This is a genomic window from Bradyrhizobium sp. ORS 285, from assembly GCF_900176205.1.
In the GTDB taxonomy this organism is placed as follows: Bacteria; Pseudomonadota; Alphaproteobacteria; order Rhizobiales; family Xanthobacteraceae; genus Bradyrhizobium.
Map to the genome: position 1 here is coordinate 1,546,375 of NZ_LT859959.1, position 111,628 is coordinate 1,658,002.

Annotated in this window: 108 protein-coding genes, 1 tRNA gene and 1 other RNA gene (2 of these 110 running past the window's edge); 69 read left to right on the forward strand and 41 right to left on the reverse strand. The window is 65.1% G+C overall.

Going from position 1 to position 111,628, the window contains the following annotated elements; genetic code table 11:
* The 9 genes from BRAD285_RS06845 to BRAD285_RS06885 all read left to right on the forward strand — a co-directional run.
* Positions 1 to 3,647, forward strand: partial view of an AsmA-like C-terminal region-containing protein gene (locus BRAD285_RS06845; protein ID WP_087877629.1) — the 3' portion only. 133 nt of this gene lie to the left of the window's left edge; 3,647 of the gene's 3,780 nt are visible here — the last part of the coding sequence; the start codon falls outside the window, past its left edge; it ends in the stop codon at positions 3,645 to 3,647.
* Positions 3,648 to 3,672: 25 nt separating this feature from the next.
* Positions 3,673 to 4,617 carry a LysR family transcriptional regulator gene (locus tag BRAD285_RS06850; protein ID WP_006615010.1) on the forward strand — a complete coding sequence of 315 codons (945 nt, stop codon included), beginning with the start codon at positions 3,673 to 3,675 and terminating at the stop codon, positions 4,615 to 4,617.
* Positions 4,618 to 4,739: 122 nt separating this feature from the next.
* Complete coding sequence (locus BRAD285_RS06855; RefSeq protein WP_006615011.1) at positions 4,740 to 5,621, forward strand: shikimate dehydrogenase; 882 nt, start codon at positions 4,740 to 4,742, stop codon at positions 5,619 to 5,621.
* A 79-nt stretch (positions 5,622 to 5,700) separates the two neighbouring features.
* Positions 5,701 to 6,840 (forward strand): ABC transporter substrate-binding protein, encoded by a 1,140-nt coding sequence (locus tag BRAD285_RS06860; protein ID WP_006615012.1) that lies wholly within the window; start codon positions 5,701 to 5,703, stop codon positions 6,838 to 6,840.
* A 75-nt stretch (positions 6,841 to 6,915) separates the two neighbouring features.
* Entirely contained in the window at positions 6,916 to 7,791 is an 876-nt protein-coding gene (locus tag BRAD285_RS06865) for a branched-chain amino acid ABC transporter permease (RefSeq protein ID WP_006615013.1), read from the forward strand.
* The gene (locus BRAD285_RS06870; RefSeq protein ID WP_006615014.1) at positions 7,788 to 8,786 is read left to right on the forward strand and encodes a branched-chain amino acid ABC transporter permease; all 999 of its coding nucleotides are present in this window, start codon (positions 7,788 to 7,790) and stop codon (positions 8,784 to 8,786) included. The genes BRAD285_RS06865 and BRAD285_RS06870 overlap by 4 nt, the downstream gene beginning before the upstream one ends.
* The gene (locus tag BRAD285_RS06875; protein WP_006615015.1) at positions 8,783 to 9,526 is read left to right on the forward strand and encodes an ABC transporter ATP-binding protein; all 744 of its coding nucleotides are present in this window, start codon (positions 8,783 to 8,785) and stop codon (positions 9,524 to 9,526) included. The genes BRAD285_RS06870 and BRAD285_RS06875 overlap by 4 nt, the downstream gene beginning before the upstream one ends.
* 11 nt (positions 9,527 to 9,537) lie before the next feature.
* Positions 9,538 to 10,275, forward strand: coding sequence for an ABC transporter ATP-binding protein (locus BRAD285_RS06880; protein ID WP_006615016.1), 738 nt, complete (start codon positions 9,538 to 9,540; stop codon positions 10,273 to 10,275).
* Positions 10,272 to 12,143: a bifunctional sugar phosphate isomerase/epimerase/4-hydroxyphenylpyruvate dioxygenase family protein gene (locus tag BRAD285_RS06885; protein ID WP_006615017.1), complete on the forward strand. Its 1,872-nt coding sequence runs from the start codon at positions 10,272 to 10,274 to the stop codon at positions 12,141 to 12,143. Before BRAD285_RS06880 ends, BRAD285_RS06885 begins: the two co-directional genes overlap by 4 nt.
* 1 nt (position 12,144) lies before the next feature.
* Here the strand turns inward: BRAD285_RS06885 and BRAD285_RS06890 are convergent, their stop codons facing one another.
* Complete coding sequence (locus BRAD285_RS06890) at positions 12,145 to 13,068, reverse strand: LysR family transcriptional regulator (protein ID WP_006615018.1); 924 nt, start codon at positions 13,066 to 13,068, stop codon at positions 12,145 to 12,147.
* 88 nt (positions 13,069 to 13,156) lie between these two features.
* On the opposite strand from BRAD285_RS06890, the gene BRAD285_RS06895 reads away from it, so the two are divergent.
* Positions 13,157 to 13,945, forward strand: coding sequence for an NAD(P)H-dependent oxidoreductase (locus BRAD285_RS06895; RefSeq protein WP_006615019.1), 789 nt, complete (start codon positions 13,157 to 13,159; stop codon positions 13,943 to 13,945).
* Between the two features lie 21 nt (positions 13,946 to 13,966).
* Here the strand turns inward: BRAD285_RS06895 and feoB are convergent, their stop codons facing one another.
* The 7 genes from feoB to ssrA all read right to left on the reverse strand — a co-directional run bounded on the left by feoB (position 13,967) and on the right by ssrA (position 19,667).
* Positions 13,967 to 15,844, reverse strand: coding sequence for a ferrous iron transport protein B (feoB, locus tag BRAD285_RS06900; protein ID WP_006615020.1), 1,878 nt, complete (start codon positions 15,842 to 15,844; stop codon positions 13,967 to 13,969).
* 18 nt (positions 15,845 to 15,862) lie between these two features.
* The gene (locus BRAD285_RS06905) at positions 15,863 to 16,138 is read right to left on the reverse strand and encodes a FeoA domain-containing protein (protein ID WP_006615021.1); all 276 of its coding nucleotides are present in this window, start codon (positions 16,136 to 16,138) and stop codon (positions 15,863 to 15,865) included.
* A gap of 107 nt (positions 16,139 to 16,245) precedes the next feature.
* Positions 16,246 to 16,542 carry a ribbon-helix-helix domain-containing protein gene (locus BRAD285_RS06910; RefSeq protein ID WP_006615022.1) on the reverse strand — a complete coding sequence of 99 codons (297 nt, stop codon included), beginning with the start codon at positions 16,540 to 16,542 and terminating at the stop codon, positions 16,246 to 16,248.
* Positions 16,542 to 16,727 (reverse strand): DUF4169 family protein, encoded by a 186-nt coding sequence (locus BRAD285_RS06915; RefSeq protein WP_035648592.1) that lies wholly within the window; start codon positions 16,725 to 16,727, stop codon positions 16,542 to 16,544. Before BRAD285_RS06915 ends, BRAD285_RS06910 begins: the two co-directional genes overlap by 1 nt.
* 238 nt (positions 16,728 to 16,965) lie before the next feature.
* The gene (gene fumC / locus BRAD285_RS06920; protein ID WP_006615023.1) at positions 16,966 to 18,390 is read right to left on the reverse strand and encodes a class II fumarate hydratase; all 1,425 of its coding nucleotides are present in this window, start codon (positions 18,388 to 18,390) and stop codon (positions 16,966 to 16,968) included.
* Between the two features lie 96 nt (positions 18,391 to 18,486).
* Positions 18,487 to 19,020 carry an SspB family protein gene (locus BRAD285_RS06925; RefSeq protein WP_006615024.1) on the reverse strand — a complete coding sequence of 178 codons (534 nt, stop codon included), beginning with the start codon at positions 19,018 to 19,020 and terminating at the stop codon, positions 18,487 to 18,489.
* 277 nt (positions 19,021 to 19,297) lie between these two features.
* Positions 19,298 to 19,667: a transfer-messenger RNA gene (ssrA, locus tag BRAD285_RS06930) on the reverse strand.
* Positions 19,668 to 19,761: 94 nt separating this feature from the next.
* Here ssrA and BRAD285_RS06935 point away from each other — a divergent pair.
* The 12 genes from BRAD285_RS06935 (at position 19,762) to BRAD285_RS06990 (ending at position 30,746) form a co-directional block, all read left to right on the forward strand.
* A complete protein-coding gene (locus BRAD285_RS06935; RefSeq protein ID WP_035648595.1) occupies positions 19,762 to 20,355 on the forward strand; it encodes a chromate transporter in 594 nt (197 codons plus the stop codon).
* Positions 20,352 to 20,885: a chromate transporter gene (locus tag BRAD285_RS06940; RefSeq protein ID WP_006615026.1), complete on the forward strand. Its 534-nt coding sequence runs from the start codon at positions 20,352 to 20,354 to the stop codon at positions 20,883 to 20,885. The genes BRAD285_RS06935 and BRAD285_RS06940 overlap by 4 nt, the downstream gene beginning before the upstream one ends.
* Positions 20,886 to 20,982: 97 nt before the next feature.
* Entirely contained in the window at positions 20,983 to 21,762 is a 780-nt protein-coding gene (locus tag BRAD285_RS06945) for a tripartite tricarboxylate transporter TctB family protein (protein ID WP_006615027.1), read from the forward strand.
* A gap of 7 nt (positions 21,763 to 21,769) precedes the next feature.
* Positions 21,770 to 23,284, forward strand: a complete 1,515-nt coding sequence (locus tag BRAD285_RS06950) for a tripartite tricarboxylate transporter permease (RefSeq protein WP_035648587.1) — start codon at positions 21,770 to 21,772, stop codon at positions 23,282 to 23,284.
* Positions 23,285 to 23,399: 115 nt separating this feature from the next.
* Positions 23,400 to 24,392, forward strand: a complete 993-nt coding sequence (locus BRAD285_RS06955; RefSeq protein WP_035648598.1) for a tripartite tricarboxylate transporter substrate binding protein BugD — start codon at positions 23,400 to 23,402, stop codon at positions 24,390 to 24,392.
* A 179-nt stretch (positions 24,393 to 24,571) separates the two neighbouring features.
* Complete coding sequence (locus tag BRAD285_RS06960) at positions 24,572 to 25,366, forward strand: thymidylate synthase (protein WP_006615030.1); 795 nt, start codon at positions 24,572 to 24,574, stop codon at positions 25,364 to 25,366.
* Positions 25,367 to 25,369: 3 nt separating this feature from the next.
* A complete protein-coding gene (locus BRAD285_RS06965; RefSeq protein WP_006615031.1) occupies positions 25,370 to 25,855 on the forward strand; it encodes a GNAT family N-acetyltransferase in 486 nt (161 codons plus the stop codon).
* A complete protein-coding gene (locus BRAD285_RS06970) occupies positions 25,852 to 26,364 on the forward strand; it encodes a dihydrofolate reductase (protein ID WP_006615032.1) in 513 nt (170 codons plus the stop codon). Before BRAD285_RS06965 ends, BRAD285_RS06970 begins: the two co-directional genes overlap by 4 nt.
* A gap of 250 nt (positions 26,365 to 26,614) precedes the next feature.
* Positions 26,615 to 27,742: an FtsH protease activity modulator HflK gene (hflK, locus tag BRAD285_RS06975; RefSeq protein WP_006615033.1), complete on the forward strand. Its 1,128-nt coding sequence runs from the start codon at positions 26,615 to 26,617 to the stop codon at positions 27,740 to 27,742.
* Positions 27,739 to 28,692, forward strand: a complete 954-nt coding sequence (hflC, locus tag BRAD285_RS06980) for a protease modulator HflC (protein WP_006615034.1) — start codon at positions 27,739 to 27,741, stop codon at positions 28,690 to 28,692. Before hflK ends, hflC begins: the two co-directional genes overlap by 4 nt.
* A 108-nt stretch (positions 28,693 to 28,800) precedes the next feature.
* Positions 28,801 to 29,007, forward strand: coding sequence for a DUF2065 domain-containing protein (locus BRAD285_RS06985; RefSeq protein WP_006615035.1), 207 nt, complete (start codon positions 28,801 to 28,803; stop codon positions 29,005 to 29,007).
* Positions 29,008 to 29,240: 233 nt separating this feature from the next.
* Positions 29,241 to 30,746, forward strand: coding sequence for a Do family serine endopeptidase (locus BRAD285_RS06990; RefSeq protein WP_006615036.1), 1,506 nt, complete (start codon positions 29,241 to 29,243; stop codon positions 30,744 to 30,746).
* Positions 30,747 to 31,243: 497 nt separating this feature from the next.
* Here the strand turns inward: BRAD285_RS06990 and BRAD285_RS06995 are convergent, their stop codons facing one another.
* From BRAD285_RS06995 to serB, 4 genes are all read right to left on the reverse strand, one after another.
* A complete protein-coding gene (locus BRAD285_RS06995; protein ID WP_035648589.1) occupies positions 31,244 to 31,507 on the reverse strand; it encodes a hypothetical protein in 264 nt (87 codons plus the stop codon).
* A 161-nt stretch (positions 31,508 to 31,668) separates the two neighbouring features.
* Positions 31,669 to 32,202, reverse strand: a complete 534-nt coding sequence (locus tag BRAD285_RS07000) for an N-acetyltransferase (RefSeq protein ID WP_006615038.1) — start codon at positions 32,200 to 32,202, stop codon at positions 31,669 to 31,671.
* Positions 32,203 to 32,287: 85 nt separating this feature from the next.
* A complete protein-coding gene (locus BRAD285_RS07005) occupies positions 32,288 to 32,560 on the reverse strand; it encodes a hypothetical protein (protein WP_006615039.1) in 273 nt (90 codons plus the stop codon).
* Positions 32,561 to 33,322: 762 nt separating this feature from the next.
* A complete protein-coding gene (gene serB / locus BRAD285_RS07010) occupies positions 33,323 to 34,213 on the reverse strand; it encodes a phosphoserine phosphatase SerB (protein WP_006615040.1) in 891 nt (296 codons plus the stop codon).
* A 3-nt stretch (positions 34,214 to 34,216) separates the two neighbouring features.
* Here serB and miaA point away from each other — a divergent pair, with 3 nt between their 5' ends.
* From miaA to ilvC, 8 genes are all read left to right on the forward strand, one after another.
* Positions 34,217 to 35,131: a tRNA (adenosine(37)-N6)-dimethylallyltransferase MiaA gene (gene miaA, locus BRAD285_RS07015; RefSeq protein ID WP_006615041.1), complete on the forward strand. Its 915-nt coding sequence runs from the start codon at positions 34,217 to 34,219 to the stop codon at positions 35,129 to 35,131.
* A gap of 122 nt (positions 35,132 to 35,253) precedes the next feature.
* Positions 35,254 to 35,409 carry a hypothetical protein gene (locus tag BRAD285_RS36250; protein WP_244422386.1) on the forward strand — a complete coding sequence of 52 codons (156 nt, stop codon included), beginning with the start codon at positions 35,254 to 35,256 and terminating at the stop codon, positions 35,407 to 35,409.
* Positions 35,410 to 36,012: 603 nt separating this feature from the next.
* Entirely contained in the window at positions 36,013 to 37,782 is a 1,770-nt protein-coding gene (locus BRAD285_RS07025; protein ID WP_006615044.1) for an acetolactate synthase 3 large subunit, read from the forward strand.
* Positions 37,783 to 38,040: 258 nt separating this feature from the next.
* A complete protein-coding gene (locus BRAD285_RS07030) occupies positions 38,041 to 39,024 on the forward strand; it encodes a threonine dehydratase (RefSeq protein WP_006613767.1) in 984 nt (327 codons plus the stop codon).
* Between the two features lie 211 nt (positions 39,025 to 39,235).
* Entirely contained in the window at positions 39,236 to 39,778 is a 543-nt protein-coding gene (gene ilvN, locus BRAD285_RS07035) for an acetolactate synthase small subunit (protein WP_006613766.1), read from the forward strand.
* Positions 39,779 to 39,781: 3 nt separating this feature from the next.
* Positions 39,782 to 40,471, forward strand: coding sequence for a class I SAM-dependent methyltransferase (locus tag BRAD285_RS07040; protein WP_006613765.1), 690 nt, complete (start codon positions 39,782 to 39,784; stop codon positions 40,469 to 40,471).
* 235 nt (positions 40,472 to 40,706) lie between these two features.
* Complete coding sequence (locus tag BRAD285_RS07045; RefSeq protein WP_006613764.1) at positions 40,707 to 41,309, forward strand: LysE family translocator; 603 nt, start codon at positions 40,707 to 40,709, stop codon at positions 41,307 to 41,309.
* Between the two features lie 150 nt (positions 41,310 to 41,459).
* A complete protein-coding gene (gene ilvC / locus BRAD285_RS07050) occupies positions 41,460 to 42,479 on the forward strand; it encodes a ketol-acid reductoisomerase (protein ID WP_006613763.1) in 1,020 nt (339 codons plus the stop codon).
* Positions 42,480 to 42,871: 392 nt separating this feature from the next.
* Here the strand turns inward: ilvC and BRAD285_RS07055 are convergent, their stop codons facing one another.
* On the reverse strand, positions 42,872 to 43,984 hold the full coding sequence (locus tag BRAD285_RS07055) for a DUF2336 domain-containing protein (RefSeq protein ID WP_006613762.1): 1,113 nt from the start codon (positions 43,982 to 43,984) through the stop codon (positions 42,872 to 42,874).
* Between the two features lie 529 nt (positions 43,985 to 44,513).
* On the opposite strand from BRAD285_RS07055, the gene BRAD285_RS07060 reads away from it, so the two are divergent.
* The 4 genes from BRAD285_RS07060 (at position 44,514) to BRAD285_RS07075 (ending at position 48,392) form a co-directional block, all read left to right on the forward strand.
* Positions 44,514 to 45,371, forward strand: a complete 858-nt coding sequence (locus BRAD285_RS07060) for an SDR family oxidoreductase (protein ID WP_006613761.1) — start codon at positions 44,514 to 44,516, stop codon at positions 45,369 to 45,371.
* Positions 45,371 to 45,679 carry a hypothetical protein gene (locus BRAD285_RS07065; protein ID WP_006613760.1) on the forward strand — a complete coding sequence of 103 codons (309 nt, stop codon included), beginning with the start codon at positions 45,371 to 45,373 and terminating at the stop codon, positions 45,677 to 45,679. The genes BRAD285_RS07060 and BRAD285_RS07065 overlap by 1 nt, the downstream gene beginning before the upstream one ends.
* A 249-nt stretch (positions 45,680 to 45,928) precedes the next feature.
* A complete protein-coding gene (locus tag BRAD285_RS07070; protein ID WP_006613759.1) occupies positions 45,929 to 46,510 on the forward strand; it encodes a DUF3592 domain-containing protein in 582 nt (193 codons plus the stop codon).
* Between the two features lie 172 nt (positions 46,511 to 46,682).
* Entirely contained in the window at positions 46,683 to 48,392 is a 1,710-nt protein-coding gene (locus BRAD285_RS07075) for a sulfatase-like hydrolase/transferase (RefSeq protein WP_006613758.1), read from the forward strand.
* Between the two features lie 28 nt (positions 48,393 to 48,420).
* Here the strand turns inward: BRAD285_RS07075 and BRAD285_RS07080 are convergent, their stop codons facing one another.
* Genes BRAD285_RS07080 through BRAD285_RS07090 form a run of 3 tightly spaced genes read right to left on the reverse strand, consistent with a single transcriptional unit; the run spans position 48,421 to position 50,544 of the window.
* Positions 48,421 to 48,867: a hypothetical protein gene (locus BRAD285_RS07080; protein ID WP_006613757.1), complete on the reverse strand. Its 447-nt coding sequence runs from the start codon at positions 48,865 to 48,867 to the stop codon at positions 48,421 to 48,423.
* Entirely contained in the window at positions 48,851 to 49,744 is an 894-nt protein-coding gene (locus BRAD285_RS07085) for a ParA family protein (RefSeq protein ID WP_006613756.1), read from the reverse strand. The genes BRAD285_RS07080 and BRAD285_RS07085 overlap by 17 nt, the downstream gene beginning before the upstream one ends.
* A 2-nt stretch (positions 49,745 to 49,746) precedes the next feature.
* Positions 49,747 to 50,544, reverse strand: coding sequence for a hypothetical protein (locus tag BRAD285_RS07090; RefSeq protein WP_006613755.1), 798 nt, complete (start codon positions 50,542 to 50,544; stop codon positions 49,747 to 49,749).
* A gap of 407 nt (positions 50,545 to 50,951) precedes the next feature.
* Between BRAD285_RS07090 and BRAD285_RS07095 the strand changes: the two genes are divergently transcribed.
* Positions 50,952 to 51,347, forward strand: coding sequence for a rhodanese-like domain-containing protein (locus BRAD285_RS07095; protein WP_006613753.1), 396 nt, complete (start codon positions 50,952 to 50,954; stop codon positions 51,345 to 51,347).
* 407 nt (positions 51,348 to 51,754) lie between these two features.
* Here BRAD285_RS07095 and BRAD285_RS07100 read toward each other — a convergent pair whose 3' ends face one another.
* Positions 51,755 to 53,311 carry an ABC transporter permease/substrate-binding protein gene (locus BRAD285_RS07100; protein ID WP_006613752.1) on the reverse strand — a complete coding sequence of 519 codons (1,557 nt, stop codon included), beginning with the start codon at positions 53,309 to 53,311 and terminating at the stop codon, positions 51,755 to 51,757.
* Entirely contained in the window at positions 53,308 to 54,093 is a 786-nt protein-coding gene (locus tag BRAD285_RS07105; RefSeq protein WP_006613751.1) for an ATP-binding cassette domain-containing protein, read from the reverse strand. The genes BRAD285_RS07100 and BRAD285_RS07105 overlap by 4 nt, the downstream gene beginning before the upstream one ends.
* A gap of 117 nt (positions 54,094 to 54,210) precedes the next feature.
* Between BRAD285_RS07105 and BRAD285_RS07110 the strand changes: the two genes are divergently transcribed.
* The 5 genes from BRAD285_RS07110 to BRAD285_RS07130 all read left to right on the forward strand — a co-directional run bounded on the left by BRAD285_RS07110 (position 54,211) and on the right by BRAD285_RS07130 (position 58,886).
* Entirely contained in the window at positions 54,211 to 55,023 is an 813-nt protein-coding gene (locus BRAD285_RS07110) for an ABC transporter ATP-binding protein (RefSeq protein WP_006613750.1), read from the forward strand.
* A gap of 202 nt (positions 55,024 to 55,225) precedes the next feature.
* Positions 55,226 to 56,011: an ABC transporter permease gene (locus BRAD285_RS07115; protein WP_006613749.1), complete on the forward strand. Its 786-nt coding sequence runs from the start codon at positions 55,226 to 55,228 to the stop codon at positions 56,009 to 56,011.
* Positions 56,012 to 56,234: 223 nt separating this feature from the next.
* Positions 56,235 to 57,248, forward strand: coding sequence for an ABC transporter substrate-binding protein (locus BRAD285_RS07120; protein WP_006613748.1), 1,014 nt, complete (start codon positions 56,235 to 56,237; stop codon positions 57,246 to 57,248).
* A gap of 4 nt (positions 57,249 to 57,252) precedes the next feature.
* Complete coding sequence (locus tag BRAD285_RS07125; RefSeq protein WP_006613747.1) at positions 57,253 to 57,969, forward strand: NUDIX hydrolase; 717 nt, start codon at positions 57,253 to 57,255, stop codon at positions 57,967 to 57,969.
* Positions 57,966 to 58,886 carry a polyphosphate kinase 2 family protein gene (locus tag BRAD285_RS07130; RefSeq protein ID WP_006613746.1) on the forward strand — a complete coding sequence of 307 codons (921 nt, stop codon included), beginning with the start codon at positions 57,966 to 57,968 and terminating at the stop codon, positions 58,884 to 58,886. The genes BRAD285_RS07125 and BRAD285_RS07130 overlap by 4 nt, the downstream gene beginning before the upstream one ends.
* Positions 58,887 to 59,116: 230 nt before the next feature.
* On the opposite strand, the gene BRAD285_RS07135 is transcribed toward BRAD285_RS07130, so the two are convergent.
* The gene (locus tag BRAD285_RS07135) at positions 59,117 to 61,882 is read right to left on the reverse strand and encodes an EAL domain-containing protein (protein ID WP_006613745.1); all 2,766 of its coding nucleotides are present in this window, start codon (positions 61,880 to 61,882) and stop codon (positions 59,117 to 59,119) included.
* A 150-nt stretch (positions 61,883 to 62,032) separates the two neighbouring features.
* On the reverse strand, positions 62,033 to 63,277 hold the full coding sequence (locus BRAD285_RS07140; RefSeq protein ID WP_006613744.1) for a FecR domain-containing protein: 1,245 nt from the start codon (positions 63,275 to 63,277) through the stop codon (positions 62,033 to 62,035).
* A 127-nt stretch (positions 63,278 to 63,404) separates the two neighbouring features.
* Between BRAD285_RS07140 and BRAD285_RS07145 the strand changes: the two genes are divergently transcribed.
* Positions 63,405 to 65,198: a ShlB/FhaC/HecB family hemolysin secretion/activation protein gene (locus tag BRAD285_RS07145; protein WP_006613743.1), complete on the forward strand. Its 1,794-nt coding sequence runs from the start codon at positions 63,405 to 63,407 to the stop codon at positions 65,196 to 65,198.
* A 106-nt stretch (positions 65,199 to 65,304) separates the two neighbouring features.
* Here BRAD285_RS07145 and BRAD285_RS07150 read toward each other — a convergent pair whose 3' ends face one another.
* The 3 genes from BRAD285_RS07150 to BRAD285_RS36675 all read right to left on the reverse strand — a co-directional run bounded on the left by BRAD285_RS07150 (position 65,305) and on the right by BRAD285_RS36675 (position 67,251).
* Entirely contained in the window at positions 65,305 to 65,484 is a 180-nt protein-coding gene (locus BRAD285_RS07150; protein ID WP_035647788.1) for a hypothetical protein, read from the reverse strand.
* 778 nt (positions 65,485 to 66,262) lie between these two features.
* On the reverse strand, positions 66,263 to 66,787 hold the full coding sequence (locus BRAD285_RS07160; RefSeq protein WP_006613742.1) for an RNA polymerase sigma factor: 525 nt from the start codon (positions 66,785 to 66,787) through the stop codon (positions 66,263 to 66,265).
* Positions 66,784 to 67,251 (reverse strand): DUF2892 domain-containing protein, encoded by a 468-nt coding sequence (locus tag BRAD285_RS36675; protein ID WP_371507551.1) that lies wholly within the window; start codon positions 67,249 to 67,251, stop codon positions 66,784 to 66,786. The genes BRAD285_RS07160 and BRAD285_RS36675 overlap by 4 nt, the downstream gene beginning before the upstream one ends.
* A 73-nt stretch (positions 67,252 to 67,324) precedes the next feature.
* Between BRAD285_RS36675 and BRAD285_RS35285 the strand changes: the two genes are divergently transcribed.
* On the forward strand, positions 67,325 to 67,966 hold the full coding sequence (locus BRAD285_RS35285) for a hypothetical protein (protein ID WP_157681674.1): 642 nt from the start codon (positions 67,325 to 67,327) through the stop codon (positions 67,964 to 67,966).
* Between the two features lie 246 nt (positions 67,967 to 68,212).
* On the opposite strand, the gene BRAD285_RS07180 is transcribed toward BRAD285_RS35285, so the two are convergent.
* Positions 68,213 to 69,460 (reverse strand): multidrug effflux MFS transporter, encoded by a 1,248-nt coding sequence (locus tag BRAD285_RS07180; RefSeq protein WP_006613740.1) that lies wholly within the window; start codon positions 69,458 to 69,460, stop codon positions 68,213 to 68,215.
* A 214-nt stretch (positions 69,461 to 69,674) separates the two neighbouring features.
* Between BRAD285_RS07180 and BRAD285_RS07185 the strand changes: the two genes are divergently transcribed.
* From BRAD285_RS07185 to mcrC, 4 genes are all read left to right on the forward strand, one after another.
* Entirely contained in the window at positions 69,675 to 69,995 is a 321-nt protein-coding gene (locus tag BRAD285_RS07185) for a YqfO family protein (RefSeq protein WP_006613739.1), read from the forward strand.
* A gap of 1 nt (position 69,996) precedes the next feature.
* Positions 69,997 to 70,611, forward strand: a complete 615-nt coding sequence (locus BRAD285_RS07190) for a CAP domain-containing protein (RefSeq protein ID WP_006613738.1) — start codon at positions 69,997 to 69,999, stop codon at positions 70,609 to 70,611.
* A 906-nt stretch (positions 70,612 to 71,517) separates the two neighbouring features.
* Positions 71,518 to 73,725, forward strand: a complete 2,208-nt coding sequence (locus BRAD285_RS07195) for an AAA family ATPase (protein ID WP_006613737.1) — start codon at positions 71,518 to 71,520, stop codon at positions 73,723 to 73,725.
* A gap of 11 nt (positions 73,726 to 73,736) precedes the next feature.
* Positions 73,737 to 74,849 carry a 5-methylcytosine-specific restriction endonuclease system specificity protein McrC gene (gene mcrC / locus BRAD285_RS07200; protein WP_006613736.1) on the forward strand — a complete coding sequence of 371 codons (1,113 nt, stop codon included), beginning with the start codon at positions 73,737 to 73,739 and terminating at the stop codon, positions 74,847 to 74,849.
* An 84-nt stretch (positions 74,850 to 74,933) separates the two neighbouring features.
* On the opposite strand, the gene BRAD285_RS07205 is transcribed toward mcrC, so the two are convergent.
* Positions 74,934 to 75,674 carry a Crp/Fnr family transcriptional regulator gene (locus tag BRAD285_RS07205; RefSeq protein ID WP_006613735.1) on the reverse strand — a complete coding sequence of 247 codons (741 nt, stop codon included), beginning with the start codon at positions 75,672 to 75,674 and terminating at the stop codon, positions 74,934 to 74,936.
* A gap of 126 nt (positions 75,675 to 75,800) precedes the next feature.
* Here BRAD285_RS07205 and BRAD285_RS07210 point away from each other — a divergent pair, with 126 nt between their 5' ends.
* A complete protein-coding gene (locus BRAD285_RS07210) occupies positions 75,801 to 76,028 on the forward strand; it encodes a hypothetical protein (RefSeq protein ID WP_006613734.1) in 228 nt (75 codons plus the stop codon).
* Positions 76,029 to 76,093: 65 nt separating this feature from the next.
* Positions 76,094 to 76,654, forward strand: coding sequence for an HXXEE domain-containing protein (locus BRAD285_RS07215; protein ID WP_006613733.1), 561 nt, complete (start codon positions 76,094 to 76,096; stop codon positions 76,652 to 76,654).
* Positions 76,655 to 76,663: 9 nt separating this feature from the next.
* Here the strand turns inward: BRAD285_RS07215 and BRAD285_RS07220 are convergent, their stop codons facing one another.
* The 8 genes from BRAD285_RS07220 to BRAD285_RS07255 all read right to left on the reverse strand — a co-directional run bounded on the left by BRAD285_RS07220 (position 76,664) and on the right by BRAD285_RS07255 (position 85,337).
* Entirely contained in the window at positions 76,664 to 77,839 is a 1,176-nt protein-coding gene (locus tag BRAD285_RS07220) for a PepSY domain-containing protein (RefSeq protein ID WP_006613732.1), read from the reverse strand.
* 17 nt (positions 77,840 to 77,856) lie between these two features.
* The gene (locus tag BRAD285_RS07225) at positions 77,857 to 80,166 is read right to left on the reverse strand and encodes a TonB-dependent siderophore receptor (RefSeq protein WP_006613731.1); all 2,310 of its coding nucleotides are present in this window, start codon (positions 80,164 to 80,166) and stop codon (positions 77,857 to 77,859) included.
* Positions 80,167 to 80,470: 304 nt separating this feature from the next.
* Positions 80,471 to 80,782: a hypothetical protein gene (locus tag BRAD285_RS07230; protein WP_006613730.1), complete on the reverse strand. Its 312-nt coding sequence runs from the start codon at positions 80,780 to 80,782 to the stop codon at positions 80,471 to 80,473.
* Positions 80,783 to 80,886: 104 nt separating this feature from the next.
* A complete protein-coding gene (locus BRAD285_RS07235; RefSeq protein WP_006613729.1) occupies positions 80,887 to 81,486 on the reverse strand; it encodes a hypothetical protein in 600 nt (199 codons plus the stop codon).
* A complete protein-coding gene (locus BRAD285_RS07240; RefSeq protein ID WP_006613728.1) occupies positions 81,483 to 81,710 on the reverse strand; it encodes a hypothetical protein in 228 nt (75 codons plus the stop codon). Before BRAD285_RS07240 ends, BRAD285_RS07235 begins: the two co-directional genes overlap by 4 nt.
* A 12-nt stretch (positions 81,711 to 81,722) precedes the next feature.
* Positions 81,723 to 81,908: a hypothetical protein gene (locus BRAD285_RS07245; RefSeq protein ID WP_006613727.1), complete on the reverse strand. Its 186-nt coding sequence runs from the start codon at positions 81,906 to 81,908 to the stop codon at positions 81,723 to 81,725.
* A 179-nt stretch (positions 81,909 to 82,087) separates the two neighbouring features.
* Positions 82,088 to 83,539 (reverse strand): sensor histidine kinase, encoded by a 1,452-nt coding sequence (locus BRAD285_RS07250; protein ID WP_006613726.1) that lies wholly within the window; start codon positions 83,537 to 83,539, stop codon positions 82,088 to 82,090.
* A 238-nt stretch (positions 83,540 to 83,777) separates the two neighbouring features.
* Entirely contained in the window at positions 83,778 to 85,337 is a 1,560-nt protein-coding gene (locus tag BRAD285_RS07255) for a serine hydrolase (RefSeq protein ID WP_006613725.1), read from the reverse strand.
* 152 nt (positions 85,338 to 85,489) lie between these two features.
* Here BRAD285_RS07255 and BRAD285_RS07260 point away from each other — a divergent pair, with 152 nt between their 5' ends.
* Positions 85,490 to 85,960, forward strand: coding sequence for a hypothetical protein (locus BRAD285_RS07260; protein WP_139020674.1), 471 nt, complete (start codon positions 85,490 to 85,492; stop codon positions 85,958 to 85,960).
* Positions 85,961 to 86,166: 206 nt separating this feature from the next.
* Here the strand turns inward: BRAD285_RS07260 and BRAD285_RS07265 are convergent, their stop codons facing one another.
* The 3 genes from BRAD285_RS07265 to BRAD285_RS07275 all read right to left on the reverse strand — a co-directional run bounded on the left by BRAD285_RS07265 (position 86,167) and on the right by BRAD285_RS07275 (position 87,524).
* Entirely contained in the window at positions 86,167 to 86,460 is a 294-nt protein-coding gene (locus BRAD285_RS07265) for a type II toxin-antitoxin system RelE/ParE family toxin (RefSeq protein WP_006613723.1), read from the reverse strand.
* Complete coding sequence (locus tag BRAD285_RS07270; protein WP_006613722.1) at positions 86,457 to 86,702, reverse strand: CopG family ribbon-helix-helix protein; 246 nt, start codon at positions 86,700 to 86,702, stop codon at positions 86,457 to 86,459. The genes BRAD285_RS07265 and BRAD285_RS07270 overlap by 4 nt, the downstream gene beginning before the upstream one ends.
* Before the next feature lie 87 nt (positions 86,703 to 86,789).
* Positions 86,790 to 87,524 carry an alpha/beta fold hydrolase gene (locus tag BRAD285_RS07275; protein WP_006613721.1) on the reverse strand — a complete coding sequence of 245 codons (735 nt, stop codon included), beginning with the start codon at positions 87,522 to 87,524 and terminating at the stop codon, positions 86,790 to 86,792.
* A 985-nt stretch (positions 87,525 to 88,509) separates the two neighbouring features.
* Between BRAD285_RS07275 and BRAD285_RS36490 the strand changes: the two genes are divergently transcribed.
* From BRAD285_RS36490 to BRAD285_RS07310, 7 genes are all read left to right on the forward strand, one after another.
* A complete protein-coding gene (locus tag BRAD285_RS36490) occupies positions 88,510 to 88,635 on the forward strand; it encodes a hypothetical protein (RefSeq protein WP_256387671.1) in 126 nt (41 codons plus the stop codon).
* 126 nt (positions 88,636 to 88,761) lie between these two features.
* Positions 88,762 to 90,336, forward strand: a complete 1,575-nt coding sequence (locus BRAD285_RS07285) for a 2-isopropylmalate synthase (protein WP_006613719.1) — start codon at positions 88,762 to 88,764, stop codon at positions 90,334 to 90,336.
* A gap of 196 nt (positions 90,337 to 90,532) precedes the next feature.
* The gene (locus tag BRAD285_RS07290; RefSeq protein WP_006613718.1) at positions 90,533 to 91,549 is read left to right on the forward strand and encodes a TRAP transporter substrate-binding protein; all 1,017 of its coding nucleotides are present in this window, start codon (positions 90,533 to 90,535) and stop codon (positions 91,547 to 91,549) included.
* 109 nt (positions 91,550 to 91,658) lie between these two features.
* Complete coding sequence (locus BRAD285_RS07295) at positions 91,659 to 92,225, forward strand: TRAP transporter small permease (protein ID WP_006613717.1); 567 nt, start codon at positions 91,659 to 91,661, stop codon at positions 92,223 to 92,225.
* On the forward strand, positions 92,222 to 93,565 hold the full coding sequence (locus BRAD285_RS07300; protein ID WP_006613716.1) for a TRAP transporter large permease: 1,344 nt from the start codon (positions 92,222 to 92,224) through the stop codon (positions 93,563 to 93,565). The genes BRAD285_RS07295 and BRAD285_RS07300 overlap by 4 nt, the downstream gene beginning before the upstream one ends.
* 131 nt (positions 93,566 to 93,696) lie before the next feature.
* Entirely contained in the window at positions 93,697 to 94,308 is a 612-nt protein-coding gene (locus BRAD285_RS07305; protein WP_006613715.1) for a Spy/CpxP family protein refolding chaperone, read from the forward strand.
* Between the two features lie 175 nt (positions 94,309 to 94,483).
* Positions 94,484 to 94,559 (forward strand) — tRNA-Lys (locus BRAD285_RS07310).
* Between the two features lie 28 nt (positions 94,560 to 94,587).
* Here the strand turns inward: BRAD285_RS07310 and BRAD285_RS07315 are convergent.
* Positions 94,588 to 95,487, reverse strand: a complete 900-nt coding sequence (locus BRAD285_RS07315) for a LysR substrate-binding domain-containing protein (RefSeq protein WP_006613714.1) — start codon at positions 95,485 to 95,487, stop codon at positions 94,588 to 94,590.
* A gap of 215 nt (positions 95,488 to 95,702) precedes the next feature.
* Here BRAD285_RS07315 and BRAD285_RS07320 point away from each other — a divergent pair, with 215 nt between their 5' ends.
* The 11 genes from BRAD285_RS07320 (at position 95,703) to BRAD285_RS07370 (ending at position 106,053) form a co-directional block, all read left to right on the forward strand.
* Positions 95,703 to 96,734 carry an ABC transporter substrate-binding protein gene (locus BRAD285_RS07320; RefSeq protein WP_006613713.1) on the forward strand — a complete coding sequence of 344 codons (1,032 nt, stop codon included), beginning with the start codon at positions 95,703 to 95,705 and terminating at the stop codon, positions 96,732 to 96,734.
* A 277-nt stretch (positions 96,735 to 97,011) separates the two neighbouring features.
* Positions 97,012 to 98,055: an ABC transporter ATP-binding protein gene (locus BRAD285_RS07325; protein WP_006613712.1), complete on the forward strand. Its 1,044-nt coding sequence runs from the start codon at positions 97,012 to 97,014 to the stop codon at positions 98,053 to 98,055.
* Positions 98,052 to 98,933: an ABC transporter permease gene (locus BRAD285_RS07330; protein WP_006613711.1), complete on the forward strand. Its 882-nt coding sequence runs from the start codon at positions 98,052 to 98,054 to the stop codon at positions 98,931 to 98,933. The genes BRAD285_RS07325 and BRAD285_RS07330 overlap by 4 nt, the downstream gene beginning before the upstream one ends.
* Positions 98,930 to 99,736 carry an ABC transporter permease gene (locus BRAD285_RS07335; protein WP_006613710.1) on the forward strand — a complete coding sequence of 269 codons (807 nt, stop codon included), beginning with the start codon at positions 98,930 to 98,932 and terminating at the stop codon, positions 99,734 to 99,736. The genes BRAD285_RS07330 and BRAD285_RS07335 overlap by 4 nt, the downstream gene beginning before the upstream one ends.
* An 8-nt stretch (positions 99,737 to 99,744) precedes the next feature.
* Positions 99,745 to 100,884 carry an FAD-binding oxidoreductase gene (locus BRAD285_RS07340; protein WP_035647776.1) on the forward strand — a complete coding sequence of 380 codons (1,140 nt, stop codon included), beginning with the start codon at positions 99,745 to 99,747 and terminating at the stop codon, positions 100,882 to 100,884.
* 31 nt (positions 100,885 to 100,915) lie between these two features.
* Positions 100,916 to 101,212 (forward strand): (2Fe-2S)-binding protein, encoded by a 297-nt coding sequence (locus BRAD285_RS07345; protein ID WP_006613708.1) that lies wholly within the window; start codon positions 100,916 to 100,918, stop codon positions 101,210 to 101,212.
* Positions 101,209 to 102,612 (forward strand): NAD(P)/FAD-dependent oxidoreductase, encoded by a 1,404-nt coding sequence (locus tag BRAD285_RS07350; RefSeq protein ID WP_006613707.1) that lies wholly within the window; start codon positions 101,209 to 101,211, stop codon positions 102,610 to 102,612. The genes BRAD285_RS07345 and BRAD285_RS07350 overlap by 4 nt, the downstream gene beginning before the upstream one ends.
* Entirely contained in the window at positions 102,609 to 103,742 is a 1,134-nt protein-coding gene (locus tag BRAD285_RS07355; protein ID WP_006613706.1) for an FAD-binding oxidoreductase, read from the forward strand. Before BRAD285_RS07350 ends, BRAD285_RS07355 begins: the two co-directional genes overlap by 4 nt.
* Positions 103,743 to 103,749: 7 nt before the next feature.
* Positions 103,750 to 104,097 carry a RidA family protein gene (locus BRAD285_RS07360; RefSeq protein WP_006613705.1) on the forward strand — a complete coding sequence of 116 codons (348 nt, stop codon included), beginning with the start codon at positions 103,750 to 103,752 and terminating at the stop codon, positions 104,095 to 104,097.
* Between the two features lie 130 nt (positions 104,098 to 104,227).
* Complete coding sequence (locus BRAD285_RS07365; RefSeq protein ID WP_006613704.1) at positions 104,228 to 105,619, forward strand: M20/M25/M40 family metallo-hydrolase; 1,392 nt, start codon at positions 104,228 to 104,230, stop codon at positions 105,617 to 105,619.
* A gap of 203 nt (positions 105,620 to 105,822) precedes the next feature.
* The gene (locus BRAD285_RS07370) at positions 105,823 to 106,053 is read left to right on the forward strand and encodes a hypothetical protein (RefSeq protein WP_139020673.1); all 231 of its coding nucleotides are present in this window, start codon (positions 105,823 to 105,825) and stop codon (positions 106,051 to 106,053) included.
* A gap of 24 nt (positions 106,054 to 106,077) precedes the next feature.
* Here the strand turns inward: BRAD285_RS07370 and BRAD285_RS35680 are convergent, their stop codons facing one another.
* Positions 106,078 to 106,236, reverse strand: a complete 159-nt coding sequence (locus BRAD285_RS35680) for a hypothetical protein (RefSeq protein WP_006613703.1) — start codon at positions 106,234 to 106,236, stop codon at positions 106,078 to 106,080.
* A 197-nt stretch (positions 106,237 to 106,433) separates the two neighbouring features.
* On the opposite strand from BRAD285_RS35680, the gene BRAD285_RS07375 reads away from it, so the two are divergent.
* Entirely contained in the window at positions 106,434 to 106,934 is a 501-nt protein-coding gene (locus BRAD285_RS07375; protein ID WP_006613702.1) for a ferritin-like domain-containing protein, read from the forward strand.
* A 201-nt stretch (positions 106,935 to 107,135) separates the two neighbouring features.
* On the opposite strand, the gene leuD is transcribed toward BRAD285_RS07375, so the two are convergent.
* The 3 genes from leuD to BRAD285_RS07390 are packed head-to-tail and all read right to left on the reverse strand — an operon-like array spanning position 107,136 to position 111,238.
* Positions 107,136 to 107,753 carry a 3-isopropylmalate dehydratase small subunit gene (leuD, locus tag BRAD285_RS07380; protein ID WP_006613701.1) on the reverse strand — a complete coding sequence of 206 codons (618 nt, stop codon included), beginning with the start codon at positions 107,751 to 107,753 and terminating at the stop codon, positions 107,136 to 107,138.
* On the reverse strand, positions 107,750 to 109,171 hold the full coding sequence (gene leuC, locus BRAD285_RS07385) for a 3-isopropylmalate dehydratase large subunit (protein WP_006613700.1): 1,422 nt from the start codon (positions 109,169 to 109,171) through the stop codon (positions 107,750 to 107,752). The genes leuD and leuC overlap by 4 nt, the downstream gene beginning before the upstream one ends.
* Positions 109,172 to 109,198: 27 nt before the next feature.
* Positions 109,199 to 111,238, reverse strand: coding sequence for an FAD-dependent oxidoreductase (locus tag BRAD285_RS07390; RefSeq protein WP_063828204.1), 2,040 nt, complete (start codon positions 111,236 to 111,238; stop codon positions 109,199 to 109,201).
* Between the two features lie 116 nt (positions 111,239 to 111,354).
* Here BRAD285_RS07390 and BRAD285_RS07395 point away from each other — a divergent pair, with 116 nt between their 5' ends.
* Positions 111,355 to 111,628, forward strand: partial view of a GntR family transcriptional regulator gene (locus tag BRAD285_RS07395; protein WP_006613698.1) — the 5' end (the start) only. The gene runs 551 nt beyond the window's last position; only the first 274 of its 825 coding nucleotides appear in the window; it begins with the start codon at positions 111,355 to 111,357; its stop codon lies beyond the right edge, outside the window.

Below are 111,628 nucleotides of genomic sequence, written 5' to 3' on the forward strand. Positions count from 1 at the left end.
TGCCCGTGCGGGTCGCCGGTGCGCTGGACGCACGGCTGTTGCCGACGCCGACCTTGCGGCTGCGCCAGGTCACCTTCGGCGGCGCCAACCACCTCGGCAAGCTGCGCGCCGACAAGCTCGACGTCGAGTTCAGCCTCGGCGACCTCATGCGCGGGGAGTGGCGGGCGAACGAGCTGACCATCGGCGGCATGGCCGCGGATCTCGGCCTCGACGCCAAGGGGCAGGTCGACCTGCCGTCCGCCTCCGGCAAGTTCAATCTCGCTGCGCTCGCGATCGACCGCTTCAACCTGACCGGCCGCGTCGCCCTGCACGACGCCGCCAGCCGCTCGACCCTGGAGCTGACCGACATCGTGTTCTCCGGCGACGTCCGTTCACTGGCCGGCTCGCTGCGCGGCGACGGCGCCGTCTCGATCCGCGGCGGCCGCTATCCGTTCCGGCTGTCGTCGAGCCAGGACAAGGATTCCAACGGCCTCCGCGTCCACCTCAACATCGATCCCGGCGAGCGCCCGGTCATGGCCGATGTCGAGGGCCTGATCAGCTTTCCGAACCGCGCGCCCAAGTTCGAAGGCGCGCTGACACTGTCGTCACCGCCAAAGGAGCCGGCTGCCGACAAGGAGAAGCCGGCGAAGGACCAGGCCGCGAAGGAGCCGTCCGCCAAGGCGGCCACGTCCGCGACCCTCGCCCCCGGCGCGACGCCGTGGCGCATCGCCACCAAGATCGTCGGGGACCCGGCCTCGGCCAAGCTCGACCAGATCGAGGTCAGCTTCGGCCAGGAGGATCGCTCGCTGAAATTCGCCGGCAGTGGCGACATCCGTTTCGGTGCCACCCCGACGCTGAAGGCATCGCTCTCCGCACGCCAGCTCGATGCCGACAAGCTCCTCACGGGCGGCGACGACGTGAAGGACCGGCGGGCCATCGCGCCTGCGCTGGTGCTGCCGGCGCTGCGCAACTGGATCGCCCAGCTGCCGACATTGCCGATGCCGGCCAACGTGCAGTTCTCCACCGAGCAGATCATGCTCTCCGGCCGGCCGGTGCAGAACTTCACTGCCGATCTGCACAACGAGCCGACCGCCTGGAGCCTCGAGAAGGTCGACCTGCGCGCGCCGGGCTCGACGCGCCTGACCTTCCGGACGATCGGCATCTCCACCTCGGTCACCGCGGGCTTTACCGGTGCGCTCGATCTCGACTCCTCCGAGCCGGACGCGCTGGTCGCCTGGCTGCAGGGCCGCACCGATAACAGCTACCGAACCCAGCGTCCGCTGCGCATCCGCGGCGATCTCAACGTCGCGCCGGAGCGGATCGCGATCGATGGGCTGAAGGCCGATATCGACGGCGGTTCGGTCGACGGCCGCGTCGCCCTGATCAACCGTGCGGCCGGCGCCGGCTCGCGGTTCGAGGCGGTGCTGAAGGGCGACCGGCTCGATCTCGACGCGGCGATGGCGGTGACGCGCTCGCTGGTCGGCGTCACCGGCGAGTGGCCGGCGGAGGCCAGCGTCGCGCTGGATGTCGGCCGCGCCAAGTTGAGCGGCCAGGAGCTGCGTCCGCTCACCGCGCGGATGTCCTACGATCCGAAGACGATCGCCGTCGACCAGATCAAGTTCGGCCAGAGCGGTGGCGTGACCACCGAGGGCTCCGGCCGGTTCGATCGCGCCGATGCCACCGGACGGCTGACGGTGACGTCGATGGCCGGCTCGCTCAAGGAGATCACCGCGCTGGTGCAGCCATTCGCGCCGCAGATCTCGGCGCGCTTCGATTCGCTCGCCACGCCGCCCGGCGCAGCACGGCTGAAGCTCACGCTCGATCTCGCCAAGGATCCCGCCAATGCCGACCGCAGCCAGGCCAAGGCGGTGCTCGATCTCGACGCGCCGCAACTGAAGGGCTCGGCGACGCTGACCGCAAAGCCATCGGCTGCGGCGCTGCGCAGCTTCGAGGTCGATGCGATCGACCGCACCGAGCTCGGCGTCGAGAGCCGCATCTCTGCCGAGCAGGGCAATGTGGTGCTGGCGCTGCTCGGGCTCGACCGGATCGCGGCCGTCGGCAACGGCCCGGCCGAATTCCAGTCGAGCGTGACCGGCGGGTGGCGGACGCCGTTGCGGGTCACCGCAAAACTCTCCGGCATCGGCCTCGACGGCGACGCGCAGGGCACGGTCGAGCCGTGGGGCGATGCCACCAAGGCGAACGTCAATCTGCGGCTGCGCAATGCCAATCTGGCGCCGCTGTTGGGCGTAAAGCCGCAGGACACGGCGGCGCAGAACATCCGCCTGTTCGGCAAGCTCGGACTGTCCGGCGGCCGCCTCACGCTGGAGGATATCGACAGCACGGTCGGCGGCTCCCGGCTGCGCGGCCGGCTGGCGGTGAATCTCGACGACGACAAACAGGTCGAGGGCGAGGTCGGGCTCGACGCGCTCGACGTGCCGCAAGTGTTCGCGGTGCTGGTCGGCGCAGCCGGCCGCGAGCAGGCCGAGCCTCTGGGCGCCGGCCTCGTAAAGGGCTGGCGTGGTCGCGTCGCGTTCCAGGCGCTGAGCGGCGCCGTGTTGAACGGCACCGACCTGCGGCCGCTCGCCGGCGCGATCAAGAGCGACGGCCAGTCGGTCACCATTGAGAATCTCAAGGGCAAGCTCGGCGGCGGCGACGTCATCGCCACCGTCGAGGCGCGGCCCAATCCGAACGGCCTCGTCCTGAACGGACGCGTCGAGCTCGCCGGCATCGACGGCAATGCGCTGCGCTATCGCAATCTGAAGATGCCCGCGGGCAAGATCTCCGCGCAGATGACGCTGGCTGCCGAAGGTCGCAGCGTGCAGGGCCTGGTCAATGCGCTCTCCGGCAACGGCACCGTGACGCTCGACAATGCCTCGATCGTCAATCTCGATCCGCGCGCGTTTGATGCCGCATTGCGCGCCGCCGATGCGGGGCAGGTGACTGACGACGCCAAGCTGCGGCAGGTCGTCGAGCCGGCGCTGGCGTCGGGCACGTTGTCGGTCGCGTCGGCGCAGATCCCCTTCATCATCCGCGACGGCCGCGTCCGCGTCGGCGCCACTACCTTGGAGGCGCAAGGCGCGCGCGCGATCGTCTCCGGCGGCTTCGACATTCCGGCCGATCAGGCCGACATCCGCGCCAGCCTGAGTTCGAACACTGTGGGCAATGCGAACAGCCGGCCGGAGGTGCAGCTGTTCGTGATGGGCACGCCCGATGCGCTGAATCGCGTGGTCGACGTGACATCGCTGTCGTCCTGGCTCGCGGTGCGCGCGATCGACCGCGAAACGCGGCGTCTGGATGCGATCGCGCGCGGCGAGGTGCCGCCGGCCTATCCGTCGTCGACGGCGTCGCTCCCGGGCGCGGAGGCGGCGCCGACTACCCCCAATGCCATCGACGTGCCGGTGCCGGGACGTGATCCGCGGCGCGATCCGCGCGCCAAGATCGGCGGCCCGCGCCCGGCCGTGCCGCCGCTCGCGACGCCGCAATCTGCTCCCGCCGCGCCGCCGGCAGCAGCTCCGCAGGCGTCGACCGTGCCGCCCGTCGCGAGCCAGTCTCAGCTAGCGCCGCTGCCGCCGCCGGTCGAGATCAAGCCTGCGCCCGGCGTGCTGCCGCCGCGACCGCGGCCGGTGCCGCGTCCGCCAGTCGTGCTGACGCCGCCAGGCAGCCCGTGACCTCCGGTCTGCCGGAGCTGCGCCGATGATGACGCTGCGCCAGGTCGAGGTCATCCGCGCAGTGATGGTCACCGGAACCATCAACGGCGCGGCGCGGCTGCTGAAAGTGTCGGCGCCCGGCGTCAGCCGGCTCGTGAAATACACCGAGCGCTCGCTCGGCATCCGCTTTTTCCAGCGCCAGAACGGCCGCTACTTCCCGACCCCGGAAGCGCAGAACATCTTCGAGCAGATCAACAGCGTCTACGAGAAGGTCGACGATCTCAGCTACATCATCTCCAACATCGGCCGCGGCGCGCTATCCGAACTCCGCGTCGGCTCGGTGCCGAGCATTTCCCAGGTGATGGTGCCGCGTGCGATCGAGCGCGTCCGCCGCCGCTATCCCGATCTCGGCATCGACATCAACATCCTCAAGATCGAGGAGGCGATCGACTATCTGATGCTCGGCAAGGGCGAGTGCGTGGCGATGAGCTACCGGCTCGACCATTCCGGCCTGGAATTCATGCCGCTGGCCTCGGGCGAGTTGTTCTGCATTGTGCCTGAGGGCCATGAGCTCGCCGGCCGCAAGCAGGTGTCGGCGGCGGAGATGACGCGCTATCCGCTGATCGGCATCGATCCCAACGATCCTTACGGCCGCATCATGGCCGAGATCTTCGCGCGCAACAAACTCAGCTACAACATCTCGATCAAGGCGCGCTTCGGCACCACCGTGTGCGCGTTGGTGAAGGCGGGCCTCGGCATCGCCGTGATCGATCAGTTCACCGTCGCCCATGGCGGCTATCCCGGCGTCGAGCTGATCAAGATCGCCGAGCCAACGCGCTTCGACACCTACATCGCCGTCAAGGGCGGCACGCCGCTGTCGCTTTATGCCGAGCACTTCATCGATTGCCTGCGCTCGGAGATGCGCGCGCTCGAGCCGGGCCGCCGTCAGGCTGCGAAGGCTGCAAAAAAAGCAGCCCCCGGAAAAAGATAACATAATGTTAGGTTTGGCGGATATTTGGGTAATTGTGTTAGCCGGCGGACGCGCTATCGTCTGCGGCGACCTTCATCGCTCCCGCGGCGATCGCGCGAGCTGTAGACGAGACTGAAGCGAACGTGCCTGATCTTTCCGCGCTCAAAGCCCGCAAATTCCTGACCGGCTTGATCGGTGCGCCGATCGCGCATTCGGCCTCTCCCGCCATGCACGAGCATGCTGCGGCCGCGCTCGGCGTGCGCTGCCACTATCAGCTGATCGAGGTGGCCGGCGCCGACCGCGCGGGTCTGAAGATGCTGCTGGAGGGCGTTCGCCAGCTCGGATTTGCCGGCGTCAACGTGACCTATCCCTACAAGGAAGCCGTGGTCGAGCTGCTCGACGAGCTCGCGCCGAAGGCGGCTGCGATGGGGGCGGTCAATACCGTCGTCGTGCGTGATGGACGGCTGATCGGCCACAACACCGATACCACTGGCTTCGAACGCGCCGTGGCGCCGCTGGTCGCTCAGTCCGGCCGCGGCGTGGTGGCGCTGATCGGCGCGGGCGGCGTCGGCAAGGCGATCGCCTTCGCGCTTGCGAACCTCGGTGTTGCCGGCCTGCGCATCTACGACACCGAGCGCACGCGCGTCGAAAAGCTCACGAGCTCATTGCCGGCAGGCATGGAAGCGGTGATCGCCGAGAGCGTCGAAGAGGCCCTGCAGGGCGTGGCCGGCGTCGTCAATGGCACGCCGATCGGGATGCTGCCGAACCGCGGTACGCCGGTGCCTGATCATCTGCTGCGCGCCGATCTCTGGGTCGCGGACGCCGTCTATTCGCCGCTGTGGACGCCGCTGCTGAAGGCCGCAAAGGCCAGGGGGGCGCAGGTGCTGCTCGGGCGCGAGCTCGCCATCTACCAGGCCGCTGATGCCTTCGAGCTCTTCACCGGGCTTGCGCCGTCGACCGAGGCGATGGGAGCGGCCTTCGACAATCACATGGCGGAGAGATATCAGGCGGTTGACGCCGCCTGAGCCGACCGCCAATACGCGGCGGAACAAGTCGTTCAAGCAAGAAACGCAAACAAGCGTTTAGAGCAGAGGAGGAAACAACGTGAGATCGATCATCCTGGCTGGCCTGTGCTCGGCCGTGCTGCTGTCCGGAGCCGCCTATGCGCAATCCGGCGCTCCCATCAAGATCGCCAACGTCGCCGAGCTCTCGGGCGGTGGCGCTACCGTCGGCACCAATTGGAAGAACGGCATCGACCTCGCCGTCGAGGAGATCAATGCCAAGGGCGGCATCCTCGGCCGCAAGATCGAGGTCAGCCACGCCGACTCGCAGTCGAACCCGGGCGTGGCACGCGCGCAGGTGCAGAAGGCGCTCGATGGCGAGCCCTACGTGTTGCTCGGGCCAGGCTATTCCGGCTCGGTGAAGGTGACTGCGCCGCTCGCCGCCGAGGCCGGCATCGCCCAGATCATGGGCGGCGAGGCGGCCGAGCTCACGCAGGCCGGCAACAAGTTCCTGTTCCGCACCTCGTTCGGCCAGCAATCCTCGATGCCGAAGGTCGCGAAGTACATCAACGACGAGCTCAAGGCGAAGTCGGTCGCGGTGGTCTGGGTCAACAACGATTTCGGCCGCGGCGGACGCGACGTCATCACCAAGGAGTTCAACCGCCTCGGCATCAAGGTCGCCGCTGATCTGTCGACCGAAGCGGGCCAGGCGGACTTCGCCGCCGATGTCAGCAAGATCAAGGCGGCGGCGCCGGACGCGGTCTTCATCTATGTCAACGAGGAAGAGAGCGCGCGCATCCTCAAGGAGATCAAGCGCCAGGGCGTGACCGCGCCGCTGATCGGCGAGACCACGCTGGTCGGCCAGAAGGTCATCGAGCTCGCCGGCGATGCCGCCAACGGCGCCCGCGGCCATGTCGGCCTGACCACCGACGCGCCGGTCGAGGCCATCAAGGCGTTCCGCGACCGCTTTGTGAAGAAGTACAACTACGTGCCCGACCATAACGGCCTGAAGGGCTATCTCGCGATCTACATGGTCAAGGCCACGACCGAGAAGATGGGCAAGGTCGACTCCAAGGCGTTTGCGGACACGCTGCACGGCCTCACCATCAAGACCTCGGCTGAACCGAACATCCTGATGGACGTCACCTTCGATCAGAACGGCGACATCGATCGTCAGGGCTTCCTGGTCGAGGTGGTCGAGGGCAAGCAGGTCGTCAAGCAGGTGCTGCCGAAGCTCAACTGACGTGACCGGTCGATCGGCGGTGCTGGAACGGGTGATGTCCGGTGCCGCCGTCACCCAAGGCCTCACGGGGAAACCATGTCCAATCTGCTCGACCTGATCGTGGCGGGATTAGCCACCGGCGCCATCTACGCCCTCGTTGCCGTCGGCTTCACGCTGCTGTGGCAGACCTCGCAGACCATCAACTTCGCGCAAGGCGAGTTCGTGATGCTGCCGGCCTTCCTGATGCTCGCGGTGATGCATCTCGGCGCGCCGTTCTGGCTTGCGGTGCTCGTCGGCGTGCTGCTGTCCGGGCTGCTGCTCGGGCTCGCCTTCAAGATGCTGCTGGTCGACCCGATGCTGCGGCACGGCGTGCTGCCGCTGGCGATCGCCACCATGGCGCTTGCGATCGGGATCAAGGAAGCGGTCAAGCAGTTCTTCAGCGCCGAGGCCTCACCCTTTCCCTCGATCGTCCCGGTCGGCGACGTCTCCATCCTTGGCCGCGCCATTTCGCTGCAGAGTATCGGCGTGCTCGCAGTGGCGATTCTGGCGGTTGTCGGCCTGACCACGCTCTTGAACCGCACCTCGCTCGGCCACCAGATGCAGGCGGCGGCGCAGAACCCGACGGTGGCCCGCATCATCGGCGTGCCGGTCGAGCGCATGATCATGCTGACCTTCCTGATCAACGCCGTGCTGGTGGCGCTCGCCTCGCTGCTGATCACCCCCATTTATCTGGCGAAGTTTTCCAGTGGCGAGGTTCTCGGTCAGGCGGCTTTCATCGCCGCGATCGTCGGCGGCTTCAACCAGGTGCGCGGCGCCATCGCCGGAGGCCTGCTGATCGGCGTCGTCGACAACCTCGCAGCAGCCTACGTCTCCACCCAGTATCGCGCAGCCGTTCCGATGGTGCTGCTGATCCTGGTCATCCTGTTCCGGCCGCAGGGTCTGCTCGGTCGCGCCGAGGAGCGCACGGTATGACCAAGCACAGCAGACTGCTCCTCGCCGCGCTGGCTGTCGTCGTCATCGCCGGCCTGATCATCATCCCGATGAACTTCAACCGCTACGGCCTGTACATCCTGAGCCAATGGGCTGTCATGACCATCGCGGCCATGGGGCTCAACCTCACGCTCGGCTATGCAGGGCAGGTGTCGTTGGCGCAGGGCGCCTTCGTCGGCATTGGCGCCTATGGCGCGGCGATACTGACCACCCATGGCTGGCCGCTGATCGCGGCACTCGGGCTCGTCATCGTGATCTGCTTCATCGTCGGCTGGCTGCTCGGCTATCCGGCGCTGCGTGTGCAGCATCATTATCTCGCCTTCGTGACGCTGGCCTTCTCGACACTCATGTTCCTGGTGTTCCGGAACGAGAGCTGGCTCACCAACGGCATCTACGGCATCAGCAACATTCCCCGCCCCGAGGTGTTCGGCTTTCCCACCCGCAAGCCGCTGCCGTTCTATTATCTCTGCCTCGGATCACTCGGCCTCGTCACGCTCGCGATGTGGTGGCTGATCCGCTCGCCCTGGGGCCGCGCCTTCATGGCGCTGCGTGAGAATCCGATTCGCGCGCAGTCGCTCGGCATCGACACCCGGCGTTACACGTTGATGGCGTTCGCGATCGGTTCGGTGCTCGGCGGCATCGCCGGCGTGCTCTATGCGCCGCTGACGCAATATGTCGATCCCGTGCCGTTCAACCTGCAGCTCTCGCTCGATCTCCTGATGATGGTCATCGTCGGCGGGGCCGGCTTCATGCTGGGGCCGTTCCTCGGCGCGATGATCGCGGTGCTGCTGCCGGAATGGCTGCGCGTCGCGGAGGGCTACTATCTGATGCTCTATGCGCTCGCTGTCATCGCGCTGTTGATCTACTCGCCGACCGGCATTCTCGGCATTCTCGATCGCTATCTCAGCTCACGGCGGACCCAGGCGGCCTCGGCGCTGCGCGCCGCTGCGCAATCCAAGCTGGAGGCCGCGCAATGACCGCAGTCCTCGACGTTCGCGACGTCAAGAAGAGCTTCGGCGGCATCACCGCCGTCGATGGCGTCAGCTTCGACGTTCAGGAGGGCGAGATCCTCGGCCTGATCGGCCCCAATGGCTGTGGCAAGTCGACCTTGTTCAACTGCATCCTCGGCCAGCTCGTGCCGAGCGCGGGCGAGGTGCGAGTCGACGGCAAGCTCGTCACCGGGCAGCGGCCGGCGGAGCTCAACCGGCTCGGCGTCAGCCGCACCTTCCAGCTGCTGCAAGTGTTCCCAAAACTCTCGGTGCGCGACAATCTGATCCTTGCGGGACAGGAGCATCGCGGCAGCATGCTGTCGCGCCTGTTCGGACCGTCGGACGCCGGCCTCACACCAACAGCTGACCAGATGATCGGCTTCTTCAAGCTGGAGCACCTCGCCAATGAGCCGGCCGGTGGCCTGTCCTATGGCCAGCAGAAGCTGCTCGATGCCGCCATGGCCTTCATGGGCGGTCCGCGCCTCGTGCTGCTCGACGAGCCCGCGGGCGGCGTCAATCCGACGATGCTCGGCGATCTCAAGGAGCGGCTGATTGCGATCAACCGCGAGCGCCGCGCCACCTTCGTCGTGATCGAGCACAATATGGAGTTCGTGATGTCGCTGTGCTCGCGCGTCATGGTGATGGCGGAAGGCAAGGTGCTGGCGATCGGCAAGCCCGACGAGATCAGGGCCAATCCGGCCGTGATCGAAGCCTATCTCGGACACTGACGGAGACGGCCGTGAGCGAACCCATTCTCGACGTCCAGAACCTCGTCGGCGGCTACGGCAAGATGACCATCCTCAACGGCACGACCTTCTCGGTGCCGAAGGGATCGATCACCACAGTGATCGGACCGAACGGCGCCGGCAAATCGACCGTGTTCAAGGCGATCTTCGGTCTCCTGAAGCTCCGTGACGGCAAGGTGGTCTTCAAGGGCCGCGACGTGACCGGCCTCAGCCAGCGCGCGCTGCTTGGCGCCGGCATCTGCTACATCCCGCAGGGTCGCAACATTTTTGGCGAGCTGTCGGTGCGTCATAACATCGAGCTCGGCGGCGTGGCGGCGCCCGCCACCATCGATCTTCCGGCCCGCGTCGAAGCGGCGCTCGACGTCTTTCCTGTGTTGCGCAAGAAGGCGGATCGGCAGGCCTCGACATTGTCGGGCGGCGAACAGAAGCAGCTCGAGATCGCGCGCGGGCTGCTGCTCGAGCCTCAGCTGGCGCTGATCGACGAACCTTCGATCGGCCTGTCACCGCTGATGGCGCAGCAGACGTTCGACATGCTGAAGCAGCTGCGCGACAAAGGCGTCTCCGTGCTCCTGATCGAGCAAAATGCGCGCTCGGCGTTGGAGATTTCCGACTACGGCATCGTGCTCGAGCTCGGCCGTACCCGGATCATCGACAAGGCGGACCGCGTGCTTGCCGATCCGCGCATCGGCCAGCTGTTCCTGGGCGGCGCGATGGAGGAGACCGCGGCATGAACCAGCGCTCGATTGCAACGGTCTCCATCTCAGGCGCGCTCGACGAGAAGCTCAAGGCGATCGCCGCCGCCGGCTTCGAGATGGTCGAGATCTTCGAGAATGATCTCGTCGCCTTCGGCATGCGCCCGCGCGAGATCGGGCAGATGTGCCGCGACCTTGGGCTTGCGATCTGCGCCTATCAGCCGTTCCGTGATTTCGAGGGCATGCCGGAGCCGCAGCGTGCGCGCAATTTCATCCGCGCCGAGCGCAAGTTCGACCTGATGCAGGAGCTCGGCACCGATCTGCTGCTGATCTGCAGCAGCGTCTCGCCACTCTCGCTCGGCGGCATCGACCGCGCGGCCGCCGATTTCCACGAGCTCGGTGAGCGCGCGGCCAGGCGCGGCCTGCGCGTCGGCTACGAGGCCTTGGCCTGGGGTCGTCACGTCCATGACTATCGCGATGCCTGGGAGATCGTGCGCCGCGCCGATCACAAGGCGATCGGCGTCATCCTGGACAGTTTTCACGCGCTAGCGCCATCGCTGCCGACCAATGCGATCCGCGCAATTCCCGCCGACAAGATCTTTCTGGTGCAGCTCGCGGATGCGCCGAAGCTCGAGCTCGACGTGCTGTCCTGGAGCCGGCATTTCCGCAGCTTCCCGGGCCAGGGCGATCTGCCGGTCGGAGAATTCATGGAGGCGATCGCCGCGACCGGCTATTCCGGACCGCTGTCGCTGGAGATTTTCAACGACCAGTTCCGTGCCGGCTCGGCGCCGCGCACGGCGCTCGACGGCATGCGCTCGCTGCTTCTGCTGCAGGATGATCTCGCTGGCAAACTGCCGGCCGCATCCGAGCCTCGGTTCGAACCGCGCGTGACGAGCCACGGCATCGGCTTCGTCGAGTTCGCCGTGAGCGCTGATAAGGCGGAGTCGCTGGCGACATTGTTTGGCCAGCTCGGCTTCCGCAAGACGGGGCAGCATCGCAGCAAGGCGGTGCAGCGCTGGTCACAGGGCGCAATCGAGCTCGTGATCAATTGCGAGCCGGCTAGCTTTGCGCATTCGCATTATGTCACGCATGGTGCCGGCGTCTGCGCGCTCGCGCTCGACGTCGACAGCGCCGATCGCGCCATGGCGCGGGCGCAGTCGCTGAAGACACGCACCTTCACGCAGCCGGTCGGCCCGGGGGAGCTGGAAATCCCGGCGATCCACGGCGTCGGCGGCAGCCTGCTGTATTTCCTCGACACTCGCGGCCGTCACTGGGACGTCGACTTCGAAGCCGTCGCTAGCGACAAGTCGACCGACCGTCTTCTGGCAGTGGATCACATCGCGCAGTCAATGCCACACGAGGAAATGTTGTCCTGGCTTTTGTTCTACGCGGGGATCATCGACTTCTCGCGTCTGCCGCAGATGGAGATCGCCGACCCCCGGGGCCTGGTGCAGAGCCAGGCGATCGTCAACGGCGATCGCAGCCTGCGCTTCATCCTCAACGGCTCCACGGCGACGCGCACGCTGTCGTCGCGCTTCATCTCGGAGTTCTTCGGTTCCGGCGTGCAGCACATCGCGTTTGCCTGCGACGACATCTTTGCAGCCGTCGCCGAGATGCGCGCCCGCGGCGCCGGCTTCCTGGACATTCCCGACAACTACTACGACGATCTCGAAGCCAAATACGATCTCGCGCCCGAGACGATCGCCGCGCTACGCGCCAACGAGATCCTGTACGACCGCGACGGCGACGCCGAGTTCTTCCAGGTCTACACCCACATCTTCGAGGAGCGCTTCTTCTTCGAGATCGTGCAGCGTCGCAACTACCAAGGCTTCGGCGCTCCGAACGCGTCGATCCGGCTGGCCGCGCAGGCGCGCGAGGTGCGACCGGACACGATGCCGCGGCTTTAGCTCACGGCTCCGGCCGGATGCCCGGCAGCCGGGCGATCTGCTCGGCGAGATAGTCGATCAGCAGGCGCACGCGTGCGATGCCGGCGCGCTCCGGCACGATCAGCATGTTGAGAGGCGTCGATGACAGACGGTGGTCGGGCAGGATGACCGTCAGCCTGCCCGTCGCAATGAGATCGTCGACCAGCCAGGCATGGCTCGCCCCGATGCCGCGGCCAGCCAGCACGGCCTCTCGAACCCCTAATCCGTGATTGGTGCGGAAGCAGCTTCTGAACGGCACCTCGTGACGCACGCCGTCCGGCCCCATCAGGACGAGTAACTCGCTGCCCGCGACATTGGTCATGCGGATGCCGTCGTGCCCGATCAGCTCCTGCGGCGTGCGTGGCGTGCCGCGCCTCGCCAGATAATCGGGGGAGGCGACCAGCAGGCGGTGCGAGTGGCCGAGCGACCGCAGCTTCAGCGAGCTGTCGGTGAGCGGCGCCAGACGCAGCGCGATGTCGACACCCTCGCGCACGAGGTCGATGCGCTCGTCGGTCAGATTGAGATCGATCGCGATGTCCGGATAGCGGTCCTGAAAGGCGAAGACGAGCCGCGTGATGTGGAGGATGCCGAACGCCGCCGTGCAGGAGATCCGGATCGTGCCAGCCGCGGCCCCACGCGCGCCACGCGCCTCGTCGCCGGCCTGCTCGATCAGGCGCAGGATCTGCACGCAGTTGGCGTAATAGCGGCTGCCTTCGTCGGTCAGGGTGACGCGCCGGGTGGTGCGGCTGAGCAGCGGGACGCCGATCGTGTCCTCCAGCTCCTGAAGGTGTCGCGAGACGGTGGACTGGCCGATCCCGAGCTCGCGCGCGACTGCTGACAGACTGCCGCGCTCCGCCACCCGGACGAAGCTGCGCATATTGACGAGACTGATGTCTGATTTATCCATAAATCGGCATGATATTATCAATATACCACATATAGCGGATGAGTGAGCAGACGTCTATGTCTTGGCGAGTTCCAAGGAGGATCCAGCCATGAACGTCCTGCTCGTTTTTGCCCACCCCGAACCCCGCTCTCTCAACGGCGCCCTGCGCGACGTCGCCGTCGCCGAACTCAAGGCCCAAGGCCATCAGGTGAAGGTCTCTGACCTCTACGCGATGGGCTGGAAGGCGGCCGCCGACCGCGCCGACTTCCCGCAGTTGCCGACAGATGCGCGTCTGAACGTCGCCGCCGCATCGGGCGAAGCCTTCAAGACGCACACGCTTACCGACGACGTTCGGGCCGAGCAGGACAAGCTGCTATGGGCCGACGCTGTGATCCTGCAGTTTCCGCTGTGGTGGTTCACGATGCCGGCCATCCTGAAGGGATGGGTCGACCGGGTCTACTCCTACGGCTTCACCTATGGCGTTGGCGAGCACAGCGACAAGCGCTGGGGCAATCGCTACGGCGAGGGCGTCTTTGCCGGCAAGCGTGCGATGCTGATCGTGACCACCGGCGGCTGGGAGGAGCACTATTCGGAGCGCGGCATCAACGGGCCGATCGACGACCTCCTGTTTCCGATCAACCACGGCATCCTGTTTTATCCCGGCTTCGACGTGCTGCCGGCCTTCGTCGCGCACAAGGCCAGCCGGATCGATGAGGCGGGTTTTGCTGACATCGCCGAGCGGCTGCGCGGGCGGATGCGGACGCTGTTCACGGATCAGCCGATCCCATACCGGCGGCAGAACCACGGCGACTATCTGATTCCGTCGATGCAGCTGCGGCCCGAGCTCGGTGATGCGGATGCGCGTGGCTTCGCGTTGCATGTGGATGCGACGCGATGATGCTAGCGGGCGCGGGAGACTTCAGCCCGCGCCCATCGCCACCGCGATATGGTAGGTCGCGAACGCTGCCGCGTAGGCGAGCGCGAACATGTAGACGAACGTCACGGCCATCCAGCGCCAGCTGCCGGTTTCGCGGCGGATGACGGCGAGCGTCGAGGCACATTGCGGGGCGAAGATGTACCAGGCGAGCAGCGCCAGCGCGGTGGCAAGGCTCCATTTGCTGGCCAGCACCTGACCGATCTGCTCGGCGGCTTCCTTGCCGCCTTCGATCGCATAGACCGTGCCGAGCGCCGCCACGGCGACCTCGCGGGCCGCCATGCCGGGCACCAGCGCCACCGCGATCTGCCAGTTGAAGCCGACAGGAGTCAGCAGCGGCGCGAGCGCTTGGCCGATCATCGCGGCCAGGCTGTAATTGATTGCCGGCTCCGTCGCGCCTTCCGGGGGCTGTGGAAACGAGGCCAGGAACCAGATCAGCACCATCATCGCGAAGATCGTGGTGCCGGCGCGCTGCAGGAACATCTTGGCGCGGGTGTAGATGCCGATCGCGATCCCGCGCAGCCTGGGCAGCTTGTAGTCCGGCAGCTCCAGCATGAAGGGCGCCGGCTGGTAGTCGCGCATCATGAAGAACTTGACCAGGAATGACACCAGCAGCGCGCTGACGATGCCCGCGGCGTAGAGCCCGAACATCACGAGGCCCTGCAGGTTGACTAGGCCCCACACCTTGGTCGGAGGAATGAAGGCCGAGATGATCAGCGTATAGACCGGGATCCGCGCCGAGCAGGTCATCAGCGGCGCGATCAGGATGGTCGTGAGGCGGTCGCGGCGATTGTCGATCACGCGCGTCGCCATGATGCCGGGAATGGCGCAGGCAAAGCTCGAGAGCAGCGGGATGAAGGCGCGGCCATGCAGCCCGGCGCCGCCCATGATGCGGTCCATCAGGAACGCCGCGCGCGCCATGTAGCCGAAATCTTCCAGCAGCAGAATGAACAGGAAGATGATGATGATCTGCGGCAGGAAGACGATGACGCTGCCGACGCCGGAAATCACGCCGTTCTGCAGGAAGCTCTGCAGCAGGCCCTCGGGCAGCTGATCATGCACGAGCCCGCCTAGCGCGTCGAACGCCGCCGACAGCAGCTGCATCAAAGGTTGGGCCCAGGCAAACACCGCCTGGAACATCACGAACAGGATCGCGAGCAGGATGAACAGGCCGCCGACCGGATGCAGCGCGACCGCGTCGATGCGGGCGGTCCAGGTGTCCGGGCGCTCGGGCAGGCTGACGGTCGCCGCGATGATGCGGTCGGCCTCGCGCTGGGTGGCGCGCAGCTCCGGCACGGTGAGGGGACGCCAGGTGTTGGCGCGATCGCCCGCGGCTGCATCGGCTTGTGACAACAGCTGGTCGGTCAGCTGCAGCAAATCATCGGTGCCGCCCTTGCGGACCGCGATCGAGGTCACGACCGGCACGCCCAGCGCTTGCGACAGGGCGGCGACGTCCACCGTGACGCCACGCCGCTTGGCGATGTCGAACATGTTGAGCACCAGCGCCAGCGGCCGCCCGGTGCTCTTTAGCTCGAGAAGAAGACGGATCGTCAACCTGAGATTGGTTGAGTCGGCAACGCACAGCACCAGGTCGGGCAAAACCTCGCCGGTCGCGCGTCCCAGGACGAAATCGCGGGTGATCTCCTCGTCCGGACTGCGACCGCGCAGCGAGTAGGTGCCGGGAAGGTCGACCAGCGAGACCTGGCGCCCTTGCGGCGTCACGAACGCGCCCTCTTTGCGCTCGACAGTGACGCCAGGATAGTTCGCGACCTTCTGACGGCTTCCCGTCAGCGCGTTGAATAGGGAGGTCTTGCCACTGTTGGGTGTCCCCACCAGGGCCAGATGCAGCAGAGGGCTTTCCATGACGACGCTTTCCGCGGCCTATGCCACGATGACGGCCATGGCCTCGCGCCGGCGGACCGCGACGGTGATGTTGTCGACACGGACGGCAATCGGGTCACGCCCGACGATGCCCTCATGCAGAATCTCGACCCGGGCGCCCTCGACGAAGCCCAGTTCGATCAGCCGGCTCTCCAGCTCGACATCCGGCAGGGACGATGTCGTGCCCCCAGCCGCAAGATGCTGAATGGTTCCGGTATAGCCTCGCCGGGCCAGACCAAGCGGCAGAGGCGGCCGTGTCTCGCAGATTTCGCTCATAGCCTGTATTTTCAATCGCGTGCCAAGAGGTCAAGCGCGGCATGTGCAATGCCGCGGCATCTTAGAGCGATTTTAAACAGACCGGGCCGGCCGCCCTCTGATCTGCCTCAAGGAGCCGCAGCGGAGGCCGCGTGCCGGCTGTCCACCGCCGCCTTGGGCTCGATCCCCGAAGAGGCCGAGGACGCCGCGGCACGGCTCTTGAAGTGATCGAGCACGAACAGACGGATCGCCGACGACAGATTGCCCTGCTGGCGATTGTTGTCGATTTCGCCGACCAGTTCGGACAGCGTCATGTTCCGGAGACCCGAAATCTCCTTCATGCCATTCCAGAAGGCTTCTTCGAGGCTGACGCTGGTCTTGTGACCTGCGACCACGATTGAACGTTTTACGACGGGCGACTTCATCACGCGTCCTCGCCATTGATACGATGTTGATCGAGTAATTCGTTCGCGCGCTTGTCGCGTTGTGCGTCAGTTGCGCGTTCGGACTTCGTCCTGCCAAAGCGAGCGCGGTTGCTTTCGGCGACCTTTGCTGCCTGATCGCGCTCTACGCGCTTTCTGAAACGCTTCAAATTGATGACGTCCCCCATGCTTGCTCCAATCATCTAAGGCATCGAACATCGTAGTGAGAGAACGTGCGCGTCGCGCAGATAGGCCTAGGCGTTCTCCAGACAATCACGTCGTCGCTCCCTGATAGTTCGATAGCCGTTCGCGTCGTTGCGAGCTGGTGTCGTACTCACCAAACGCAGCAGAACTTGTAGTCGAGACTAACCTTTAGGGGTTAACAGCGAGAATTGCATCACCCCCCGTAGTACTACGGGACTACCGTCACGCTCGTCCGGGGCGCGTCATCTTCTCGGGCTTCACGAGCATGTCGAACTCGTCGTCAGAGACGAAGCCGAGCCGCACCGCTTCCTCTTTCAACGTGGTGCCGCGCTGATGCGCTGTCTTCGCCACTTTTGCTGCGTTGTCGTAGCCGATCTTCGGCGCAAGCGCCGTAACCAGCATCAGAGAACGCTCCATCAGTTCACGAATCCGCGTCTCGTCGGCCTCAATGCCGACCACGCAATGTTCGCTGAATGAACGAGCGGCATCGCCTAGTAATTGTATGGACTGCATCATGCAATGTGTGAGTAATGGTTTATAGACGTTCAATTCGAAATGGCCCTGGCTGCCGGCCAGAGTAATTGCGGTGTGATTCCCAAACACTTGGCAGCATACCATAGTCAGTGCTTCGCACTGAGTCGGATTTACCTTGCCGGGCATGATCGAGGAGCCCGGCTCGTTTTCGGGCAGGATGAGTTCGCCGAGCCCCGAGCGTGGGCCCGATCCCAGCAGGCGGATGTCGTTGGCGATCTTGAACAGGCCGGTCGCGGCCGCATTGATCGCGCCGTGCGCATAGACATAGGCGTCATTCGACGCCAGCGCTTCGAACTTGTTCGCAGCGCTGGTGAAGGCAAGGCCCGTGATGTCGGCCACATGCCTGGCGAACAGGGCTGCGAATTTCGGGTCCGCATTGAGGCCGGTGCCGACAGCGGTGCCGCCTTGGGCCAGCGGCAACAGGTCGCGCGCGGCCGTCTCGATCCTCGTGATGGCGCTCTCGACCTGCGCGGCATAGCCGGAGAACTCCTGGCCGAGCGTGAGCGGGGTGGCATCCTGGGTGTGGGTGCGTCCGATCTTGACGATGTCCTTGAACGCCTCCTGCTTGGCGCGCAGCGCCGCGAGCAACTCCGACAAAGCCGGCACGAGATGGCCGGAAATTCCCCGCGCTGCGGCGATATGCATCGCCGTCGGGAACGAGTCGTTCGATGACTGGCTCATGTTGACGTGATCGTTCGGGTGCACGGGCTTCTTGGTCCCGCGCGCACCGCCCATCAGCTCGCTGGCGCGATTGGCGATCACCTCGTTGAGGTTCATGTTGGTCTGGGTGCCGGAGCCGGTCTGCCAGACGACGAGCGGAAAGTGGTCGTCGAGCTTGCCCTCGATGATCTCCTGGGCCGCCTGGATGATGGCGTCCGCCATCGCAGGCTCGAGCAGCCCGAGCTCGCGATTGGTGCGTGCAGCGGCGAGCTTCACCAGCGCGAGCGCGTGCACGAGCCCCAGGGGCATGCGGTCGTGGCCGATACGGAAGTTCTGCCGGCTGCGCTCGGTCTGCGCGCCCCAATAGCGGTCGGCGGCGACCTCGATCGGACCGAAGCTGTCGGTCTCGGTGCGCGTCGGCGCTGATGATGATGAACTGGCTGATTTTGTCATGAAGCATGCCCATAATTGGTGGTGAACCGGGTTTGACCGGTTCAAGCATGCTTCAATCTATGTGCTCGCGAGCCGTTCCGGACGCGGCGAATGCGCCTATTTCTTGCGGAAGCGGTCGAGACGGACGACTTCGGCGCCTTCGCTCGGGCTGGCCGGAGGCTCGGGCTTGTCGTCGCTCGACTCGGCTGCAGGCGCCGCCGGCAGCGGCGCAACGACCCCCACCGGGGCGGGGGCGGCGGGAAGCTTCGGGCTCGCCGGCGTTTCCGCGATCGCTTCCGACGGTTCGAACTGCAGCCCGAACTGGACCGACGGGTCGAAGAAGCTCTTGATGGCGTGGAAGGGGACCACGAGCCGCTCCGGGACGCCGCCGAACGACAGGCCGACCTCGAACCGATCCTCGGTCACCACCAGATCCCAGAACTGGTGTTGCAGGATGATCGTCATTTCCTCGGGATACTGCGCCAGCAGCCGTGGCGACAGCTTCACGCCGTCGGCCTTGGAGAGGAAGGTGATGAAGAAATGATGCTCACCGGGGAGGCCGTGGGCGGCGGCGTCGGTCAGCACCCGGCGCAAAACCCCGCGCAGCGCGTCGCGCGCCAGCACATCGTATCGAATATGATCGGTCGCCATGATCGGTCCTGGTTCGTGTGGGCCGCGCTCCGCCCGCGTCGGATCGCCGCGCCGTGACGGCAGCAGCATTCCCGACTCGTATCCGGCGCATCGTACCCCGCCTTGTCGCGGAGGTCAGCAGCGAAGCCGGCCCGCGGCAACATATGGGAACGGGTAGAAGCCGTCGGAAGCCGGGTCAATGGAGGAATGAACGGGAAGAGGGGATATCACAAAGTCGGGGAGAAACGGCAGATCTGAGCCGTTCGCGCTCACAAGCAGAAAAAGAGGGCAAAGGTAAAGTGGAGGCTTCTGTTGCCAGGTGCCTCCGAACCCCGCCTAACGGAGCTTAACCCGTTAGGACTTTAAGGTGGTCTTTCAAACTGCGTTACGCAGCCTGAGCAACCGGAGCAAAGTTGTCGTTGGCAACTATTGCAGTAGCCCGATAACGGCGGAACAATACCGGGAAAAAGCTCGCCCTTTACGCCCTCGTCGATCCTATTTCGCCCCCGCCAAAACCCGTCTCAGTCACTTGCTTATCGGGTCGGGCTTTGGTGGAGGCGCCGGGTACCGCCCCCGGGTCCGAATGGTTTATTTCGACGGCGATTTATTTCCATAGCCGGCAAGCCGGCACGCTCAATATAGGCTGGCGGCAGCCCGCTGCACAGGGTCGAAAAGGCGCAGTCCTCGACAAAAATGTGGGTCGTTGCGGGGAACCTTTCGATCGCGCTTGGCAGCCCGAATTTTGTGCTCCTAGATGGCTGGATGCCCTCCGATCCCGCGGTCTCAGCCTCCCCTGCCGACATCCTCAAAGAGCCGCCCAGCCTCCGTACCCTGTTCTTCGCATTCGCAAAAATGTCGCTCTCGGGATTCGGGGGCGTGCTGGTGTTCGCGCGGCGGGCGATCGTCGACGAGCACCGCTGGATGACGGCGGAGGAGTTCAACGAGACCTTCGCGCTCTGCCATTTCCTGCCCGGGCCAAACATCGTCAATCTCGCCATGGTGTTCGGCGCGCGCTTGCGCGGGATCGCGGGTGGCCTTGCGGCCTTCGCCGGCCTGCTCGTACCGCCGATGCTGTTGATCACGACGCTCGGAGCCATCTACGGGCACTTCGGACAGGCCGAGGCGCTGCGCCAAGGGCTTGCGGGCGTGTCCTGCGTGGCCGTCGGTCTGCTGGCGTCGGTGGTGTTCCGGATGCTCACGCCGCTGCTGAAGAAGAGCGACATCGTGGGCCTCTTCGTCATGGGCGCCGTCTTCATCGCCATCGGGCTGGCGCGGCTGCCGCTGCAGGAGGTGCTGCTGGTGGCCGTGCCGCTCAGCCTCGCCATCACCTATGCCCGGACGAGGTGGGCGCGATGAGCGGGGACGATAATCCGCTCGCCCAGTTGTTCTGGACATTTGCGCTGATCTCGCTGTTCGCGGTCGGCGGCGCCGTGGCGGCGATCCCCGAATTGCACCGCGTCGCGGTCGATGTCCGGCACTGGATGACCGACAAGCAGTTCGCCGATGTCTTCGCGCTCTCCCAATTGTCGCCGGGCCCGAATGTCCTGATCGTGACCTTGATCGGCTATTCTGTCGCAGGCGTCGCGGGCGCGGCGGTTGCGACCATCGCGATGTGCGGTCCAACGGCCGTTCTCTCTTATGTCGTCAGCCGCTGGCTGTTGAATGCGCGCGGCGCGCGCTGGCCTGCTCTGGTGCAATCGGCCTTGGTGCCGCTGTCGATCGGCTTGATGGCCGCCAGCGCCTGGATCCTCGGTCTCGCCTCCGATCAGACATGGCGCGCATTCGCGCTGACCGTCATCGCCGCTGTCGTCGCATCGACGACGCGCCTTAATCCGCTTTGGCTGTTGGCCGCAGGCGGCTGCCTTGGTTTCGCTGGCCTTCTCTAGGGAAAGCCGCTAGCAAAACAGTTGCGGGTCCGGTTGCGTCGGATCGCCGAACGAAAACAGTGCCGGCCATCAAGGCCGATCGGGGGAGGGCGAGGACATGGCCGAGACCACGGGCCAGTTGTCAGGCGGAGTGGCAGACGAGCCGGGTGCGCGCAGCATCACCGGCGCGTCCATCATTCTGGCGCTGGCCTTCGCGCCGCAACTCATCGAACTGCTGATCGCATTGGTAGGACTTATCGCGCCGCTCTCCGGACGCGGTCCGCTCCAGGTCATCGGCGCACACGCGTCGGCCCTGTCAGTCGCGCTTCCGAGCCTGGCGCAGCAATATGCCGCAGGCAGCAAGGCCTCGCTCTCGTCCGACGTCTTGCTGGCGCTCATCTACACCTATCCGCTGATCGCAGTCGCAGTGTTCACGTTCATGGTGCGCCCGCGCGGCCCGCAGGATTATTTCGGCGGCATCGTGCTGATGGCGATCGCGCTGTTCGCGTTGTGGGCCTCCAGCGATCTGCAGGGCATGCGCGGCTTCTCGTTCGGGGCCGGAACTGCGCCGCGGATGTTCGGCCTGCTCCTGCTCGGGCTCGGAGCTGCCATCGCCGTCATCGGCGTCGTCAATTCAGGGGCTCAGCTTGCGACCTATCACTGGCGCGGACCTCTGTTCGTGTCGCTTGCGATCTTGACCTTCGCCGTCTCCATCCGTCCGCTCGGGCTTCTGATCACCGGGCTTGCGAGCTTCCTGATCGCGGCGATCGGCAGTCCGGAAACGCGCTGGCGCGAGGCTGTGATCGTGGGCGTCTGCCTGACCGCCGGCTGCGCGCTGCTGTTCCCGTATGTGCTCGGGCTCGCCATGCCGCTGTGGCCGCGTTTCCTTTTGCAGTGAGGGCGTGATGGATCTGTTTGCAAATCTCGCTCACGGCTTTGGCGTCGCGCTGTCGCCGATCAATCTCCTGATGTGCCTGATCGGCGCGCTGGTCGGCACCCTTGTCGGCGTCCTGCCGGGCATCGGCACCATCGCCACCGTGGCGATGCTGCTGCCGATCACCTTCGGCCTGCAGCCGGTCGGCGCGCTGATCATGCTGGCCGGCATCTACTACGGCGCCCAGTATGGTGGCTCGACCACGTCGATCCTGGTCAACATCCCCGGCGAGGCGACATCCGTCGTCACCGCGCTCGACGGCTTCCAGATGGCCAAGCAGGGCCGTGCCGGCCCGGCGCTGGCGATCGCCGCCATCGGCTCGTTCTTCGCCGGCTGCGTCGCCACCGTGCTGATCGCGATCCTCGGCGCGCCGCTGACCAAGCTGGCGCTGGCGTTCGGCCCGGCCGAATATTTCTCGTTGATGGTGCTCGGCCTGATCTTCGCGGTCGTGCTGGCGAAGGGCTCGGTGCTGAAGGCGATCGCGATGATCGTGCTCGGCCTGCTGCTGTCGATGGTCGGCTCTGATATCGAGACTGGCGTGTCGCGGATGGCGTTCAACATTCCCGAACTCGCCGACGGACTCGGCTTCGCCACCGTCGCGATGGGTGTGTTCGGCTTCGCCGAGATCATCCGCAATCTCGATGCCGGCGCGGAGATGGACCGCGACCTCGTGCAGAAGAAGATCACCGGCCTGATGCCGACGCGGAAGGATCTCAGCGATTCCACGCCGGCGATCCTGCGCGGCACCGTGCTCGGCTCGATCCTCGGTATCCTGCCGGGCGGCGGCGCCGTCATCGCGTCGTTCGCGGCCTATACGCTGGAGAAGAAGCTCGCGCGCGATCCGTCCCGGTTCGGCCGGGGCGCGATCGAGGGCGTGGCGGCGCCGGAGAGCGCCAACAACGCGGCCGCCCAGACCTCCTTCATTCCGCTGCTCACGCTCGGCATCCCGCCGAATGCGGTCATGGCGCTGATGGTCGGCGCCATGACCATCCACGGCATCGTACCGGGCCCGCAGGTGATGCAGAAGCAGCCCGATCTGGTCTGGGGCATGATCGCCTCGATGTGGATCGGCAATCTCATGCTGATCATCATCAACCTGCCGCTGGTCGGCATCTGGGTGCGGCTGCTCCGCGTGCCCTACCGGCTGATGTTCCCGTCGATCGTGATCTTCTGTGCGATCGGCATCTACTCGGTCAACAATGCGCCTGTCGACGTCATCCTGGCCGGCGCGTTCGGTCTCGTCGGCTATTGGCTGATCAAGCACGATTTCGAGCCGGCGCCGCTGCTGCTCGGCATGGTGCTGGGGCCGCTGATGGAAGAGAACCTGCGCCGGGCGCTGCTGATCTCGCGTGGGGACTGGTCGGTGTTCCTGACGCGGCCGCTGTCGGCCGTGCTGCTCGCGATCGCCGCGGGGCTGCTCGTGCTGGCGGTCCTACCGACGCTGCGCCGCAAGCGCGACGAGGTGTTCGTCGAGAGCGAGGGGTGACCTGCGTCGGCGCGCCGCAGGCGGAAGTCGAATCGACCTCGGACAAGGCGCTGTGATGTAGCTATCACAGCGAAAAGGCCTGCATCGGAGCGGGCCCCGAGGGAGGATGGATTCGATGAGCTGGTGCAGTCGTGCACGTTCGTTTCGTTGGCTGGCGGCCGTCGCCGGCATCGTTGGGCTCGGTGTGTCGACGACACAAGCCACGGCACAGAACTATCCGACGCGCAGCATCACGATGATCGTCCCGTTCGCCGCCGGCGGTCCGACCGACGTCATCGCGCGCATCGTCACCGCGCACATGGCACAGACCCTAGGGCAAAGTATCGTCATCGAGAACGTCGTCGGCGCCGGCGGCACCACCGCCACGACGCGCGCGGCCCGCGCCGCCAATGACGGCTACACGCTGATCATCGGCCACATGGGCACCCATGCCGCCGCGGTGCCGCTCTATCCCAAGCTCGCCTATCATCCGGAGCGGGATTTCGAGCCGGTCGCGCTGCTCGCGGGCACGCCGATCCTGATCCTGGCGCGCAAGGATCTTGCGCCGAAGGATACCAAGGAGTTCGTCGACTACATCAAGGCCAACAGCGAGAAGGTCAACGCCGCCCATGCCGGCGTCGGCTCTGTCTCGCATGTCTCGTGCGAACTCCTGAACTCGATCCTCGACGTCAAGCCGGTCGGCGTGCCGTTCAACGGCACTGGCCCCGCGATGAACGCGCTGGTCGCCGGCCAGGTCGACTACATGTGCGACCAGATCGTCAACGCGGTGCCGCAGATCAATGCCGGCACCATCAAGGCCTATGCGATCGCGACGCCCGAGCGCAATCCGGCGCTGCCGAACGTCCCGACCACCACGGAGGCGGGCTTGCCGAAGTTCCAGGCCCAGGCCTGGAACGCGATCTTTGCGCCGAAGGGCACGCCGCCTGAGATCGTCGCCAAGCTCAACGCCGCCGCCGGCAAGGCTCTCGAGGACGAAGGCGTCCGCAAGCGCCTTCTCGAGCTCGGCAGCGTCATCCCAGCGCCGGCAGACCGGACGCCGGAGGCTCTCGGGGCGCTGGTGAAGGGTGAAGTCGCCAAATGGAGCGCTGTGCTGAAGCCGGCGAGCTAGCGTCAAGGCAGATGACCAGGGCAGGGGGGGGACCGCAGGGTTCCGCCCCCTTGTCAACTGTGGCCCGGCGACCGACATTTTTCAGGGTATAATCGGCGACCAGGCCGAGTCGAGGCTAGGGCTCGGCGACCCCTGTCGTTAAATTCGCCGCCTTCTGCGAAAGGCCGCCAGCGCGCACCATGCACCAGTATCACGACCTGCTCGAACGCATCCTGTCCGACGGCGCGGAGAAGCACGACCGTACCGGCACCGGCACCTATTCCGTGTTCGGCCACCAGATGCGCTTCAACCTCGCCGCCGGCTTCCCCATGGTCACCACCAAGCGGCTGCCGCTGAAGGCGATCGTGCATGAGCTGTTGTGGTTCCTGAAGGGCGACACCAACATCAAATATCTGCACGACCACGGCGTCACCATCTGGGACGAGTGGGCCGACGCCAATGGCGATCTCGGACCGGTCTATGGCTATCAGTGGCGCTCCTGGCCGACGCCGGACGGCGGCCACATCGACCAGATCAGCGACGTCGTCGAGATGATCAAGCGCAATCCGGACTCGCGCCGGCTGATCGTCACGGCATGGAATCCGGCCGACGTCGAGAAGATGGCGCTGCCGCCGTGCCATTGCCTGTTCCAGTTCTACGTGGCGAACGGCAAGCTGTCGTGCCAGCTCTATCAGCGCTCGGCGGACGTCTTCCTCGGCGTGCCCTTCAACATCGCCTCCTATGCGCTGTTGACGATGATGGTCGCGCAGGTCACTGGCCTGAAGCTCGGCGACTTCGTGCACTCGTTCGGCGACGTGCATCTCTATTCGAATCACGTCGAGCAGGCCCGTCTGCAGCTGACCCGCGAGCCCCGGCCGCTGCCGACCATGACGCTCAATCCCGACGTGAAGGACATCTTCGCCTTCCGCTACGAGGATTTCGCACTCGCCGGCTACGATCCGCATCCGCACATCAAGGCCGAGGTCGCGGTCTGACGCATGCCTCTGTCGATCCGTCCTGCCAGGCCTGATGACATCGGCACCGTTCTGGCGCTGATCCGCGAGCTCGCCGACTACGAGAAGCTCGCGCATGAGGTCGTGGCCACCGAGGCCGACATCGCCGGGGCGCTGTTCTGCGAGCATCCGAAGCTATTCTGCGATCTCGCGGAATGGAACGGTGCCGTCGCGGGCTTTGCGGTTTGGTTCGTCAACTTCTCGACCTTCGCCGGCAAACCCGGCGTCTATCTCGAGGACCTGTTCGTGCGGCCGGTGTTCCGCCGCAACGGCATCGGCCAGGCGCTGCTCGGCCATCTCGCGCGGACCTGCGTGGAGCGCGACTACGCGCGGCTGCAATGGTCGGTGCTCGACTGGAATGCGCCGTCGATCACGTTCTACAAATCGCTCGGCGCCGAACTGATGGACGGCTGGACGCTGTGCAAGGTCACGGGCCCCGCGCTGGCGCAGCTTGCGGAGAAGGCGCCGTGATCGAGATCGTGTTCGTCGTCGCCATGGCCGAGAACCGCGTCATCGGCGCTGATGGCGCGATCCCGTGGCGGCAGAAGAGCGACATGCGGCGCTTCAAGGCGATGACGATGGCGCGGCCGATCGTGATGGGCCGCAAGACCTTCATGTCGTTTCCGCGCCAGCCGTTGCCGGGCCGGACCAACATCGTGATCACCCGCGATACCGCGTTCCGCGCTGAGGGAGCGATCGTGACCCACGGGGTGGACGAGGCTCTCAGCATCGCGCGCGGTGATGCACTGCGGCGTTCAGCCGCGGAGATTGCGATCGTCGGCGGCGCCGAGATCTACGCGGCCACCATGCCGGTTGCCGACCGGCTCGAGATCACCGAGGTCCACGCGCGTCCCGCGGGGGACACGCTGTTTCCGGCGATCGATCTCGCCCAATGGGCCGAGGTGGCGCGTGAGCGTCACGCTTCGGGGCCGGACGACCAGGCCGAATTCTCCTATGTGACCTATCGCCGGAGACGCTGATCGTGCGAGGCTGCGAATGGCGCGGCTGCCGTTTCAAGACCATCCGTTAATGATGACATCGCGTTGTCTGGCCGCGTGGCGGTTTCGGGGCCGCGGCAAACGGGCGCTTCCGGCCCTGTTTACATTGACAAAACCTGGTTCGGGCTTAGCTGGAGCGCTACGTTGTAAGGGGCGGGGCCGTCCCTTATAACCCGGCCGCCGTCGGGGGCCGGCGTTGGTGCAGTATCAGCCTCGCGGAGGAGATCGATCGATGGCGTGGAAGAATCAGGGCGGAGGCCCGTGGGGCCCGGGTCCGAAGGGGCCCTGGGGCTCGGGACCGCAACCGGTCGGTCCAAGGCCGCCCGACCTTGAAGATCTTCTGCGGCGCGGTCAGGACCGGCTGCAGCAATTCGTGCCGGGCGGCGGCTTCGGCACCGCCGGCGTCCTCCTGGTCGTACTCGGCGCCATCATCATCTGGCTCGCCTCCGGCATCTACCGCGTGCAGTCCGAGGAGCTCGGCGTCGTCCTGCGCTTCGGCAAGTATGTCCGCGATGAGCAGCCGGGCCTGCGCTATCATTTGCCTTACCCGATCGAGACCGTGCTGCTGCCGAAGGCGCTGCGCGTCAACTCGATCTCCATCGGCATCACCGCCAATGACGATCCCGGCCGGCGTAGCCGCGGCGGTCGCGACGTACCCGAGGAGAGCCTGATGCTGACCGGCGACGAGAACATCGTCGACGTCGACGTCACCGTGCTCTGGCGCATCAAGCCGAAGGGCGCCGCCGACTTCCTGTTCAACATCCAGAACCCCGAAGGCACCGTGAAGGCGGTGGCCGAGAGCGCAATGCGCGAGGTGATCGGCCGTTCGAACATCCAGCCGATCCTGACCGGCGCCCGCACCGTGATCGAGCAGAACGTGCAGGAGCTGATGCAGAAGACGCTCGATAATTACGGCTCGGGCATCCAGATCACGCAGGTGCAGATGCAGAAGGTCGATCCGCCGTCGCAGGTGATCGAGGCCTTCCGCGACGTCCAGGCGGCCCGCGCCGACCTCGAGCGTCTGCAGAACGAAGCCCAGACCTACGCCAACAAGGTCGTGCCTGACGCGCGCGGCCGCGCCGCGCAGATCCTGCAGGTCGCCGAAGGCTACAAGGAGCAGGCGATCGCCGAGGCCAAGGGCCAGAGCGCGCGCTTCCTGAAGGTCTATGACGAGTACAAGAAGGCGCCCGACGTGACCCGCGAACGCATCTATCTCGAGACCATGGAGCGCGTGCTCGGTGGCTCCGAGAAGCTCGTGCTCGACAGCGGCGCCTCCGGCGGCCCCGTTCCGCTGCTGCCGCTCGGCGATCTTGCGCCGCGCCGCCAGGCGCCGGCCGCTGCACAGGGAGGCGTCCGATGAGGTCCCCCGTCGCAGGTATCGTCGCCCTCGTCGCCGTGCTCGTCATCGTCGTTGTCGGCTACAGCTCGCTGTTCACCGTGAGCCAGACCGAGCAGGCGCTGGTGGTGCGTTTCGGCAAGCCGGTCGACGTCGTCACCCAGCCCGGCCTGAACTTCAAGGCACCGTTCATCGACAACGTGATCTCGATCGACAAGCGCATCCTCGACCTCGAGAACCCCTCGCAGGAGGTGATCGCGTTCGACCAGAAGCGGCTCGTGGTCGACGCCTTCGCGCGCTACAAGATCAAGAACGCGCTGCAGTTCTACCAGAGCGTCGGCTCGATCCAGACCGCCAACGTCCAACTCGGCACCTTGCTGAACGCCGCGCTGCGCCGCGTGCTCGGCGAGGTCACCTTCACGCAAGTCGTTCGCGACGAGCGCGAGGCCTTGATGCGCAAGATCCGCGATCAGCTCGACAAGGAGGCCGACGCCTACGGCATCCAGGTGGTCGACGTCCGCATCCGTCGCGCCGACCTGCCGGAGGCCAACAGCCAGGCCGTGTACAAGCGCATGATGACCGAGCGGCAACGCGAGGCCGAGGAGTTCCGGGCGCTCGGCGGCCAGAAGGCACAGGAGATCCGGTCCAAGGCCGATCGCGAAGCCACCGTGATCGTCGCCGAGGCCAACTCGCAGGCCGAGCAGACCCGCGGCGCCGGTGACGCCGAGCGCAACCGGCTGTTCGCCGAGGCCTATGGCAAGGATCGCGACTTCTTCGCCTTCTATCGCTCAATGACGGCGTATGAGAACGGCCTGAAGTCCGGCGACACCCGCTTCCTGCTGCGGCCGGATTCGGAGTTCTTCCGCTACTTCGCCAACCCCTCGGGGAAGGCGGGTACGGAGACGCCGTCGTCGACAGCCAGCACCGCGGCAGCCAACGCCACGGCGGCTGCGGCGCAGGCTCCCAAGCCGTGATGCCGCTGACCCGGTTGATCCCGGCGAATAAGAGTTGACATGGACGGGGCGAAGCCGTTGCTTCGCCCCGTCTGATATCAAGAAGGTCGAACGGGAGGTCCGGGTCCGATGAGGTCCATTGCGTTTTCCGATTTCCTCATCGGATTAGGTATCCTGTTCGTGCTCGAAGGCCTGATGTTTGCGGCCAGCCCGGACTGGATGCGCCGGGCGATGAAGACCGCCATGGCCACGCCCGACAATGTGCTGCGCGCCGTCGGCATCGGCTCGGCGGTGGCCGGCCTCGTCCTCATCTGGGTCATCCGGCGACCGATCTGAACGGGGCGGACGGCCCGACGCGCCGCCCCGCCGATCCCAGGAACGAAGGCCGCGTCCGGTCATTGCCTTCGCCGCCCGGCCAACGCCATTGTGAGGCGATGGCTGCGCCATTTTGCCGTATTAGGTCGCCTTCAATGATGAATCTGGCGGTCCGGTCCGGCGTGCTTGCGTCGCCGCCCGGTTCCGGCGCACTGTAACGATTGATTTTGCCGACTTTTCTGGAGATCCGCCCGATGACCGCAACGCTTGCTTTCCGCCGTCGCCTGCGCCCCGTCCTGGCTGCGGCTGTCCTCGCCGCCGGCTGGGCGCTGGCGCCGTTGCCGGCCTTGGCGCGCGGCCCGGAGGGCATCGCCGACGTCGCCGAGAAGGTCATCGACGCCGTGGTCAACATCTCGACCTCGCAGACCGTCGAGGCCAAGGGCGGCGGCTCCTCCGAGGGCCGCAATGCCAATCCGCAGGTGCCCCCGGGCTCGCCGTTCGAGGAATTCTTCGACGACTTCTTCAAGAACCGCCGCGGCGTTCCGGGCGGCCGTGGCGGCGCCGACAACTCGCCCCGCCGCACCAACTCGCTCGGCTCCGGCTTCATCGTCGACGAGTCCGGCATCGTGGTCACAAACAACCATGTCATCGCCGATGCCGACGAGATCAACGTCATCATGAACGACGGCACCAAGATCAAGGCCGAGCTGGTCGGCGTCGACAAGAAGACCGACCTCGCGGTGCTCAAGTTCAAGCCGCCGCGGCAGCTCACCGTGGTCAAGTTCGGCGATTCCGACAAGCTCAGGCTCGGCGACTGGGTGGTCGCGATCGGCAACCCGTTCAGCCTCGGCGGCACCGTCACCGCCGGCATCGTCTCGGCCAAGAACCGCGACATCTCGTCCGGGCCCTATGACAGCTACATCCAGACCGACGCCGCCATCAACCGCGGCAATTCGGGCGGCCCGCTGTTCAACCTCGATGGCGAGGTCATCGGAGTCAACACCTTGATCATCTCGCCGTCCGGCGGCTCGATCGGCATCGGCTTCGCCGTGCCGTCGAAGACGGTGGCCGGCGTCGTCGATCAGCTGCGTCAGTTCGGCGAGCTGCGCCGCGGCTGGCTCGGCGTGCGCATCCAGGGCGTCACCGACGAGATCGCCGAGAGCCTCAACATCAAGCCGGCCCGCGGCGCGCTGGTCGCCGGCGTCGACGACAAGGGTCCTGCGAAGCCGGCCGGCATCGAGCCGGGCGACGTCGTCGTCAAGTTCGACGGCCGCGACATCAAGGAGCCGAAGGACCTGTCGCGCATCGTCGCCGACACGGCGGTCGGCAAGGAGGTCGACGTCATCGTGATCCGCAAGGGCCAGGAGCAGACGCTCAAGGTCAAGCTCGGCCGGCTCGAAGACAATGAGAAGGTCCAGCAGGCGGCGATCAAGAAGGACGAGCCGGCCGAGAAGCCGGTGACCCAGAAGGCGCTCGGGCTCGATCTCGCCGCGCTCTCGAAGGACCTGCGCACGCGCTACAAGATCAAGGACAGCGTCAAGGGCGTCGTCGTCACCGGCGTCGACCAGTCCTCCGACGCCGCCGAGAAGCGCCTGTCCGCCGGCGACGTCATCGTCGAGGTCGCGCAGGAGGCGGTCACCTCCGGCAACGACATCAAGAAGCGCGTCGACCAGTTGAAGAAGGACGGCAAGAAGTCGGTCCTGCTGCTGGTGTCCAACGCCGACGGCGAGCTGCGGTTCGTGGCGCTGAGCTTGCAGTAAGGGCGCAGGCGTTCGTTCCGGGCACAGCTGTGTAGGGTGGGCAAAGGCGCGCCCGCGTCTACGCGTGTTGTCTCGATCTCTCACGCGCCGTGCCCACCATTGCCTTCCGCATTTGCGGATCGACGGTGGGCACGCGACCGCCCTGCGGGCGTCCGCTTTGCCCACCCTACGGCAGCTCCGCACTGCGCCGTCGTCCCGGCCTTGAGCCGGGTCCCATACCCCCAGGGAGCGGTTTGGGGCAGGCTGGTCATTGGCATTTGGCCCGTCACATCCGCCGCGGCGTATGGGTCCCGGATCGGCGCCGTGCCGCGCTCCGCGCGTCGCGGCTTGTCCGGGACGACGATTGAGGAAACATCCGATTCACATCTCAAACAGCGCAGGTGAAGTTATCAGTTGGACGACACGAGATCGCATTCTCGCGGCGGATATCGCCCGAGGTCTGCGATCACTCGTCCCTCGCAAAATGCAGAGGGCGCAGGGAATGCCGGGTGAAGGCCTCACCCATGGCCCGCCTGCAGCAAGAAAAGCAGGCGGCAGTCACCACAGGTGCAGCCGGTCACCGGCATTCCCTGCGCGATGGTTTCACGCTTATACGCAGTCTCCCTGGTGCGCCGGCTTGTTGGCCACCATGCCGCGACAATGCTCGCGCATTGCGCGGGTGATACCAGCATCGGGGTATCAGGACGCTGCGACTTCACGTCCGCAGCCAAACCGTTCGTCGGCGCATCCGTCAGGACACGCTGCGGCTCGATCGCGGCCATCGCATCCCCGCCTCGCGTGTCGTGACGATCGCGCGCAACGCCCCTCTGCTCGAGGCGGGATGACGGTAAACAATCATGTATTCCGAAAAATAGCAAGTCGTTTTTATTTATCGGAACGTCGACAATCGCAAAAATTCCCGCGATCCGTCACCGAGAACGGTTCACGCCAGCTGTGCGAGATCAGGCCAGTGCACGCGCAGAATGGTCTTGCCGCCAGCCGCGGGAATCTCGGACCGGCTGGTTTCGACGACCCGGCCGCCGAGCCTTATGTAGAAGCGAAGACCGGCGGTGTTTGCCTCGAACACCCAGAGATGCAGGCCGGATGCCGCGCCGCTCGCCGCCAACTGGGCCGCCGCATCGCGGAGCAGCCGCGCGCCGAGGCCTGAGCCGCGCCCGTCCGGGGACACATGGAGATTGTCGACCAGGCTTCCCCACACCGGATCGGCATCGCGATAGCAGCAGACGAAACCGCGCAACGGCCCTTCCGGATCGCAGGCGACGGTGACGAGCTGATCAGCGGCGGGTGCACTTAGCCGCTGCGTCCACACGTTCAGCCGGTCGGCCTCGATGGCGCCGCCGAGAAACTCCGGCGCGAGAATGTTGGCATAGGCATCGCGCCAACTCGCCGCGTGGAGTGCAGCGATGGCGGGAGCGTCTTCGTTGATGGCGGCACGGATGATGATGTCGTCCGGCATTTTCGTCGTGCTCGGCCTCACCCTTTGCCGGGGAGGAAGCGCGGCCTCGCTCTGCGAGGCGCGCGCTGCCAATCTGACGCCTGGATTAGTTGCGAACGCTGCCGACCGTGATCGGAGCAACGAGCGCGGCGCTGCGGCGGTGGTGGGCGAGAACGGCGAGCTGGTGCGGCGAAGCCGAGCTGTCGGCGTTGATCGCAACGGTCTGCTCGGCAGCCGACGACGCGCCGACGACGGTGAGCTGATGCGGGGTCGCCGGCAGCGCGCCGACGGCGTAGCTCGGCAGCTCGCCGGCCGTGGCCGCGCCGGTCAGCAGCGCCAGGGCAACGAGGGAGCCGGGAATGATGTGCTTGATGGTCATGGGAGGAGTCCTTCTGTGACGATGATCGATCGCATCACGTGCAACCGTTTTCGTTTCCTTGGACGCTCCCTAGCGTTGTGAGTGTTATATGCGCTGCAACATGATTTGACAATTCATCGATTGGTGATGCGGTTAAAAAGCAGCGATTTACCTGCTGTGATGCGGGATGCGAATGATCCGATTTGTGATCCGGAATGAGATTGGAATGGAGTTGCGCGGGGGCGGGTGCGATTGAAACAAATGCTTAGGCGGCGTGGCCTGACGCGCAGGAGGGAGTGGCAATACTTGTCGAATCTCGCTCGCACTTGCGATTGAGGCACGAGGTGCGATTGCGATCGTCCGGCATTCGTAAAGTTTTAGCTAAACGTCACAGAGCGGCCCAGGGCGATTCATCGTTCGAAGTCGTGTGACGTAACTCGGTGCGCCGACTTGAGATGGTGTGCACTCCGTCGTCATTGCGAGGAGCGAAGCGACGAAGCAATCCAGAGTCTCGCGCGTTGCCTTGGATTGCTTCGCTCGCAATGACGAGGGGGCTGCTCCTGACTGCGCCCTCTCCCCTTGCGGGAGAGGGCATGTAGGACCGGTCAGCAAACTCGGTCGGGTGAGGGGTATCTCTCCGCGAGTCGCGCTCGCGGAGAGATACCCCTCACCCGAGCGAACGTGTGGACGGGTCGGCGATGCCCTCTCCCGCAAGGGGAGGGCGCTGTATCTCGCAGCGGAAAGAAAAGAAGTCCGAGTATCGCAGCGACGGCTACGGCCCCGTCAATCCACGAACTGATCGCGGGTGTAGCCCTGGGCGTAGAGCAGAGCGGTGAGGTCGCCGTGGTCGATTCGGGCTGACGCTGCGGCGGAGACGGCGGGCTTGGCGTGATAGGCGACGCCGAGGCCGGCGGCTTCGATCATGCCGAGGTCGTTGGCGCCGTCGCCGACGGCCAGCGTGTCGATCTCGTCGAGATCGAACGACTCGCGCAGCTCGACCAAAGTGGCGAGCTTGGCGTCGCGGCCGATGATCGGCTCGCGGACCTCGCCGGTGAGCTTGCCGGCGTCGATGACGAGTTCGTTGGCGCGGTTCTCCTGGAAGCCGATCTTGGCTGCGACGGCATTGGTGAACAAGGTGAAGCCGCCGGAGATCAGGCAGGTGTAGGCGCCGTGGGCGCGCATGGTCATGACCAGCTGGCGGCCGCCCGGCGTCAGCTTGATGCGCTTGGCGAGCACCTCGTCGACGACGCTGACCGGCAGGTCCTTCAGCAGCGCGACGCGCTCGCGCAAGGCCGGTTCGAAGGCGATCTCGCCGCGCATCGCGCGCTCGGTGATGGCGGCGACCTTCGGCTTCAGCCCGGCAAAATCGGCCAGCTCGTCGATGCATTCCTGACCGATCATGGTCGAGTCCATGTCCGCCAGAAAAAGCTTCTTGCGCCTGACCGCCTCAGGCTGCACCACGATGTCGATCGGCATGTCGCCGCGCAGATCGCGCAGCCGCGCCTCGAGCTTGTGGATCTCGCCGTCATGCGAGAACGGGATGTCGATCGCGACCTCGTCGAACAGCCAGCGCGGCGTGCCCGGCTGTGGCAGCACGGCCAGGAAGGCCTCCACGATGGTGGTATCAAGCGCGGGATCGGCGGGATTGCAGATGAAGGTGGCGACGAGAGACATCAGGTGACTTCGCTAAGCGACAACAAAGCGGTGCTTATCGCAGGGCCGACCGCCAGCGGCAAGTCGGCGCTGGCCATGGAACTTGCGCAAAAAGCGGGCGGGATGGTCATTAATACCGATTCCATGCAGGTCTATCGCGATCTCCGGGTGCTGACGGCGCGGCCGACGGCCGAGGAAGAAGCTGCCGTGCCGCACCGGCTTTATGGGCATGTCGATGCCGCCGTGAACTACTCGGCCGGCCATTTTGTCCGTGATGCCACCGAGGTGCTTGAAGAGGTCAGGCGCGACGGGCGGCTGCCGATCTTCATCGGCGGCACCGGGCTGTACTTCAAGGCGCTGACGCGGGGGCTCTCGGCGGTGCCACCGGTGCCGGACGAGGTGCGAGACGCCGTGCGCGACAGGCTCGAGCGCGATGGTGTCGAGGCGCTGCATGCCGAGCTGGCGCAGCGCGATCCGGCGGCGGGTGCGCGGCTGAACGTTCGCGACCGTACCCGGGTGGCCCGGGCGCTGGAGGTGATCGAGGCCACCGGTCGGCCATTGGCTGACTGGCACGCGGAGACGACGGCACCGCTGCTGTCGGAGGGGAGCTACCAGGGTGTGTTCATCGCTCCGGAGCGCGAGGCGCTGTATGCGCGGATCGATGCGCGGTTCGAGGTGATGCTGGCGGCCGGTGCGCTGGCGGAGGTCGAACGGCTCGCCGCCCGCGGCCTCGATCCGCTGCTGCCCGCGATGAAGGCGCACGGCGTGCCGGCGATGATCCGCTATTTCAGGGGCGAGATCACGCGCGAAGAGGCGGCCACCATCGGCAAGGCCGACACGAGGCATTACGCCAAGCGGCAGTTCACCTGGTTTCGGCACCAGCTCCCGGAGTTCGAATGGATGAGCCCGGAGGCGGCGAGGGCTTGGGTGGCAGGCTGACAACCAGACGACAAAGCGGAGGACGAGATGGGAGATATTCTGATCCGCGACTTGGACGAGGGCATCGAGGAATTGCTGCGGCGCAGGCTCGACGGCTTGGCCGCAGCCTCGACCAGTACCTGTTGGACCTCGTCGAAGAGCTTGCGCGCGAGGAACAGGCCGCGCTCGACGACATCGTGCCGTTTGGGACATGGCTGTACACGATCACCAGACCCGGTGTGGACATCGAAGCAGCCCTGGAGTGGATCCGGGGCGGGCCCCCAACCTCCGATCAGTGATCCAGACGTTGACGACGGCAGGCGCCGCGAGCTCAGTCTCACCCTCCCCTGGAGGGGGAGGGTCGATCGCGCGCGAAGCGGGCGAGCGGGGTGGGGGTGGGCCGCGGACACCGGTGCAGATGGAGAGATCACCCCACCCCGGCTCATACGCGCTTCGCGCCTATGAGCCGACCCTCCCCCTCCAGGGGAGGGTGGCGGCGGGGCCGACATCCAACCTGGAGGCGAACCCGTCGTTGGGAATGCCACGGCTGCGTAATTACCGCTCGCCGAACCGCAAATTCCGCGCTACCTTGACAAAATCGCGCTGACGAGCCTCGCTTTGCCTTGACATCAAGGTCACCATGGTTATGTTCGCGCAACCTTTGGGAAGCCAACTCGCCGTCATGCGCAATTTTATTGCCATTCTCCTTATCGTAGTCGTACCCAGGCGCATCGCCGGGGATGGCTAGCGGCCATCCAAAATCCGAGCGGTGCGCAGGGCCTTCCAGGGCCCTTTTTTATTGCCCGGAAGCCACCACCGATCCTGAACCAAGCGACTTAAAGCCAGACCGAACCGACCGACCAAACGACCACCCGCTTTCGAGAAGCGATCCGGAGCCTGCCATGACCGACAAGAGCCACGATCCGAACCAGATGACCGGCGCCGCGATGATCGTGCGCGCGCTCATCGACCACGGCGTGCAGCACATCTTCGGCTATCCCGGCGGCGCGGTGCTTCCGATCTATGACGAGATCTTCCAGCAGAGCGAGGTCGAGCACATCCTGGTCCGTCACGAGCAGGGCGCCGGCCACGCCGCCGAGGGCTATGCGCGCTCGACCGGCAAGCCGGGCGTCGTGCTGGTGACCTCGGGCCCCGGCGCCACCAACATGGTGACGCCACTGGCGGACGCGATGATGGATTCGATCCCGCTGGTCTGCATCACCGGCCAGGTGCCGACGCATCTGATCGGCAACGACGCGTTCCAGGAGTGCGACACCGTCGGCATCACCCGGCCCTGCACCAAGCACAATTGGCTGGTCCGCAACGTCAACGATCTGGCCAAGGTGCTGCACGAGGCGTTCTATGTCGCCACGTCGGGCCGGCCGGGTCCGGTCGTCGTCGACGTGCCGAAGGACGTGCAGTTCGCGACCGGCACCTATCATCCGCCGCGCAAGTCCGACGTCCACATCTCCTACGCGCCGCGCGTCAAGGGCGACGCGATGCAGATCCGCAAAGCCGTCGCCCTCTTGGCCTCCGCCAAGCGGCCGGTGATCTATTCCGGTGGTGGCGTCATCAATTCGGGCACCGAGGCCTCGCGGCTGCTGCGCGAACTGGTCGAGGTCACCGGCTTTCCGATCACCTCGACCCTGATGGGGCTGGGCGCCTATCCGGCGTCGGGTCCCAACTGGCTGGGCATGCTCGGCATGCACGGCACCTACGAGGCCAACATGACGATGCATGATTGCGACGTCATGCTGTGCGTCGGCGCGCGCTTCGACGACCGCATCACCGGCCGCACCGACGCGTTCTCGCCGAACTCGAAGAAGATCCACATCGACATCGATCCGTCCTCGATCAACAAGAACATCCGTGTCGACGTGCCGATCATCGGCGATTGCGGCGACGTGCTCGCCGACATCCTGCAGGTGTTCAAGGCCGAGGCGAAAAAGCCGGACATCAAGTCGTGGTGGCAGGAGATCGCCGTCTGGCGCGCGCGCAACTCGCTCGCCTACAAGCCGAACCGCGACGTGATCATGCCGCAATATGCGATCCAGCGGCTGTTCGAGCTGACGCGCGGCCGCGACACCTACATCACCACCGAGGTCGGCCAGCACCAGATGTGGGCGGCGCAGTTCTACGGCTTCGAGGAGCCGCACCGCTGGATGACCTCGGGCGGCCTCGGCACCATGGGCTACGGCCTGCCGGCGGCGATCGGCGTGCAGGTGGCGCATCCCGACAGCCTGGTCATCGACATCGGCGGCGACGCCTCGGTGCAGATGACGATGCAGGAGATGTCGACGGCCGTGCAGTACGAGCTGCCGGTCAAGATCTTCATCCTCAACAACCAGTACATGGGCATGGTGCGGCAATGGCAGCAGCTGCTGCACGGCAACCGCCTGTCGCATTCCTACTCGGAGGCGCTGCCGGACTTCGTCAAGCTGGCGGAGGCCTATGGCGGCGTGGGCCTGCAGGTGAGCAAGCCGGGCGATCTCGACGGCGCGATCAAGGAGATGATCTCGGTCAAGAAGCCGGTGCTGTTCGACTGCCGCGTCGCGGCGCTCGAAAACTGCTTCCCGATGATCCCGTCGGGCAAGGCGCATAACGAGATGATCCTGCCGGCCGAGGCGAGCGATCCGGCCGCCGCGTTCGCGGGCGGCAAGGCGCTGGTGTGAGTTGACAGGGTGATGGTGCGGTGATGGCACGCGCGTCCGGCAGTCTCGCTCTTCACCTCTCCCCGCGTGCGGGGGCGCGACGAGCTTCGCTCGCGCTGAGAGGTCGGATTGCATCGAAAGATGCAATCCGGGTGAGGGGGGCTTTCCGTACGGTCGGTGGGTGTGGCTGCCCCTCACCCCAACCCTCTCCCCGTAAGAACGGGGAGAGGGAGCCCAGCTGCGTTCGTGGCTATCGGCGAACCACACATGAGCAGTCCCATGTTCACCCTCGCTGAGCTCGAAGCCGCTCACGCCATCGTCGGCACGGCGGTGCCGGCGACGGCGGCGCATGCGTGGCCGTTGCTGGCGCAGCGGTTGGGGACGCATGTCGTTGTCAAGCACGAGAACCATACGCCGGCTGGTGCCTTCAAGGTGCGCGGCGGTCTGGTCTATGTCGACAACCTCAAACGTACGCAGCCGGATGTGCGTGGGCTCATCACGGCGACGCGCGGCAATCATGGCCAGAGCGTCGCGTTCGCCGGCCGCCGCAACGGGCTGCCGGTGACGATCTATGTGCCATCAGGCAATTCGGTCGAGAAGAACCGGGCGATGGCGGCGTTCGGGGCCGAGCTGATCGAGCATGGCAGCGACTTCCAGGAATCGCGCGAGGAGGCGATCCGTCACGCCGCGCGCGACGGCCTGCACATGGTGCCGTCGTTCCATCCCGATCTCGTCCGCGGCGTTGCGACCTACGCGCTGGAGCTGCTGCGCTCAGCGCCTGATCTCGACGTGCTCTATGTCTCAGTCGGGCAGGGCTCCGGAATCTGCGGCTGCATCATGGCGCGCGATCTGCTGGGCTTGAAGACCGAGATCGTCGGCGTGCAGTCGACCGGCGCGCCGTCCTACGCGCTGTCGTTCGCGGCGCGCACGGTCGTCACGACGAACAGCGCCGACACCCATGCCGACGGGCTCGCGACGCGTAGCCCGGATGCGGATGCGCTCGCAATCATCCTGAAAGGCGCCTCGCGCATCGTTCAGGTCAGCGACGCCGAAATTGCCGACGCCGTCCGCTTCTTCTGGACCGATACCCACAATCTCGCCGAAGGCGCCGGCGCGGCGTCGCTCGCGGCCGCGCTGCAGGAGAAGCAAAAGCTCGCCGGCAAGCGCGTCGGCTTGGTGCTGACCGGCGGCAACATCGATCTCGACCTGTTCAGGCGCTGGGTGATGCCGGCCGCCGCTGACGAAATGGCAGGGGTGTCTTGATGGGCACGCCGCACACCACACACACCGCCGTCATGCCCGGGCTTGACCGCCTGCGCGGCCGAAGCCGCTTCGGCGCGGCGAAGGCCCGGGCATCCACGAGCCGCGCGCGCCGATCGACGTGGATGGCCGGGAGCGCAGACAAGTTTACGCAGTCTGCGCAAGGCAGACTGCTATGCCCGGCCATGACGGATGAAATCCGATGGGGATACCAATGAACCAGCCAGCCTCCGCCTATTTCATCGAAGAGCGCCACGATCCAAACGAGACCCACACGCTCTCCGTCCTCGTGCAGAACGAGCCCGGCGTCCTCGCGCGCGTGATCGGCCTGTTCTCTGGGCGCGGCTACAACATCGAGAGTCTCACCGTCTCCGAGACCGAGAGCCAGAAACATCTCTCGCGCATCACCATTGTGACCACGGGCACGCCGATGGTGATCCAGCAGATCAAGCATCAGCTCGACCGCATGGTGCCGGTTTATCGCGTCGTCGACATGACGCTGACGAAGCGCGCGATCGAGCGCGAGCTGGCAATGATCAAGGTGCGCGGCACAGGCGAGCCCAGGGTCGAGGCGCTGCGGCTGGCGGATGCGTTCCGCGCCCGGGTGATCGACGCCACCACCGAGAGCTTTGTGTTCGAGATCACAGGCAACACCGACAAGATCAGTCAGTTTATCGATCTGATGCGCCCGCTCGGCCTGGTCGAAGTCGCCAGGACCGGCATTGCGGCGATCGGGCGGGGACCGGAGGGGATGTGAGCCATGCTGGCGCGCGACTGGTACTACAACGAACGCAACCGGATCGGGCTCGATCATGCCGTGGCCTCGATCTACGGCGCAGGTGATGATGCCGACGAGCGCGCGCGCGCCGCGTTGAAGATGCTCGGCGTCAAGCCGGGCTGGCGGGTGGCCGACATCGGCTGCGGCAACGGCGTGCTGGCGACGGAAGCCGCATTGATGGGCGCCGTGGTCGACGCCATCGACATCTCGCCGGCGATGCTGGCGCTGACCAGGATCTACACGAGGGATCGCCGTACGGCGGTGCGGATGCATTCGGCGGGCCTGCTGTCGTTCGCCTATGAGCCCAACTCCTATGATCTCATCGCCAGCGAGTTCACGCTGCATCATCTGCCGGACTTCTGGAAGGCGGTGGCGCTGGCGCGGATCTTCGCGGCGCTGAAGCCGGGCGCGCAATTCTTCCTGCGCGACATCGTCTATGTCTCCATGCCCGACGGCGCCGAGCGTTCGGTCGAGCAATGGGCCGATTTCAACATCAAGAACCACGACCTCGCCCGCGACAGCGTCATCACCCACATGCGCGACGAGAACTCGACCTTCGCCTGGGTGATGGAGCGCATGCTCGCCGAGGTCGGCTTCGTGACAGTGTCCGCCGACTACCACGCCCCGATGCACGCCACCTACGTGCTGCAGAAGCCGGCGGGGCAGGGCTGAAACGAGCGTGTTGATGCTGGTGCGAAACGGTGAGGTGGCCCCGCTGCCACCCTCCCCTGGAGGGGGAGGGTCGATCGCGCATGCAATGCGCGATCGGGGTGGGGTGGGCCACACACACAGGTCTCGCATGGAGACATCACCCCACCCCGCTTCACATCGCGGCTTCGCGCGATGTGAAGCGACCCTCCCCCTCCAGGGGAGGGTGAAGAGTGCCCGTAACGCGGGAGCATCGTAGATGTCCCAGCAGCTCCTCATCGCCTTCGTCACCTTCGCCTTCGTGATGTCGTTCACCCCCGGGCCGAACAACATCATGCTGCTGTCGTCCGGCGTCACCTACGGCTTCCGCCGCACGGTGCCGCACATGATGGGCGTGAGCTTTGGCTTCGCCTTCATGGTGGGCGCCGTCGGTGTCGGCCTCGCCACCGTGTTCATCACCTATCCGGTGCTGCAGGAGGTGCTGAAATATCTCGGCGCCGCCTATCTGATCTATCTTGCGATCGCGATCGCGTTCTCCGGATCGACCAAGCCGGAGGAGGCCACGCTGCGCGGCCCGATGACGTTCTGGGGTGCCGCGCTGTTTCAGTGGGTCAACGCCAAGGGGTGGGTGATGGTGATCAGCACCATCACCGCCTATGCCGCGATCGCGCGCTTTCCCGCCAATGTTGCGCTGCAGGTCGCGATCAGCTTCGTGATGGCGATCGGCTCGACCGTGACCTGGACCCTGTTCGGCACCGCGCTGCGGCCGCTGCTCAGCTCGGAGCGCGCCGTGCGCGGCTTCAACATCGTGATGGCGGTGCTGCTGCTGGCCTCGCTCTATCCCGTGTTCATGGACGCATGAGGGACGCCGCCGCCATGCGAGATCGGGGTTTCCATCCGCCCCCAAAATGCTCTAGACACGGGCCGGATTTTGTCCGGGCGCAGCCGCCCGTGCCTCACCCAAGCGTCTGACTTTTCAGCCAATTCCGGCATTTCTCAAGAGGAAACGACAATGCGTGTCTACTACGATCGCGACGCCGATCTGAACCTGATCAAGGGCAAGAAGGTGGTCATCGTCGGCTACGGCAGCCAGGGCCATGCCCATGCGCTGAACCTGAAGGATTCCGGCGTCAAGGACGTCGCGATCGCGCTGCGCAAGGGCTCGGCCTCGGCCAAGAAGGCCGAAGGCGCCGGCTTCAAGGTGATGGAAGTCGCCGAGGCCGCCAAGTGGGCCGACCTCGTGATGATGCTGACCCCGGACGAGCTGCAGGGCGACATCTACCGCGAGCACCTGCACGACAACATGAAGCAGGGCGCCGCGCTGGTGTTCGCGCACGGCCTCAACGTCCATTTCAACCTGCTCGACCCGCGCGCCGATCTCGACGTGCTGATGATCGCGCCGAAGGGCCCCGGCCACACCGTCCGCTCCGAGTACCAGCGCGGCGGCGGCGTGCCCTGCCTGATCGCGATCGCCAAGGATTCCTCGGGCAATGCCCATGACCTCGGCCTGTCCTACGCCTCGGCGATCGGCGGCGGCCGCGCCGGCATCATCGAGACCACGTTCAAGGAAGAGTGCGAGACCGACCTGTTCGGCGAGCAGGCGGTGCTGTGCGGCGGTCTGGTCGAGCTGATCAAGGCCGGCTACGAGACGCTGACGGAGGCCGGCTATGCTCCGGAGATGGCCTATTTCGAGTGCCTCCACGAGGTGAAGCTGATCGTCGACCTGATCTATGAAGGCGGCATCGCCAACATGAACTACTCGATCTCCAACACGGCCGAATATGGCGAGTACGTCACCGGCCCGCGCATCATCACCCCCGAGACCAAGGCGGAGATGAAGCGCGTGCTCGACGACATCCAGTCCGGCCGCTTCGCGCGCGACTGGATGCTGGAGAACAAGGTCAACCAGTCCTCGTTCAAGGCCACCCGCGCCCGTCTCGCCCAGCACCCGATCGAGGAAGTCGGCGCCCGCCTGCGCGACATGATGCCCTGGATCAAGAAGGGCGCGCTGGTCGACAAGAGCAAGAACTGATTGGCTTGATCGATGGCTGGGACCGCGGCATCGCGGTCTTGGCCATCAGCGCAATCGAGAGCCTCCGTCTTCGTCGGGCGGAGGCTTTTTTGTGATCGCACTGAGTTGGCCAAGCTGCCTGCGACAACAAAGACCGTCATCCCGGCCAACGCCGGGATCCATAACCACCGGCCTTGGTGGTTGAAAAGACTGGCTACTCAGAGGTCTCTCCGCCAACCCGCAGCGCGCGGTATGGCCCCGGCGTTCGCCGGGACGACGGCGGAGGCTGAGGCGTGAGCGGGGGCTGGGCCGCTGGGAAGGCTGAGACGCATGCCGAGCCCGAGAGGCTCAAACAGGCTGAGGTGCGGCGGAGGATAACGCCCTTATTCACGCACGGACCGCGCCCGACCCTCTCACTTCTCGACCTTGTTGTGCACCATCCAGAACCGCAGGGTGCGCTGGGCGGTGTCCAGGGACAGGCGGCCATAGTCGCGTTCGGCGAGCTTGAGGGTGTCGCTGTCGATGGCATGCTTGATCGGGCGGTGGGTCAGGATCTTCGCCACCACCGACCAGGTCATCCCCGCCGCGCGGCAGGGGATCAGGACGATGTCGGTGCGCGGGCCCTCCAGCACCTTGGCCATCATCTCGGTCGGCACGTTGTTGAGCAGGCCGAGAGCGGCGGCGACCTCGCCGAAACGGCGGGTCTCGGCGAAGAAGCCGATGGCGGAATCGTTCAGCTCGTTCAGCCCCTTCATCCGCTTGACGGCCTCCTCAGCCAGCGAGAAGTCGCGGCCGATCAGGCCGCCATCGCTGCGCGCGACGTCGGCAATCGCCTTGATGACCTTCTTGATCTCCTGCTGCAGCGCCGGCGGCGCCGAGGCCAACAGCTTGGTGCGCACGGAATCGGTGGCGCGGCGCAGGAGGTCGCGCAGATGCTTGTTGGGTAGGTCGACGCGCAGGCCGATGATCTCGGTCAGCTCGTCGTCGTCCTCGGCATGCGCCATCATCCCGGAATAGCCGGTCTCGGAGAACCGCGCGGTCTGGTTGTTGGCGAGCTTGCGGATCACGCGGATCTCACCGCGGTCGACGATGATGTCGGTGACGGCCTCGGTCAGATGCGGGCGGCTCGAGATCGCCATCAGGTGGTCCTGGCCCTTGGTCGCGGCGACCTCGACCAGCGTGTGCTCGGTCAGCCGGGTCGAGTGCATCAGGACGTCCTTGGCGACCGAGATCTCGTCGTCGCGGGCGAGCTGCTGGATCACGTCGACGGGGGCGTAGTCGACCGGCGCGAGATGCTTGCTGAGCTCGGCGCGCGCCCGGGTCTCGACGCGGGAGACCAGCATGCAGAGCACGTTGTCGAACACCTTAATCTGCTCCTCGCTGAGGCGTTCGCCGTCATGCAGGAACAGGTTGGTGACCTGGCGCAGGGTGTGGACGCGCTTCTCGGACGAGCCGCTGCGGACCGCGTCCTCGAGCTCGGTGATGATCGAGTTTTCTGAAGCTGGAAGCTGTTCTGGCTGATGCACGTTGGCGCTCGTCTGGTCCGGGTGTCCGGGAGCGCGGCGATACGGTCTGGTCCGCAGGAGCTCTCGGCGGCACCATTTTTCGAGACGGGCGATAACAATGTGTTAGGGAGGCGGGACGTAGTACACCGGGGAAACACGGATACGGAAAATTAACGCGAAGCTTGTACCGCTCAGGGCGGAGTGCCTCCGGCCTGTGCCGGTGGTGCTGAGCTGCTCGACCGATCGCGCGGAGTGACGCGGTTCGGGAGGGCTGGTGAGGGTACGAAAGGTTAATGATCTCATAAGGTCATCCGCCTTCCTTCATCCAGTTTGCTCGCCTCCGGCGATCTCACGTCAGCTGTGATCTCCTCAAGCATCGAATTTTAAATCACATTCTTAGCGCGGCTCGTTTGAGCGTGATCGCGCCCGACGGCATGCGCTCCGGGTTCCCCAAGGACGACGAGGGCGGGCCTGCCACGGCCGGTGAAAACAGCGCCAGCATGATGCCGCATCCCGTGCGATAATCGCCGCGCAAATCTTTGAGGTCGCCATGAAATCCGTCGTCATCACCGGAGCCTCCACCGGCATCGGCTATGCCTGCTCCAAGCTCCTGCTCACACGCGGCTTCCGCGTGTTCGGCAGCGTTCGCAAGCCTGACGATGCCGAGCGGCTGCGCCGCGAGCTCGGCACGAGCTTCACGCCGCTGCTGTTCGATGTGACCGATGAGGCGGCGGTGAAGGCGGCGGCTCAGGAGGTGAGGGCGGCGCTCGATGGCGAGGCGCTCGCGGGCCTCGTCAACAATGCCGGCATCGCCGTCGCCGGTCCGGTGACGGAGCTGCCCATCGCGCAGTTTCGTCACCAGATGGAGGTCAACGTCATCGGCCCGGTCATCGCCACCCAGGCCTTCGCGCCGCTGCTCGGGGCCGACCCGGCGATGCGCGGAGAGCGCGGGCGGATCGTGATGATCAGCTCGGTGGCGGGCCGCAACGGCAATCCGCTGCTGGCGCCATATTCCACCTCCAAGCATGCGGTCGAGGGGCTGTCGGAAAGCCTGCGCCGCGAGCTGATGCTGTTCGGCATCGACGTCATCATCGTCGCGCCCGGCGCGGTGAAGACGCCGATCTGGGCCAAGGCGGAGGAGGTCGACCTGACGCCCTATCAGACGTCGCCATTCTTCCCGGCGCTGCAGAAGATCCGCGGCTTCATGCTGCATCTGGCCAAGACCGGGCTGCCGGCCGAGACCATCGCCGAGCGGGTCGTGGCGGCGCTGACGGCGCCGGCGCCGAAGGTGCGTGACGAGATCGCGCCGGATCCGTTGCGGCAGTGGATCGGGCGCGCGCTTCCCAAGCGGATGGTCGATCGCATCATCGCCAAGCGGCTCGGCCTTTTGCCGGTGATCAAGCCCTGATGCCGGTTGTGACCACGACGGGCAAGACCCAGGCCGAGCTCACGCGTCTGGTCGAGGACGCGATCCGTCAGCAGCCGGGATGCGAGACCGCGCGCGTGCCCGCCGTCCACGCGCTCGAGGTACGCAGCGGCCGCAACTGGGAGATCCCGCACGTCATCCTCGGCGACAGCCTGATCAGCGACGTCGACCGCGCGGTGATGAGCGTGCAACGCCGTCTGGGGCGGGAATTTCATCTGACGGACGGTGACGCGGCGGATGCGGTATCGAACTCGGCCGACGCACCATACCCGGCAACGGATCAGTCCTGACGGCTTGCATCGCGATCGCGCGAATCGAGCGCCGCCACCCGCATCGTCGGGTGTGGGAAACCGGCGACACTGCCGGCAAGTCACGATCGTCGCGCAGCCTCGATAGCGGCGCCGGAAGACGTGTAAGCCGCGGAATTGACTCGCCTATCGGATCGGCTGCAGGCGCGATCGCCCGGTTGTGCCGGATTTGCGTGTCGTATTTTACCCATGATTGGTTTTTTCGATGCAGCTTTCCGCGGGGGCATTGGAATGTTCGATCATCATTTCCTGGGCGGGCTAGCTCACGACCAGATTGCGCTGCTGTTCATGGCCGCCGCGGCGAAGGCGCCGCGTCGGTCCGCCGTGCGCATGTCAACACGGGTTGCCGGCATCAGCGCCGCCATTCTCGCCATCGCGACCATCGTGATGGCCTGCTACATCGCCCATATGGAATTGACCGGGCTGCGGGCCACCGGCCAGGTGATCGCGATCAGGGTCGACGCCGCTGGCCCCGATCGGGAGCCGACCTATTATCCGGTGATCGAGTTCGCCGCCGCGTCCGGTGCGCTGCTGCGCTTCGAGGATTTCGGCGGCGGCTCGCCGCGCTATCGGGTCGGCGATCCCGTCCCGGTGCTGTATCGCGGTGACGAGGCATCGTTGTTTGCGATCGTCGATCGGGATCGCAGCTCGAATCTGCTGCTTCCTTTGCTGCCGCTCTGCGGAGCGCTGTGGTTCGGCTGGCCCTTCGTGCGGCGCATCCGGCTCCGTCTGCCGGCCATGGCTTCTGGCGGCACGGCCTCTCTGGCCGTGCCGAGTGCGATGCGGTCGCGGCGGCGAATGATGAACGTTTGACAACGGCGCGCCGCCGCAGGCGTCGCTCGCAACGCGAGACAAGCCTTCGGCACTCCGGGCAAATCCGGGCTGTTGTTATTTGTGACGATTTCATTACGGTCGCATGACAGGATCTGATGTCCTTGATCTGCCGGCATGCGCCGGCGAGGGGCGCCTCCTGATCGACCGCCTGATGTCACTGACGCCGAACCACGAACCGATCACGACGCTCACCGCGGGCAGCGCCACTCGCTCAGCCGCGGTGCGGTTCTCCGCCGTCGCGGCGCCGCATGTGGCCGCGCTCGCCCTGATGCTGCACACCGAGACCGATTTCGGCTCTCGGCTCGGCTTCCTGCTGGCCTGGGGCATCCTGAACGGCTTCTGGCTGGTGCTGCTGCGGCGGCCGGCGGTGTCGGGCGCGCTGGCGCTGACCATGGTCGTGGTGCTGGTGCTGCTGTCCCAGCTCAAGCATGCCGTGGTCCAGATGACCGCGAACTTCGTCGACGTGATGCTGATCGACCATGACAGCGCGGCGTTCCTGTTCACGATCTTCCCGAACCTGAAGCTGTCGGTGCTGGTGGCGGCGGCGGTCGTATTGCCCTTGATGGGTCTGTTATGGTGGGCCGATCCGTTTCGCGTGGCGCGGCTGCCCGCGCTCGCGGGCAAGCTCGCCTGCCTCGCGGCGCTGACGCTGTATTCGCTCAACTGGCGCGACGAGGCGTGGCGCGGCTATTACGACGACGGCTATCTCTCGAAATTCGCGCGCTCCGGCGTCACCGCCGTGTCGGACTTCCTCGCCAACGGCTTCATGGAGTCCGATGCGACGGCCGACCGCAAGCTGGCGGCCTTCGTCCCGGATTCCTGCCATCCCGCCGGACGGCGGCCGAACATCGTGCTGATCCATGACGAGTCGAGCTTCGACATCCGCTCGGCTGATGGCATCAAGGTGCCGGACGGCTATGGCAGCCACTTCAAGTCGTTCGACGGCAAGGCGCGGCAGTTCATGGCCGAGAGCAATGGCGGGCCGAGCTGGTTCACCGAGTACAACGTGCTCGCCGGTCTGTCGTCGCGCTCGTTCGGCCGCTTCGCCTATTTCGTGACGCGGATCGCGTCGGGGCGCGTCGAGCGCGGCCTGCCGCTGGCGCTGCGCAATTGCGGCTACGACACCGTGTCGCTGTATCCCGCGCATGGCGCCTTCATGAGCGCGCGCAGCTTCCAGACCACGGTCGGCGTCGACCGCTTCCTGGACGCGCGCGATCTCGGCGCCAAGGGTGTCGAGCCCGACGGCTTCTTCTACGACGCCGCGCTCGATTTGATGCAGCAGCGGCAGCGCAACAAGCCGCTGTTCATGTTCGTCTATCTCGCCGCCAATCATTTCCCCTGGGAGACGACGTTCCGGCCCGACCTGACGCCGTCCTGGCGTGCGCCGGGCAATGGGCCTGCGATCGACGAATATCTGCGCCGCCAAGCGATGAGCGCGTCGGACTATCAGCGCTTCCTCGCCAATCTGAAGAAGCGCTTCGGCGACCAGCCGTTCCTGATCGTGCGCTACGGCGATCACCAGCCGGAGTTCTCGCCGCACATCCTGGATCCCAAGCTCGACGAGGCGGGCATCGGCGAGAAGCTCGAGAGCTACGATCCGCGCTATTATGCAACCTATTATGCCGTTGACGCCGTCAATTTCGAACCGCGCCAGAGCAGCGTCGTGATGGATAGGATCGACGCCGCCTACCTGCCGCTGGTCACGTTGGAAGCCGCCGGCATTCCGCTCGACCCGTCCTTCGCCGAGCAGAAGGACATCATGCTCCGCTGCAAGGGCGTATTCTACGCCTGCGGCGACGGCGCCGAGGCGCGCCGCTTCAACCGTATGCTGATCGACGCCGAGCTGATCCGCGGGCTTTAGGGGTCTGCAGAGAAAATCTCAGGTCTGCTCAAGACGACTTTTTCCCCGTTTCTTTGTAGACGTCAACGACGTCACTCTTAAGCCGAGATGGAGTCGTTTTTGATTTTTTGGCGGTCGATGCTTTAGCCTTTGTGGGTGCAGGCGACGGCAATGCGGAGCCATCGGCTAAGGCGTTGAGGTGGTCTCGACGCCAGCCTGCGCTGCTCTTTTTCAACTCCGGGTGATGTTTGTCGAGCCGGGTGACAACGCTCTTGACTTCAGCGTCCTTCAGTCCCTCAAGGATCAAACCGAATTGGGATGTACCCAGTGCTTCTCGGACGTCGCGCAGCACGTCAAGTCCGATCGATTTGTGCTTAAGGCACTTGACGAGAAGCGCTCTAGCTTGCTTGTCGACATCAGCTCGGATCGGGGCAAAAAGATTCGCGTGTTTGCCGACCTGCTCGAATACTTCAAAGCCGTTAAGCGCGATTGGCATCGAGAGCATCTCCTATCTCTCGGACCAAGTCCGACAATAGCGGAGCAAGGGCCGATCCCCATTTTTGGGTGAAGCTTGGAAATCTATCAATTTGGCTGAGCGCATTTGCGATCGAAACCGCTTCGGGTATCTCCGTCTCGAAGACATGGAAAGCAGGCTTCGTTGCCGTTGCTTCGTTACGAAGCAACTCTGCTGTTTGCGCGTGAATTTTGACCTGTCTACGGCGGGTGATGAGGACGTGAGGTTTTCGAGGAGTCCTTCTTGCACCCTCTAGACCCCGATCGGAGAGGGCCGCGCAGAACGTCTGCAGGCCGAAGGTCGATAGAAAGTCCGCAATGGTCGGGACAATCACGAGATCGGCAAGTCTAATGCTGACCTCCGTAAGAACCGAGATGCCCGGAGCGCAGTCGATTAGGATGAAATCAAAGGCTTTCTTTTGCTTTAGCAGCTGGGCGTTCACGACACCTGAGAGGCCTCTGACGATCTCTGACCAACTCATTCTACGCTGCGTCAGGTCGTGAATGATCCGTTGTTCAAAATGCCTGAGATTCGGACTAGATGGCAGCAGCGAGATTGGGAGCTGCTGATTGAGGTGCGTGACGTTACTCACGTTGTTGCGAATACATTCGTTGAATGCCAGTTTTTTGTCGCCAAGTAGGTTGTTTTCGAGGAACCCTTCGATGGTTGCCTTTCGCGCGATCAAGGTGGCCAGCAAGGAATCACCAGCGAGGCATATCGATGCGTTCGCCTGGGGATCGAGGTCGATGACGAGAGTCCGATTTCCGGAGGCAGCCAGGGCTTCAGCTAGGGATACGACTGTTGTCGTTTTTCCAACGCCACCTTTCATATTGGCTACGGCGATGACTCTCGCGTTCATGCTTAGGGAGCCTCAAGTGCAGTCCGCAGTAGTTTCACCTCGCGAAGATCCAATCGCTGCTCAAGGAAGCCGTCGACCGCGGCCTGAGGCGTCGACTTTCGTACCGGATCGAGAATGGTTTCGAATTTCTCGTCGTCTTTAGGGTCGTGAATTCGGATCAGCCCGACGCCATGCTGGCTGCACTGCGCGGTGATCTCCTGCAACCGGGCTTGAGCCGCGGAGTCTCTGGGCAAGTGCCAAACAAGATAGCCAAAATGGGTGAACCGTGTCTGAGCTAGGGCTTCGTAGACGGCAAGATCGGTTGCTCCAAACTCTGCCTTGAGTTCAAACGAATAAACGTCGAGCTGGGCGCCCGGCATGATACGAAACCTCATAGCCGTTGCGAGAATGAAGTCAGGCCGTGCCCAGCGGCCTAGTGGCGGGCCGATCCGCGAGGTGTCTTTCACGAGACACACGCCATGCTTGGGGATATCCAACTCGTTCTGAAACGGTCCCGTCAGGTATCGTTCCAGATGCGGCATGAGTTGAATCTCAGATAGTGCATCGCTGGGTTCCGCCCGTGGAGCGCGCCCGCTCTCGTCTTTCGCGAGGAATACTTGGCCACCTTGACCACGGAGTCTACCAATCTGTCCTGCCTCGGACAGGAGATCCCGAGCTTTCTCATAGAGATCGTCTGGTATTGTCTGAGCAAAGTCACGCGACAACATAACGCGCAAAACCCGATTGAGCACAGGTGTGCCATCAGGAGGCAATAGTGCTTTTAGGCGGTCTGCAACCGCCCGAGCGGAAAGCGCAGGCATTCACCATGTCCCAACCAGCCGCAACCTTAAAGAGAACTCTCAATACCTGCAAGATTTACTGTGGCTGGACGGGGCTCAGGTGACTTCTGCATACTGGGCCCGCTGGCAATAGCAGCGACTTTACCTGGAGGCCGCCGGCATTCCGCTCGATCCGTCCTTTGCCGAGCAGAAGGACATCATGCTCCGCTGCAAGGGCGTGTTCTACGCCTGCGGCGACGGCGCAGAGGCGCGCCGCTTCAACCGCATGCTGATCGACGCCGAGCTGATCCGCGGGCTTTAGGGGTCTGCAGCGAGACAGATTGAGGTCTGCTCCAGAAGGCGCCTTTCCGGTTCCGTCCTCCGTCCGGAGGATGACAGTCGCGACGCCAATGCCTAGCTCATCTGCATCCGCAACATGGGAGGTTGATATGACGTCGTCCGTCAAGGAGATGCTGGCCGCGGCCAATGCCGCGGTGCCGAAGATCACGCCGGCCGAGGCGAAGGCGATGATCGCCAAGGGCAACACGCTGGTGCTCGACGTGCGCGATGCGCCGGAGATCGAGAAGAGCGGCAAAATCGAAGGCGCCCACCACGTCTCGCGCGGCATGCTCGAATTCCGCGCCGATCCGGACTCGCCGTATCACGACAAGGCCTTTGCCAAGGACAAGACCATCATCCTGTATTGCGCCTCCGGCGGCCGCTCGGCGCTGTCGGGCAAGACGCTCAAGGATCTCGGCTACGACAAGGTGTTCAATGTCGGCGCGTTCAAGGACTGGGCCGAAAGCGGCGGCCCGGTCGACAAACCGATCGAGGCGGGGATGTAGCTTGCGTGCATGGGGCAGGCGAAAGCCTGCTCCATGCCCCGCCGTCATTCGGGCTCGCGGAAGGCGAGACCCGTGGACGGGCATGACAGCGGAGCTTGGACCATAGCCGTCATCGCGAGCGTAGCGAAGCGATCCAGGGGCGACACAGATGATGTGCATTTTAGCCCCTGGATTGCTTCGCTACGCTCGCAATGACGGTGGTGAACAGTGTCGCCCCACCACGGTGTCATCGCCCGGCTTGACCGGGCGATCCAGTACGCCGAAACCTTGGTGAGTCCTCCGAGAGCTCGCGGCGTACTGGATGCCCGCCTGCGCGGGCATGACGCCGGAGTTTGAATTATGACAGTCAGCGCGAGCTTCGGCGGACACGTCGCTGCGTTCCCCATGACGCGCTCAGGCAGCGGGCCTCACTTCGAAATCTTGCTCCACAGCCAGCGCGCGACCGCCTGTGGCGACGACTCCGCGTCGCTTCCGGAAGCGCGCAGATTTGCTTGCTGCATCGTCGCGATGTCGATGCGGCCGAGCAGGGGGCGCAAGGCATCCTGCAATGCGCGGTCATCAGTGCGCTTCGGCGACAGCAGCAGGATCGCGTCGTAAGGCGGGATCGCATGCTTGGGATCGTCGAGCACGACGAGATCGTATTTCGCGATCAGCCCGTCGCTGGTGTAGCCGGCGATGATGTCCACCTCGCCCGAGGCGACGGCGGCGTACATGAAGTCCGGCTGCATCTGGCGCTGGGCGCGGAAGGCGAGGCCATAGGCGTCGCGCAAGGCGGCCCATTCCGGCCGGGAGAAGAACTCGTAGTCGCCGGCGATCGACATGCCGGATGTATGCCGCGCGAGATCCTCGATCGCGCGGATGCCGAGCGCCTCGGCCTTCTTGCGCGGCATCACCAGCGCATAGGCGTTCTCGAAGCCGAGCTCGCCGAGCAGGGTGACCTTGTCCTTGGCGAGATCCTGCTTCAAGGCGGCGAGCAGCGCCTCGCGCGGCAACTGCTCCTTGTGATGAAACTGGTTGGCCCACAGCGTGCCGGAGTAATCGACATAGGCATCGATGTCGCCGTTCCTCAGCGCCTCATAGATCACGCTGGAGCCGAGCCCCGCGCGCGACGTGGCCGTGAGACCCGCGGCCTGCAGCCGCTCGCTGATCAGCGCCGACAGCACATATTGCTCGGTGAAGGTCTTTGCGCCGATCACGTAGCGCGCGGAGGTGCCGGCGAGCGAGGGCAGAAGGCTTGCCGCGACCATCAGCGCGATCGTCGCCGTGCCGAGTCCCACGCGCGCGCGGCTGCGCGTGCGCAGCCCGTTCTCGATCAGCGCCAGCAACTGATCGACCACGAGCGCCAGCACCGCGGCCGCGACGCAACCGAATACGACCAGCACCCAGTTCTGCGTCTGCAATCCGGCAAAGATGTAGTTGCCGAGCGAGGTCTGGCCGATCGGCGTCGACAGGGTGGCGGTGCCGATCACCCAGACCGCGGCAGTGCGGATGCCGGCCATGATGACCGGCAGCGCCAGCGGCAGCTCGACCATGGTCAGCGCTTGGCGTTCGGTCATGCCGACGCCCTTGGCGGCCTCGATCAGGCCGGCGTCGACGCCATCAAGTCCGGTGATGGTGTTGCGCAGCACCGGCAGCATCGAATACAGCGCCAGGGCCAGCACCGCCGGCAGGAAGCCGAACGCCGAGAACGACAGGCCGAACCAGCGCAGGCTCAGTGCGGCGAGCGCCAGCAGCAGCGGATAGAACAATGCGAGCAGCGCCAGGCCGGGCACGGTCTGCACCACGCTGGCGAGGCCGAGCAGCAGATTGCGCAGCGACGGTTTGTTGCGCGCGAGCAGCGCCAAAGGAAAGCTGATCACGAGGCCGAGCGCCAGCGCGGCGATGCTGACGCGCAGATGACTGCCGAGATAGTCGGCGAGATGCGACAGCGCCTCGGCCAAGCGCGGATCGGACAGCAGGCTCATGCGGCGCCGCCTTCGGGCAGCAGCGCTGCGAGCCGTGCGGCTTGGCGCCGCGGCGTCGACATCAGCTCCGTCACATAGGGCTCGCGGCTGGCTGCGAGCTCCGCGGCCGTGCCGACCTCGATTAGGCGGCCCGTCCGCATCACCGCAATGCGATCAGCCAAGAGCAGGGCTTCGGTGATGTCGTGGGTGATCATCAGCGTGGTCAGTCCGAGCTTCTCGTGCAGCGCGCAATAATCGTGACCGAGCGCATCGCGCGTCAGCGGATCGAGCGCGCCGAACGGCTCGTCCATCAGCACGATGCGGGGCTTGGCGGCGAGCGCGCGGGCGACGCCGACGCGCTGGCGCTGGCCGCCTGAGAGCTCGTCGGGCATGCGGTCGCGGTAGGCCTTGCGATCGAGCTGCACGAGGTCGAGCAGCTCGTCGACGCGGGCGGCGATGTCGTTGGCCGGCGTGCCCAGCAGCTTCGGGGTGATGCCGATGTTGGACGCAACCGTCATGTGTGGAAACAGCGCGCCGTTCTGGAACACATTGCCGATCCGCCGTCGCAGGGCGACCGGCTCGAGGCCGCCGATGTCCTCGCCGCCGATGCGGATCGCACCGCCGTCCAGCGCGATCAGGCGGTTGGTCAGCCGCAGCAGCGTGGTCTTGCCCGAGCCGGAGCCGCCGACGATCGCCAGGAACTCGCCCTCGGCGATGTCGAGCGAGACGTCGTCCACCGCGACCACCGGACCGGGGAAAGTCTTGCGGACACGATCATAGGTGATGAGGGGCGTGCGCGGCATGCGGCCTTTCGGGGGCGAGGGGCCTCGGCCCCAGACCTAGCACGTCCGAGGGCTGCGTTGAACTTCACGGCGCAAGCGGCTAAGCCGTCCGGGCCATTTTCGGGGAGGAACTTGGACGTGACGCAGTCAACGGCCGCCGCGGTCTCGCTTGAGGGGACGACGGTCGCATTCCGTCTTGCTGGCGGGCGCACCTATACCGCCGTCGAGACGGCGCAGCTGAGCGTTGAAGACGGCGAGTTCGTCGCCATCGTCGGGCCGACCGGCTGCGGCAAGTCCACTTTGTTGAACGTCGCCGCGGGACTGCTGAAGCCCGCGGCCGGCCACGTGCGCATCTTCGGCAAGCCGCTGGCGGGCCTCAATCGCGAGGCCGGCTACCTGTTCCAGGCGGATGCGCTGTTTCCCTGGAAGACGGCGCTGGAGAACGTCGCGATCGGCCTCGAGGTTGCGGGCACGTCCTCGACCGAAGCTTCCGCCAAGGCGCAGCAATGGCTGACGTCGGTCGGCCTCGGCGCGTTCGGCAACCGCTATCCGCACATGCTGTCGGGCGGCCAGCGCAAGCGCGTCGGCCTCGCCCAGGTGCTGATCCGCAATCCCCGCATCATCCTGATGGACGAGCCGTTCGGCCCGCTCGACGCGCAGACGCGGCAGATCATGGGCAATCTGCTGCTCGACCTCTGGAACGCCGACCGCAAGGCCGTGCTGTTCGTCACCCATGACCTGGAAGAGGCGATCGCGCTCGCCGACCGCGTCGTCATCATGTCGGCCGGTCCGGCCTCGCGCATCATCGGCGACTGGCGCGTGACCCTGCCGCGCCCGCGCGACATCTTCGAGGTGCGCATGAAGCACGAGTTCCACGAGCTGCATCGCGAGATCTGGCAGACGCTGAAGGCCGAGGTCGAGAAGACCTACAAGCAGGCGGAGGCGGTGTGATGTCGCGTTCGAGACTGGCTATCTGCCAAGGGCTCAGCTCAGACTCCCCTCCCCCTTGCGGGGAGGGGTGGGGGGTGGAGGTCCCAGGAAAGATTCTCGCTCGTGGCACCCCCACCCCCGACCCCTCCCCGCAAGGGGGAGGGGGGCCCAGCAGTGCGCGACGCTGCGATCTCGCGTCCCTCATGCAGATGGAAGCAGTATGATGTCGCGTGTCACCCTGCTCGCGCTGCAATTGCTCGTCGCGATCGTCGCGATCGCGTTGTGGCAGTTCTTCGCCACCGTGCCGGTGTTCGGCCGCATCCTGCTGCCGCCGTTCTTCTTCTCCAACCCGGTCGACGTGTTCAGTCAGGTCGTCAAATGGTTCGCGACCGGCGCGATCTGGAAGCATCTCGCGATCACCCTGTGGGAATCGATCCTCGCTTTCGCGATCGGCTCCCTCGGCGGCGTGCTGGTCGGCTTCTGGTTCGCGCGCAAGCCGCTGGTCGCTGCGGTGTTCGATCCCTACGTCAAGATGGCCAACGCGCTGCCGCGCGTGGTGCTGGCGCCGATCTTCACGCTGTGGCTGGGCCTCGGGATCTGGTCCAAGGTCGCGCTCGGCGTCACGCTGGTGTTCTTCATCGTGTTCTTCAACGTCTATCAGGGCGTGAAGGAGGTCTCGACGGTGGTGCGCGACAACGCGCGCATGCTGGGCATGAGCGAGCGGCAGCTGATGCGCCATGTGTATTGGCCATCGGCGCTGTCGTGGATGTTCTCCTCGCTGCATACCTCGGTCGGCTTCGCCGTGGTCGGCGCCGTGGTCGGCGAATATCTCGGCTCGGCCGCGGGCCTCGGCTATTTGATCCAGCAAGCCGAGGGCGTGTTCGACGTCGCCGGCGTGTTCGCCGGCATGTTCGTGCTGTCGGCCTTCGTCATCCTGATCGACATCTGCGTGACGCTGGTGGAACGCCGGCTGCTGGTGTGGCGGCCCGATGCGGCGGATGGGCGATGAGGGCAGTGCTCTCACGCCACCCTCCGCTGTCGTCCCCGCGAACGCGGGGACCCATAACCCCAGGGAGTGGTTTGGGGCAGGCGGGAGGACCAGTCTTTTCTCACCGCGAGATCACGCGGTATGGGTCCCTGCGTTCGCAGGGACGACAGCGGAGGATCTGGCCGCCTTCTCAACTCCACCGCACAGGCCTAGTCTGATCGACAACACGAACGGAGGAAACAACATGAACAAGATCATCGGCCGGGTCACCGGCGCGCTGCTGGCGCTGACGCTCAGCACGGGGATCGCCTCGGCAGCGAGCAAGGTCACGATTGCAGTCGGCGGCGGCGCCTGCCTGTGCTATCTCCCGACGGTCCTCGCCAAGCAGCTCGGCGAATATGAGAAGGCCGGGCTCGACGTCGAGCTGGTCGATCTCAAGGGCGGCTCGGATGCGTTGAAGGCCGTGCTCGGCGGCAGCGCCGATGTCGTCTCCGGCTATTTCGATCATTGTGTCAATCTCGCCGCCAAGAAGCAGGAGATGCAGTCGTTCGTCGTCTACGACCGCTATCCCGGCCTCGTGCTGGTGGTCGCGCCGTCGCACAACAAGGAGATCAACTCCATCAAGGATCTCGCCGGCAAGAAGGTCGGCGTCAGCGCGCCGGGCTCCTCGACCGACTTCTTCCTGAAGTACATGCTGAAGAAGAACGGCCTCGATCCCGCAGGCACTGCCGTGATCGGTGTCGGCCTCGGCGCCACCGCGGTGGCGGCCATGCAGCAGGGCCAGATCGACGCGGCCGTGATGCTCGATCCCTCGGTGACCGTGCTGCAGGGCGCCTATCCGGACCTCAAGATCCTCTCTGATACCCGCACCCAGCACGACACGCTCGAGGTGTTTGGCGGCGAATATCCGGGCGGCGCGCTGTATTCGACGGTGGCCTGGATCGCCGGCCACGAGAAGGAGACGCAGGCGCTCACCAATGCGATCGTCGCGACGCTCGGCTGGATCCATGCGCATACGCCGGAGGAGATCATGGCCAAGATGCCGGAGGAGCTCGTCGGCAAGGACAAGGCGCTGTATCTCGCCGCGCTGAAGAACACGATCCCGATGTATTCGCAGACCGGCAAGATGGACCCGAAGGGCGCGGACGCCGTGCTCGCCGTGTTCTCGACCGGCTCGCCTGAGGTCGCCAAGGCCAATATCGACGTCAGCAAGACCTTCACCAACAAGTTCGTCGAGCAGGCGAAGGCTGCGAAATAACGGGATGACCGACGTCGTCATCCATCGCGTCACCACGCTCGACCTCAAGGTCGAGCCGTTCGAGTGGCCGTTCGCACGAGAGCGCCGCGACGACATCGCGGCGCATTTCGCCGAGCGCCAGCGCGAGAAGCCCGGCCTGTGGAACGGCCGCATCCTGCTCGGGCGTGAGGCCCGCTTCGATCACGGGCAGTTCTCGGCCAGCTATTTCGAGACGGATTTCGCCAGCCTGCTGGCGTGGCGCGACTGGGGCTTTCCGGACCGCACCGCCTTCAACGGCTTCGGCATGGGCGCGATACGCTCCAGCGACGGCGCGTTCGTACTCGGCGAGATGGGCGCGCACACCGCCAATGCCGGCCGGCTGTATTTCCCGGCGGGCACCCCGGATCTCGACGACGTCGACGGCAGCACGCTCGATCTGGCGTCCAACGTCGCGCGTGAGGTCGAGGAGGAGACCGGGCTGACCCCGGCGGACTATCAGGCATCCGCGCATTGGGACTGCGTCGTGACCGGCGCGTCGGTCGCCTTGATGCGCGTGCTCGACGTGGCCGAGACCGGCGAGGTCCTGCAGCGTCGCATCGAAGCCAATCTCGCCGCGCAGGATGAGCCGGAACTCGCAGGCGTCCGGCTGGTTCGGAGCAGGGACGATCTGACGGCAGCGATGCCGCGCTTCGTCACCGCCTTTCTCGAAACCCAGTTCAGCGCCGGAGCGCCTTCCGCATGAGCAAGAAAGCCCGCTCGCTTGCCACCGAGCTCGATCCCTACATCTCGCCGTTCCGGATCGACGGCGGGCACAAGTTTCATCTCAAGTCGCACAAGACCAAGGTGAAGGGCGGGCTCGACAAGGAGCAGGGCGAGGCGATCATCGAGGAGAACCGCAAGCGGCTCGCCGACTTCCAGGAGAAGCTCTACGCGCAGGACCGCTGGTCGGTGCTGGTGCTGCTACAGGGCATGGACGCCTCGGGCAAGGACAGCGCGATCAAGAGCATCTTCGAGGGCGTCAATCCGCAGGGCTGCGAGGTGACCTCGTTCAAGCAGCCGACCTCGAAGGAGCTCGACCACGACTTCATGTGGCGGACCTGCATCGCGCTGCCCGAGCGCGGCCGCATCGGTATCTTCAACCGTTCTTACTACGAGGAATGCCTCGTCACGCGCGTGCATCCGGAGGTGCTGAAAGCCGAGAAGCTGCCGCCAAGGCTCGTCACCAAGAACATCTGGCGCGAGCGCTTCGAGGACATTTCCGCCTTCGAGCGCTATCTCTCGCGCAACGGCACGGTGATCCTGAAGTTCTTCCTCAACATCTCCAAGGAGGAGCAGCGCGAGCGCTTTCTCGACCGGCTCGAGGAGCCGGCGAAGAACTGGAAGTTCTCGATGGGCGACGTCACCGAGCGCGCCAAGTGGCAGCGCTACCAGGCGGTCTATCAGGACATCGTGCGCCACACCTCGACGCCTTACGCGCCGTGGCACGTGGTGCCGGCCGACCACAAATGGTTCGCCCGCGTCGTCATCGGCTCGACCATCGTCGCCGCGCTCGAAAGCCTCGACCTGCACTTTCCGCGCGTCGATCCTGCCTCGCTCGCCGAGTTCAAGGCGGTGCGCAAGGCGCTGGAGAGCGAGGGCAAGGGCGGGAAGAAGGGCTGAGGACGCTCAGCGCCAGCCGCATCGTTCATTATTCGGCGGCGCCGCCCAGCTCGTCATGCCCGGGCTCGACCCGAGCATCCATCTGCTCAATGAAAGCCGTCCAAGAAGCTGGATGGCCGGGTCAAGCCCGGCCATGACGAAGCAGTGAGCTGGGTGCTCGCTTGCCCTCATCATTGAACGAGAGGGAGGATTGACGGCCAGTCCGCACGCGCCGATCCGGCTATCTCGCCTCACGCTGCGCCCGCCCGTCGCGTGTCGTTCACCTGCAGGAAGCGCTGCTCGAATTCCGCGGCCGGCATCGGCTTGCCGAAATGATAGCCCTGGCCCTGCTCGCAGCCGAGCCGGAGCAGGAAGTCGGCGGTGGCCTGGTTCTCGATGCCCTCGGCGATGACGGACAGCCCGAGCTGCTTGCTGAGGCTGACCGTCGAGCCGACGATCGCGGCGTCGTCGGTCTGGGTCAGCACGTCGCGGACGAAGGAGCGATCAATCTTGAGGCCGTCGAGCGGGAACTTCTTGAGATAGCTGAGGCTCGCATAGCCGGTACCGAAATCGTCGAACACCAGGCTGACGCCGAGGGCCTGCAGGCGGTTGAAGGTCTGCAGCACGCCGGGCTCGTCATGCAGCAGGATGTCCTCGGTGACTTCGAGCTCGAGCAGGCCGGGCGACAGCCCGGTCACGGTGAGCAGCTTGCTGACGAAGGCGGCGAGGTCGCCCGACTGAAACTGTGACGGCGACAGGTTGACGCCGACGCGGATCTCCTGGCCGGCGAGCTGCCACTCCCGTGCCTGCCGGCACGCCGTCGCCATCACCCAGGTCGCAACGGCTTCCGACAGCGGCGAAGTATTGACGACCGGGATGAAGTCGCCTGGAGGTACGAGGCCGCGGGTCGGATGCCGCCAGCGGATCAATGCCTCGGCGCCGATCACGCGCCCGCTCAGCAGATCCACCTGGGGCTGGTAGAACAGCTCGAACTCGCGCCGCTCGACCGCGAGCGCAAGCTCGGCCTCGAGCGTCAGCCGCTGCTCGAGCTGCTGGCGGATCGCGCTCTCGAAGATCACGTGACTGCCGCGCACGTCGGTCTTGGCGCGGCACAGCGCAAGATGGGCGTTGCTGAGCAGCTCGTCCGCCGTCTGGCCGCCCTCGGGGTGAACCGCAACGCCAAGGCTGACCTTGACGCGCTGCTGGCGGCCCGCGGCGTCCAGCGGCGCATCGAACAGGCGCGCGAGATGCTCTGCGAGCTCGGCCACGGTGCCGCCGATGGCGGAGCAGGGAATCGCGACGGCAAATTCGTCGCCGCTGAGACGGGCGACGCGGCCCATCCTGCCGATCTCGGCGCGGAGCCGCTCGGCCGCCGCACGCAACACGCTGTCGCCGAAACTGTGGCCCAGCATGTCGTTGATGTGCTGGAAGGCATCGAGGCCGATCACCAGCAGCACCACCTGATCAGCGGCGCCATCCGCCGTCTCGATCATGGCCGCGAGTTCGGTCTGCAGCGTGTTGCGGTTGATCAGCGCGGTCAGCGTGTCGTGCTCTGCGAGATAACGAATACGTTCCGCCTCGCGCTTGCGCAGCGAGATGTCGCGCAGGATCACGCCATATTGCAGGCCGTCGGCGCCCTGCCAGGCCGAGACGCTCGCTTCGACCGGAAACACCTCGCCGTCCTTGCGGCGGCCGTCGAATTCGACGCTGGCTCCGCCGGGCAGCAGCGTGGCCGGCAGCGCCGCCTCTTCCTGCGGGAAGAGATCACGGGCCGCGCCGTCGCCCTCGGCGCGCAGTCGCGCGAAAGGCTGGCCGATGATCTCGTCGGCGCCGTAGCCGAAGATCGCGACCGCGCCGGGATTCCACACCGTGATCCGCTGGTGCTGGTCGGTGCAGACCAGGCCGTCGCCGATCGACATCGCAATCCGCTCGAAGCGGCTTTCGGCGACATGCCGCAGCAGGCCGCGGAAGTCGATCTCGTCGAGCGCGGTGGCGGTGAGATAGGCGACCAGCGCGATCTGCAGCAACGACGTGTCGAGCACCAGCGCGTAGCGGTCGTGCAGCACCAGCGCGATCGCCTCGATGCCGACGCCGATCAGCACGATCAGCAGGCCGCGCCTTGCCGCGGACAGCCGCCGCCAGCTTGCCAGCATGACCGCCACGATCAGCAGCAGGGCGGCGACGGTCGCGACCGTCGTGGTCTTGAGCAGAGTGCGATGCTGAAGGATCGATTCCGCCGCCAGGGCCTGCAGCACGACGCCGGGAAGGACGCGTCCGTTCGGCACGCTGTAGTAATCGCCGAGCTCGATCGCGGTCGCGCCGACGATCACGCGCTTGCCCTTGATCGCGGCCAGCGCATCTGCGTTGCCGCGCAGGACATCGACATACGAGACTTTCGGCAGTGAAGACGGATCGATGCCGTAGTCGATCAGGAATGAGCTGTCCTTGACCGCGTTGCTCCCGGCCAGGAATGCTCCGAAGGATTGCACGAATGTCCTGTCGTGACCGTATTCGCAGTATTCGCCGAACGCGTAGCTCCTGACCCGGCCGTCGCGGGCCACCTCCACGTTCACGAGTGCGGACCACGCCAGCTGCTCGAACTGCGGCAATGGCCGGTTGATGTGAATGGCCGTGCCCTGCTGCGTCGCATTGAGCTGCCTGAAGGCGGGCAGCACGACCGCGCCCTTTGCATGCTGCAGGGCGTCCTGGAAGGCCCGGTCGCCCGCCGCGTCCGAGGGCGAGCTGAAGTCGACATCGAAGGCGACATCGCGAACGCCGGCGCGCTGCAGCTGGTCGAGCAGACGTGCATGGGTGGAGCGTGGCCACGGCCAGACGCCGAGCGCCTCGATCGAGCCGGGGTCGATCGTCACGATCGCGATCTCGCCGCTCGCGGGATGCTTGTTCAGCCGAAAGCGCAGATCGACGAGCGCGTCGCCGAGCAGCTCGTAGCAGCCGGACAGGCCGACCGTGAGCAGCGCAACGACGACCAGAATATGCGGCATGAACCGCCTGAACATGCCCCCTCCCGCCTGTTCGCGGACGGGCTTTTCGTCCCGTGTCCGCGATCCCGGATTCATTCCCGTGTCCCCAACTCCGCGGCGATGATCCGCCGCACCAGCTTCGCTCGCATCGTGACGATCGCGTCCCGTGGCCTGGGACGCATCGCCTCAGTTCCTGCCGTGGCCGGAGGCGTGGTCGCGGCCGCCATGGTCATCGCCATTGCCGCTGTTTCCCCGGCCGTTAGTGCCACCATTGCCGCTGTTGCCGGCATTGCCGTTCCCGTTGTTACCGGCATTCCCATTGTTACCGGCGTTGCCGCTGTTGCCGCTGTTGCCGCCATTGCCGTTGCCGCCGGCAAGGCTGGACGCAGCGATGCCGTTCGCATTGGCGCCGCTCGCTGATCCGCTCGGTGAGCCGATCGCGGCGGCGACGGCGGCGGCAATCGAGGAGTCGCCGGTGGCGCCGCTTCCGATCGCCGCATTGCCGGTGGAATTGCCGCTATTGCCTCTCGCATCGGTCCAGGAGGTGCTTCGTCCTGCGCCGTTGGCCGTTGTATTTGCGCCGTGCGCGAGGCCGCGCGTTGCCTTGTGGATGTTGAGATTGACCTCGCCGATCGAGCTCGAGATCCGCACCACATTCGGCCGCGCGGCAACCGACGTCGTTGCGGAACGCTGCGACGGCAGCGCCGATGCGCCGGAGCGGATCGGAGAGACATTGGTGTTGAGCGCGTGGATCACGCTGCCCTTCGCCTCGCGGGGCGCATGCAGGCCGTCGCGCGGCACCGGAACCCGATCGAGCGTCGGCGTGCGCGGACGGCCCTGTTCGATCGGCATGAACGTGCCGCTGCCGGACAGGTTGAGGCCGGACCGGCCGCTGGCAAAGGTGGTGGCGGCCTGGCCGGGCAGCACCTGGGCGATCTGTCCGCTCTTGAAATCCGAGACCTGCACCTGGCCACGGCTGACCTCGACCTTGGCGGTGCGGCCTGAGATCGTGACGCTGAACTGGGTGCCCTTCACGACGGCGGCGAGATAGGGCGTCTCGACCTCGAAATGCTGCACGTTGCGCTTCTCGACATCGAGCAGGATCGAGCCCGCGCGCTGCAGGATCGTGGTCGCCATGCCGTCCTTGGCGGCGGCGGGGAGGCCGACCTCGGAGTTCGGCGCGATCATCATGGTCTCGGCGCCGCGCGTCAGGCGCACGCGTCCGTTCGGACCGGTGCGGATGGTGTCGCCCGGCTTGAGGGCGTCGTCGCGGCCGAGCGAAACCTGCGCCGCCCCCTGCGTGGCGACCCAGACCTCTCCGGATGATTTGCTCACCAGCCACGGCTCGCCGTCGGCGGCGAAAGCAACCGGCGTCGCGCCGAAAAGGCACGCGGCGATCAGTCCCGATCTCAGGAGGCGCTTGGATGACATGGCACGAACTCGCGTCGTTGGCAGCCTTTGAAACTAATCCAAATGTTTCAAGAGACCCTTAGGAGTTGCACCGGTGTTTCCTTCACGCGTTTACGCTTCATTGACCTTAACAAATTAAGAACGAACCATGGGTCGCCGTGGTGTCAGAAGCGTTGGGAGGTCTGCGGAGCGGCGCGCCGAGGCGATCGCGCCGTGCGGCTTGCGGCTGCCCGGAGGGGCCGCGGCGGCTGGGGTTTCGCTGCTCGCAGCCCTGTTCACGAGCGGCGTCCATGCGCAGCAGGTCGGCCAGCCGAGCTTCGATCCGCGTCAGACCGAGAAGTACTTCGACGAGCAGTCGCGTTCGCCGCAGCCGGCGCCGCCGCGCCCGCGCGCGCCTCAGTTCAGCACGCAGGGCGGGGGCGATCATAAGCCTCTGTTCACCATGCGCGGCGTCATCCTGACGGGAACCTCGGCCCTCTCAGCCGACCAACTCGCCGCGACCTATCAGCCTTACATCGGCAAGCCGGTCTCGCAGGCCGACCTCGCCGCGATCGCATCAGCAATCAGCGATCAGTACCGCGCCGCCGGGTTCCATCTCAGCCGGGCGATCATTCCGCCGCAGGACATCAGCAACGGCCGGGTGCGGATCCAGGTCATCGAAGGCAGCATCACCGAGGTGACGCTGAAGGGCGAGGGCGCGGAAGAATTCGGCATCCGGCCGATGCTCGGCCCGGTGCTCGCCGAGCAGCCGTCGCGCCTCGCGACGCTGGAGCGCCAGCTGCTGCTGATCAACAGCCGCGGCGGCGTGCGCCTGGTTGATTCCGCGCTGGAGGAGATCGGTGGCTCCACCGGCCGCTTCCGCCTCGTGCTCGAACTCAAGACCTGGCACGTCTACGGCTCTACGGGCTTAGACAATCTTGGCTCGTCGACCGTCGGTCCCTGGCAGAGCTACGCCACGGCGGCGTTCAACTCCTATCTGTTGCCGGGCGACACGCTTACCGCCAACCTGTCGACCACCCCCGGCGATCCGCGCCAGCTCGTGTTCGGACGCTTGTCCTACGACGTGCCGGTCGGCACCGACGGCGTCCATGTCGGCGCGTCGGCGCTGTACAGCGAGGTGCGGCCGGGCGACATCAGGCGGCGCTTCAACGACAACACCGTCACCGAGACGGTCGAGCTGCGCGGCGGCTTCGCGCCGATCCAGTCACAGTCCGCCTCGTTGAACCTGACGGTCGCCGCGGCCTTCAGCGATGTCACCGAGCGCGACGTGTTCGGCATCTGGTATCGCGACCGCATCCGGACGCTGACCTTCACCGGGGATTATCGCTGGAAGGATGAGCTCGGCGGCGACAGCTATCTGACCCTGGCGTACCGGCAGGGGCTCAATGCCTTCGGGGCGACACCGGCCGGCGATGTCATGGCCTCGCGCCCCGACGCGTCGCCGAGCTTCGCGGTGGTCAACGGCTGGTTCACGCGCTACCAGACACTGTCCGATGCGTGGTCGCTGAAGATCGCCGCTGCCGGCCAGCTCGCATCGGGCCCGTTGTACAATTCGCAGCAATTCTATCTCGGCGGCCTGTCCTACGGCCGCGGCTATGGTAGCGCCGAGCTCAGCGGCGACAATGCCGTTGCCGGCACGTTCGAGGTCCGCTTCGAGCAGAAGCCGGACTGGACCTATCTGAAGAGCTATCAGCTCTACAGCTTCTTCGATGCTGGGCTGGCCTGGAATGACGGCTTCCGTCCCTCGGACGGCGTGGCGCTGACCTCGGCAGGCGGCGGCGTGCGCTTCACCTTCCCCAACGATTGGCGCGCCGATCTCGGCGTCGCCGTCCCGCTCGGCTACCGCGCCCCCGACAACACGCCGCGCAGCGCGCGCTTCCTGCTGTCGCTGTCGAGCGTGCTCAAGCTGTGCCCGCAGCGCGGGCAGGGGCCTTGCATCTGATAATTTGTGGGGGGCTGCGGCAGCAATGTCCGCTTCCTCCAACAGCTGGTGGCCATTCACCTGGATCAGGGCTCCGAAAGCGGCCGCTGAGCGGCCTCTCTCGAGGTCAGCCGTCCGACTTCTCTACGTCAGGTGCCTGGAGGCTGGTGTCGGGCGCCTGCTCCCTTTTGGCCGTCAAGTCGGCCGCCTTGTCGAGCAGGGCAAGGGCAACGTCCGGGTCGGTCGTCGCCTTCGCGAACTTGAAAAGGGTGGTGGCCTGGTCCGCCAAATACTTCTTCCCAACCATGTTGCCTGGTCCCCAAATACCACTCGATATCCATACGCCGGAACCAGGATTCCGTTCCGTTGGTCAACAGCGACCTTCCGGGCGGCCCGGCATTTTTACTTCGGGTTCCCGAGAGGCGGGTTAAATCAGAGGCTGCAAATGGTCTCGGATTGGGTTTCGGATTGTATTGTCGTTGTCTATTTTCCTACCGTCGCCCACACTTGTATGTCCTCGCCAATCAGCAAGCAGCAGTGCAACGAAGTGGCGCAGGGCGCCCTGGTCGGCTCATTGACATACAGCGATACGATCTCATTCCAGCTGCGGCCCGATGGGAGCCTCAGGATGAGGCGGGCTCCGTTGTATCGGCCATCCAGACGCGAGCGGCAGCGCTGAAGAGATCGCCAGTGCGATCTGGTGGGATCGCACGGGTTTGCCAGATGGAAAGTGAATATTTCTGCCAGGGGCCAAAAGCGGGTTTGCCTCCCACAATTGCCGACAATCGGCTGCACCCCGAAAGCACACATCGCGAGTGCCGAGCGGAAGGTCCGAGATGTGCCGAATGAGAACCCGATTACAGGGAGGTCAACAACCTCCGCGCCATCGAGAACAGGCCTATCGACCAGCAGACCGGGCATCCTCGAAAGGCGATCAATGATACGAGCCCCAGAGCGACGGAGCCTAGGACTGCAGGCCAACCTGCGCCTGTCCCGACCCACACCGCCGTTGAGAGGGAGACAATTCCGACAAGACCTCGGATGAGGTGCTCGGTGAACGAACTGCTGGCGAACATTTTTAATCCTCAGCGCATCATATATTCGCGCACGAGCGCTCGGCCGCGATGCAGTCGGGCCTTCACGGTTTCCCGGGTCAGCTCCAGCGATTGCGCGATTTCGCCAATCGTCATTTCGTCCACATCCCGCAAGATGAGCACCTGCCGGTAGTGGCTCGGCAGCGATTGGATCGCGGCAGCTATATCGATGCGAAGTTCCGATTCTGGTTTCTTCGCAAGTTGCAGGTCGTTTTCCAAGGAAGAGACGTCATCGGGAATGCCGATATGCTGCTTTGCCAATCTCAAGCAGGTTCGATGAACGATCTGAAAGAGCCAGATGGAAAAGGCTCCGGCTCGTTGGAGACGACCAATGCGCCGGTACACGATCCATAACGTTTCCTGAACCGCGTCTTCCACATCGCTTGTCGTGCGGCAGGTTCTTCGCGCGTACCGGCGTATGTCGGGCTGCGATATTTTGAGCAGCGTCAGGATGGCGTCGGCGTCCCCGCCGATTGCCGCCTCCATCGTGCCCGGCGATAAGAGACGAGTGCTCATGGTTCAGCGCGCAGCTTTCGGCCCGCGAGGGCGCAAGCCGGGCAGTATCCAAAAACGCCCGTCAGCGCGGTCATGACTCCGACACCGGCGATCAGGTATGCGACGGGCATACCTTTAAGTCCGAGCAGCCCACAAGCGATCATTATTGCCCCGGCTAAGAGCCGGACCCAACTTTCCCATCCAGCCACGTTCTTCCTGTAAAGCATCGTCACCTCCTGCCTTAGTCGCGTCGTTTCTGACGCTCCGGAGACATAGAGGCTTGAAAGCCGAGAAACGGTTCGCGGCTCCGGAAAAAAATCTGAGTCAGGCTGGTCCAGAAGCTGGCGGTCGGCGGGCGGCGTGAAAAGGTCTGCTCCGTGTCTATAGCTGCCTTCTGGTAGCCGATGGCTTGCTTCCGGTTGAGCCTCGGAAGCGGACCTTGCCGGGGGGCGATCAGAGGTCCGGTATGGGCCACAAGGAGACATTGCCAACTCGGCCGCACCTGTGGCTTTCTCAATTCGCTATAGCTCAAGTCGGCCCCTTTGCTAGAGGCAAGACATGCCAGGACCATCTACAAGAGACGTGCATCATCTGCCTGACATCGTCTCATTGAAGCGGCTGCTTCAATCAGTCGCGATGCTTGATGCAATCATCTGCCCTGACTGGGAGTACCGTTACTACTCTTTCAACGCCAATTGGGCCGCGGGAGAAATGATGGGCTCAATGCGGAATGGCCAAGGCGACGAATTTTTCGTATTGTTCAATTCTCATGGTGCATTCATCAAAGGCTTTGATCACGGGTCGGTCGTAGCGTCCCTAAGATTACCAGGTCAGCAGTTCTATCGCGATCTGCCTGGCCAGTTCGCATCTTGTTGCAGTGAGCCTGCGTTTTCGCCGGAGTTTGTCACATTTTGCATGTGGCGCCTTCTTGAGTCGCCTGCTTGGTCCAGTGCAGCAACTGAGCTAGCATCATCCGGAGACAGCGATGGCTCGGCGCGTCTGCTTTCAATACTTGATCGTTCGCCTGAAACGTACCGGCGATGGGCGTCTGAATACTACGAAAGAGACGTGCCTTCACAAGCCGTGATCGCGGTGTACGAGCATCGTGTGCTGACGGATGAAATCGTTGCTGCTATCAATCCAACAATCGATCCAGCTTCACTCGGTGAGGATATCGCTCAGATCGGCTATTCAACTTGAACAAATCCGCATCGATGAGATCGGTGTCCGCTCGGGGTCAAAAGCTGCCTTCCGGCAGTCCGATGACCTGCTTCCGGTTGAAGCCCGAATGCGGACATCCACGGTGCCCGGCATTGTGTTCGCTAGTCGTCCTGCGGTTGACAGCAGATGCGGCGAGACCCTCGCACGGCGCCGCGCACCGGCCTCTTCGCCGCTTGAGATAAACGAGACCTCGCCCGGTGCTCGGGCCGATCTCGTGAACGAGACCTAGACCGGCTTGCCCGAGCCGTGGAACAGCCGGCCCTTCTCCGTGATCAGCACGATGGCGAGCGCGGTCGCGGTGCAGGCGAGGAAGCCGGTGGCGAAGGGCAGCGGCGTGCCGTCGAAGGCTTGGCCCACGACGGCGCCCGCGGCCATGCCGAGCAGGGTGGTGATCGAGCCGTACAGCGAGGAGGCCGTGCCGGCATTGGCGCGCTGCGGCTCCATTGCGAGCGCGGTAAAGTTCGCGAACATCAGGCCGAACGAGAACATCATCCCGGCCGACAAGGTCATGAACAGCCACAGCGGCAACATGCCGAGCATGGCGGCGCTGAAGCAGACCAGCGCGATGACGACGCTGCCGACCAGCGCGCCGTGCGAGATCATGCGCATGCCGAGCCGGCCGACCAAGCGGGCATTGAGGAAGCCGGCGACCGCGATGGTCACCGCGATGGCGGCGAAGGCCAGCGGGAAATAGTGGCCGAGCCCGTAGAAGCCGGTGAACAGCTGCTGCGATGACAGCACGTAGCCGAGCACGGCGCCGAAGATGCCGCTGGCGGCCAGCGCGTAGCCGAGCGTCTGCCGGTTGGTCAGCGTGGCGCGGAACGCAGCGCTGATCGACGCGACGGAGAACGGCTTGCGCTCATTCTCCGGCAGCGTCTCGGGCAGGCGGGCCATCGTCCACAACAGCGCGATGATGCCGTAGACGGTCAGCACGACGAAGATGCCGCGCCATTGCGTCAGCAGCATCACCGCCTGGCCGAAGGCCGGCGCGATCACGGGGATGGCGATGAACACCATCATCGCCAGCGACACCACGCTCGCCATGCGGCGGCCGGCATAGCAGTCGCGCACGATCGAGGTCGCGATCACGCGCGTGGCGGCCGTGCCGAGCCCTTCCAGCGCGCGCGCCAGCAGCAGTGTCTCGAACGACGGCGCGGCGATCGCGAGCAGGCTGGCGATGACGTACAGCACCATGCCGCCGAGCAGCACCGGGCGGCGGCCGAAACTGTCGGACAAGGGACCGATCGCGAACTGGCCGAGGCCGAAGCCGATGATGAAGGCCGACAGCACCATCTGCACCCGGTTGGCCGAGCCGATGTGGAAGGCAGAGCCGATCTCCGGAAGCGCCGGCAGCATCATGTCCATGGCCAGCGGATTCAGCGCCATGATCGCGGCGATGACGACCACGAACTCCGTGAAGGCCATCGGCCGGTGGCGGACGATCTCGATGGTGTCGGCACTGGTATCAGCCAAGGCGCGGGCCTTCCGTCATATGTCTGGGGCAGCGGGGGTGATGCTCATCTGTATCTCACTTGCTGCGGCGCACAAGACGTGTTTCGGAATGGCTGGTCAGCGGGGTTTCGCGGCCGCGCTGGCGGGATTGTGACCGGGTGTGAGCCGGTGAAAATTGCGCCAGTCCGGTCGTGATGGTAACGCGCGTGTGATCATCCCCGTGGGTTCGGCGCGCATGAAGACCTACAAGATCGTCGTCTATGTCCCCACCGCCGACGCTGATGCCCTGCGCAGCGCGATGGGCGAGGCCGGGGCCGGGCGGATCGGCAACTATGATTACTGTTCGTTTACCGTGACGGGCACCGGCCGTTTCCGGCCGCTCGTCGGCGCAAATCCGACCATCGGCGCCGTCGGCCGGTTGGAAGCGGTTGCTGAGGACCGCATCGAGACTGTCTGCGCCGAGGAGCGGCTGAAACCCGTGCTGAAAGCGATCCGCGCCGCGCATCCCTATGAGGAGCCGGCGATCGACGTCTATCCGATCGAAATGGTGGACTAGCATGCGGGCATTTGGATCCGTTCGCGCGGCACTCGCGGCCGCAATCATCGCGCTGTCCTCTCAGGCCACCATGGCGCAGGACGCCGCGCCGGCCGAGCAGATCTCGGCGTTCCGCCTCCAGCACGGCGAGGGCCGCGTCACGCGCGATGCCGTGCTCGACCGCATCGCCATGGAGCAGGCGCGGGCGATGGCCGAGAAGGACGATCTCAGCCACGAGGTGCTCGGCCCCTTCACGCGCCGTGTCGCGCCGTCGAAGGCCGGCCGCGCCGCCGAGAACATCGCCTATGGCTACGACAATTTCGACAAGACGCTCGGCCAGTGGATCAACTCCGCCGGCCATCGCAAGAACCTGTTGCTGCCCAAGGCCACCAAGGTCGGCATCGCCAGCGCGCGCAACGCCAGCGGCAAGCGTACCTATTGGGCGATGGTGATCGCCGGCGACTACGACGCCGACAAGCCCAAGGGCAGTCCGAAGAGCAAGGGCAAGGCCGCCGTGGCGCAGACCGCTGCCAAACCGGATAAGGGCGACGCCAAGCCCGCGACGCGCTGGGGCGCCAAGCCTCCCGCCTCGAAGGACTGCCATCTCAACATCAAGGTGATCGGGCTGTGCATCTGAGTAGCGCCGTTCTGGAGCAGTCTGATGAGGCCTGGCGAAAATCCGACGAGAGCGCATGCGTTGGACGCCGACGGGCTTTCCATCGTCATTGTAGCTGAGCAGAGCTTCTTCGGTCGCTGTTTGTAAGTCGAGGTCGCTGAAGGCCGAGCTCGCACCGAGACGAAGCTGGAACTTTCCGGTTCTGAGTGATCGTTGTTGCATTGCAGGAGTTCTGTCGTCGCGATGATTGTGCGACCTGTGTCGACCGTCGTCATGCTGTTCCTTTGAGAGAACTCCCAATAGGCGGCTCGCTTCTCGAAGACGCAAGAACTCGCTCGTGCATGAAACCAGCGAACGCGGTGGTGCCCGAACGTCATCATTCGAAATGATGATACGCTCGGCCAACTACATCCCTTGCATCATGTCGCCGGATGCGCTGATACTCGATGGACCGAGCTTGTGATTGCTTTTCGCCTGCGACCTATCTCTGACCCATCTTATTGCTCGAGACTGCTCACGTCTTTTTCCGGCGTCAGGCCGGTTCATTGATTGATCAAAAAGAAAAACAATTCGGTGTGCTGAATAATGACCGAGATTGATCATGAGAAACTGAACCGGCTTTCGCGGGCGCGAAAGCCCGATCGGTCGCTTCAGCCAGCCATCACGGGGGCTGCGGTTCCTGGTGAGCGCGAGAGAGATCTCGCCCGGTTGCAGGAGCTGAAGCAGAGGCGTCATCCCATCAAGCGCTCGACGCCATCCCATGAACGCGAGAAGGCTCGCCACAACCGTCTGAAGACAGGGCGCCGCAGCACGTGAGCTGCTGGCCCGGATGAATTCCGCCGGCGAGACATCGCCGTCTCGCAGACGTGCTGCTTCCCCACACTCTCCTATGCTTGCTGGCCCCCAATCCGAGGACATGATTGCAAAATGGTGATCACTCTGAACGACAAGGCGATTCACGACGCGTTCAACGGGCCATTCCAAGCCTATCGTGACGAGCCATGGGCGGTTGATTGGAGAAAGAGCTATGTCGCGCAAGTCGAACTGGTCAGACGCGCCGAGCGGGCGCAATGGCTGGATCCGGCCTTTCAGCGCAAACTCTGGGACGATAATCCGGTCGCCAATATTGGCCCGGGCAGGACCGTCAACGTCGAGCAGGCCTATACCGACGTCGGGCTGTCCAGCAGGCTCCTGCAGATCCGCGACACCTCGATGGAGGGCGATCTCTCTACGCGGGGGCGGAGACTGCAAGAGGCGTATGATGAGATCCTCGGAAAGGTCTATCAAGTCCACACCAAGCGCAGGCCGATGGCTCGTCTGGTTCGGCTGATGGCTGCAATGTTTCCCAGAGACATGACCTGTCTCATGGATGGGCCGCGGGTGTGGGCGACGCAGCGCCTGATCGGCGCGCCCCGTCTCGCCGGAGACTTCATCGCTCAGCATGCCGCCATTCGGCAGCGAATCAGAGATGCCGTCGGCGACGGGTCCAATGTCGCCGACGAGGTCGACCAGTCGATCTTTGCCTGGTTCCTGTGGAGCGAGATCGTCAATCGGCCGGACGAAGGCGCTGTGACCGTCGAAGCGAAGCAGGCGGCTTCCAGCGACATTCCCTCCCTTTCCTTGCTGCCGCCCAACGCGCAGCGCCGCAGCCTGGCCTGCATGACTGGCAACGTCAGCGTGCTCGTGGCCGTCGTCCGCGAAGCCGAGAACGGCATCACGCGAGAGGACCTGATCAACGTCATTCTGTCGGAGGCGCCTCAGATCAACGCCAAAAGCGCGGCCATTGTCATCTCCCAGGCAACGGGAGGCCTTGGGCTCATTCATCTCGTCGATGGAGCTTTTCGGCCGACCCAGCGCGGCCTTGAGCTACTCTTTGCAACGGAGCCGGAAGAGGTTCTGAGGGCGCCGCTGATCGGCAGGGTGTTCGGCATGGGACAACTCCTGCTGCGTCTTTCGAAACGTCCTGAAGGCATCGGACAGATGGATGCAGCCCGATGGCTGCAAACGCTTGTTCCCACCTGGACGACGACGATGCCCGGCTCTCATATCATCGTCTGGGCCAAGGTGACGGGATTGGTCAGATCGGAGATCGTCCACGGCAGTCAACGCCTGTACCTGACCGATGATGGCCAAACTTACGTCTCGGCTCTTCCTGCGGATTTTGAAGAGCGATGGAAAATCGATGCCAAGGCGAATGAACTCAGCGTCGAGATTCCGGATGTCGTCCCTGACGAAGACAGATCGCGCAAATCCTATGATGCGAACACGATCATCGCCGATGGATGCTTTCTGGACCAAGCGAGCATCGAACGAGCGCTCAGGCTCCTGCAAACCAAGAAGAACCTGGTCTTGCAGGGGCCGCCGGGCACCGGAAAGACCTGGCTGGCCAAGCGTCTCGGCTACGCCCTGATTGGAGAAAAAGACGACTCGCGATTGATGGCCGTGCAGTTTCAGCCGTCACTGTCCTACGAGGATTTCGTACGCGGGTATCGCCCCGACGGGAGCAAAGGATTGGAACTAGTCGACGGCACTTTCCTCGATGCGATCGAGCAGGCGAAGCGGGAGCCCAAGAGACCCTACGTGCTGGTGATCGAAGAGATCAATCGCGGAAATCCGGCGCAGATTTTCGGCGAGTTGCTCACCTTGCTGGAGTGGGACAAGCGGAAAAAGGAGGAGGGTCTGCGGCTGGCTTACCCGCGGGGCCCGTTCGAGCAGGTCTACGTGCCGGAGAATCTGTACGTCATCGGAACGATGAACCTCGCCGATCGCTCGCTCGCGCTGGTCGATCTCGCGTTGCGCCGCCGCTTCGCCTTCCTGACGCTGGAGCCGAGCTTCGGCGCCGCCTGGCAGTCCTATTGCAAGTCGAAGGGGGCTCCGGATGAGCTACTGGAGAGAGTCCGGCTCGCGATGGCCGGGTTGAACCAGGCGATCACCCAGGATCTCGGGTCGCAGTTCAATGTCGGCCACAGTTTTCTAACCCCTCCGAACACCTTGGCAAACTCGTCTCCGGCCGAATGGAAGGAGTGGGTTCGCGACGTGATCGGGACCGAGATCAAGCCGTTGCTGCTGGAATATTGGTACGACGACAAGCGCAAGGCCGAAGACCATGTCAAGACGCTGGAAAGCTGCGTGTAGGAACGACTGCCGTGAGCGACGATATTTGGCGCAGCGAAGCAGGCATTCCGATACGCAATCTCTGGATGCTGCTCGTCTATGCCTCGGAGCTGGCCGATTTCCGCGATCAATGCCTCGTCGATACCGATGATGATCTCGAGCTCGTCGACATTCTCGGCCGATTGCTGGCGAAGGTGACGGAACGCCGGCTGCGATCGAACCTGTCTCGTGGCTATCGGCGCATCAGCGCGGTGATCCCACGCGTGAGAGGTCGCATCGATTGGTTCGCGACGCTCTCGAACAGCCATTTGGAGCGCGGGCGTCTGGCCTGCAGGTTTGAGGAGTTGTCGTTCGACATTCCGCGTAACCGCCTGGTCCGGTGCGCGCTCATCGTGATCGCCGGGCGCGTCAGGAATCAACACCTTGCAAGCAACTGTCTGCGCCTCAGCGATGACATCGGACGGCTTGGCGTGGCGGCCTCGCTCCCGAGCAAGCAGGACATCGCGGGAGATACGATCGCGGGCCATCAAACCGAGGACCGCCTTCTGGTGAACACGGCCCAGCTCGTCTTTGCAGGAGTTCTGCCGAGCGAGGTGTCCGGCGAGACGAGGTTGTCGAAGCTCGCGCGAGACGAGATTTTGCTGCGGAAGATCTTCGAGAGGGCGGTCGCCGGTTTCTACCGGCACGAACTGCATGCGTCGGATGGCTGGAAGGTTCGCGTGCAACGACACCAGGACTGGCCGCTCGAGCCGAACTCGTCGGGTGACGTGACGCTCCTGCCGGGCATGAGGCCGGACATCATCCTTCGCCAGGGAAATCACCACCGGATCGTTCTTGATACGAAATTCACCAACATTCTCACGAGGGGAATGTCCGCGGCAGAGAAGTTCAAGAGCGCGAACATCTACCAGATCTATGCCTATCTTCGTTCCCAGGCTGAGCGCGGATCGCTCTATGCCAAGACGGAGGGGATCTTGCTCTATCCGTCCGTCGATGAGGAGATCGACGAAGCGTTTCATATTCAGGGGCACATTATCCGCTTTGTCACGGTGAACCTGGCTTTGAAACCGACCGAGATCATGAAGCGGCTTTACGAGATTCCTCATCGGCATGTCGGGGCGTCACGACAGCAGGAACTGGCTTGATCTCGCTCCTCGCGAGAATCGCCGTTCCCTTTGGACCGTGAATTCCTGCGAACAGACCACCGCACAGACCCTGGTTAAAGTTCTTCAGCGCGGCTGCTTCTTCAGATGCAGGTAGCCGGGGTCGAACTCGCCGATCGCGCAGAGTCGCGGCCAATTGTGCACCGTCAGCGTGCCGCTGCGGAAGTCGGCGGCGCGGCTGGCGCGTAGTTCGACGAGGGTGCGGTTGACGGTGGCGATCGCCATGCCCAGGGCTTCGCCGAGCTGCATCAGGCTGAGCGGCAGATGCAGCTGATCGTCATGCACGTGGCCCAGCGCACGGGCGCGATAGAACAGCTCGCAGAACAGATGCGCCATGCGCGCCGGCTTGGACCGCGCGCTGTTGTTGGTGATGGCCTCGCGGAAGATCGAGGCATCGATCAGGGTCTCGCGCCAGATCGCAAAGCCGAGCGCCGGCCGCCGGGTGATGGCCCGGGTCAGCTCCTTATGCAGGATGCCCGCGACCAGCGCCGGGCCGATCGCGCACACCGCATGATCCATCCGGTCGAGAAACAGCGCCTGCGCATCGGGCCAGTCGCCGGCCATGTGAAACGAGAGATACTGGCGGCCGCCGCCTCGGAGCAAATGATAGCGCGCCACCCATCCTGAGATCACGACCACCGAGCGGTCCGGCTCGTCGCCCTGGCGGATGAGGTCCTCCTGGTCGGCCAGCTCGCGGGGCGAAAAGCCGAAATCCTTGATCTCGGCGATGTCGTCGCCCGACAGCCTTGAATGGTCCTTGAGCTTGTTGACGACGATCTTGTCGGCATCGATCTTGTCGGCATCCATGGGAAGTCACGCCCGTTGATCTCTGGACGTATCAAATGAGACGACGCGCGCGATGGTTCCTGCTAAAGTGGCATGGTATCAGGGGATGCGGATGGAGTTGCCGGTCGCCGCATCGGGAGAACAGCCGTGCCCCACATCGCGTTCCTCTACCGGCTTCGCCGATTGTTCGGCGGCAACGAGCCGCATCTCGAGACGATTGCCGCCGCGCTGAGCGACGGCCGGCTGAAGCAGCCGGCGCATCCGATGTCCGATCAGGAGCTGTCGCGCGCGATCCGCGAATTCCAGAGGCTGCCGCCATCCGAGTCGAGCTTGAAGAAGCTTGCCGAGCGGCTCGGCGGCGCGGAGCCGGGCTGACGCACGGCGCTTCCCCCGGGGGAACCCGGCTTGGCAAGTCCTTGCGAGTCGCGCATCACTAGGGGATGCTCGATTTTCTCGCCCGTCATTGGGTTGCCGGCGCGGTGTTCATGGCCGCCGCGCTGCTGGCGCTGGTGCCGCTGCTCGCGGCCGACTGGCCGCTGGCGCTGCTGCTGATCTTCCTGCATTCGCCGGGCTACATGATCCATCAGGTCGAGGAGCACACCGGCGACCGCTTCCGCCGCTTCGTCAACACCGTCATGTTCGGCGGCCGCGAGGCGCTGACCACCGGCGACGTGCTCTGGGTCAATTGCGGCGCCGTCTGGGGCATCGATCTCGCCGCACTCTATGTGGCGTGGATCGCGGGACCCGCCTGGGCGCTGGTCGCGCCCTATCTGATGCTGGTCAACTCGCTCGGCCATATCGGGCCGGCGCTGCGCTTCCGCAGCTACAATCCCGGCCTCGTCACCGGGATCGTCCTGTTCATTCCGCTCGGCCTGGTGACCGTGCTGACCATTCCCGCCACGATGGCGCAGCACGCGCTCGGCTTCGGCCTGTCGCTGCTGCTCCACATCATCATCGCGGTCAATGCCATTCGGCGCGCGTCGCACGCCGCGGTCGCCTGAGCGCGCCGCCTATTCGCCCGGCACGAGATGCACGGTCGTCAGCGGCGGCATCGGCCGCCGCAGCCTGCGCCGGGAAACATAGAGCAGCACGCCGGTCACGGCGAACAGCGGCATCAGCGCGGCGGCGAGCATGAACACGAGCTGGCCCGGCCAGCCCAGGATGCTGCCGCGATGGATGTCGAGGACGCGCGCGAGCACGCGCTCGCCGGTCGTCTTGTCGGCATAGCGTTCGGCGGAGATCAGCCGGCCGGTCGCGGCGTCGATGCGGAATTCGTCGCGGCGGCCGTCATTCTGCTCGCTCGGCCAGGTGCGCACGCGCACCGCCGTCGCGGCGCCGGCGGGCAAGGTCAGCTGCATTACCGCGAAGCGATCGCCGGCCTGCTCGCGCAGCGTCGCCCAGACGAGATCGAGCGCGATGGGCTTGGCCTCGGCCGCAGAATTAGCGCCGCCGCCGCGCGCGGCCTTGCCGGGCATTTGCGTCTGCGAGGCCGGCGCCAGCAGCCATGTCAGCCCGTCCTTGTACCAGGCATAGGAGTAGGTCAGGCCGGTCAGCGCGATCACGAGATACACCGGCAGCACCCAGGTGCCGATGACGCTGTGCAGCGAGCGATGCAGGCCGCGGCCGCGCAAGGCCAGCTGCGGCTTCAGCCACAGCGACGCGCTGGTTGCGCGCTTGGGCCAGCGCAGCACGATCCCGGTAATCAGCAGCACGACCAGGCCGAGCACGGCGGCGCCGGTGATCTGCCGGCCCGCGCCGTTGCCGTCGCCCGGCAGCAGCAGCCAGCGATGCAAGTGACGTACGGTGGTGAAGAAGCTCTCGCCGCTGGGCTCGCCGAGCACGCGGCCGTCATAGGGATCGACCAGCAGCGAGGCGGGATGGCCGCCATCATCCTTGCGTGCGAAGCGGACGCGCGCGGCCGCTGATGGATCGCGCGCCAGCGTGATCGCGGAGACCTTGCCGAGCGCGGGATCGGCCTGCAGCCGTGCAACGAGCTCGGACGGCGTCAGCGGCGCCTCGGTGCGCGGAGCGACGTGCGCGAGCGAGCTGTTGAGAGCGGCCTGGATCTCGTCCTCGAAGCCCATGATGGCGCCGGTGAGGCCCATCATCGAGAGGATCAGCGCGGCTGCGAGGCCGAGGATGGAGTGGATCTGCAGCAGGGCTGGCTTGATGCGGATGGGCGTCACGCGGGGTCCTCTCTCGACTAGAACTTCACCGTCGCCGACAGCGACACGCGCCTCGCATCGCCGACCGCGACGTTCAGCACGCTGTTGGCGGAGGGGTAGTAGACGTTGTCGAACAGGTTCTTGACGTTGAGCTGGTAGATCACCGGCAGGTTCTGGTGCCTCGTCTCGTAGCTCGCGAACATGTCGGCCACGACGTAGGACGGCAGCACGAAGCTGTTGGCCGCGTCGCCGGCGCGGTCGCCGACATAGCGCGCGCCGCTGCCGACCCTGAGCTGGCCGGGCAGCGCCGTGCCGAAATCATAGACGAGATAGAGCGAGGCGGTGTTGAGTGCGACGTTCTGCAGCCGGTTGCCGCGATAGACCGGGTCATCGGTGACCCTGGCGTCGGTGTAGCCGTAACTGCCGATCATGCCCCAATGCTCGGCGAGCTTGCCGGTGACGTCGACCTCGGCGCCACGCGAGCGCACCTTGCCGGCGGTGGTGTATTCGAGCACGCCGTTGCCGTTGAGCTGCGACACCAGCACGTTCTGCTTGTCGATGTCGTAGACCGCGACGGTGCCGGACAGCCGCTTGTCGAGATCGAACTTGAAGCCGGTCTCCCAGGAGGTGCCTTGCTCCGGCGCGATGTTGGAGCCGAGCACGACGCCGCCGGTCAGCGGAGCGATAGTCGAATTGGGCTTCAGACTTTTCGTGTAGCTCGCGTAGAGCGAGAATTGCTCGTTGAGCTTGAGAATCGCGCCGCCGAGCGGCAGCACGGTGTCGGCGGCGACGTTGGTGTTGGCCTTGAACGGCCGGCCGCGGCCGGCGAGCTGCTCATAGTCCATGTAGCGGACGCCGCCGACGAAGGAGAGCTTGTCGGTGAGGTGCAGCGTGTCCTGCAGGAACAGCGAATATTGACCGAGCTTGTCGGTCTGGTCGCTGTCGCTGGCCGAGACCGTCGAGCCCGGCTGCAGCAGGCCATAGACCGGATTGTAGACGTTGAACGGGGTCGAGGCAGGCACAGTGAAGCGGAGGAGATCCTGGCGATAGATCGTGCGATATTGCGCATCTCCACCGAACAACACCTCGTTGCGCAGGCCGCCGATCCAGAAGCCGCCCTGCATATAGGACGTGCCGTAGCTGACCCGGCTGAGCGAGCCGAACGTGCCGTCATTGCTGCGGCCCTCGATGCCGGTTTTTGGATCGATCGACGTGACGCGCAGCTGATAGGCGCTGAAGCTCTCGGTGTTGTAGCTGTAGGCCGCATTGAGCTTCCAGTCCTCGTTGAGCTTCTGCTCGACCGAGGCCTGCACCAGGTCGGATTGGCCCCACATGTTGTTGAAGGGCTCGTCGAGCCGCCGCGTCGCGGGGATCGCCAGCGGCGCGCCGTTGACGAAGGCGGTGCCTCGATCGAACGGGGTGATGAATTCGCGGTGCTCGTAGTTGAGCTGCACGGTGGTCGTGTCGCCGTACCAGGCCAGCGACGGCGCCACCAGCATCTCGCGATGGCGGCCGAAATTGCGCCAGTAATCCTCGCTGACGCCGTAGCCGATGAAGCGATAGGCGAGGCCGCTATCGCCGATCGGCCCGGTGATGTCGAGCGTGCCGTCGGCCCCCGTCCTGTTGTTGGCATAGGCCGAGCCGAGCAGCGTCACCGAGCCGTGCTGGTAGAGCTCTGGCCGCTTGCTGATGGTGTTGACGATGCCGCCGGGATCCATGATGCCGTACATCAGCGACGCCGGGCCCTTCAGAACCTCGACGCTCTCCACCGCGGCATTGAGGCTGCGGCCCTGCACCAGCGGCAGGCCGTTGCGCATGATCGAGCCGTCGCGATTGTCGCCGAAGCCGCGGCGCATCACCGCATCCTGTGTGCCGGCGAGCGTATTGGCCTGGGTGACGCCGCTGATATTGGCGAGCGCATCGTCGATGTTGCGCGGCAGCTGATCCCTGATCACCTGCTCGGGCACGATGTTGACGGATTGCGCGCTGTTGAGCGGCGAGGCGCCGGTGCGCAGGGTGGTTGCGCTCGGCATTGCCCGGTAGTTGAGCTTTGCGGCGTTGAGCACCACGGCTTCCGCAGCGGCGCGTTCCGCGCGGGTCGGCATTGGCGGTGGGGGCGTGCTACGTCTTTGCTGCGTGACGCGAGCCTGGCGCTGCTGCATGCCCGTGGCGGTCGCGGGCTTGCGCTTTTGCGCCGGCGCATCCACCGTCACCGGCGGCAGCGAGGCCTGGGCATGTCCAGGAGAGGGGGAGCACACCAGTTCTGCGGTCAGCGCACTCGCAATCGCAATCGCGCCGCTGATGCCGGTACGAGCGCGAGCCTCGCGCCGGCCGTCACACTTCGTCATCGTTCACTGCACTTTCAAGTCACGCCCTTCGATGGAACGGGCCGCTTGAGGTGAGGTCTAGCAATGCGATGCAGCAAAGAACACGGCGCGCAGGCTTGAATAGCTCTAAGTCGTCGGGTGTTTCGTTGTTGGAATTGGTTCGAAGCTGTGCCGTGCGCGGCGTCTTTGCGGCATCGCGCGGATCGTGATCAGGGCGCGCTGCAAGAGCGAGCACGCTGCCCGCGCGACGCGCAAACGACAGCGCTCCATCCGGTTTGCCGGTGAAGCGCTGTTCGTTTCATTTTCTGGAACTAATTGCGTCGGATCAACGCTTCGGCGTGACCGTGCCGGAATGCGGGCTCATCGTGCCCATGCTGCCGTTGTCGGTGCCGTCGCTCATCCCGGTGCCACCACCGGTGCGGCCGCCGGTCGCACTTGTGTCGGTACCCGAGGGCGTGCGGCCCATATTCGCGCCGGTGGTGCCGGTATCAGTCGAATGCCCCATGCCGGGGCTGGTCGCGGTGCCCGAGCCGCCGGTGCCGGTGTTGGCGCCGGCGCCGCTGCTGCTCTGGGCGAGAGCGAGCGAACTCGTGAGCGCAAACGCGGCAGCGAGCGCCAGGGTGGTCGTGGTCTTCATGGCAGGTCCTTTTTTCTGCGTGCGAGCGGAGCTAACGAGAGCGCGTTGCCGCCGTTCCCCTGCGCTTCGCGCGCAGCGCCGTCTGAGTTGCTCGCAGTCGCGGCTCAGCCGCGGCCGCGATTGTCGTTGTGATCCTGGAACTGCTCGGTCTCGACCCAGCGGCCGTCCTGGCCACGCTCGCGCGAGCTCTCGGTTTTGTCGCGGTTCGACAACACCATGTTCTCGCCGACCAGATCCTCCTGCAGATCGGTCATCGCGCCGGAGCCGTCGCCCTTGGCCTTGATGCGGGGCGCCGGCGCGCCGTCGGCGTTGCTCGGCTTGGCGTCGAACACGCGCGAGCGGTCCTGGTCGCGCTCGATCTCGCGCGCCAGCTGATCGGAGTCCGGATTGTCAGGCTTGCGCTCGAGCATGCGCAGCTGCTGCTCATGGGTCTTGCGGCCCTGCAACTCCTTATGTCGCGGCGGCTGGTCGCGGTCATGTTGCGGCGGCCCACGGCGGCGGTCCATCACCTCGGCCTTGTCGATGCCGCCTTGCGCGTTCGTATCGTTCTCGACATCGCCTTCAATGGTGTTGGCGCCTTCAAGCTCCTCGAGATCATCCAGGCTCGCTTGCGCCATCGTCACGCCCTTGGAGCCGCCGATCAGCGGATTGCGCACGAGATCGACATTGGTCGGGCGCGGCATCTTCGGATGCTTGTTGCTCATCGATGGCCCTTTCCATGCGCCGGGTGGGTGTTGCCGCCTTTGGATTCGGATTCGTGCGTATGATGCGAATCCTGCTCGCCGCCGCCCGAGGAGACACGGCTGTGGCGGCGTTGCGGATCGTCGGCCGGTGGCTTGTTGATGTGAAGAGGCTCCTTGGCATTCTCGTGCGAGGCGCCCGGTCCGCCCTGGCGGATGCTCGCTTTGGTCTTGGTCGAGGTCGACATCCAATCCTCCGCTCAGCGGTCCTGCTGATAGCCCTGGTTGGTGGTGTTCTGCTTGATGTTGCCGGTGCGGCCCTGCTGATCGGCATTGCCGGTCACGGCGCTGCGCGGCTTCGACGCTTCATGCGCATTGCCGGATTTCGCATCGCCGGTGCCCATCGGGCTCTGGTTCTCGGGAGGAACGGGGGGCGGCTTCGTCATGGCCTGCTCCTTGTGATGATAGGAGCTGGACCAACGTGCCCGCCGCAACGAGGTTCTAATCAGGTCGCGTGATCGCTCGTTCGTGAGCGAGGACCCCTATGTGCGAGTTCCGCACGCTTGGGGAACGCCCGTAGTTCCCGCACCGAGCTAACAACCTCGCGATCATGATGTGGCAAAGCCTACTGCGCCGCGGCGAGCTCCAGCTCCGCTGGCTTGCCGGGTGCGATCAGCGGAATGTCGAGCGCGATACGTGTGCCCTGCTGCGGCGCGCTGTCCAGCTCGATGCGGCCGCCGAGCGTGGACGCCACGAGGTTGAAAGCGATGTGCAGGCCGAGGCCGGCATTGCCCTTCTCGCGGCGTGTGGTGAAGAACGGATCGAATACCCGCTCGCGCACCTGCGCGCTCATGCCCACGCCCTGATCGGCGCAGACGATGCGCAAGGAGTCGTCGCCGGGCAGCGTGACCTCGACGGCGAAGACGCCGCTGAGATCCCCCGGATAAGCGTGCGTCGCCGCATTGAAGGCGAGGATGCTGATGACCTGTCCGAGTGCGCCCGGATAGCTGGTGATCGCGATGCCCTCCGGACAGGAGAGCGCGACAGTGAGGCCTTGCCGCGCTAGCAGCGGGCGCAGCTTGGCGAGGTGATCCATCATCCAGCCCTGCAGCTCGAACGTGTGCAGCGCCTCGTCGGCCTGGTCGACGGCGACCTGCTTGAAGCTGTGCACCATCTCGGATGCGCGGTGCAGGCTCTGCGTCGTCAGGGTCAGCCCGTGCTGCAGCCGTGCGACGCCGCGCGCCAGATCCGAGCGCCGCACCGGACCGCCGCCAAGCATGCGTGCGATCGCCTCGACGTCGTCCTCCATCGCGGTCGATGTCGTCAGCGCCAGCCCGAGCGGCGTCGAGACCTCATGACCGACGCCGGCGACGAGCTGGCCGAGCGAGGCCAGCTTCTCGGCCTGCACGAGGTGGGCCTGCGTGGCATGCAGGTCGCGCAGCGAGGTCTCGGAACGCTCCTTCTCCCGCTGCAGCGCCTCGGCGGTGCGGAACTGCTTGCGCGCCTGATACTCCCGCGCGCCGACGGCGTAGAGGGAGAGCAGGCAGGCATTGCCGACCAGCGAATGATCGATGAAGCGCAGTCCCGGCGGCAGCGGCTCCGTCGCAAGACTCTCGGCGACCGCCAGCGCGCTCCAGCTCGCCGCGCAGAAGATCGCATAGGAGCCGACGCGCAGCGGCAGCATCGTCGAGACGAACAGGATGACGATGATCATGCCCGCCGCGGAGTAGGTGAAGCCGGAGGGAAGCACCCAGTAGATCGTCGGCAGCACGCAGCCGGGAATGACGCAATAGGCCAGGTGAATCGGCTCCGCCCATCTGCGCGCCGGGGTCGACAGCAGCGCCGTCAGCGGCAGCAGCACGAACAACGCGGTGCCGCCGCGAATCCTGAGCGTCGTCGGCACGATCTCGGGATACAGCACCCAGTCCCACAGCGTGTAGCCGGCAAAAGTGAAGGCGCCGAGCAGCATCGCGATCTGCGTCCAGCCGGTGCTGCCGTGGACGTAACGGTCCACGAAACGCCGCTCCTCCACGCAGTCCTCGAAACGCAGCCCCAACCGCACCAGCAATCCCGACATTATGCCACCGCAATCGAAAAACGATCCCCCGCCGCAGCATGAGCCGGCGGGAGGGCAGACATACACGAGATGAGTTGGTTGAGAAAACGACGGGAGATCGCATGTGCCGCTTACGGCACGTAGAGCGTTATTAGAACGGTTCCAAGTCTCGCCGCGTGGCATGTCTCGGCATCGAGGCCGAGCGGCTGCAGCATCGGGCGCGGCCGCCATCAGCAGCCGCGCAGCGCAGATCGAGAACTCACGGCGCTACATGACCCTCGACGGCGACGTCCTTGCCGTAGCGGCCCTTGGTTCGGAACGTCACCTTGTCGCCATCGAAGCTGAGCCGCCAGTTGCGCTCCTCGCCTTGGCCGATGAACTGCGCGTCGATCACGAAGGTCGTGGCGTCGATCCAGCTGCCCTTCATGGCCCGGTAGCTGAAGGGCTTCCAGGGATGCGGCGGCGTGGTTTTGCGATAGAGGCCGTCGAGGCCGATCGGGCTCTGCAGGTGCACCGTGGCCCCGGCGCGGTCCCGCGACGGGATGTCCCAGGTGACCTGCGGCTCGGGTCCGGTGAGGTCCAGCTTGATGTTGTTGACGCCGAGCGGGCCGGGCGGGAAGCTGTAGGTCTTGCCCGAGATGGACGCCGCGATCTCCGGCACGGTTCCGACCGGGCCTTGCGTTTCCGTTCCGACCTCGCGGACGGCAGCAGCCAGCGCGGCCGCAGCCTCGGGCGCCGGCGGCAGGGCGCTGTCGGACGTTGCAGTCGCCGCGATGGTGTTGGCGAGTTTCCGGAATGGACAGAACTCGCGGGCAGTCATCACCGCCACGATGTCACGGTCGGGCAGCACCATGATGACCTGGCAGTGATAGCCCACCGCCATGAACACGTGCTTATCTGGCAGAGCCCAGAACTGATCGGCGTAGGAGAGCCCCGGATCGAACTTCGCATTCATGCTGACGGTGGCGTGGTTGACGGCCTCGATCCAGCCGGGCGGCAGCAATTGCTGCTCGCCCCAGCGGCCGCGCCGCAGATAGAGGTAGCCGATCTTGGCCATGTCGCGCGGCTTCAGCGCCAGCCCGAAGCCCCCGGCGGAAATTCCCTTGGAATCCTTGAACCAGGGGTGCTCGGTGATCCCCAGCGGCCCGAACAGCCTCTCCTTGGCAAAATCCTCCGCGCTCTTGCCGGTGAGCTTGGTGACGATCGCCGAGAGCAGATGCGAGTTGCCGCTGTTGTAGTAGAACGTCTCGCCGGGCGCATGCGCCATGGGACGGTCGAGAACGTACTGCACCCAATCCGGGCTTCGGCCCATCTCGTAGAGCGATGTCTCGGCACCGCCATCATAGCCTTCGTCCCAGTCGAACCCGGAGGTCATGTTGAGCAGATGCTGCACCGTGAGCGCCTGCTTGCGCGCGTCGACGTTCTCGATCTTGAGGTCCTTGAAGAAGTCGAGCACCGGATGATCGAGGCTGTCGAGTACGCCGTCCTTGAGCAGCATCGCGATCAACGTCGAGACCACCGCCTTGGTCGACGAATTGATGATGTGCGGCTCGTCGGCATTGTAGGGCGCGTAGGACGCATCGAGCACGATCTTGCCATGGCGCGTGATCAGCAGGCTATCGAACCGCATCGCCTTGCCCATCGCGACGAGCTTCGCCAGCGCCGCGGAATCCATCCCTTCGTCCTCGGGCGTGGCGGTCGACCAGTCGGGTTGAGGGAAGCGGGCGAGACCGGTGTCCTCGGCCAACGCTGCGCCGGTGAACAGCGGCGCCACCAGCAGCGCCGAGAGCAACCAGAGGCCAGTCTTGAGACGCGCCATGTCGAATGTCTCCGATGAGCGACATTGACGGTACGACATCAAAAGACTGTAAGCGACCAAAGATTGTGTGAAGCGCGGCGCGCACGCCGCAAAAGCGGCATTTTGCCGGCGCAGATTGTCCTGATCGAATTCAAAAAGGAATGCTGGCGGGCATGTCTCGATCTGGGCGGCTGCTCGCTTTCAATGTCAGGGTGTTCCTCGCGCTCTTGCTCACCGCCTCCGCGCTGCCGGCGCTTGCCGACGGCGAGCGTGTGATTGCGGTGCCCGATGCCCGTGCCATGACATCGGACGTCGGCGATGATGCCGCGCGCCTCACGGCCCAACTGCGACAACGGCTTCAAGCGGTGCCGTCGCTGCGCATCGTCGACGGTCCACCGATCCTGTCTGCAAATGTTGACCGCGTTCCGGACTTTCGAACGGGCTCCGAAATGCATGTCGACCTCATGCTGTTGGCCTTTGCATCGCGGACTGCGGACGGCCGGCGCCAGTTTTCGCTGAGGCTCTGGGATACAGAAAAGCACACGCAGGTGATGGGGCAGACGTTTGTCTACGATGTCGGTCAGCAACCCGAAGCCGAGATCGCAGAGAAGACCGCGAATGAGCTGGCTGCGGTTCTGCAATAATGGGACGCGGATCTGCGTTGGACGGACTCTCACTCCGTCCAATGCGCCCGCAGCGCTGCCGCGATGCTCTGCGGCCGCTCGACGATGCTCCAATGACCGGCATCCTGCTCGACACCGCAATCCATCAAAGATTGTCTGATGGAAGACGCGCACGTCGGAACAGCGGCGTGTTGCTTGTTCTAGACAGCGCTCATACGCTGGGCGGTTTATAGTGTGTCCGGCCATCTCTGTGCGGCGTGTATGACCGTCAGAACCTCGATGCTTCCGGGTGTCACGCGATAGGCGACAATGTATGGAATGTCTGTGAGCACGAGTTCGCGCGTGCCGCTGATGCGCCCTGGCCGTCCCTTTGCGGGATGCTCGGCAAGGGAGTCGACGCCAACAACGATGCGTGCCACGACGCGCGCGGCTGCGGCGGGATTGTTCTCGGCGATGTACGCGCCGATCTGATCGAGGCGATTGAGCGCCCGTCTGGTCCAACGAAGGCGGCGCCGGCTCATCCCTGACTGGCAGGCTTAACGTACTTGGCGATCACCTGTGTCAATTCTGCGGTGCTGGCGAAGTCTCCGCGGTCCGCTTCGGCTAGCCCCGCCTCAATCTCAGCAAGCTGCCAGGCTTCCCGCTCGACGAAATCCTCGATCGCTCGCGCAACAACTTCGGAGGGGGGGCGGTCGAGTTTCTCCGCTAGCTCATCCAGTTTCGCGGCCGTCGCTTCCGACACGTGGACAGTGAAGGCGGTCATTGATCTTCCTTGAGGTTCTCAGCGATTGTGGGTGAACGGAAGCGGAGCGTCAACCGTTGCCGCGTGCGGTCTTCAGAGGGACTGGTCTCACCCCGCCCAATGCGCCCGCAGCGCTGCCGCGATGCTCTGCGGCCGCTCGACGATGCTCCAATGACCGGCATCCTGCTCGACATGCAGTCGCGCGCCATGCGCTTGCGCGAAGCGGCTGAGGGTGGCGAGCGTCACGAACGGATCCCGCGTGCCGGAGATGACAAGGCCACGTTGCGGCAACTGCGTGAGACGCGCGATCCAGTCACCGCCGAAGCGAAGCCCGTCGGCGGAGCGATACAGCTCGAGGATCGCCCGCCGCATCGGTGCCTGCCACGCCGCAGCTTCGTGCGCAGCCAGCTCCGGCGGCAGCCCGCTCTGCCGGAACATGCGCGCCATCGCAGCTTGCGAAGACACCGCCATGAAGATCTCGCCAAGCACAGGCGTGTTCCAGATCCGCGCAATGCGATGACCGCGATAGTCCGGATCGAGCGCGCCGCCGGCAACAGCCCAGGACCGCACCAACTCCGGCCGCAGCGAGGCCGCCCGCAGCACCAGCAGCGCCCCCCAATCATGCCCGACCAGATCGAGCGGCCCGAACGCGGCATGCTGTGCCTCCATCAGCGCGACCAGCCAGTCGGCGTAGGCGTCTTTGGTGCAGGCGAAGCCGGCAGGCGCCTCGCCGCAGAAGCCGGGCAGGCAGGGCAGGGCGACGGTCTCGCCGAGCGCAGCGATCAGCGGTCCCCAGATCGCGGGTGTATCGGGGACGCCGTGGAGGAAGATGTGGTTGGACATGGCGTCATCCCTATCACATCCGGAGGCTTCGCATTCGGCGAAATTTCTTCTTTCCTTTTTTCAGAAATCATGCTTTGATGCGCCATCCCGCCTCATCGAAGAGGGGCGTACGCGTCGTCACGATACGTGGAGTGCGGGGAGCGATGGCCGTGAGGCGACGGTGGACGACCGGCGCTTTGCGGACGGCGAAGTCGTGTGGTCCTGGCACCCCGAAGCTGGTGTCAAGCCGCTCGCGTTCATGACGAGCGCGGCTGTGACGGGGGCAATCAAGCCGGTCCCCGGGGAGAGCGCTAAGTAAGTCGTAAAGCCGTTGCGCAGGGGAGGCTGGGAGGTCCTGGCCGTACCTGTGGTTCCTGCCCCGTGCATCTCTTCACGCACGGGGGCCGCGGGTGTCGGCAGACGCCCGGCCTTCCCCTGCACCCTCGATTGGCGAGGGGCGATGTTGATGATCAGCCTGGGCACGATGGTGTCGCGGGAGCGGAGAGGTGTGTGCGAATGCGGTTTGAACAATCGATCAAAGCCCGAGGGGCGCCCAACTCGTGCGTCAAACACCGGCGTCATTGCGAGCGAAGCGAAGCAATCCAGGGCTGCACGCGTGACTCTGGATTGCTTCGCTTCGCTCGCAATGACGGGGAGAGAGCGGTGCTCCACCCACCGCTGTCATCGTCCGCGAAGGCGGACGATCCAGTATTCCAGAGGCAGTTGTGAGCGAGCCGAGGGGCCGCGGCGTACTGGATACCCCGCTTTCGCGGGGTATGACGGCGGAGAATGGGGCAGCGGATAGGGGCTGGCCGCGTGAGCGCAACGGCGGAAGAAGGCGGCGCGAGAGGGAAGGGTTCAGGGCACGATACGTCACCCCTCCTGACCCTTATTCGGCGTTGCGAGGCCCTCCCATTCCCGGTAAAAGCGCTGTCGAGGGCACCTCGGCAACACTCCGTCAATGGTTTTGCCGCACGATTTTCGTGTCTTCGCAAAGGGTTTGGCAATGCTGATTCGCAGCGCAGAGATCGAGGCCATCGCCGGGGCAGACGCCCGGTCGATCGCGCTCGCCTCGCTGTCCGCTCGCGGCCTGATTGGCGCGCTCGAGCTTCTGCTTCTTAGCTGCCCCTGAGGGCCGGCTGGGCGGGATGCGCCTGGGCACTCAGGGGGCTGCTTCGACACCGAACAACCCTTCAGCGCCCCATGTTCAGAGATCCTGACGGTCAGGCGCACCACCTTCAGACTTCGAGGAAAGCCAATGTCCAATCCCGTTCAGTCCGACAAGGACCGCGTCGTCATTTTCGACACCACCCTGCGTGACGGCGAGCAGTGCCCCGGCGCCACCATGACGTTCGAGGAGAAGCTCAACATCGCGGCCATGTTGGACGACATGGGCGTCGACATCATCGAGGCCGGCTTTCCGATCGCGTCTGACGGCGACTTCGAGGCCGTCAACGAGATCGCCAAGCGGTCGAAGAACGCGGTGATCTGCGGCCTGTCGCGCGCCGGCGCCAAGGACATCGATCGCTGCGCCGAGGCGATCCGCCCGGCCAAGCGCGGCCGCATCCACACCTTCCTGTCCACCTCGCCGGTGCACATGAAGTACAAGCTGCAGATGGATCCGCAGCAGGTCTACGAGCTGGTCGTCTCCTCGGTGACGCGCGCGCGCAACCACACCGATGACGTCGAGTGGTCGTCGGAGGACGGCACCCGCACCGAGTTCGACTTTCTGTGCCGCTGCGTCGAGGCCGCGATCAAGGCCGGCGCCACCACCATCAACATTCCGGACACCGTCGGCTATGCCGTGCCGGAGGAGTATTACGACCTGTTCAAGCGCGTCCGCGAGACGGTGCCGAACTCCGACAAGGCGGTGTTCTCCGTCCACTGCCACAACGATCTGGGCATGGCGGTCGCCAACTCGATGGCCGGCGTGCGCGCCGGTGCCCGTCAGATCGAATGCACCATCAACGGCATCGGCGAGCGCGCCGGCAACGCGGCGCTGGAAGAGGTCGTGATGGCGATGCGCGTGCGCAACGACAAGCTGCCGTTCTGGAACAAGATCGACACCACGCAGCTGACCCACGCCTCGAAGGTGGTGTCGGCGGCGACCTCGTTCCCGGTGCAGTACAACAAGGCCATCGTCGGCCGTAACGCCTTCGCGCATGAGAGCGGCATCCACCAGGACGGTATGCTGAAGAACGCGCAGACCTACGAGATCATGCTGCCGGAGACGGTCGGCGTGAAGCAGACCTCGCTGGTGATGGGCAAGCATTCCGGCCGCCACGCCTTCATCCACAAGCTGGAGGAGATGGGCCACAAGCTGTCGAGCAACCAGGTCGAGGACGCCTTCGTCCGCTTCAAGGCCTTGGCCGATCGCAAGAAGCAGATCTATGACGAGGACATCGAGGCGCTGATCGACGAGGGCATGGTGAGCGCCCATGACCGCATCAAGCTGCTGTCGTTGAGCGTGATCGCCGGCACCCGCGGCCCGCAGCGCGCCACCATGAAGCTCGACATCGATGGTGTGACGAAGATCGAGGAGAGCGAGGGCAACGGTCCGGTCGATGCCGTCTTCAACTGCATCAAGTCGCTGGTGCCGCACGAGGCCAAGCTGGAGCTGTACCAGGTCCACGCCGTCACGGAAGGCACCGACGCGCAGGCTGAGGTCTCGGTGCGGCTGTCGCAGGACGGCCGCTCGATGACGGCGCGTGCGGCGGATCCCGACACGCTGGTGGCGTCCGCGAAGGCCTATCTCGGCGCGCTGAACAAGCTGGTGATGAAGCGCCAGCGCGATGTCGCGCAGGGCGCCGGCGCGTCGGCGGCGGCGGGCTAACCTCACGACGTCCATTCCGGGGGCAGCCTCGACAGCGGCTGAACCCGGGATGACGAGCGATGGTGCGTTGCACCACGCGAATCCCGGCCGTGCTGCTAACGGTCAATGGCATTCCCGGCCGGCACCCGCTAACAATGTCCTTGGCATACAAAGCGGGGGCGTCATTGCAATGCCCCCCGAATTTCGGGAGGACACTTTGCAGCAGCTCAAGTTCCGTCATCTGATCGCCACCGCCGCCTCGCTCGCGGTGCTCGCGCTGGCCGGCCCGGCCCTGGCGGCCGATCCGATCGTGATCAAGTTCAGCCACGTCGTGGCCTCGAACACGCCGAAGGGCCTCGCCGCCGACAAGTTCAAGGAACTGGCCGAGAAGTACACCGACGGCAAGGTCAAGGTCGAAGTCTACCCGAACTCGCAGCTCTACAAGGACAAGGAAGAGCTCGAGGCGTTGCAGCTCGGCGCCGTGCAGATGCTGGCGCCGTCGAACTCCAAGTTCGGCCCGATCGGCATCAAGGAATTCGAGGTGTTCGATCTGCCCTACATCCTGCCGGATCTTGCCACCTTGCGGAAGGTCACGGATGGCCCGCTCGGCGCCAAGCTGTTGAAGCTGCTCGAGCCGAAGGGAATGATCGGCTTGGCCTACTGGGACAACGGCTTCAAGCAGATGAGCGCCAACAAGAAGCTCGTCGATCCCGCCGACTACAAGGGCCTCAAGTTCCGCATCCAGTCGTCGAAGGTGCTCGATGCGCAATTCCGCACGCTCGGCGCCATCCCGCAGGTGATGGCGTTCTCCGAAGTCTACCAGGCGCTGCAGACCGGCGTCGTCGACGGCCAGGAGAACACGCCCTCCAACATCTATACGCAGAAAATGCACGAGGTGCAGAAGTACATCACGCTCACCAACCACGGCTACATCGGCTATGTCGTGGTCGTGAACAAGAAGTTCTGGGACGGCCTGCCGCCCGACATCCGGGCTGCCTGCGACAAGGCGATGAAGGAAGCCACCGCCTATGGCAACAACCAGTCGGCCAAGGAGAACGACGACGCGCTGGAGGAGATCCGCAAGTCCGGCAAGTCCGAGCTCGTGAAGCTGACGCCCGCGCAGGACGAGGCGATGCGCAAGGCGATGATGCCGGTCTACAAGGACGTCGCGGGCCGCGTCGGTCAGCCCTTGATCGACGAGTTCCTGAAGGAGACGCGTGGCACGACGAACTGACCGAATGACGCGGGCAATGCGCGGGCGGGTGGCCCGCGTATTGCTACGTCACAGAATGGAAGACGGCGCATCCAAGCGCCGCGCATGATCTGATTGTGGGGGAGGGGACTTGAGCTTGCTGTTGCGCATCCTCGATCGACTCGAGGAAATCCTGATCGCATTCCTGATCGCGGCGGCGACCTCGATCATCTTCGTGGCCGTGCTGCACCGTTATCTGGTCGGCATCCCCTTGCTCTATCCGATCCTGTTCCCGATCGACCTGTCCTGGGCGCAGGAGCTGTGCATCTACATGTTCGTGTGGATGGCGAAGTTCGGCGCCGCCTATGGCGTGCGCACCGGCATCCATGTCGGGGTCGACGTCCTGGTCAATATGCTCCGGCCGTCGCTGCGCAAGGTGACGATCCTGTTCGGCCTGCTGTGCGGGGCGCTGTTCACCGCCATCATCGGCACGATGGGCGCCAAGTTCGTCTACGGCCTGTCGCAGACCGACCAGGTGACGCCCGACATGGAGCTGCCGAGCTGGCTGGTCTATCTCTGCATCCCGCTCGGCTCCTATCTGATGTGCTTCCGCTTCCTGCAGGTCGCCTGGCACTATCTCCGCCACGACGAGCTGCCGCATCATGACCACGCCTATGTCGAGGGCGTCGATGCCGCGGGCGTGGAGGCCATGCGATGAGCAGCCTCCTGATCTTCGGCCTGCTGATCTTCCTGATGCTGACGGGCATGCCGATCTCGATCGCGCTCGGCCTCACCGTGCTGTCCTTCGTCTTCTTCATGACGAACGTGCCGACCGAATCCGTCGCGCTGAAACTGTTCACGGGCATCGACAATTTCGAGATCATGGCGATCCCGTTCTTCATCCTCGCCGGCAACTTCCTGACCCATGGCGGCGTGGCAAGGCGGATGATCAATTTCGCGACCTCGATGGTCGGGCATTGGTATGGCGGCCTGGGGCTCGCCGGCGTCATGGCCTGCGCGCTGTTTGCCGCCGTGTCCGGCTCGTCGCCGGCGACGGTGATCGCGATCGGCTCGATCATGCTGCCGGCGATGGTCAAGCAGGGCTTTCCAAAACGCTTCGGCGCCGGTGTGATCACCACCTCGGGTGCGCTCGGCATCCTCATTCCGCCCTCGATCGTGATGGTGGTGTATTCGGTCGCGACCGGCGGCAGCATCGCGCTCGATCCGGCCGGGCACCGCGTCTCGTCGGCCTCGGTCGGGCAGCTGTTCATGGCCGGCGTCATCCCCGGCCTGATGCTGGCGAGCCTGCTCGGCTTCACCACCTTCTATCGCGCCTGGAAAAATGACTATCCGCGGCTGCCGCGCGCCAGCTGGGCGGAGCGCTTTACCGCGTTCCGCAAGTGCATCTGGGGCCTCTTGCTGATCGTGATCGTGCTCGGCGGCATCTACACCGGCAAGTTCACGCCGACCGAGGCCGCCGCCGTCAGCGCCGTCTATGCCTTCGTCATCGCGGTGTTCGTCTATCGCGACATGTCATGGAAGGACGTGCCGAAGGTGCTGCTCGGCTCGGCCAATATGAGCGCGATGATCCTCTACATCATCACCAACGCCGTGCTGTTCTCGTTCCTGATGGCCAACGAGAACATCCCGCAGCAGATCGCCAACTGGATGGCGTCCGCCGGCGTCAACTGGGCGGTGTTCCTGCTGGTCGTGAACATCCTGCTGCTGCTCGCCGGCAACGTCATGGAGGCGACCTCGATCGTGCTGATCATGGCGCCGATCCTGTTTCCCGTCGCGGTCAAGCTCGGCATTCATCCGGTGCATCTCGGCATCCTGATGGTGGTCAACATGGAGGTCGGCATGTGCCATCCCCCTGTCGGCCTCAACCTCTACGTCGCCTCGGGGATTGCCAAGATGGGCATCACCGAGCTGACCATCGCGGTCATGCCGTGGCTGCTGACGATGCTCGGCTTCCTGGCGCTCGTCACCTACGTCCCTGAAATCTCGCTCTGGTTGCCGCGGACGTTGGGAATGCTTTGGGGCGCGGCAACAGACTGAAACGCATTTGCAAAAAGAGAAAGGTATTTGAAGCAATTACATCTTCGTAAGGACGTACACTCTGTCCAAACTGTAAGTTGAAGGCGCGGGGCGGCAGGCTCATGCTGATCCAGCTTTCCAAGGAGGTTGGCATGAGAAAGTTCACCATCGCCGCTGTCGCCGTGCTCGCCATCGCCGGCTCGACCGCGGTCTACGCCCAGCGCGGCTGGATTCATGATCACATGCATCATGCGCGCATGAACCCGGAGGATCGCGCCGCGATGCTCGATGCGCGGATCGCTTCGGTCCATGCCGGCCTGAAGCTGAACGCGGACCAGGAGAAGCTCTGGCCGCCCGTCGAGGCCGCGGTGCGCGATCTCGTCAAGCTGCGCTTCGACCGCGCCAATGCGCGGATGAAGGCGGCCGATGACGCGCAGGACAAGGATGTCGATCCCGTCGCCCGTCTGCGCGATCGTGCCGATACCATGGCCGCGACGGCCGATGCGATGAAGAAGGTCGCCGACGCCGCCGACCCGCTCTACAAGACGCTCGACGAGGGCCAGAAGCGCCGGCTGTCGATGCTGACCCGGCCGATGGGCCGCATGATGGGACCGGACGGCCCGCGCCATCACCGCTGGATGGAGCGCGGCGAGGGCGACGGTCCGCGCTTCGGCGAGAACCGATTCGGCCCGGGTCCGATGGGCCACCCGCCGATGGATCGCATGGGCTGGTCCGACGAGGAGCGCGACTCCGGGCGGCTCTGAGGACCGGCTAACGATCCCTCTGATTCCGCTGGAATTTCCACTTGGGAAAAACCGCCGCCCGCCGGCGGTTTTTCTGCATCGAAAATGCCAAATAATCGTCAGGGATCGCTGGACATCCCGGAATCGCTTTGCTAAACGACCGGCTCTCGCGGGGGCTTTCTCCGGATGCAGATCCGGGCGCATAGCTCAGTTGGTAGAGCAGCTGACTCTTAATCAGCGGGTCCTAGGTTCGAGCCCTAGTGCGCCCACCAAGCCTCCCGAACACTCTCAAACATTGTTCTATCCGGCGAGCGCGCTGAGCGCGCGGCGAACCGTCTCGACCAGATCGAGCGCCACCGGCGACGGGCTGCGTTGCGGCGGAAACACCGCGGCGAACTCGAAATCGATTCGCGGCGTGAACGGGCGCGCCACGACGCCGCGGCCATCGAACTCGCGCGCGGTGAAGGGATCGCAGATCGCGACGCCGAGGCCCGACGACACCATTCCGCACATGATCTCCGACAGCGTCGTCTCGACGCGCAGCACCCGCTGGATATCGTCGCGATGGAAGACCTGATCGATCAGGTGCCGACTTGTCGAGCCTGCTGACAGCGAGATGAAGGTCTCGCCCTCGAAATCCCGGGGTACCAGCCGCTCCTTCGCGGCGAGTCGGTGAGCGGCCGGCAGCACCGCGACGCGCGGCAGCGCCGGCAGCTTCACGCTCGGCAGGCCGGCATGCGCGATCGGCACTTCGGCAAAGCCGACGTCGCATTGCGCGTTCAGCACCCAGTCGATCACGATCGGGGAGATCACGCCGAAAAAGGCGAGGTTCAGATTCGGCCGCTCCTGCAGGAAGCCGCCGGCGAGCCGCGGCAGATAGCCGTTCGACAACGCCGGCAGCGCCGCGATGCGCAGTGTGCCCGTACGGCGGCCGCGGATTTCCTCGGCGGCCGCGGTGATGCGGTCGAGACCCACGAAGGAGCGTTCGACCTCCATGTAGAGCGCGGTGGCGGCCGCTGTCGGCACGAGGCCGGTGCCGCGCCGCTCAAACAGCTCCATCTTGAGCAGCGCCTGGAAGTCGCGCAGCAGCCGGCTCACCGCCGGCTGGGTGACGGCCATCAGCTTGGCGGCTTCAGTGACGCTGCCGGTCAGCATCATCGCCCGGAAGGCTTCGACCTGCCGCGAATTGATCCGGGCCATGATGTCTCATCCATAATATTTCAGCATGGAGAGGGTGCCATTATTCATTGGACGATCAAAGACCCGGCTGCGATCTTTTTTGGCAGGGATGAGGACGGCTCGTTTTTTAGGCTGAAGGTGGCAGAGAGTCTGCCTGCCGGGGCCACGAGGTCGATCCGATCTCCTGGCGGTTTCAAAATACCGCATCGTACTCAGGGTAACGGGAGATCGGTCCAATGAAGCGCCTTCACCTTCTCGCCGCCGTCAGCATCGGCGTCCTCGCCTGCAGCACGCACGTCCAGGCTCAGCAGAAGACACTGTATGTCGCCGGCTATGGCGGCTCGTTCGAGAAGACCATCCGCGAGGAGGTGATCCCGCCCTTCGAGCAGGCCAACGGCGTCAAGGTTGAATACGTCGCCGGCAACTCCACCGACACGCTCGCCAAGCTGCAGGCGCAGAAGGGCAATCAGCAGATCGACGTCGCCATCCTCGACGACGGCCCGATGTATCAGGCGATCCAGCTCGGCTTCTGCGACAAGGTCACTGGCCTGCCCGGTGATCTCCTCGACATCGCGCATTTCAAGGACGACAAGGCGGTTGCCATCGGGCTCGTCGCCACCGGCCTGATGTACAACAAGAAGGTGTTCGCCGAGAAAGGCTGGGCTGCGCCGACGTCGTGGAATGACCTGAAGGATCCAAAATACAAGCAGCAGCTGGTGATCCCGCCGATCAACAATACCTACGGGCTCAACGCGCTCTTGATGCTGGCCAAGATGAACGGCGGCAGCGAGACAAATGTCGATGCCGGCTTCAAGATCTTCAAGTCCGACATCAATCCGAACGTGCTGGCTTACGAGCCCTCGCCGGGCAAGATGACCGAGCTGTTCCAGTCGGGGCAGGCCGTCATTGCGGTGTGGGGCTCGGGCCGCGTGCAGAGCTTCGCCAACACCGGTTTTCCCGTCGACTTCGTCTATCCGAAGGAAGGCGCCGTGAGCCTGCTGACGACGGCGTGCCCGATCGCCAAGCCCTCGGTGTCGCCGCTGGCCTCGAGCTTCATCAAGCTGCTGCTCGATCCGAAGATCCAGCTCACGATGCTGAAAGAATATGGCTACGGCCCGGTGGTGAAGTCGGTCGTCATCCCCGAGGGCGTCGGCGCGATGGCCCCGATCGGCGAGCGCGCCGCCAAGGTCTATGCGCCGGATTGGACCGTGGTGAACGAGAAGCGCGAGGAATGGACCAAGCGCTGGAATCGCGAAGTCGAGCGCTGAGCCCGAGTTTGTTGCACGCATTTGCGCCGCGATCGGTGCGCTCCCTTTCCCCGTCCTTCACGGGGAGAGGGTCGGGGTGAGGGGCAGCCGCGCGGGAAGTGTCCGCGGCGAGACCTGTACCCTCTCACCCGGATCGCATCTGACGATGCGATCCGACCTCTCCCCGCAAGCGGGGGCGAGGTTGCACCGGACGTGCTGTTAGACCAGAGATGATGTCCAACAGTGTGAGATCATCGTCCCAGCCAAACTACTTCCTTGTGTTGTTCGGAAACCATCGATGTCCTTCCTCGAGCTCGACCGCGTCGGCAAGTCCTTCGGCCCCAACACGGCCGTCGAAGAGTTCAGCCTGGCCGTGACCAAAGGCGAGTTCATCTCCTTCCTCGGGCCCTCCGGCTGCGGGAAGACGACGACCTTGCAGATGATCGCTGGCTTCCTCGACCCGTCGCACGGCACGATTGAACTCGAAGGCAAGGACCTCGTTGCGGTGCCGCCCGCGAAGCGCGGCCTCGGCATCGTGTTCCAGAGCTACGCGCTGTTTCCGCACATGACGGCGGCTGAGAACGTCGCCTTCGGCCTGGAGATGCGCAACGTCGCGCGCAACGAGCGCGAGGAGCGTGCGCGCGCGGCCCTCACGCTGGTCGGGCTCGCCGGCTACGAAGACCGTCATCCGCGCCGCATGTCCGGCGGCCAGCAGCAGCGCGTGGCGCTGGCGCGGGCGCTGGTGATCCGCCCGAGCGTGCTGCTGCTCGATGAGCCGCTGTCCAATCTCGATGCGCGGCTGCGCGAGGACATGCAGATCGAACTGCGCCAGATCCAGCGCAATCTGGGCACCACCACCATCCTCGTCACCCACGACCAGATCGAGGCGATGTCGCTGTCCGACCGCATCGTCGTCATGAGCAAGGGCCGGATCGAGCAGATCGGCACGCCGCAGGAGGTCTATGAGCAGCCGGCCTCGGCCTTCGTCGCGCAATTCCTCGGCAAGACCAACGAGTTTGCAGCACAGGTGGATCGCACGGCCGGACAAGGCAGGCTGCTTGCGGGCTCGTGGAGCGCCCCGGCACCGGCCGGCCTGTCGGGGCCGGTCACGCTCAGCGTGCGGCCCGAGCGCATCAGCTTCGGCGATGCCGGTCTCGCCGGCCGCATCACCAGCCGCATTTTCCAGGGCAATCACTGGCTGTTCCAGTGCGACACTGAATGTGGTCCTGCGATCGTCATCCGGCAGAATGACGGTCAGCCGCAGCCGGAGCAGGGCGCCGCGGTGCGTCTCAACTGGCAGTCCTCCGACATGAGCCTTCGCGCCGCGCGAGTTGCCGCATGAGCGCGACTGCCACCGCCGATACATCCGACGCGCGCGCCGGCCTCTCGCTGGCGCTGCCGGCCCTGATGCTGTTCATCGGCGTCGTCGTGATTCCGCTGGCGATGACGGTGATGCTGTCGTTCCATGATTGGGGGCAGTACAAGGGCATCGAGCCGGTCTTCATCCTCAAGAACTGGATGGAGATCATCGACGACCCCTATTATCTGGAAATGTTCTGGCGGACCTTCCGCGTCGCCGTGCTCGCGACTCTGATCACGGCGGTGTTCGGCGTGCCCGAGGCCTATATCCTCAACCGCATGCAGGGGCCGTGGAAGGGACTGTTGCTGCTGGTGATCATCGGCCCGCTGCTGATCTCGGTGGTCGCACGCACGCTCGGCTGGGCGCTCCTGTTCGGCGGCAATAACGGGCTCGCCAACAAGCTCTTGATGGCGCTTGGCCTGATCGATTCACCCGTCCGTTTCATGTTCACCGAGACCGGCATGATCATCGCGCTGGCGCATGCGATGATGCCGTTCATGGTGCTCGCGGTGTGGACCGCGTTGCAGCGGCTCGATCCGCAGGTCGAGAACGCCGCCTTGTCGCTCGGCGCCGGCTCGCTCACCGTCGTCCGCCGCATCGTGCTGCCGCAGATCATGCCGGGCGTGCTGTCGGGCGCGATCATCGTGTTCTCGCTGTCGGCGAGTGCCTTCGCGACGCCCGCGATCATCGGCGGCCGCCGGCTGAAGGTCGCGGCGACGCTCGCCTATGACGAGTTTCTCAACACGCTGAACTGGCCGCTCGGCGCAGCGGTTGCCGTGCTGCTGCTGATCGCGCTGGTCCTGATCGTGGTCGGCTCCAACGCGCTGATCGAGCGCCGCTACCAGGAGATGTTCCGATGAGCCGGAATGGTCCTGTCGCATTGATCTTCCACACGCTGTTCGTCGTGTTCATGGTGGCGCCGATCGTGGTCGTGTGCTGGGTCGCGTTCACGCCGGAAGGCTTCCTCTCGATCCCGATCACGCAGTTCTCGCTGCGCTGGTTCAGGGCGCTCGCCAACTATCCGGAATTCGTCCACGCCTTCGGCGTCAGCCTCTGGCTCGGCGCACTGTCGTCCTGCATCGCGCTGCTGTTTGCGGTGCCGGCCGCGCTGGCGCTCAGCCGCTATCGCTTTCGTGGCCGGGACGCGCTGTCGGCGCTGTTCCTCTCGCCGCTGATGATCCCGCATGTCGTGCTGGGCATCGCCTTCCTCCGCTTCTTCACCGCGGTCGGCATCGGCGGCACCTTCGTCGCGCTGGTGATCGCCCATGTCGTGGTCGTGTTTCCGTTTGCGCTGCGGCTGACGCTTGCGTCCGCCACGGGCATGGACCGTTCGGTGGAGATGGCCGCGATCTCGCTCGGGGCCGATGGCTGGACCATGTTCCGCCGCGTCACCTTGCCGGCGATCCTGCCCGGCATCGTCTCGGGCTGGATGCTCGCCTTCATCCAGTCGTTCGACGATCTGACCATGACGGTGTTCCTGGCGACGCCCGGCACCGAGACCTTGCCGGTGCGCATGTTCCTCTACATCCAGGACAACATCGATCCGCTGGTGACGTCGGTATCCGCCAGCGTCATCGCCATCACCATGACCGTCCTGATTCTGCTCGACCGCCTGTACGGGCTCGACCGCGTGCTGACCGCCAAGGGCGGCGACGGACGATAGGAGACCCTATGATGAAAGATTATGACGTCGCCGTCGTCGGCGGCGGCCTGCTCGGCTCCGCGATTGCCTGGGGACTGGGTCGGCTCGGCCAGCGCGTCGCCGTGCTCGACGAGGGCGACATCGCCAAGCGCGCCTCCCGCGCCAATTTCGCGCTGGTGTGGGTGCAGAGCAAGGGCCTGGGCATGCCGGCCTATACCGGCTGGACCGTGCGCGGCTCGAAGGCGTGGCCGAAGCTGGCCGAAGAACTCAAGGCGCAGACCGGGCTCGATGTGGTGCTGCAGCAGAATGGCGGCTTTCATCTCACTCTCGGTGATGCCGAATACGAGCAGCGCACGCAGCTCGTCGCGCGCATGCACAACCAGGTTGGCGCCGCTGATTATCAGATGGAGATGATGTCCGCGGCCGAGGTCAAGAAGATGCTGCCGCTGATCGGGCCGGAGGTCTCCGGCGGCAGCTTCTGTCCTTATGACGGCCATGTGAACTCGCTGCGCACCTTCCGTGCGCTGCATGCCGGCATGAAGACGTTCAGCGTCGACTATCTGCCGGAGCGTGCCGTCAGCGCGATCGCGCGCGACGGCGATGAGTTCAAACTGACGACGGCGCAGGGCGAGATCCGTGCGGCGAAGGTCGTGCTTGCTGCCGGCAACGCCAACCAGACGCTGGCGCCGATGGTGGGGCTGTCAGCGCCGATGGGCCCGACGCGCGGCCAGATCGTCGTGACCGAGCGCACCATGCCGTTCCTGCCGCATCCCCTCACCACGATCCGCCAGACCGACGAGGGCACCGTCATGATCGGTGACAGCAAGGAGGATGAGCTCGACGATCGCGTCCAGAACCATCCCATCAACGCGGTGATGACCGACCGCGCCCAGCGCATGTTTCCGCATTTGGCGCGGCTCAACGTGGTCAGGAGCTGGAGCGGCATTCGCGTGATGCCGAAGGACGGCTTTCCGATCTACGAGCAGTCGCAGACCCATCCCGGCGCCTTTGTCGCCTGCTGCCATTCCGGCGTGACGCTCGCTGCCAACCATGCCTTCGAGATCGCGCGCATGGTCAAGGACGGCACGCTGGAGCCGGAGCTGGTCGGCGCATTCACCGCCAAGCGCTTCGAGACCACGGCTGGAGTCGGCGGCAGTGGCTACTACTGAGATGACGGCGCAAGGCGCCATGGAGACGACGATGTTCAAACGAGCTGAAGGTGATGCGAGGGGATCGGTGACGATCCATGTCGAGGGCCGAGCGATCACTGCGCGCGAAGGCGACACGGTGTCGGCGGCGCTGCTCGCCTCTGGCCTCGACGTCCGGCGCGCGACTGCGGTGAGCGGCGCCAAGCGGCTGCCTTACTGCATGATGGGTGTGTGCTTCGACTGCCTCGTCACCATCGATGGTGTCGGCAACCGCCAGGGCTGCCTCGTGTCGGTGGCCGAGGGCATGCAGATCGAAATCCAGAAGGGCAAGCGGGAGATCGGCAAATGAGCGCCGCGCCGAAGCATGAGAACTATGACGTCGTGGTGATTGGCGCCGGTCCCGCGGGCCTCGCCGCAGCGGCCACGACCGCCGAAGCCGGTCTCTCGACGCTGCTGCTCGACGAGAACGCCGGTCCTGGCGGCCAGGTCTGGCGCGCCATCAATTCGACTCCGGTGAAGAATGAGGCGCTGCTCGGTGTGGACTATTGGTCCGGTGCCGAGATCGCTCATGGGGCGCGCGACAGCGGCGCGGAGATCATTCATCGGGCCACGGTGTGGAGCCTCGACCGCAATCTTGAGATCGGCGTCTCGGTTGGCGGCGGCTCGGCCTTCATCAAGGCCAAGCGGGTTATTATCGCGACGGGCGCGCAGGAGCGGCCGTTTCCGATTCCCGGTTGGACCTTGCCCGGCGTGATGACGGCCGGTGCGGCGCAGACGATGCTGAAATCCTCAGGCCTGGTGCCGGATTGTCCGACGGTGCTGGCCGGGCAGGGACCGCTGCTGTGGCTGCTCGCGGCGCAGATCCTGCGTCTCGGTGGCCGCATCGATCGCATCCTCGACACCACTCCGCGCGCCAACTACATCGCGGCGCTGCCTCATGCGTTCGCGTTCTTCACTTCACCCTATTTCGGCAAGGGGCTCGCGATGATGCGTGAGGTGCGCGCAAAGGTGCGCGTCACCAGCGGCGTGACCGAACTGGCTGCCTCGGGCAACGGCAAGCTCGAGAGCGTGACCTATGTTGCCGGCGGCAAGCGTGAGACGCTGCCGGCGGAGCTGTTGCTGCTGCACCAGGGCGTGGTGCCGAACGTCAATCTGGCGATGGCTGCCGGCGTCGAGCATCGCTGGAACGAGTTGCAGCTGTGCTGGACTCCGGTGCTGGACGCCTTCGGCAACAGCTCGATTCCAGGAATTGCAATTGCTGGCGATGGCGCCGGCATCGGCGGTGCGCAGGCGGCCGTGGTGCGCGGACGACGGGCGGCAGGCGACGCGATCAAGGCGCTGCGCCCTCAGGCGAAGGTCGTTGATCTCTCGGCGGAGTTGGCGCGCGCCGAGCGCGGCCGCGTCTTTCTCGATGTCCTGTTCCAGCCCGCAAAGCAGTTCCGCATCCCGCAGGGCGACACCATCGTCTGTCGCTGCGAGGAGATCACGGCCAAGGACGTGCTCGACTCTGTCGCGATCGGCGCGACCGGGCCGAACCAGCTCAAGGCCTATCGCCGCACCGGCATGGGGCCGTGCCAGGGCCGGCTGTGCGGCCTGACGGTCACCGAGCTGATGGCCGAGGCCCGCGGCAAGAGCCCGCAGGAGATCGGCTACTACCGCCTGCGCGCGCCGGTGAAGCCGATCATGCTGTCGGAGCTGGCGGCCTTGCCGAAGAATGATGAGGCCACCAAAGCGGTGGTGCGCGGATGATCAGGCAAGCGGATGCCATCATTGTCGGTGGCGGCATCCACGGCTGCTCGACGGCCCTGCATCTCTGTCTCGCCGGGCTCAAGCCGGTGCTGATCGAGAAGGATTATGCGGGCCGTCACGCCTCCGGCGTCAATGCTGGCGGCGTGCGCCAGCTCATGCGTGACGTCGCCGAGATTCCGCTTTCGATCCGCTCGATGGCGATCTGGGAGACCATCGGCGACCTCGTCGATGATGATTGTGGCTTCGAGAGCCACGGCCAGGTGCTCGTCGCCGAGAACGACGCCGAGCTCGACGCCTGTCGCGCCCGTGTCGTAGACCTCAATGCGCGCGGCTTCACCCACGAAGAGCTGATTGATGGGGCGGAGCTACGCCGGCTCGTGCCGGCGGTGGCGGAGAGCTGCCCGGGCGGCGTGGTATCACGCCGCGACGGCGCGGCACAGCCGGCAAAAGCCACCACGGCGTTCCGCCGCAAGGCCGAGCAACTCGGCGCGATCGTTCGCGAGGGCGTGGCCGCGACCAACATCCGCAAGGACGGCAAGCTCTGGCATGTGGACGTCGGTGCCGAGACCTTCGCAGCTCCGGTGCTGGTCAACGCGGCGGGCGCCTGGGCTGGCCGGATTGCCGCGCAGTTCGGCGAGTCCGTGCCCGTCGAGACCATCGCGCCGATGCTGATGATCACCTCCCCGGTCGCCCACTTCATCGATCCGGTGGTGATCCTGCGCGGCCGCAAGCTGTCGTTCAAGCAGTTCCCCAACGGCACGGTGCTGATCGGCGGCGGGCATCTTGCTCTGCCTGACCAGAACCGCAACGAGACCGTGCTCGATTGGCGCAAGCTCGCGGAGAGCGCGCGCACGGTGTCCGAACTGTTCGAGGTGATGCGCAGCGCGACCATCAACCGGGCCTGGGCCGGCATCGAGGCGCGCATGCGCGACGACATTCCAGCGTTCGGCCCGAGCGCGCGGCACGAGGGGCTGTATCATCAGTTCGGCTTCTCGGCGCATGGCTTCCAGCTCGGCCCCGGCGCCGGGGCCGTGATGGCCGAGCTGATCGCCCATGGCGGCACCCAAACCCCCATCGGGGGCCTCAGCATCAGCCGCTTCAGCAAACCATCTCCATCAGCAACAGCATGAGGACCACATGACCATCACCCGCAAGATCCGCTCGGCCATTCATCACCGCATCGTCGAAGCCAATGGCTTCGTGTTCATCGGCGGCACCATCGCCGACGACACATCGGTGTCGATGGGTGAGCAGACTCGCAACATCCTCGGCAAGATCGACGGCTTCCTCAAGGAAGCGGGCACTGACAAGTCGCGCGTCGTCTCGGGCCAGATCTTCGTCACGGATCTCTCGAAGAAGAAGGAGATGGATGCGGCCTGGACCGAGTTCTTCGGCGACGATCTGCCGGTGCGCGCCACCGTCGGCGTCTCCGACCTCGGCGGTGGCGCGCTGATCGAGATCGTGATCACCGCGGTCAAGGGCTGAGCAGCGCAATCAGACCATCGGTCTCGTGATGACGCGCGGAGCTCGCTCCGCGCGTCATTTGCTTTCTGGATGATTCCGATCGAACATGGCGGCTCTCATTGCTGATCTCGATCAGGGGAAGCCGAACCGCATGACCGACGCGAACAGCCTGCCATCACCGTCCGCTGGCCTCGATGCGGTGTTCGCCCATATCGACGGTCACAGGCAGGAGTTCCTCGCGCGCGTCATGGACTATGTGCGCCATCCCTCGATCAGCGCGCACAATATCGGCATCGCCGAGGTCGCCGCGCTGCTGGTGCGGATGCTGCGGGAGATCGGGCTCGAGGCGGGCACCGTGGCGACGGCGGGTCATCCGATGGTGCTGGGGCGCTGGCACAAGAAACCGGATGCGCCCACCGTGCTGCTCTATTGCCATTACGACGTGCAGCCGCCGGACCCGCTCGATCTGTGGCTGAGCCCGCCGTTCGAGCCGACGATCCGCGACGGCCGAATCTATGCACGCGGCATCGGCGACAACAAGGGCCAGCATTTCGCGCAGCTGATGGCGATCGAATCCCATCTCAAGGTGCATGGCGAGCTTCCGTGCAACGTGATCGTGTTGCTCGAAGGCGAGGAGGAGATCGGCAGCCCGCGCATCGCCGATTTCGTCACTGAACATCCCGAGCGGCTGAAGGCGGATTTCGTCGTCACCGCCGATGGCCCGATGCATCCCTCGGGACGTCCAACGATGACCTATGGGGTCCGCGGCATGTGCTCGTTCGAGCTGCGCGCCAGGCATGCGAATCGTGACGTGCATTCCGGCAATCTCGGCGGCATCGTGCCGAACCCGATCTGGACCCTGGTGCATCTGCTCGGCACCATGAAGAACGCCGCGGGTGAGATCACGATCGAGGGTCTGCATGATGCGATCGTGCCGCCAAGCGAGCTGGATATTGCTGCGGTGAAGCGCCTGCCGCTCGATCTCGACGTCGCCAAAGCGAGCCTGGGTCTCAACCGGCTCGATGCGCCGGCGGAACGCGGCTACTACGAAAGGCTGATGTTCCATCCGACGCTGACCATCAACGGCTTTCATGGCGGCTATGGTGGACCGGGCAGCAAGACTGTCCTTCCTTGCGAGGCGTTCGTGAAGTGCGACATCCGCCTGGTCGAGGCGATGACGCCCGATGACGTGTTGGCCAAGGTCGAGGCACATGTGAAAAAGCATGCACCCGAGGTCGAGTTCATCCCGCGCGGGGGCATGCTGCCGTCACGCGTGCCGCTCGATTCGCCATTCGCCGCGATCATCCGTGACGCGATCACGTTGGCGCAGGGCGTGACGCCGCTCGAGTTTCCGTGCACCGGGGGCAGCCTGCCGGACTACGTCTTCACCAAGATCCTCGGCGTGCCCGCCTTCGTCGTCCCCTACGCCAATGCCGACGAGGCCAACCATGCGCCGAATGAGAACATGACAATTGATTGCTTTCATAACGGAATCCGAACCGGAGCGGCGCTGCTCGACCGCATCGGCGCGAGCCTCGGCTGATGCCGGCGCCCGGTCATCACGATTTTTTGCGCCGCCGATGTGGTCATCGCGCGGCCACGAAACGATGGCATTGAGCCCGCGTTCCCTAATGGTCCGGTACGAATCGATCACGCGCGGCGAGATCGCGCATGGATTAACGCAGTTGATATCGACTAATCTCGATGCGTATTAGTAACCGTGGCTTCAGGGCTCGGAGCTGGCAGATGCACGACCCCGTTGACCTTCCGCGTGATCAGACGAGTTCCATCGGAGCCGCCGCGCATAGCGAGCCGGAGAGCGCCGCGGCCGTGACGATCGCCCCGGAGATCCAGCTCGACAAACTACCCGCGCTCGGTTCGACTGAGTGCCGCCAGGCGACGGCTGCGCATGACGACCGTGACGGGCGGAAGCGCACCGAGAAGTCGGGGCTCGTCACGCCGACGATGTGGCGCTGACCGGCCGGTCCGCACCAGCGCCGATCAGGACTTCCGTTCCGTGGGAGCCGTGACCGGATCAGCGGTGCCCTGCGACGATCTCTGTTCCTGCTGCTTCAGCTGCTTGTCGATCGTCTCGCGCGAGCCCTCGGCCGGCTCCTTGTCGAATGGGCTCTGTCGTTCCTGCGTGGGCTGCTCTGCCATCTTGCTCTCCTTCTGCATGCGAGGCGAACGCCTTCTGCATGCGAGGCGAACGGCGGCGTGCGGGAGGCGTTCCAAGGAAGCTACGGGGCCCGCGCTGCGTGCGACAAAGAAGCGGCGGCCGGATTGGAACGTTCGGCCGGAGCGGCCGGTTGTGCGGACAGTAGTGGCACTCACCAACGACAACAGGAACGCGAGACATGAGCAACAAAGCGCGGGATATTTTCATCCTCGGCCTCCGCAACGCCCATGCCATGGAGATCCAGGCGCGGGAATTGATGGAGCGGCAGTCCGAGCGGATGGACGACTATCCGGAGGTCAAGGCGAAGCTGCAGATGCATCTGCAGGAGACAAATCAGCAGCTGCAACGGCTGGAGCAATGCCTGGATGCGTGCGGCGAGAGCAGCTCGACGCTGAAGGATACCGCGCAATCGGCGATGGCCAACATGATGGCCATGGGGCATGCGATGTCGGGCGACGAGATCCTGAAGAACACCTTCGCAAACAACGCGTTCGAGAATTTCGAGATCGCCGCCTACAAGTCGCTGATCGCGCTCTGCGGCGCGGCAGGCGTCGAGGAAGCCCGTGGCCCCCTGCAGCAGTCGCTGCAGGAGGAGGAGCGGATGGCGGAGTGGGTCGATTCCAACGTCGAGAAGGTCACGCTGCAATTCGTTCAGCACGAGGAGCGGCAGGCGGCCTGATCGGCGGTATCTCGAGGCTGGGTTGGGAACCCGTCAACTTGATCGCAACCTCCGGTATCATCCGGATACCCGCGACTCAGTTGATGGGGTACACCAAATCCAGCCCTTCTTGGGGCGTTTCCTCCCTGGACTTGGGCCGCCTGCACTGAATGTGCGGGCGGCTTCTTTCTTTGGGAGGTTGGCCTGGCGGAGGTTGGCTGGTCAATCGCTGTCCTGGATCTGCACCCAGGGCCGCGTGACGGCATCTTGTTGCTCGAAGCGGGAGATATCTCCGTTCAGCGATGCCGTGAGGTCGAGATCATCCCAGCCGTTCAACAGCTTTGTGCGCCAGATCGGATCGACCGCGAAAGTAAACGTGCGGTTACCTAATCGGATCAGGCTGTCGCGGAGATCGACAGTGATGGCGGTATCCGTCGTCTGCAGCAGAGTCAGGATCTCCTCTGCATCGGCGTCGCTCACCTTTGCCGGCAACAGTCCATTGTTCACGGCATTCGACGCGAAGATGTCGCCGAAGCTCGGCGCGATCACGCAGCGGAAGCCGAAATCGACAAGTGCGTAGACCGCGGCCTCGCGCGACGAGCCCGCGCCGAAATTGCGCCGCGTCACCAATATTTCGGCGGCCTGTGCAGAGGTTGAATTGAGCGGGAAGTCGGGCCGCCTCTCGCCGCTCTCATCGAACCGCATGTCATGCAGCAGATATTGCCCGTAGCCGTCGGCCCGCGAGCGCTTCATGAAGCGCGCCGGGATCAACTGATCAGTGTCGATGCTGGCGAGCGGCAGCGCGCAGGCGGATGTCGTGAGGATCTCGAACGGCTTCATACATCGCTCCTCAGCAGCGGCCGCACGTCGGTGAGATGTCCGGTGATGGCGGCGGCCGCGACCATTGCCGGCGACATCAGGTGCGTGCGCGCGCCGGGCCCTTGTCGGCCCTTGAAGTTGCGGTTGGTGGTCGACGCGCAGCGCTCGCCTGGAGGCACGAGATCGCCATTCATGCCGACGCACATCGAACAGCCCGAGCCGACCCAGTCGAGCCCGGCGTCGATGAAGATGCGGTCGAGGCCTTCCTGCTCGGCCTGCTGCTTGACGAGATGCGAGCCGGGCGACACGAGGCCTGGCACGCGCGCCTTGCGGTCGGCGAGCACATGAGCCGCCGCGCGCAGATCCTCGATGCGGCTATTGGTGCAGGAGCCGATGAAGACGCGGTCGATCCTGATCGTGTCGAGTGCCTGCCCCGGCGTGAGCCCCATGTAGTCGATCGCCTCGCGAATATGGCTCGCGCGCGATTGGTCCTCGATGTCGGAGGGATCAGGCAAGCGGGCGCTGATCGGCAGCGCATCCTCTGGACTGATGCCCCAGGTCACGGTCGGCGCGATGTCCATTCCTCGAAGCACGATCTCGCGATCGAACGTCGAGTCGGTATCCGTCGGGAGCTTGCGCCAGGCCGCGATGGCGCGATCGAAGATATCTCCGACGGGCGCGAACGGCCGTCCCTTCACATAGGCGAAGGTCGTCTCGTCGGGCGCGATCATGCCGCAGCGGGCGCCGCTCTCGATCGAGAGGTTGCATAGCGTCAGCCGGCCTTCCATCGACAAAGCGCGGATCGCCGTTCCCGCATATTCGATCGCATGGCCCTGTGCCCCGTCGGCACCGATCGTGGCAATGATGGAAAGCGCGATATCCTTGGCGGTGATCCCCGGGGCGGTGCCGCCGTCGATCGTGATGCGCATCTGCCTCGGCTTCTTCTGCCACAAGCACTGCGTCAGCAGCACGTGCGCGACCTCGGAGGCGCCGATGCCGAAGGCGAGCGCGCCGAACGCGCCATGCGTCGAGGTGTGGCTGTCGCCGCAGACCATGGTGAGGCCGGGCAGCGTGAGACCTTGTTCCGGTCCGACGACATGGACGATGCCCTGACGCGGATCGTCGAAGCCGAACAGGCGGATGTCGTTCGCGCGGCAATTGTCGTCGAGCTGACGGATCATGCCGGCGATGTCAGGCGCGATCTCATTGAGGTCGCGCGTGCGGGTCGGCACGTAGTGATCGGCGACGCCGATCGTCAGATCCGGCCGGCGCACCTTGGCGCGCTTGTCCTTGAGCTTGTTGAAGGCGTGGAACGAGCCCTCATGCACGAGGTGGCGATCGATGAACAGCAGCTCCGCGCCGTCCTCGCGGCGCGTCACCACGTGGGTATCCCACACCTTCTCGAACAGCGTGCGCGGCGGCCGTGCGGCGTCGCTCATGTTCGAACCTCCTCGGTCGACCTCAATTCATTTCTCATGTCGTGCGTGCCGACGCTGCAGCGAAGGGGCGCGCGCCGCCATGTGTCCCTGATACACGGCTTCCAACGCCGTGCGCGGTGCGTTGTTGTCACCGGCCTGCATCACTGGAACCCCGGCACGGCGCAGCGCCAGATAGAGCGTCTGGTCGGCGCTGTTGTGATCGACGGCGATCAGCGCCGAGAAGCCGGTCAGGCGTTCGATGTCGCCGGTCGAGAGATCCTCGACTTCGAGAGTGCCGCCGTCGAACGCGCGGACCGCCCGCAACGTCGCGATCCTCACCTTGCGCTCGCGCAGCCGGCGGCTGTTCGCCAGCGTCGAATAGATCGTCGTCCGCCAGGCGTAGCTCGCGGCCGGAACGAACAAGGTCACCGTCTTGCCGAGATCGGCGAAATGCTCCAGCGCGGACAGCGTGCCCCATTCGCCGGTGCGGTCGAACACCGCGACCGATGCCCCGAGCTTGTCCGGGGCCCGGAGCGCGTCGGGCAAAGTGAACACCGGCCCGCTGCCGGGAATGGGCATCGGCGTGGTCGTCGAGCCCGTGGCCAGGATGACGCGATCCGCGCCGAAGGCCGCGATCTCCGCCGCGCCAGCGTCCTTGTTGAAGACCGTCGTCACGCCGAGACGCGCGAGCGCCGCGATCTGAAAGCCGACGAAAGCCTCGAAATTCGCCCGCTTCGGCATCAGCCAGGCCGTGCGCAACTGCCCGCCGAGCTGCCTCCCACGCTCCCACAAGGTCACGTCGTGTCCGAGCGCGGCCGCGACGCGCGCCGCCTCGAGGCCCGCGGGACCTCCGCCGACCACCAGGATTTTGTGACGTGCACCGCGCGGCAGCGCCTCGGGCTCGTCGAATGTGCCTTCCAGTCCCGCGATCGGATTGATCAGGCAGCGGATCGGCAGGTTCCGCTCGAGCATGCCGGCGCAGCCCTGGTTACAGGCGATACAGCTGCGGATCTCGTCAGCGCGACCCTCGATCGATTTCCTCACGATCGCAGGCTCCGCAAGATGCGCACGCGCCATGCCGACGGCATCGGCATCGCCCGCGGCAATCATCGTGTCGGCCTCGTCGAGTCCCGTAAAACGGCACACGGCGAACACGGGGGTCTTGAAACCGTCTGCCCGTAGTGACTGGCGGATGCGCGCGGGCAGGGCGCGGAACGGCGCCGGATCGAACGCCATGTCAGCCATCTGCGTCGCTAGCGAGTAGCTCGCGACATAGGCCGAATGCGAGACGTTGACGAAGTCGATGCGCGTCTGCCGTGCGAGCATCGGTACGATGCGTTCTACCTCGTCGATGCCGAGCCCGCCCTCGGCATATTCCTCGCCGCTTATGCGGATGCCGAGACAAAATGTCTCGCCAAGCTCGGCGCGCAGCGCCGCCAGCACGCGCGCCGGAAAGCGCAGCCGGTTCTCCAGGCTGCCGCCGTACTCGTCATCTCGCTTGTTCGACAGCGGCGACATGAACTGCTGCAGCAGATGCCCATGTGCCATTTGCAGCTCGATGCCGTCGAAGCAGGCGGCGACGAGATTGCGCGCTGTGACGAGGTGGCCCTCGATCACCTGCTCCATGTCGAACTCGTCCATCGGGCGCGGCGGCAGCGCCGAGATCGACCACGGGATCGGCGAGGCGCCCCATGATACCGTGCGCTCGAAATCGCCTTCGACCTGCCGTCCGAGATGAATGATCTGGCCGAGCATGGCCGCGCCTTCCGCCTTCACCGCATCGGTGATGCGGCGGAACGGATCGATGCAGGCGGGATCGAAGCCGCATACCGCTTGCGGACGGCCGAGCGAATTGGCGTGCACGCGGATAGATTCGAAGATGATCGCGCCGACGCCGCCGCGCGCACGGGCGCGATGATAGGCGAGGTGCTGCGCGCTCGGCAGATGGTGCTCCCCGAAATTGGTGGTGTGCGCGGGGACGAAGATGCGGTTGCGGAAGCGCAAGTGGCCGATGTCGAGCGGGCTCAAGGCCTGTGCATATGGCTGATGCTGCGACAAATCGCGTGATCCTCCCGGCAAGCCGCCCATGGCTTGATCCTTGCTCCGGATGCAGGCGTTTGAGCCGGTTGACCGAAGCTGTCATATTTTCTATACACCTACTGTATTGAAAGCAAGATAGCTCTCATCAACGGGACTCCTCGCCCTTGCGCACCGCGTCCGAGCCACTGAAGGCACGACGGATCTACCTGCTGCTGAAGGACAAGATCGCATCCGGCGAGCTTGCGGACGGCGAGCGGTTGCCGGGCGAGTTCGCGCTCGCCGAGGAGCACAACGTCTCCCGCGTCACCATCCGCCAAGCGCTCGATCTGCTCGCTGGCGAAGACCTCATTCAGAAGAAGAGCGGGCTCGGCACCTTCGTGCATCGTCCGGCGTCCAAGGTCCGCACCGTTCTCGCCGACGTCTCCAACGTGTTTGCGC

What these genes read in the sequence shown, in the direction of transcription:
- BRAD285_RS07315 (WP_006613714.1), bottom strand. Translation starts at nt 95,487, where the DNA reads ATGGCCCGGATCAATTCGCGGCAGGTCGAAGCCTTCCGGGCGATGATG.
- BRAD285_RS36675 (WP_371507551.1), bottom strand. Translation starts at nt 67,251, where the DNA reads ATGTCTCCTTGTGGCCCATACCGGACCTCTGATCGCCCCCCGGCAAGG.
- BRAD285_RS07230 (WP_006613730.1), bottom strand. Translation starts at nt 80,782, where the DNA reads ATGAAGACCACGACCACCCTGGCGCTCGCTGCCGCGTTTGCGCTCACG.
- BRAD285_RS07270 (WP_006613722.1), bottom strand. Translation starts at nt 86,702, where the DNA reads ATGACCGCCTTCACTGTCCACGTGTCGGAAGCGACGGCCGCGAAACTG.
- BRAD285_RS07145 (WP_006613743.1), top strand. Translation starts at nt 63,405, where the DNA reads ATGGGTCGCCGTGGTGTCAGAAGCGTTGGGAGGTCTGCGGAGCGGCGC.
- BRAD285_RS07225 (WP_006613731.1), bottom strand. Translation starts at nt 80,166, where the DNA reads ATGACGAAGTGTGACGGCCGGCGCGAGGCTCGCGCTCGTACCGGCATC.
- BRAD285_RS35285 (WP_157681674.1), top strand. Translation starts at nt 67,325, where the DNA reads ATGCCAGGACCATCTACAAGAGACGTGCATCATCTGCCTGACATCGTC.
- BRAD285_RS07135 (WP_006613745.1), bottom strand. Translation starts at nt 61,882, where the DNA reads ATGTTCAGGCGGTTCATGCCGCATATTCTGGTCGTCGTTGCGCTGCTC.
- BRAD285_RS07095 (WP_006613753.1), top strand. Translation starts at nt 50,952, where the DNA reads ATGACGTCGTCCGTCAAGGAGATGCTGGCCGCGGCCAATGCCGCGGTG.
- BRAD285_RS07320 (WP_006613713.1), top strand. Translation starts at nt 95,703, where the DNA reads ATGAAGCGCCTTCACCTTCTCGCCGCCGTCAGCATCGGCGTCCTCGCC.
- BRAD285_RS06910 (WP_006615022.1), bottom strand. Translation starts at nt 16,542, where the DNA reads ATGAAGTCGCCCGTCGTAAAACGTTCAATCGTGGTCGCAGGTCACAAG.
- BRAD285_RS07245 (WP_006613727.1), bottom strand. Translation starts at nt 81,908, where the DNA reads ATGACGAAGCCGCCCCCCGTTCCTCCCGAGAACCAGAGCCCGATGGGC.
- BRAD285_RS07190 (WP_006613738.1), top strand. Translation starts at nt 69,997, where the DNA reads ATGCGGGCATTTGGATCCGTTCGCGCGGCACTCGCGGCCGCAATCATC.
- BRAD285_RS07255 (WP_006613725.1), bottom strand. Translation starts at nt 85,337, where the DNA reads ATGGCGCGTCTCAAGACTGGCCTCTGGTTGCTCTCGGCGCTGCTGGTG.
- BRAD285_RS07285 (WP_006613719.1), top strand. Translation starts at nt 88,762, where the DNA reads ATGTCCAATCCCGTTCAGTCCGACAAGGACCGCGTCGTCATTTTCGAC.
- serB (WP_006615040.1), bottom strand. Translation starts at nt 34,213, where the DNA reads ATGTCTCTCGTCGCCACCTTCATCTGCAATCCCGCCGATCCCGCGCTT.
- hflK (WP_006615033.1), top strand. Translation starts at nt 26,615, where the DNA reads ATGGCGTGGAAGAATCAGGGCGGAGGCCCGTGGGGCCCGGGTCCGAAG.
- BRAD285_RS06990 (WP_006615036.1), top strand. Translation starts at nt 29,241, where the DNA reads ATGACCGCAACGCTTGCTTTCCGCCGTCGCCTGCGCCCCGTCCTGGCT.
- BRAD285_RS06850 (WP_006615010.1), top strand. Translation starts at nt 3,673, where the DNA reads ATGATGACGCTGCGCCAGGTCGAGGTCATCCGCGCAGTGATGGTCACC.
- BRAD285_RS06995 (WP_035648589.1), bottom strand. Translation starts at nt 31,507, where the DNA reads ATGGCCGCGATCGAGCCGCAGCGTGTCCTGACGGATGCGCCGACGAAC.
- BRAD285_RS06955 (WP_035648598.1), top strand. Translation starts at nt 23,400, where the DNA reads ATGAGCTGGTGCAGTCGTGCACGTTCGTTTCGTTGGCTGGCGGCCGTC.
- BRAD285_RS07140 (WP_006613744.1), bottom strand. Translation starts at nt 63,277, where the DNA reads ATGTCATCCAAGCGCCTCCTGAGATCGGGACTGATCGCCGCGTGCCTT.
- BRAD285_RS06870 (WP_006615014.1), top strand. Translation starts at nt 7,788, where the DNA reads ATGACCAAGCACAGCAGACTGCTCCTCGCCGCGCTGGCTGTCGTCGTC.
- BRAD285_RS07330 (WP_006613711.1), top strand. Translation starts at nt 98,052, where the DNA reads ATGAGCGCGACTGCCACCGCCGATACATCCGACGCGCGCGCCGGCCTC.
- BRAD285_RS07345 (WP_006613708.1), top strand. Translation starts at nt 100,916, where the DNA reads ATGTTCAAACGAGCTGAAGGTGATGCGAGGGGATCGGTGACGATCCAT.
- BRAD285_RS07130 (WP_006613746.1), top strand. Translation starts at nt 57,966, where the DNA reads ATGAGCAAGAAAGCCCGCTCGCTTGCCACCGAGCTCGATCCCTACATC.
- BRAD285_RS07025 (WP_006615044.1), top strand. Translation starts at nt 36,013, where the DNA reads ATGACCGACAAGAGCCACGATCCGAACCAGATGACCGGCGCCGCGATG.
- BRAD285_RS06950 (WP_035648587.1), top strand. Translation starts at nt 21,770, where the DNA reads ATGGATCTGTTTGCAAATCTCGCTCACGGCTTTGGCGTCGCGCTGTCG.
- BRAD285_RS07305 (WP_006613715.1), top strand. Translation starts at nt 93,697, where the DNA reads ATGAGAAAGTTCACCATCGCCGCTGTCGCCGTGCTCGCCATCGCCGGC.
- BRAD285_RS07080 (WP_006613757.1), bottom strand. Translation starts at nt 48,867, where the DNA reads ATGCCAATCGCGCTTAACGGCTTTGAAGTATTCGAGCAGGTCGGCAAA.
- BRAD285_RS07150 (WP_035647788.1), bottom strand. Translation starts at nt 65,484, where the DNA reads ATGGTTGGGAAGAAGTATTTGGCGGACCAGGCCACCACCCTTTTCAAG.
- BRAD285_RS06885 (WP_006615017.1), top strand. Translation starts at nt 10,272, where the DNA reads ATGAACCAGCGCTCGATTGCAACGGTCTCCATCTCAGGCGCGCTCGAC.
- BRAD285_RS07355 (WP_006613706.1), top strand. Translation starts at nt 102,609, where the DNA reads ATGATCAGGCAAGCGGATGCCATCATTGTCGGTGGCGGCATCCACGGC.
- BRAD285_RS06875 (WP_006615015.1), top strand. Translation starts at nt 8,783, where the DNA reads ATGACCGCAGTCCTCGACGTTCGCGACGTCAAGAAGAGCTTCGGCGGC.
- BRAD285_RS07085 (WP_006613756.1), bottom strand. Translation starts at nt 49,744, where the DNA reads ATGAACGCGAGAGTCATCGCCGTAGCCAATATGAAAGGTGGCGTTGGA.
- BRAD285_RS07115 (WP_006613749.1), top strand. Translation starts at nt 55,226, where the DNA reads ATGTCGCGTGTCACCCTGCTCGCGCTGCAATTGCTCGTCGCGATCGTC.
- BRAD285_RS07030 (WP_006613767.1), top strand. Translation starts at nt 38,041, where the DNA reads ATGTTCACCCTCGCTGAGCTCGAAGCCGCTCACGCCATCGTCGGCACG.
- BRAD285_RS06940 (WP_006615026.1), top strand. Translation starts at nt 20,352, where the DNA reads ATGAGCGGGGACGATAATCCGCTCGCCCAGTTGTTCTGGACATTTGCG.
- BRAD285_RS07090 (WP_006613755.1), bottom strand. Translation starts at nt 50,544, where the DNA reads ATGCCTGCGCTTTCCGCTCGGGCGGTTGCAGACCGCCTAAAAGCACTA.
- BRAD285_RS07100 (WP_006613752.1), bottom strand. Translation starts at nt 53,311, where the DNA reads ATGAGCCTGCTGTCCGATCCGCGCTTGGCCGAGGCGCTGTCGCATCTC.
- BRAD285_RS07240 (WP_006613728.1), bottom strand. Translation starts at nt 81,710, where the DNA reads ATGTCGACCTCGACCAAGACCAAAGCGAGCATCCGCCAGGGCGGACCG.
- BRAD285_RS07185 (WP_006613739.1), top strand. Translation starts at nt 69,675, where the DNA reads ATGAAGACCTACAAGATCGTCGTCTATGTCCCCACCGCCGACGCTGAT.
- BRAD285_RS06925 (WP_006615024.1), bottom strand. Translation starts at nt 19,020, where the DNA reads ATGGCGACCGATCATATTCGATACGATGTGCTGGCGCGCGACGCGCTG.
- BRAD285_RS06945 (WP_006615027.1), top strand. Translation starts at nt 20,983, where the DNA reads ATGGCCGAGACCACGGGCCAGTTGTCAGGCGGAGTGGCAGACGAGCCG.
- BRAD285_RS07070 (WP_006613759.1), top strand. Translation starts at nt 45,929, where the DNA reads ATGTTCGATCATCATTTCCTGGGCGGGCTAGCTCACGACCAGATTGCG.
- BRAD285_RS07215 (WP_006613733.1), top strand. Translation starts at nt 76,094, where the DNA reads ATGCTCGATTTTCTCGCCCGTCATTGGGTTGCCGGCGCGGTGTTCATG.
- BRAD285_RS07005 (WP_006615039.1), bottom strand. Translation starts at nt 32,560, where the DNA reads ATGACCATCAAGCACATCATTCCCGGCTCCCTCGTTGCCCTGGCGCTG.
- BRAD285_RS07390 (WP_063828204.1), bottom strand. Translation starts at nt 111,238, where the DNA reads ATGGGCGGCTTGCCGGGAGGATCACGCGATTTGTCGCAGCATCAGCCA.
- BRAD285_RS06895 (WP_006615019.1), top strand. Translation starts at nt 13,157, where the DNA reads ATGAACGTCCTGCTCGTTTTTGCCCACCCCGAACCCCGCTCTCTCAAC.
- hflC (WP_006615034.1), top strand. Translation starts at nt 27,739, where the DNA reads ATGAGGTCCCCCGTCGCAGGTATCGTCGCCCTCGTCGCCGTGCTCGTC.
- BRAD285_RS06890 (WP_006615018.1), bottom strand. Translation starts at nt 13,068, where the DNA reads ATGGATAAATCAGACATCAGTCTCGTCAATATGCGCAGCTTCGTCCGG.
- BRAD285_RS07205 (WP_006613735.1), bottom strand. Translation starts at nt 75,674, where the DNA reads ATGGATGCCGACAAGATCGATGCCGACAAGATCGTCGTCAACAAGCTC.
- BRAD285_RS07300 (WP_006613716.1), top strand. Translation starts at nt 92,222, where the DNA reads ATGAGCAGCCTCCTGATCTTCGGCCTGCTGATCTTCCTGATGCTGACG.
- BRAD285_RS07265 (WP_006613723.1), bottom strand. Translation starts at nt 86,460, where the DNA reads ATGAGCCGGCGCCGCCTTCGTTGGACCAGACGGGCGCTCAATCGCCTC.
- leuC (WP_006613700.1), bottom strand. Translation starts at nt 109,171, where the DNA reads ATGAGCGACGCCGCACGGCCGCCGCGCACGCTGTTCGAGAAGGTGTGG.
- BRAD285_RS07040 (WP_006613765.1), top strand. Translation starts at nt 39,782, where the DNA reads ATGCTGGCGCGCGACTGGTACTACAACGAACGCAACCGGATCGGGCTC.
- ilvC (WP_006613763.1), top strand. Translation starts at nt 41,460, where the DNA reads ATGCGTGTCTACTACGATCGCGACGCCGATCTGAACCTGATCAAGGGC.
- BRAD285_RS07195 (WP_006613737.1), top strand. Translation starts at nt 71,518, where the DNA reads ATGGTGATCACTCTGAACGACAAGGCGATTCACGACGCGTTCAACGGG.
- BRAD285_RS07235 (WP_006613729.1), bottom strand. Translation starts at nt 81,486, where the DNA reads ATGAGCAACAAGCATCCGAAGATGCCGCGCCCGACCAATGTCGATCTC.
- BRAD285_RS07160 (WP_006613742.1), bottom strand. Translation starts at nt 66,787, where the DNA reads ATGAGCACTCGTCTCTTATCGCCGGGCACGATGGAGGCGGCAATCGGC.
- BRAD285_RS07105 (WP_006613751.1), bottom strand. Translation starts at nt 54,093, where the DNA reads ATGCCGCGCACGCCCCTCATCACCTATGATCGTGTCCGCAAGACTTTC.
- BRAD285_RS06985 (WP_006615035.1), top strand. Translation starts at nt 28,801, where the DNA reads ATGAGGTCCATTGCGTTTTCCGATTTCCTCATCGGATTAGGTATCCTG.
- BRAD285_RS07260 (WP_139020674.1), top strand. Translation starts at nt 85,490, where the DNA reads ATGTCTCGATCTGGGCGGCTGCTCGCTTTCAATGTCAGGGTGTTCCTC.
- BRAD285_RS35680 (WP_006613703.1), bottom strand. Translation starts at nt 106,236, where the DNA reads ATGGCAGAGCAGCCCACGCAGGAACGACAGAGCCCATTCGACAAGGAG.
- fumC (WP_006615023.1), bottom strand. Translation starts at nt 18,390, where the DNA reads ATGACAAAATCAGCCAGTTCATCATCATCAGCGCCGACGCGCACCGAG.
- BRAD285_RS07335 (WP_006613710.1), top strand. Translation starts at nt 98,930, where the DNA reads ATGAGCCGGAATGGTCCTGTCGCATTGATCTTCCACACGCTGTTCGTC.
- BRAD285_RS07125 (WP_006613747.1), top strand. Translation starts at nt 57,253, where the DNA reads ATGACCGACGTCGTCATCCATCGCGTCACCACGCTCGACCTCAAGGTC.
- BRAD285_RS07365 (WP_006613704.1), top strand. Translation starts at nt 104,228, where the DNA reads ATGACCGACGCGAACAGCCTGCCATCACCGTCCGCTGGCCTCGATGCG.
- BRAD285_RS07325 (WP_006613712.1), top strand. Translation starts at nt 97,012, where the DNA reads ATGTCCTTCCTCGAGCTCGACCGCGTCGGCAAGTCCTTCGGCCCCAAC.
- BRAD285_RS06905 (WP_006615021.1), bottom strand. Translation starts at nt 16,138, where the DNA reads ATGAGCGAAATCTGCGAGACACGGCCGCCTCTGCCGCTTGGTCTGGCC.
- BRAD285_RS07370 (WP_139020673.1), top strand. Translation starts at nt 105,823, where the DNA reads ATGCACGACCCCGTTGACCTTCCGCGTGATCAGACGAGTTCCATCGGA.
- BRAD285_RS06865 (WP_006615013.1), top strand. Translation starts at nt 6,916, where the DNA reads ATGTCCAATCTGCTCGACCTGATCGTGGCGGGATTAGCCACCGGCGCC.
- feoB (WP_006615020.1), bottom strand. Translation starts at nt 15,844, where the DNA reads ATGGAAAGCCCTCTGCTGCATCTGGCCCTGGTGGGGACACCCAACAGT.
- BRAD285_RS07045 (WP_006613764.1), top strand. Translation starts at nt 40,707, where the DNA reads ATGTCCCAGCAGCTCCTCATCGCCTTCGTCACCTTCGCCTTCGTGATG.
- BRAD285_RS06935 (WP_035648595.1), top strand. Translation starts at nt 19,762, where the DNA reads ATGCCCTCCGATCCCGCGGTCTCAGCCTCCCCTGCCGACATCCTCAAA.
- BRAD285_RS07120 (WP_006613748.1), top strand. Translation starts at nt 56,235, where the DNA reads ATGAACAAGATCATCGGCCGGGTCACCGGCGCGCTGCTGGCGCTGACG.
- BRAD285_RS07350 (WP_006613707.1), top strand. Translation starts at nt 101,209, where the DNA reads ATGAGCGCCGCGCCGAAGCATGAGAACTATGACGTCGTGGTGATTGGC.
- BRAD285_RS07360 (WP_006613705.1), top strand. Translation starts at nt 103,750, where the DNA reads ATGACCATCACCCGCAAGATCCGCTCGGCCATTCATCACCGCATCGTC.
- ilvN (WP_006613766.1), top strand. Translation starts at nt 39,236, where the DNA reads ATGAACCAGCCAGCCTCCGCCTATTTCATCGAAGAGCGCCACGATCCA.
- BRAD285_RS36490 (WP_256387671.1), top strand. Translation starts at nt 88,510, where the DNA reads ATGCTGATTCGCAGCGCAGAGATCGAGGCCATCGCCGGGGCAGACGCC.
- BRAD285_RS07060 (WP_006613761.1), top strand. Translation starts at nt 44,514, where the DNA reads ATGAAATCCGTCGTCATCACCGGAGCCTCCACCGGCATCGGCTATGCC.
- BRAD285_RS07075 (WP_006613758.1), top strand. Translation starts at nt 46,683, where the DNA reads ATGTCACTGACGCCGAACCACGAACCGATCACGACGCTCACCGCGGGC.
- BRAD285_RS06915 (WP_035648592.1), bottom strand. Translation starts at nt 16,727, where the DNA reads ATGGGGGACGTCATCAATTTGAAGCGTTTCAGAAAGCGCGTAGAGCGC.
- BRAD285_RS06965 (WP_006615031.1), top strand. Translation starts at nt 25,370, where the DNA reads ATGCCTCTGTCGATCCGTCCTGCCAGGCCTGATGACATCGGCACCGTT.
- BRAD285_RS07250 (WP_006613726.1), bottom strand. Translation starts at nt 83,539, where the DNA reads ATGTCGGGATTGCTGGTGCGGTTGGGGCTGCGTTTCGAGGACTGCGTG.
- BRAD285_RS07065 (WP_006613760.1), top strand. Translation starts at nt 45,371, where the DNA reads ATGCCGGTTGTGACCACGACGGGCAAGACCCAGGCCGAGCTCACGCGT.
- BRAD285_RS07000 (WP_006615038.1), bottom strand. Translation starts at nt 32,202, where the DNA reads ATGCCGGACGACATCATCATCCGTGCCGCCATCAACGAAGACGCTCCC.
- BRAD285_RS07275 (WP_006613721.1), bottom strand. Translation starts at nt 87,524, where the DNA reads ATGTCCAACCACATCTTCCTCCACGGCGTCCCCGATACACCCGCGATC.
- BRAD285_RS07375 (WP_006613702.1), top strand. Translation starts at nt 106,434, where the DNA reads ATGAGCAACAAAGCGCGGGATATTTTCATCCTCGGCCTCCGCAACGCC.
- BRAD285_RS06960 (WP_006615030.1), top strand. Translation starts at nt 24,572, where the DNA reads ATGCACCAGTATCACGACCTGCTCGAACGCATCCTGTCCGACGGCGCG.
- leuD (WP_006613701.1), bottom strand. Translation starts at nt 107,753, where the DNA reads ATGAAGCCGTTCGAGATCCTCACGACATCCGCCTGCGCGCTGCCGCTC.
- BRAD285_RS07340 (WP_035647776.1), top strand. Translation starts at nt 99,745, where the DNA reads ATGATGAAAGATTATGACGTCGCCGTCGTCGGCGGCGGCCTGCTCGGC.